The 115,343-nt window shown below is 46.2% G+C and carries 96 protein-coding genes, 5 tRNA genes, 1 other RNA gene and 1 pseudogene (2 of these 103 running past the window's edge); 59 read left to right on the top strand and 44 right to left on the bottom strand.

Features of this window, described 5'->3' with window-relative positions; genetic code table 11:
• The 4 genes from ZMOB_RS01590 to ZMOB_RS01575 form a co-directional block, all read left to right on the top strand.
• Positions 1 to 712, top strand: the 3' portion of a protein-coding gene (locus tag ZMOB_RS01590; protein WP_011240856.1) for a bestrophin family protein. The gene continues 152 nt to the left of window position 1, outside the view; only the last 712 of its 864 coding nucleotides appear in the window; its start codon lies beyond the left edge, outside the window; it ends in the stop codon at positions 710 to 712.
• A gap of 125 nt (positions 713 to 837) precedes the next feature.
• The gene (locus ZMOB_RS01585) at positions 838 to 2,283 is read left to right on the top strand and encodes an FAD-binding oxidoreductase (RefSeq protein WP_014500438.1); all 1,446 of its coding nucleotides are present in this window, start codon (positions 838 to 840) and stop codon (positions 2,281 to 2,283) included.
• Positions 2,284 to 2,421: 138 nt separating this feature from the next.
• Positions 2,422 to 3,210: a SapC family protein gene (locus tag ZMOB_RS01580; RefSeq protein WP_014500437.1), complete on the top strand. Its 789-nt coding sequence runs from the start codon at positions 2,422 to 2,424 to the stop codon at positions 3,208 to 3,210.
• Positions 3,211 to 3,244: 34 nt separating this feature from the next.
• A complete protein-coding gene (locus ZMOB_RS01575) occupies positions 3,245 to 3,766 on the top strand; it encodes a DUF4186 domain-containing protein (protein WP_014500436.1) in 522 nt (173 codons plus the stop codon).
• Positions 3,767 to 3,818: 52 nt separating this feature from the next.
• Here the strand turns inward: ZMOB_RS01575 and ZMOB_RS01570 are convergent.
• From ZMOB_RS01570 to ZMOB_RS01515, 12 genes are all read right to left on the bottom strand, one after another.
• Positions 3,819 to 3,894: transfer RNA gene (locus tag ZMOB_RS01570), tRNA-Phe, on the bottom strand.
• Positions 3,895 to 3,986: 92 nt separating this feature from the next.
• Positions 3,987 to 4,172, bottom strand: coding sequence for a DNA gyrase inhibitor YacG (locus tag ZMOB_RS01565; RefSeq protein WP_014500435.1), 186 nt, complete (start codon positions 4,170 to 4,172; stop codon positions 3,987 to 3,989).
• A 22-nt stretch (positions 4,173 to 4,194) separates the two neighbouring features.
• Positions 4,195 to 5,208 carry a hypothetical protein gene (locus ZMOB_RS01560; RefSeq protein ID WP_014500434.1) on the bottom strand — a complete coding sequence of 338 codons (1,014 nt, stop codon included), beginning with the start codon at positions 5,206 to 5,208 and terminating at the stop codon, positions 4,195 to 4,197.
• The gene (locus tag ZMOB_RS01555; RefSeq protein WP_014500433.1) at positions 5,209 to 5,817 is read right to left on the bottom strand and encodes a Maf family protein; all 609 of its coding nucleotides are present in this window, start codon (positions 5,815 to 5,817) and stop codon (positions 5,209 to 5,211) included. It abuts the gene before it with no gap.
• Between the two features lie 5 nt (positions 5,818 to 5,822).
• Entirely contained in the window at positions 5,823 to 6,041 is a 219-nt protein-coding gene (gene infA, locus ZMOB_RS01550; RefSeq protein ID WP_007403889.1) for a translation initiation factor IF-1, read from the bottom strand.
• Between the two features lie 217 nt (positions 6,042 to 6,258).
• Positions 6,259 to 6,885: an ABC-type transport auxiliary lipoprotein family protein gene (locus tag ZMOB_RS01545; RefSeq protein ID WP_011240863.1), complete on the bottom strand. Its 627-nt coding sequence runs from the start codon at positions 6,883 to 6,885 to the stop codon at positions 6,259 to 6,261.
• Positions 6,886 to 6,890: 5 nt separating this feature from the next.
• On the bottom strand, positions 6,891 to 7,838 hold the full coding sequence (locus ZMOB_RS01540; protein ID WP_014500432.1) for an MlaD family protein: 948 nt from the start codon (positions 7,836 to 7,838) through the stop codon (positions 6,891 to 6,893).
• A 10-nt stretch (positions 7,839 to 7,848) separates the two neighbouring features.
• Positions 7,849 to 8,640, bottom strand: coding sequence for an ABC transporter ATP-binding protein (locus ZMOB_RS01535; RefSeq protein ID WP_014500431.1), 792 nt, complete (start codon positions 8,638 to 8,640; stop codon positions 7,849 to 7,851).
• A complete protein-coding gene (locus ZMOB_RS01530) occupies positions 8,637 to 9,737 on the bottom strand; it encodes an ABC transporter permease (RefSeq protein WP_014500430.1) in 1,101 nt (366 codons plus the stop codon). Before ZMOB_RS01530 ends, ZMOB_RS01535 begins: the two co-directional genes overlap by 4 nt.
• Before the next feature lie 182 nt (positions 9,738 to 9,919).
• Positions 9,920 to 10,972 (bottom strand): 1,9-bis(guanidino)-5-aza-nonane synthase, encoded by a 1,053-nt coding sequence (locus ZMOB_RS01525; RefSeq protein ID WP_011240867.1) that lies wholly within the window; start codon positions 10,970 to 10,972, stop codon positions 9,920 to 9,922.
• 81 nt (positions 10,973 to 11,053) lie between these two features.
• Positions 11,054 to 12,235, bottom strand: a complete 1,182-nt coding sequence (locus ZMOB_RS01520; protein ID WP_014500429.1) for a type III PLP-dependent enzyme — start codon at positions 12,233 to 12,235, stop codon at positions 11,054 to 11,056.
• Positions 12,236 to 12,554: 319 nt separating this feature from the next.
• A complete protein-coding gene (locus ZMOB_RS01515) occupies positions 12,555 to 13,208 on the bottom strand; it encodes an alpha/beta hydrolase (RefSeq protein WP_011240869.1) in 654 nt (217 codons plus the stop codon).
• A 132-nt stretch (positions 13,209 to 13,340) separates the two neighbouring features.
• Here ZMOB_RS01515 and ZMOB_RS01510 point away from each other — a divergent pair, with 132 nt between their 5' ends.
• The 8 genes and pseudogenes from ZMOB_RS01510 to ZMOB_RS01470 all read left to right on the top strand — a co-directional run bounded on the left by ZMOB_RS01510 (position 13,341) and on the right by ZMOB_RS01470 (position 22,829).
• A complete protein-coding gene (locus ZMOB_RS01510) occupies positions 13,341 to 14,387 on the top strand; it encodes a cysteine desulfurase family protein (RefSeq protein ID WP_014500428.1) in 1,047 nt (348 codons plus the stop codon).
• Positions 14,388 to 14,438: 51 nt separating this feature from the next.
• A complete protein-coding gene (gene queC, locus ZMOB_RS01505; protein ID WP_012817010.1) occupies positions 14,439 to 15,203 on the top strand; it encodes a 7-cyano-7-deazaguanine synthase QueC in 765 nt (254 codons plus the stop codon).
• A gap of 348 nt (positions 15,204 to 15,551) precedes the next feature.
• Positions 15,552 to 17,795: pseudogene (locus ZMOB_RS01500) on the top strand (ribonucleoside triphosphate reductase).
• On the top strand, positions 17,782 to 18,384 hold the full coding sequence (locus ZMOB_RS01490) for an anaerobic ribonucleoside-triphosphate reductase activating protein (RefSeq protein ID WP_014500427.1): 603 nt from the start codon (positions 17,782 to 17,784) through the stop codon (positions 18,382 to 18,384). Before ZMOB_RS01500 ends, ZMOB_RS01490 begins: the two are co-directional and overlap by 14 nt.
• An 80-nt stretch (positions 18,385 to 18,464) precedes the next feature.
• Entirely contained in the window at positions 18,465 to 19,382 is a 918-nt protein-coding gene (locus ZMOB_RS01485) for an ABC transporter ATP-binding protein (protein WP_014500426.1), read from the top strand.
• A gap of 8 nt (positions 19,383 to 19,390) precedes the next feature.
• On the top strand, positions 19,391 to 20,191 hold the full coding sequence (locus tag ZMOB_RS01480; RefSeq protein ID WP_252507293.1) for an ABC transporter permease: 801 nt from the start codon (positions 19,391 to 19,393) through the stop codon (positions 20,189 to 20,191).
• Between the two features lie 159 nt (positions 20,192 to 20,350).
• Entirely contained in the window at positions 20,351 to 21,526 is a 1,176-nt protein-coding gene (gene rlmN / locus ZMOB_RS01475) for a dual-specificity RNA methyltransferase RlmN (protein WP_014500424.1), read from the top strand.
• Positions 21,527 to 21,581: 55 nt separating this feature from the next.
• Positions 21,582 to 22,829, top strand: a complete 1,248-nt coding sequence (locus ZMOB_RS01470; RefSeq protein ID WP_012817006.1) for an SAM-dependent methyltransferase — start codon at positions 21,582 to 21,584, stop codon at positions 22,827 to 22,829.
• Between the two features lie 120 nt (positions 22,830 to 22,949).
• Here ZMOB_RS01470 and ZMOB_RS01465 read toward each other — a convergent pair whose 3' ends face one another.
• Positions 22,950 to 23,567, bottom strand: coding sequence for an EF-hand domain-containing protein (locus ZMOB_RS01465; protein ID WP_012817005.1), 618 nt, complete (start codon positions 23,565 to 23,567; stop codon positions 22,950 to 22,952).
• Positions 23,568 to 23,826: 259 nt separating this feature from the next.
• Between ZMOB_RS01465 and ZMOB_RS01460 the strand changes: the two genes are divergently transcribed.
• Positions 23,827 to 25,053 (top strand): argininosuccinate synthase, encoded by a 1,227-nt coding sequence (locus ZMOB_RS01460; RefSeq protein WP_012817004.1) that lies wholly within the window; start codon positions 23,827 to 23,829, stop codon positions 25,051 to 25,053.
• A gap of 128 nt (positions 25,054 to 25,181) precedes the next feature.
• On the opposite strand, the gene ZMOB_RS01455 is transcribed toward ZMOB_RS01460, so the two are convergent.
• Together ZMOB_RS01455 and ZMOB_RS01450 are read right to left on the bottom strand one after the other, a co-directional pair.
• Positions 25,182 to 25,256, bottom strand: a tRNA-Thr gene (locus tag ZMOB_RS01455).
• Between the two features lie 311 nt (positions 25,257 to 25,567).
• Positions 25,568 to 27,409 (bottom strand): ribonucleoside-diphosphate reductase subunit alpha, encoded by a 1,842-nt coding sequence (locus tag ZMOB_RS01450; RefSeq protein WP_014500423.1) that lies wholly within the window; start codon positions 27,407 to 27,409, stop codon positions 25,568 to 25,570.
• A gap of 783 nt (positions 27,410 to 28,192) precedes the next feature.
• On the opposite strand from ZMOB_RS01450, the gene ZMOB_RS01445 reads away from it, so the two are divergent.
• A complete protein-coding gene (locus tag ZMOB_RS01445; protein ID WP_014500422.1) occupies positions 28,193 to 31,369 on the top strand; it encodes a TonB-dependent receptor domain-containing protein in 3,177 nt (1,058 codons plus the stop codon).
• A gap of 150 nt (positions 31,370 to 31,519) precedes the next feature.
• A tRNA-Arg gene (locus ZMOB_RS01440) sits at positions 31,520 to 31,596 on the top strand.
• Positions 31,597 to 31,608: 12 nt separating this feature from the next.
• On the opposite strand, the gene ZMOB_RS01435 is transcribed toward ZMOB_RS01440, so the two are convergent.
• The 3 genes from ZMOB_RS01435 to ZMOB_RS01425 form a co-directional block, all read right to left on the bottom strand.
• Entirely contained in the window at positions 31,609 to 32,163 is a 555-nt protein-coding gene (locus tag ZMOB_RS01435; RefSeq protein ID WP_014500421.1) for an NUDIX hydrolase, read from the bottom strand.
• An 87-nt stretch (positions 32,164 to 32,250) separates the two neighbouring features.
• Positions 32,251 to 33,306 (bottom strand): TPM domain-containing protein, encoded by a 1,056-nt coding sequence (locus ZMOB_RS01430; protein ID WP_282553785.1) that lies wholly within the window; start codon positions 33,304 to 33,306, stop codon positions 32,251 to 32,253.
• Between the two features lie 4 nt (positions 33,307 to 33,310).
• Positions 33,311 to 33,937, bottom strand: coding sequence for a LemA family protein (locus tag ZMOB_RS01425; protein WP_014500419.1), 627 nt, complete (start codon positions 33,935 to 33,937; stop codon positions 33,311 to 33,313).
• A 230-nt stretch (positions 33,938 to 34,167) separates the two neighbouring features.
• Here ZMOB_RS01425 and mscL point away from each other — a divergent pair, with 230 nt between their 5' ends.
• The gene (gene mscL / locus ZMOB_RS01420) at positions 34,168 to 34,632 is read left to right on the top strand and encodes a large conductance mechanosensitive channel protein MscL (RefSeq protein WP_011240886.1); all 465 of its coding nucleotides are present in this window, start codon (positions 34,168 to 34,170) and stop codon (positions 34,630 to 34,632) included.
• A gap of 85 nt (positions 34,633 to 34,717) precedes the next feature.
• On the opposite strand, the gene ZMOB_RS01415 is transcribed toward mscL, so the two are convergent.
• On the bottom strand, positions 34,718 to 36,304 hold the full coding sequence (locus ZMOB_RS01415) for a porin family protein (RefSeq protein ID WP_014500418.1): 1,587 nt from the start codon (positions 36,302 to 36,304) through the stop codon (positions 34,718 to 34,720).
• 265 nt (positions 36,305 to 36,569) lie between these two features.
• On the opposite strand from ZMOB_RS01415, the gene pstS reads away from it, so the two are divergent.
• The 5 genes from pstS to purC all read left to right on the top strand — a co-directional run bounded on the left by pstS (position 36,570) and on the right by purC (position 41,495).
• Positions 36,570 to 37,610, top strand: coding sequence for a phosphate ABC transporter substrate-binding protein PstS (gene pstS, locus ZMOB_RS01410; RefSeq protein ID WP_014500417.1), 1,041 nt, complete (start codon positions 36,570 to 36,572; stop codon positions 37,608 to 37,610).
• A gap of 94 nt (positions 37,611 to 37,704) precedes the next feature.
• Positions 37,705 to 38,664 carry a phosphate ABC transporter permease subunit PstC gene (gene pstC, locus ZMOB_RS01405; protein ID WP_012816996.1) on the top strand — a complete coding sequence of 320 codons (960 nt, stop codon included), beginning with the start codon at positions 37,705 to 37,707 and terminating at the stop codon, positions 38,662 to 38,664.
• 8 nt (positions 38,665 to 38,672) lie between these two features.
• Positions 38,673 to 39,509 carry a phosphate ABC transporter permease PstA gene (pstA, locus tag ZMOB_RS01400; protein ID WP_011240890.1) on the top strand — a complete coding sequence of 279 codons (837 nt, stop codon included), beginning with the start codon at positions 38,673 to 38,675 and terminating at the stop codon, positions 39,507 to 39,509.
• Positions 39,509 to 40,381 (top strand): phosphate ABC transporter ATP-binding protein PstB, encoded by an 873-nt coding sequence (pstB, locus tag ZMOB_RS01395; RefSeq protein WP_011240891.1) that lies wholly within the window; start codon positions 39,509 to 39,511, stop codon positions 40,379 to 40,381. The genes pstA and pstB overlap by 1 nt, the downstream gene beginning before the upstream one ends.
• A 334-nt stretch (positions 40,382 to 40,715) precedes the next feature.
• The gene (purC, locus tag ZMOB_RS01390; RefSeq protein ID WP_011240892.1) at positions 40,716 to 41,495 is read left to right on the top strand and encodes a phosphoribosylaminoimidazolesuccinocarboxamide synthase; all 780 of its coding nucleotides are present in this window, start codon (positions 40,716 to 40,718) and stop codon (positions 41,493 to 41,495) included.
• A 622-nt stretch (positions 41,496 to 42,117) separates the two neighbouring features.
• On the opposite strand, the gene ZMOB_RS01385 is transcribed toward purC, so the two are convergent.
• Positions 42,118 to 43,071 carry a hypothetical protein gene (locus ZMOB_RS01385; protein ID WP_014500416.1) on the bottom strand — a complete coding sequence of 318 codons (954 nt, stop codon included), beginning with the start codon at positions 43,069 to 43,071 and terminating at the stop codon, positions 42,118 to 42,120.
• 122 nt (positions 43,072 to 43,193) lie between these two features.
• Positions 43,194 to 43,523 (bottom strand): DUF2274 domain-containing protein, encoded by a 330-nt coding sequence (locus ZMOB_RS10545; RefSeq protein ID WP_427926892.1) that lies wholly within the window; start codon positions 43,521 to 43,523, stop codon positions 43,194 to 43,196.
• A 200-nt stretch (positions 43,524 to 43,723) separates the two neighbouring features.
• Between ZMOB_RS10545 and parC the strand changes: the two genes are divergently transcribed.
• Both parC and ZMOB_RS01370 read left to right on the top strand, forming a co-directional pair.
• Complete coding sequence (parC, locus tag ZMOB_RS01375; protein ID WP_014500415.1) at positions 43,724 to 45,970, top strand: DNA topoisomerase IV subunit A; 2,247 nt, start codon at positions 43,724 to 43,726, stop codon at positions 45,968 to 45,970.
• A 248-nt stretch (positions 45,971 to 46,218) separates the two neighbouring features.
• Positions 46,219 to 47,958 carry a putative bifunctional diguanylate cyclase/phosphodiesterase gene (locus ZMOB_RS01370; protein ID WP_011240894.1) on the top strand — a complete coding sequence of 580 codons (1,740 nt, stop codon included), beginning with the start codon at positions 46,219 to 46,221 and terminating at the stop codon, positions 47,956 to 47,958.
• Here ZMOB_RS01370 and ZMOB_RS01365 read toward each other — a convergent pair.
• Positions 47,955 to 49,175 (bottom strand): CCA tRNA nucleotidyltransferase, encoded by a 1,221-nt coding sequence (locus tag ZMOB_RS01365; protein ID WP_014500414.1) that lies wholly within the window; start codon positions 49,173 to 49,175, stop codon positions 47,955 to 47,957. The genes ZMOB_RS01370 and ZMOB_RS01365 overlap by 4 nt on opposite strands.
• Positions 49,176 to 49,179: 4 nt before the next feature.
• Entirely contained in the window at positions 49,180 to 49,713 is a 534-nt protein-coding gene (locus ZMOB_RS01360) for a GNAT family N-acetyltransferase (protein WP_011240896.1), read from the bottom strand.
• 396 nt (positions 49,714 to 50,109) lie between these two features.
• Here ZMOB_RS01360 and ZMOB_RS01355 point away from each other — a divergent pair, with 396 nt between their 5' ends.
• The gene (locus ZMOB_RS01355; protein WP_011240897.1) at positions 50,110 to 50,532 is read left to right on the top strand and encodes a dihydroneopterin aldolase; all 423 of its coding nucleotides are present in this window, start codon (positions 50,110 to 50,112) and stop codon (positions 50,530 to 50,532) included.
• A 62-nt stretch (positions 50,533 to 50,594) separates the two neighbouring features.
• Here the strand turns inward: ZMOB_RS01355 and ZMOB_RS01350 are convergent, their stop codons facing one another.
• Positions 50,595 to 51,221, bottom strand: coding sequence for a superoxide dismutase (locus ZMOB_RS01350; RefSeq protein WP_014500413.1), 627 nt, complete (start codon positions 51,219 to 51,221; stop codon positions 50,595 to 50,597).
• Positions 51,222 to 51,435: 214 nt separating this feature from the next.
• Positions 51,436 to 52,512, bottom strand: a complete 1,077-nt coding sequence (gene pspF / locus ZMOB_RS01345; protein ID WP_014500412.1) for a phage shock protein operon transcriptional activator — start codon at positions 52,510 to 52,512, stop codon at positions 51,436 to 51,438.
• Positions 52,513 to 52,687: 175 nt separating this feature from the next.
• On the opposite strand from pspF, the gene ZMOB_RS01340 reads away from it, so the two are divergent.
• The 7 genes from ZMOB_RS01340 to ZMOB_RS01310 all read left to right on the top strand — a co-directional run bounded on the left by ZMOB_RS01340 (position 52,688) and on the right by ZMOB_RS01310 (position 55,842).
• Positions 52,688 to 53,206, top strand: a complete 519-nt coding sequence (locus ZMOB_RS01340) for an energy transducer TonB (protein WP_014500411.1) — start codon at positions 52,688 to 52,690, stop codon at positions 53,204 to 53,206.
• 2 nt (positions 53,207 to 53,208) lie between these two features.
• The gene (gene pspA / locus ZMOB_RS01335) at positions 53,209 to 53,877 is read left to right on the top strand and encodes a phage shock protein PspA (RefSeq protein WP_011240901.1); all 669 of its coding nucleotides are present in this window, start codon (positions 53,209 to 53,211) and stop codon (positions 53,875 to 53,877) included.
• Positions 53,877 to 54,149, top strand: coding sequence for an envelope stress response membrane protein PspB (gene pspB / locus ZMOB_RS01330; RefSeq protein WP_011240902.1), 273 nt, complete (start codon positions 53,877 to 53,879; stop codon positions 54,147 to 54,149). Before pspA ends, pspB begins: the two co-directional genes overlap by 1 nt.
• Positions 54,150 to 54,166: 17 nt before the next feature.
• Positions 54,167 to 54,550: an envelope stress response membrane protein PspC gene (gene pspC, locus ZMOB_RS01325; RefSeq protein ID WP_011240903.1), complete on the top strand. Its 384-nt coding sequence runs from the start codon at positions 54,167 to 54,169 to the stop codon at positions 54,548 to 54,550.
• A 33-nt stretch (positions 54,551 to 54,583) separates the two neighbouring features.
• Positions 54,584 to 54,874 (top strand): hypothetical protein, encoded by a 291-nt coding sequence (locus ZMOB_RS01320; protein ID WP_014500410.1) that lies wholly within the window; start codon positions 54,584 to 54,586, stop codon positions 54,872 to 54,874.
• Positions 54,875 to 55,006: 132 nt separating this feature from the next.
• A complete protein-coding gene (locus ZMOB_RS01315) occupies positions 55,007 to 55,411 on the top strand; it encodes a SufE family protein (RefSeq protein WP_012816987.1) in 405 nt (134 codons plus the stop codon).
• Positions 55,408 to 55,842 carry a hypothetical protein gene (locus ZMOB_RS01310; RefSeq protein WP_014500409.1) on the top strand — a complete coding sequence of 145 codons (435 nt, stop codon included), beginning with the start codon at positions 55,408 to 55,410 and terminating at the stop codon, positions 55,840 to 55,842. The genes ZMOB_RS01315 and ZMOB_RS01310 overlap by 4 nt, the downstream gene beginning before the upstream one ends.
• Positions 55,843 to 55,884: 42 nt before the next feature.
• On the opposite strand, the gene ZMOB_RS01305 is transcribed toward ZMOB_RS01310, so the two are convergent.
• The 5 genes from ZMOB_RS01305 to dapF all read right to left on the bottom strand — a co-directional run bounded on the left by ZMOB_RS01305 (position 55,885) and on the right by dapF (position 59,976).
• Positions 55,885 to 56,409: a J domain-containing protein gene (locus tag ZMOB_RS01305; RefSeq protein ID WP_014500408.1), complete on the bottom strand. Its 525-nt coding sequence runs from the start codon at positions 56,407 to 56,409 to the stop codon at positions 55,885 to 55,887.
• A gap of 124 nt (positions 56,410 to 56,533) precedes the next feature.
• An RNA gene (gene rnpB / locus ZMOB_RS09690) (RNase P RNA component class A) lies at positions 56,534 to 56,904 on the bottom strand.
• A 77-nt stretch (positions 56,905 to 56,981) separates the two neighbouring features.
• Positions 56,982 to 57,914, bottom strand: a complete 933-nt coding sequence (gene ftsY, locus ZMOB_RS01295; RefSeq protein ID WP_011240907.1) for a signal recognition particle-docking protein FtsY — start codon at positions 57,912 to 57,914, stop codon at positions 56,982 to 56,984.
• Positions 57,911 to 59,170: a tRNA (N(6)-L-threonylcarbamoyladenosine(37)-C(2))-methylthiotransferase MtaB gene (gene mtaB / locus ZMOB_RS01290; protein WP_014500407.1), complete on the bottom strand. Its 1,260-nt coding sequence runs from the start codon at positions 59,168 to 59,170 to the stop codon at positions 57,911 to 57,913. Before mtaB ends, ftsY begins: the two co-directional genes overlap by 4 nt.
• Complete coding sequence (gene dapF / locus ZMOB_RS01285; RefSeq protein WP_014500406.1) at positions 59,167 to 59,976, bottom strand: diaminopimelate epimerase; 810 nt, start codon at positions 59,974 to 59,976, stop codon at positions 59,167 to 59,169. Before dapF ends, mtaB begins: the two co-directional genes overlap by 4 nt.
• Positions 59,977 to 60,335: 359 nt before the next feature.
• Here dapF and ffh point away from each other — a divergent pair, with 359 nt between their 5' ends.
• The 20 genes from ffh (at position 60,336) to mazG (ending at position 83,279) form a co-directional block, all read left to right on the top strand.
• Positions 60,336 to 61,760, top strand: coding sequence for a signal recognition particle protein (gene ffh, locus ZMOB_RS01280; protein WP_011240910.1), 1,425 nt, complete (start codon positions 60,336 to 60,338; stop codon positions 61,758 to 61,760).
• A 30-nt stretch (positions 61,761 to 61,790) separates the two neighbouring features.
• Positions 61,791 to 62,222, top strand: coding sequence for a 30S ribosomal protein S16 (rpsP, locus tag ZMOB_RS01275; protein WP_011240911.1), 432 nt, complete (start codon positions 61,791 to 61,793; stop codon positions 62,220 to 62,222).
• A gap of 3 nt (positions 62,223 to 62,225) precedes the next feature.
• On the top strand, positions 62,226 to 62,717 hold the full coding sequence (rimM, locus tag ZMOB_RS01270) for a ribosome maturation factor RimM (RefSeq protein WP_014500405.1): 492 nt from the start codon (positions 62,226 to 62,228) through the stop codon (positions 62,715 to 62,717).
• A complete protein-coding gene (gene trmD / locus ZMOB_RS01265) occupies positions 62,714 to 63,463 on the top strand; it encodes a tRNA (guanosine(37)-N1)-methyltransferase TrmD (RefSeq protein WP_012816982.1) in 750 nt (249 codons plus the stop codon). The genes rimM and trmD overlap by 4 nt, the downstream gene beginning before the upstream one ends.
• On the top strand, positions 63,460 to 63,834 hold the full coding sequence (gene rplS / locus ZMOB_RS01260) for a 50S ribosomal protein L19 (protein WP_011240914.1): 375 nt from the start codon (positions 63,460 to 63,462) through the stop codon (positions 63,832 to 63,834). Before trmD ends, rplS begins: the two co-directional genes overlap by 4 nt.
• A gap of 142 nt (positions 63,835 to 63,976) precedes the next feature.
• Positions 63,977 to 64,162 (top strand): hypothetical protein, encoded by a 186-nt coding sequence (locus tag ZMOB_RS01255; protein ID WP_011240915.1) that lies wholly within the window; start codon positions 63,977 to 63,979, stop codon positions 64,160 to 64,162.
• A 52-nt stretch (positions 64,163 to 64,214) separates the two neighbouring features.
• Complete coding sequence (locus ZMOB_RS01250; RefSeq protein WP_011240916.1) at positions 64,215 to 64,835, top strand: ParA family protein; 621 nt, start codon at positions 64,215 to 64,217, stop codon at positions 64,833 to 64,835.
• Complete coding sequence (gene bcsA, locus ZMOB_RS01245) at positions 64,825 to 67,002, top strand: UDP-forming cellulose synthase catalytic subunit (protein ID WP_014500404.1); 2,178 nt, start codon at positions 64,825 to 64,827, stop codon at positions 67,000 to 67,002. Before ZMOB_RS01250 ends, bcsA begins: the two co-directional genes overlap by 11 nt.
• A complete protein-coding gene (gene bcsB, locus ZMOB_RS01240) occupies positions 66,999 to 69,314 on the top strand; it encodes a cellulose biosynthesis cyclic di-GMP-binding regulatory protein BcsB (protein WP_014500403.1) in 2,316 nt (771 codons plus the stop codon). The genes bcsA and bcsB overlap by 4 nt, the downstream gene beginning before the upstream one ends.
• Positions 69,311 to 73,315: a cellulose biosynthesis protein BcsC gene (locus ZMOB_RS01235; protein WP_014500402.1), complete on the top strand. Its 4,005-nt coding sequence runs from the start codon at positions 69,311 to 69,313 to the stop codon at positions 73,313 to 73,315. Before bcsB ends, ZMOB_RS01235 begins: the two co-directional genes overlap by 4 nt.
• A 155-nt stretch (positions 73,316 to 73,470) precedes the next feature.
• On the top strand, positions 73,471 to 74,490 hold the full coding sequence (locus ZMOB_RS01230) for a family 8 glycosyl hydrolase (RefSeq protein WP_014500401.1): 1,020 nt from the start codon (positions 73,471 to 73,473) through the stop codon (positions 74,488 to 74,490).
• Positions 74,491 to 74,568: 78 nt separating this feature from the next.
• The gene (locus ZMOB_RS01225; RefSeq protein ID WP_011240922.1) at positions 74,569 to 75,654 is read left to right on the top strand and encodes a lytic murein transglycosylase; all 1,086 of its coding nucleotides are present in this window, start codon (positions 74,569 to 74,571) and stop codon (positions 75,652 to 75,654) included.
• Entirely contained in the window at positions 75,638 to 76,111 is a 474-nt protein-coding gene (locus ZMOB_RS01220) for a septal ring lytic transglycosylase RlpA family protein (RefSeq protein WP_011240923.1), read from the top strand. The genes ZMOB_RS01225 and ZMOB_RS01220 overlap by 17 nt, the downstream gene beginning before the upstream one ends.
• Positions 76,112 to 76,162: 51 nt before the next feature.
• Positions 76,163 to 77,365, top strand: coding sequence for a D-alanyl-D-alanine carboxypeptidase family protein (locus ZMOB_RS01215; protein WP_014500400.1), 1,203 nt, complete (start codon positions 76,163 to 76,165; stop codon positions 77,363 to 77,365).
• Complete coding sequence (gene tmk / locus ZMOB_RS01210) at positions 77,344 to 77,994, top strand: dTMP kinase (RefSeq protein WP_014500399.1); 651 nt, start codon at positions 77,344 to 77,346, stop codon at positions 77,992 to 77,994. The genes ZMOB_RS01215 and tmk overlap by 22 nt, the downstream gene beginning before the upstream one ends.
• On the top strand, positions 77,994 to 78,986 hold the full coding sequence (locus ZMOB_RS01205; RefSeq protein WP_011240926.1) for a DNA polymerase III subunit delta': 993 nt from the start codon (positions 77,994 to 77,996) through the stop codon (positions 78,984 to 78,986). Before tmk ends, ZMOB_RS01205 begins: the two co-directional genes overlap by 1 nt.
• Positions 78,987 to 79,003: 17 nt before the next feature.
• Positions 79,004 to 80,569, top strand: a complete 1,566-nt coding sequence (metG, locus tag ZMOB_RS01200; RefSeq protein WP_014500398.1) for a methionine--tRNA ligase — start codon at positions 79,004 to 79,006, stop codon at positions 80,567 to 80,569.
• The gene (locus ZMOB_RS01195; RefSeq protein ID WP_011240928.1) at positions 80,569 to 81,345 is read left to right on the top strand and encodes a TatD family hydrolase; all 777 of its coding nucleotides are present in this window, start codon (positions 80,569 to 80,571) and stop codon (positions 81,343 to 81,345) included. Before metG ends, ZMOB_RS01195 begins: the two co-directional genes overlap by 1 nt.
• The gene (locus ZMOB_RS01190; protein ID WP_014500397.1) at positions 81,342 to 82,106 is read left to right on the top strand and encodes an MBL fold metallo-hydrolase; all 765 of its coding nucleotides are present in this window, start codon (positions 81,342 to 81,344) and stop codon (positions 82,104 to 82,106) included. Before ZMOB_RS01195 ends, ZMOB_RS01190 begins: the two co-directional genes overlap by 4 nt.
• Before the next feature lie 351 nt (positions 82,107 to 82,457).
• Positions 82,458 to 83,279 carry a nucleoside triphosphate pyrophosphohydrolase gene (mazG, locus tag ZMOB_RS01185; RefSeq protein ID WP_014500396.1) on the top strand — a complete coding sequence of 274 codons (822 nt, stop codon included), beginning with the start codon at positions 82,458 to 82,460 and terminating at the stop codon, positions 83,277 to 83,279.
• Between the two features lie 440 nt (positions 83,280 to 83,719).
• Here the strand turns inward: mazG and rnr are convergent, their stop codons facing one another.
• The 9 genes from rnr to ZMOB_RS01140 form a co-directional block, all read right to left on the bottom strand.
• Positions 83,720 to 86,008: a ribonuclease R gene (gene rnr, locus ZMOB_RS01180; RefSeq protein WP_014500395.1), complete on the bottom strand. Its 2,289-nt coding sequence runs from the start codon at positions 86,006 to 86,008 to the stop codon at positions 83,720 to 83,722.
• Between the two features lie 101 nt (positions 86,009 to 86,109).
• Positions 86,110 to 86,430, bottom strand: coding sequence for a thioredoxin (trxA, locus tag ZMOB_RS01175; RefSeq protein WP_014500394.1), 321 nt, complete (start codon positions 86,428 to 86,430; stop codon positions 86,110 to 86,112).
• Positions 86,431 to 86,514: 84 nt separating this feature from the next.
• Positions 86,515 to 90,003: a double-strand break repair helicase AddA gene (gene addA, locus ZMOB_RS01170; RefSeq protein WP_014500393.1), complete on the bottom strand. Its 3,489-nt coding sequence runs from the start codon at positions 90,001 to 90,003 to the stop codon at positions 86,515 to 86,517.
• 9 nt (positions 90,004 to 90,012) lie between these two features.
• Positions 90,013 to 92,994, bottom strand: coding sequence for a double-strand break repair protein AddB (gene addB / locus ZMOB_RS01165; RefSeq protein WP_014500392.1), 2,982 nt, complete (start codon positions 92,992 to 92,994; stop codon positions 90,013 to 90,015).
• Positions 92,995 to 93,002: 8 nt separating this feature from the next.
• A complete protein-coding gene (locus ZMOB_RS01160) occupies positions 93,003 to 93,764 on the bottom strand; it encodes a nucleotidyltransferase family protein (RefSeq protein ID WP_014500391.1) in 762 nt (253 codons plus the stop codon).
• 75 nt (positions 93,765 to 93,839) lie between these two features.
• A complete protein-coding gene (tsaE, locus tag ZMOB_RS01155) occupies positions 93,840 to 94,364 on the bottom strand; it encodes a tRNA (adenosine(37)-N6)-threonylcarbamoyltransferase complex ATPase subunit type 1 TsaE (protein ID WP_014500390.1) in 525 nt (174 codons plus the stop codon).
• Complete coding sequence (locus ZMOB_RS01150; RefSeq protein ID WP_014500389.1) at positions 94,348 to 96,735, bottom strand: sensor histidine kinase; 2,388 nt, start codon at positions 96,733 to 96,735, stop codon at positions 94,348 to 94,350. Before ZMOB_RS01150 ends, tsaE begins: the two co-directional genes overlap by 17 nt.
• 148 nt (positions 96,736 to 96,883) lie before the next feature.
• Positions 96,884 to 96,958 (bottom strand) — tRNA-Ile (locus ZMOB_RS01145).
• A gap of 73 nt (positions 96,959 to 97,031) precedes the next feature.
• Entirely contained in the window at positions 97,032 to 99,296 is a 2,265-nt protein-coding gene (locus ZMOB_RS01140; protein WP_014500388.1) for a sensor histidine kinase, read from the bottom strand.
• A 296-nt stretch (positions 99,297 to 99,592) separates the two neighbouring features.
• On the opposite strand from ZMOB_RS01140, the gene ZMOB_RS01135 reads away from it, so the two are divergent.
• Positions 99,593 to 100,075 (top strand): Lrp/AsnC family transcriptional regulator, encoded by a 483-nt coding sequence (locus ZMOB_RS01135; protein WP_011240939.1) that lies wholly within the window; start codon positions 99,593 to 99,595, stop codon positions 100,073 to 100,075.
• Between the two features lie 232 nt (positions 100,076 to 100,307).
• Here the strand turns inward: ZMOB_RS01135 and ZMOB_RS01130 are convergent, their stop codons facing one another.
• A complete protein-coding gene (locus tag ZMOB_RS01130) occupies positions 100,308 to 101,603 on the bottom strand; it encodes a hypothetical protein (RefSeq protein ID WP_011240940.1) in 1,296 nt (431 codons plus the stop codon).
• 363 nt (positions 101,604 to 101,966) lie between these two features.
• On the opposite strand from ZMOB_RS01130, the gene ZMOB_RS01125 reads away from it, so the two are divergent.
• On the top strand, positions 101,967 to 103,214 hold the full coding sequence (locus ZMOB_RS01125; protein ID WP_252507292.1) for an MFS transporter: 1,248 nt from the start codon (positions 101,967 to 101,969) through the stop codon (positions 103,212 to 103,214).
• Positions 103,215 to 103,218: 4 nt separating this feature from the next.
• Here ZMOB_RS01125 and ispZ read toward each other — a convergent pair whose 3' ends face one another.
• Complete coding sequence (ispZ, locus tag ZMOB_RS01120; RefSeq protein ID WP_011240942.1) at positions 103,219 to 103,821, bottom strand: septation protein IspZ; 603 nt, start codon at positions 103,819 to 103,821, stop codon at positions 103,219 to 103,221.
• Between the two features lie 264 nt (positions 103,822 to 104,085).
• Here ispZ and ZMOB_RS01115 point away from each other — a divergent pair, with 264 nt between their 5' ends.
• Both ZMOB_RS01115 and ZMOB_RS01110 read left to right on the top strand, forming a co-directional pair.
• Complete coding sequence (locus tag ZMOB_RS01115) at positions 104,086 to 105,411, top strand: NAD(P)/FAD-dependent oxidoreductase (protein ID WP_011240943.1); 1,326 nt, start codon at positions 104,086 to 104,088, stop codon at positions 105,409 to 105,411.
• 130 nt (positions 105,412 to 105,541) lie between these two features.
• The gene (locus ZMOB_RS01110) at positions 105,542 to 106,162 is read left to right on the top strand and encodes a UdgX family uracil-DNA binding protein (RefSeq protein ID WP_011240944.1); all 621 of its coding nucleotides are present in this window, start codon (positions 105,542 to 105,544) and stop codon (positions 106,160 to 106,162) included.
• A 223-nt stretch (positions 106,163 to 106,385) separates the two neighbouring features.
• Here the strand turns inward: ZMOB_RS01110 and ZMOB_RS01105 are convergent.
• A tRNA-Leu gene (locus ZMOB_RS01105) sits at positions 106,386 to 106,473 on the bottom strand.
• A gap of 110 nt (positions 106,474 to 106,583) precedes the next feature.
• On the opposite strand from ZMOB_RS01105, the gene ZMOB_RS01100 reads away from it, so the two are divergent.
• From ZMOB_RS01100 to ZMOB_RS01085, 4 genes are all read left to right on the top strand, one after another.
• A complete protein-coding gene (locus ZMOB_RS01100; RefSeq protein ID WP_011240945.1) occupies positions 106,584 to 107,387 on the top strand; it encodes an undecaprenyl-diphosphate phosphatase in 804 nt (267 codons plus the stop codon).
• Between the two features lie 157 nt (positions 107,388 to 107,544).
• On the top strand, positions 107,545 to 109,017 hold the full coding sequence (locus tag ZMOB_RS01095; protein ID WP_011240946.1) for an NAD(P)-dependent oxidoreductase: 1,473 nt from the start codon (positions 107,545 to 107,547) through the stop codon (positions 109,015 to 109,017).
• Between the two features lie 101 nt (positions 109,018 to 109,118).
• Entirely contained in the window at positions 109,119 to 113,714 is a 4,596-nt protein-coding gene (gene gltB, locus ZMOB_RS01090) for a glutamate synthase large subunit (protein ID WP_014500386.1), read from the top strand.
• 79 nt (positions 113,715 to 113,793) lie between these two features.
• Positions 113,794 to 114,465: a glutathione S-transferase family protein gene (locus tag ZMOB_RS01085; protein ID WP_011240948.1), complete on the top strand. Its 672-nt coding sequence runs from the start codon at positions 113,794 to 113,796 to the stop codon at positions 114,463 to 114,465.
• Positions 114,466 to 114,714: 249 nt separating this feature from the next.
• Here the strand turns inward: ZMOB_RS01085 and ZMOB_RS01080 are convergent, their stop codons facing one another.
• A complete protein-coding gene (locus tag ZMOB_RS01080; RefSeq protein ID WP_252507021.1) occupies positions 114,715 to 115,107 on the bottom strand; it encodes a MerR family transcriptional regulator in 393 nt (130 codons plus the stop codon).
• 85 nt (positions 115,108 to 115,192) lie between these two features.
• Positions 115,193 to 115,343, bottom strand: partial view of an integration host factor subunit alpha gene (locus ZMOB_RS01075; RefSeq protein WP_011240950.1) — the end only. It continues 191 nt past the right edge of the window; 151 of the gene's 342 nt are visible here — the last part of the coding sequence; the start codon falls outside the window, past its right edge; it ends in the stop codon at positions 115,193 to 115,195.

Here is a 115,343-nt window from a genome sequence, read left to right as displayed (position 1 = left end):
ACCAACGACCGTTTTGGGTTCTGCGCTTATTTTATTTATCGGTTTTTCAACCAATAGTGCCTATGCACGTTGGTGGGATGCGCGCGGATTATGGGGATTGATGAATAATAACTCCCGTAATTTTTCCCGTGAAGTCTTGATGGTATTTCGAGATAGAGAGCAGCAAAAGCAATTAGTCCATCGCCATATTGCGTATGTCCATGCTTTGCGGTGCCGGTTATTTGATATTAGCCCGAAAGAAGACATTAAAAGATTTTTATCCGCTGAAGAATGCGAAAAGTTAAGAGAGGGTAATAATGTCCCTAATCTTATCTTGGCAGAAACCGGAAAACAGATTTCAGTGATAGCTGAAAAAGAAAATATCGATAGTATCAAGCTACAAATGCTTGAAAATACGATGACCGCGATTGCCCATGCGCAAGGGGGTATGGAGAAAATAAAATCTACGCCTTTGCCTTATCAATATACCATCTTTCCGATGTTGTTCATTGAATTTTTCTGTGTCGTTTTGCCGATTAGTGCGGTTGATACCTTGGGGCTGGCCACGCCTTTGGCGACAACGATTGTGGGTTTCCTTCTCTTCATTCTGAATCGTCTGGGTCGGGATTTGCAGAGTCCTTTCTCGCGCCAATCTCCGAACTGCCTACAGCTTGATGGCATTACCGAGATGATCGAAACAGATCAGCTTCAATGCTTGACATTTGATAAATAAAATTTCATTTTATAGAAAATTTTTAAACTATAATGTTAAATTGTCACGAGAAAAAATTGAAGTTACCTGTTTTAAAAGGGAGTCTTATAAGAATCTCTTAAAAGGGTATTTCATGGAGATTTGCTATGTCCCGTCAGCCAGAAAAGGCTTTGCTTGATGCATTAAAAGCATTGCTGGGTCCCAAAGGATTTACACAAGATCCTGTAGTGATGGCACCTTATCTGGAAGACTGGCGGGGCAAATTGAAAGGAGAGGCCGCCGCCCTTCTTTCTCCGGCTTCAACCCAAGAGGTTGTTGCGATTATGAAAATGGCCAGCGAAGCAAAAGTCGCTGTAGTGCCACAGGGAGGCAATAGTTCTACGGTAGGGGGTGCCACGCCATCAAAGGATGGGGCTGCTCTTTTACTATCAACCAAAAGATTAAACGCTATCCGTGCTATTTCGCCAGAAGAAAGCTGTGCGACGGTTGAGGCCGGCGTGATCTTGTCCGCGCTTCATGAAGCTGCCGATAAACATAATCTACGTTTTCCTCTCAATATCGCTTCAAAAGATATGGCGACTATCGGGGGGCTGATCTCGACCAATGCGGGAGGCTCACATGTTTTGCGCTTTGGTCAAATGCGGGCTTCTGTTCTGGGGATAGAGGTCGTTTTCCCTGATGGCTCTCTGTTAGAAAACCTGCGTCCGTTACGAAAAGATAATCAAGGCTATGATTTGCGCCAGCTATTGGCTGGAGCCGAAGGGAGTCTGGGGGTTATTACCGCTGCCAGTCTTCGCTTAATTCCTAAACCGCATTCAAAAATAGTGATCTGGGTAGGCGTAGAATCGCCGTCTGCTGCGCTGGCTTTGTTGCGCCATTTGGAAAAAGAAAGCGGGGAGACCGTCGAAGTTTTCGAATTGATAGAATCCAGCCTTATTGAACTGGTTCTAAAACATATTCCCGATACCGAAATTCCAACTGAAAAAGCCTATCCTTGGTATGTTCTCATAGAAGCAACGGCCTTTTCAGAAGATTTCGATTTGGAAGCCTTGATGGTGAATATTCTGGCCGATGCCACTGAAAAGAAAGAAATTTTGGAAGCGGTCATTGCCCAGAATGAAACCCAAGCCGGAAAGCTGTGGCGCTTGCGGGAAACGATTCCTTTAGCGGAGAGATCGGAAGGTTTTGCTGTAAAACACGATATTTCTGTGCCGGTTAGTGCGATGCCGTCCTTTATTGAGCAGGAGAGCCGCGCTATTCAGGAAAAATTCCCCGGAACTACGGTGTTAGCTTTTGGACATTTGGGGGATGGTAATGTCCATTTTAATGTTTGCCCCCCGAAAGAGGTTACTGATCAGCTGGGATGGGTCGAAAATGAAGGTATCGCCGTTTCTCATTTTGTTTACGAGAGAGTTATGGCCAATGGGGGTGCGATTTCAGCCGAGCATGGCATTGGGCAAACAAAATTAGCTGATTTTATGCGTTTCGGAAATAAAACAAAAATACAGGCCTTGAAGGCGATCAAAAAGGCGATAGATCCGCAATCTATTATGAATCCCGGCAAATTATTACCTGTCGAACAAGCAGAGTAAGACATTATAAAAAGTCACATCCGGTATATATCTTTATCATGGGATCAAATATTTTTATAATTTTCAGCCATTATCCTTTATATGTTGTAAGCTTTCTTCTTTAACCGATATTTGTATCATTACAGGAGCAGAAAACGAATGGCTTCGAGGCCGACTAACGCTTTGCCGGTTCTTTATAACGAACTTATCCCGATTTCCCGTCACGATCATAAAAATTGGCGTTTCCGCTTGCAGGACAAGCTGCCTTTTATGTCGGAAATCCACGCCATTCCGTTAGCTGTCGAAGAATTCGGCATGGCTCAACGCAATTTCCCGATTGTTTTTTCATCGGGTCCAAATCCAGTGCCTTTGGCTTTGATGGGACTTAATGACGGGGTCAATGTTTTCTTTGATGAAGAAGGCAATTGTCGGGAAAGTCATATTTATTTACCGGCCTATATCCGCCGTTATCCTTTCATGTTGGCCAAGATTGATCCTAAAAGCGAAGATATGTCGCTTTGTGTTGATCCTAGCCGTGGCATGGTGGGAGAATTCGAGGATGGTGAACCCCTTTTTGAGGGTGACGAGCCAAGCGAATTTACCAAAAACATTTTGGGCTTTTGTGAACAATTTGCCATTTCAGCCCAAAGAACCAATGATTTTGTCGCCGAATTGATGGAACATAAGCTGTTGATTGATGGTGAAGTGGCTATCCAGCCCAATGACGCCTCAAAGCCTTATGTGTACCGCAGCTTCCAAATCGTGTCTGAAGAACGCTTGAAAGAGCTTCGCGGCGATGTTCTGCGGAAAATGGTTAAATTTGGCCTGCTTCCCTTGGTTTATGCACATCTGATGTCTTTGAGTCTGGTGCAGGATATCTTCCAGCGGCAGGCTATTTTAGGTCGGATTCCACCATTGCCAGAAAATGAGCAGAATCCCTCTGCCTAATAAAAACCATGCCTATTTTTAATAAAAAGGTCGGATGTCATTTGGACTTCTGGCCTTTTTATTTCTCGGCATCAAAGAATGTCGGTGCTATTATTCCGAAATGGCAAATTTGGATGTGTTATTCGAGCGTTTAAGTCGCTCTTCTTTCCGTCGTCGTTTTCGCCTTGGTGTTCAAGAACAGCAATATTTAGCGAATAAGGGGATGGAAACCATTCTGGAGCATGGCAAGGATTTTATTGCCCAGAGATTAGCTCCGGCGGAAATACCGAATGATGGCAAGCAGACGCCTTATAAGGGGCATCCCATCTTTTTGGCACAACATGCTACCGGAACCTGTTGTCGGGGCTGTATCGAGAAATGGCACAGAATTGAAGCGGGTAAATCCCTTAGCCAAGAGGAACAGGCCTATATTCTTGACGTAATTGCGCATTGGCTGGATTTACAAAAAGAAGTGCCGCCTAAAAAAACGAAGGCCGCTACGCCCAGCTTGCTGAAGAAACGCAAATCTAAAGCAGAGGATGTGCAGGGAAGTCTTTTTCCTGAAATAGAAAAATAATCTGCGCATGAAGAGCAGTTTGTATTTCAGATAAATTTTTAGGGAATGTGAGTGGTGCCCAGGGACGGAATCGAACCGCCGACACTGTGATTTTCAGTCACATGCTCTACCGACTGAGCTACCTGGGCTTGAGAGTTTTTCTCTCGTCTGGGTGGGCGTATAAGAATGTATTCGGGTCTTGTCCAGTATATTTTTTCTTTTTTCTTATATATTTAATAATTTAATCAAATTCGTCATCTTCAGCTTGTAAATCTTTCACTGGCAAACGGTAGGCATCCCCTAGCCAATTAAGCAAATCCCGATCACGGCAGCCACGGCTGCAAAAAGGTCTAAATTCAGCTTTGGTCGGCGCGCCACATATTGGGCATTTACCTTTATGGGCGTTTTTTCTGGTTGCTGATGGCATGGTCATCTTTCGATAGCAGAGATTAGAAGGCCGGAAATTCAACGGCGACATCACCTTGATAGATTGGGCGCATGGGATCTGCTTTCAAGATAATTTCGGCAGCACTTTCCCGTGCCAAGGCTTCCAGCCAGTCAGGATGGCGATTAAGGCAGTCTATAACAAAATGAGAAGCGGTTAAAATCCGTTTCCCAGCACCTTTCGCGCGGCAAGCCTGCCGTAATAATTGGCGTGCTTCATGCTCGATCGGATAAGCGGCAATCTGTTCGGGTAAAGATGGCCGTTTTTTCTGTCTTATAATTTGCAAAAAACCGAAACCATTAACACCCGTGCGTTCAAAAGGCGGAGGTAAATGCTGATCAAGACATTCGGCTACCTTTTGTCGGTCTGATTTTCCGGATAATCCAGGAATATCAATGCCGATTGAGCCACCAATACCAAAAAGGGTAATGGCTTTGGCGGTAGCTTCTGTGCCTTTTAAAGCCAAATCCAGCGACCCAAGATGACCGTCAATATCGAAAAGGGTAAGGGCAGGCGTTAACGCCATACGCAAACGACCACCGGGGAAATCAATATCACCGCAGCGCGCTTGTTCGATAACTTCTGACCAGCCCAATTTTTCTAGCCGGTCAGGCTGATGATTTTGCTGATAACTGACAGGATAGCCACTGGCCTTAACCCGCATTTCGAGGGAAGCCCCCTCTTGGGGAAGGGCATCTGGAAGCGCAGGGCGGGCGTGAGGCGGTTTGATAATACCGCGTTCGGTTACGGCTTCGCGGATAATTTCAACCCGCAGCAGACTACCTTGCGTCAGAGCGCGCGGCACTGAGGCAACCCAGACAGAATCGCCCTTATCCGTTGTTGCTAATGTTCGCCCTGTAGCATTGGCGGAATCAGATAAGCGGACGTCTATAATGCTGCCCGCTCGCAATGCAGAACTGTCCGTTTCGATCCTTGCCTGAATAATAGAGTCATCAGCCAAGAGAGCAGCACGGGTTTCGCCGATACCCTTTTCAATCAACCATTCATAGGAAGGCATCTAGGCGTATTCTTCTTGGAAAGAAGAGGATGCCGAAATCGGCCAACCGGCATTCATCAAGAGATGCCGTGTCTCGTAAAGAGGTAAGCCCATCACTGAAGAATGGCTGCCTGCTAGAAAACGGATAAAAGATTCAGCATAACCCTGAATAGCGTAGCCGCCTGCTTTGCCTCGCCATTCGCCGCTGGCGACGTAATCTTCGATTTCCCGAGGACTAAGAGACTTGAAGGTAACGATGTTTGAAGAGACCTTTACGGTCGTAGGGGCATCATCTTTTTGTATCGCAACAGCGGTTAGCACTCGATGCCTACGGCCTGATAACAGCTTAAGATAAGATGTCGCCTGTTTTTCGTCTTCTGCTTTGGGCAAAATACGACGACCAGCAGCGACCACCGTATCCGCCGCCAAAATATGGCATTCCGAATGGCGGGAGGCTACCCATTCTGCCTTTTCTGTTGCCATCCGCCGGACATATTCGAGCGGAAGTTCACCTTTTTTCGGTGTTTCATCAATATCGGCAGGAAGAACAAACTCGGGTTTAATACCGATGCGTGCTAGCAATGCCAGCCGACGAGGACTGGCAGAAGCAAGAATAAGCGAGGATGCCATAAAATTTATTTAAAGCGGTAGGTGATCCGCCCTTTGGTCAGATCATAAGGGGTCAGTTCGACCAAAACTTCATCGCCGACCAGAACGCGGATGCGATTTTTCCGCATTTTGCCAGCCGTATGACCCAAAATTTCATGGTCATTTTCTAATTGAACACGGAACATCGCATTGGGAAGCAATTCCACAACGCGACCACGCATTTCGAGTAATTCTTCTTTTGCCAAATGAAGCCTCTTTAATTTTTGACGAGCAGAATGGAATTCTGCCAAAGTTTCAAATTCAGCCGAATTTTTAACATCAGGCTTTTACAAAAGATAACGCACAAAAATGCTAAAAATACCGACAGGTAAAAGCGTCTTCGGCAGCCGAAACTGCCGAGACTTACGCGCTCTTAACGTGATACAGCATAAAAAGAAAGCCGTGATCCCAAAAAAGCTATTTTCAGGAGGCAGGGGCGGTTACCTGTTGTTGATCTAACCAGTCTGCCACTTGCCCAGCCATTTGGTTGGCCGCTGTATTCAGATTATTGGCGACACTGACCGCATCTTGTTTTTGAGCGGGCTGTCTGATTTCAAAATGACGACTGGTAACCGTTTCTGTCCGGTGATCTTTGCTGCCGCGTAAAAAGGCATCATAGCTCACCACAATTTGATGATGTGCCGCATCCAAGCCAAAAGCCGTTAAATTGCCCGTCAAATGGTAAGCGGCACCCGTCGCTGCCCGATAATTGACAACCATAAAGTGATTATGGCTGGCAATGGTCGTAGACAAAATATTGCTGAATAGACGGGAGGGTAAATCAACCCAAACACCATCCGTTAAATAGGCAACCGTCGTCGGGCTGGTTGTCACCGGAATACGGGTTACCTTTAATTCCGCAGGCACCGCAGGTGGCACTACCAACAACAGGGGTTTATTCTGTGTCAGGTCACTATTAGCTGCCGGTGCCGCAGAAGAGGTCAGCGTAAGCAAATTTTTAGGCGGTTTATTATTTCCAAGATTAACACATCCCGCCGTCAAAAGCGCCGCCAGAGGCAGTATCAAGGCTGAAGTATAACGATAATCCATAATACCTAATCCTTTGGCTTATAATCGGGCAATGACTGGCCTTTTAACATCCCCTCGGCACCCGTCTGGTTAAGGCGGTCAGTTAAGGAAGACATACTGCCAATCATATCATGCAGGTCATGCACAAGCTGATCAAATTGGGGCATGGTTTCATTTGAGAAATGATGAACCCCAGGGCGCGCATCCAAAAGCATATCATTCAGATTTTGCATACTGTCACGAGCAGCCATGACCGTTTCTTTTAAATGTGCCGTAGCGGGATGGATGTCCTGCTTGACCGTATTATTGGTGGTCTGGGCTAATTCTGAAATTTGTTGACCCGCATCGCTTAAATTCACCAAAGCATGATGGGCATCATCCATGATTTGCCGCATTTTAGGTGATTGATTGGCGAGATTACCGGATAACGTATTCATATTGTCCAATATACGCGCAATAGAACGTTGGTTGTGATCGTTCAGAAGATCGCTCATCCGTTCGGTCAGTGTTGTAATTCTTTCGAGAAGCTGCGGTGCGCTATTCAATAACTGCCCTAAAGCCCCTGGTTTTGTCGGAATAACCGGAACGCCAAAAGGTCCGTGATTTTCAATTGGTTTTGCACCGGAGACGCCCCCCGCCAAGGTAATCTGGCTGACACCGGAAAAGCCCATGCTAGAGATCGTGGCCGTTGTACCTTCAAGAACCGGCGTATCGGCATTCAGGCTGATTCTGACCCGAACGAAATCAGGGTTATTGGGTAACAGCTTGATTTCTTTCACCTGACCGGAAGGAACGCCGGAATAGGAGACCGAACTGCCTTTTGCCAAGCCATCGACGGATTGATGGAAAAAGATATCATACTGATGCGTTTCCGTTCCAGAAACGCGGCCTATCCAGACCAGAACTGTGGCAATAAGTGCCAGCAATATCAGCGTAATACTTCCAACAAGGATATAATTGGAGCGGGTTTCCATGGTCTATTCCTTATGCTCCCGTCTTTCTGGCTTCAAAAGACTCCGCGGCTGCCCGACCGCGGGGGCCATTGAAGTAACGTTTTATCCACGGATGATCGAACTTGGTCAGATTTTCAACCGTATCGACGGCCAGAACTTTCTTGTCAGCCAAGACAGCAACGCGATCACAAATATTATAAAGGCTGTCGAGATCATGCGTAATCATGAAAACGGTTAAACCCAGCATCTTGCGAAGCCCTAAAATAAGAGCATCAATTGCGTCTGCGCTGACCGGATCGAGGCCTGACGTTGGCTCATCCAAAAATAATAAATCAGGATCTAGTGCCAAAGCGCGTGCCAATCCCGCTCTTTTCCGCATCCCGCCCGATAATTCGGAATTAAATTTTATTCCGACATCTTCGGGAAGATCGGTCATGGCAATTTTATAGCCAGCAATTTGATCGAGCAGGGAGTCACCTAGTTCAGGATAATATTCCCTTAACGGCACTTTGACATTTTCAGTAATATTCAGGGTCGAAAACAGCGCGCTTTCTTGAAAGAGAACGCCCCAATGCCGACTGACCATCCGCATAGTGAGCGGGTCTTTGCCAATCATTTCATGGCCTAGAACCTTGATTGAACCGGCTACAGGTTGCTGCAAACCGATAATCGAGCGCAGCAAAACGGATTTCCCCGTTCCCGATCCGCCAACAAGGCCTAGAATTTCACCTCGTTTTACGTCGAGATTAACCCCGTCATGCACGACCTGACTACCGAAGCTGTTTTTGAGGTCTCGGATCTGGATAATATCAGAATCGCTCATACCCAGCCTATCTCTGAAAAGAAGACGGCAAAGAAGGCATCAAGAACGATAACCAAAAAGATGGAATGAACAACGGCCTTTGTCGTGCAATAGCCGAGTTGTTCTGCGTTACCCTTGACCTGTGTGCCTTGGAAACATCCAGCAATTGCAATCAATGCCCCGAAAATGGGCGCTTTGACTAAGCCGACAGCGACATCAGTGTAAGGGATAACCTCTCTTAACCGCGTAAAAAATGTTGTGGGCGGAATATCGAGAACTGTCCAGCAAAGCAACCCGCCACCAATGACGGCGGCGATCGTTGCATAAAAACCAAGAAGAGGCATCATAATGATGCTGGCCAGAAAACGTGGTAAAACCAAACTTTCCATAGGCGAAACGCCGATAATGCGCATCGCGTCTATTTCTTCAGCCAAATTCATGGAGCCAATTTGTGCCGCAAAAGCTGAACCAGAACGACCAGCGACCATAATCGCCGTCATCAAAACGCCTAATTCGCGGAAAGAAAGCCGTCCGACCAGATTGATAGAATAAATTTCTGCCCCGAATTGTCGCAATTGAACCGCCCCTTGTTGAGCGATCACAACCCCAACAAGAATGCTCATCAAGCCAACAATAGCCAAAGCATTCACGCCGACTGTTTCCATTTGGCAGATAATCGCCGTCAGGCGCAGCCGGCTGGGATGGCAGATAGTATGCCAGATACTGACAAGTAGAGCGCCAAAAAAATTGACGAGTCCAACAATCGTATACCAGACATGGACCGTATTTTTACCGACCCCTGTTAAGGTATAGATCAAAGGCGAGACGGCTTTGGGTTCAGGGGGAAGCGGGCGGTCATAATGCGATATTTGATCGAGGATATGCGCGACAGCGCTATTCGTTCCTTTGACCTCGGCATTATTGTCTTGTGCCAGCTTATGCACCAACCATGCGCCAGCGGTATCCATCCGGTGCAGATTTGAAAGGTCGATTACTTTTACATCAGAAAGCATTTGCAACGTATTCGACAAGCTATCGAGATGGGCAAGCGTCAACACACCCTGCAAGGCAAGTTGATCCCCGTTTATCTCGAAGCTAAAATCATCAGAACCAGTCATGTCGTGCAAACCATGAGCCAGATTGAAAGAAACAGCAAGTCGATAGTCGCAAAAAACTTTTAATAAATAACTTCCAAGAAATGAAAATAAAAAATCCAACTATCGAAAGGCAACGATAAAGAGACAAAAAAAGCTGCCAAAGGCAGCTTTTTTCGCAAGAAATGAAAATTCTTTTCTTGGTTTTAGTCGAACAATTTGCTCCATGCGCGGGGTTCACGGTTTTTCCAAAAACCGCGATGCCATGCATCAGAGGCCAATAATGGCAAGACTGAACCGGCTTCGGCATAAACCATCTGTTCCAAAGCCGTATCGACTTTACCCCAGCTAGCGGCTTCCTTCAGCGTGGAAGAAGAGCAAGCGCCGTCGCGGACATCCGCGACCGTGATCTGAACGGCATATTTGTGCATTTCGATATCTTCATGGCCAAGAACTTCGGCGCAAACAACCGTATCCTGCACAAAGTTTTTCGGAACACCGCCACCGATCATCAGAAGACCGGTGGTGCCTGCCTTGATTTTAATATCGGTCAATTCACGGAAATCGGCCGCTGCATCCAGCATGACATAAGGTTTTTTATCACGGATGCGTTCAACCTGATGTTTTACCAGACCGAAACCAGCAGAAGAATCAACAAAGGCCGGACAGAAGATCGGCACATCATGTTCATAGGCCAATTTTACAAGGCTGTTTTCTTTTTTGCCATGTTCCGAAAGATAACGACCCATTTCACGGATGAATGCACGGCTGGAGTAACCGCCCGGATTCAGGGATTCTGCGATTTTATAAATGGTATTATCGCAATCCTGAAGCTGTTCTTCGTCAATATAGGTGTCGTAGATACGGTCAATATAAAGCGAACGCAGCGTCATATCATCAGGCACTTCTAAAGCCTGATAATGCTTGTGACCCAAGCCTTCGAAGAAATCCATGTCGACAATCGAAGCACCGGTAGCAACGACACCATCAATCATATTGGAGCGCAGCAATTCAGCATAAGCATCCATGCAACCACCCGCCGAAGTTGAACCGGCGATAACAAGAAAGATGGTGCATTTCGGGTCAGCCAACATCTGGTTATAAATATCGGTTGCCCGTGCCAGATCGCGGCTGGTGAAGCTCATCTTGCCCATAGCATCAATAATCGGGCGAGCGTCAAAGCTGCGAATGTCGATATGTTCGACTTGCTTGGACAGCAATTCAGCTTTGCGCTGATCGTTTGTTTTGGAATCCGTCATAATAAAGAAACTCCGCTTGGAATCCGCTATAGTCAGAAGATGTTTTAATGTAGAAAAAGCATTATTTCATGACAAAGGCATTTAACGCATAGCGATGCTATGCTGATGGTCGCCCGTGTCATTATAAAGGCTGGCCATGGGTTGATCGTCGGCGATCACGGTCATGCTGGGCGTAAAACCGTTAAATTCGGTTCGCATTGCATTTCCATAAGCGCCAAGCATCCCGATTTCGATATAGTCACCGACCTTGACATCCGCAGGTAGCGGGAAGGGACCCGCCATATAATCCATGTCATCGCAGGTAGGACCATAAAAACTGAAATTGATATCGCGTGCCTGATTGGATTCCGCCCGCAAGAGTTTTACCGGAAAACGCCAATCCAGATGGGCTGCGTCAAACAAAGCGCCATAAGCCCCATCATTGATATAAAGATCTGTGCCGCGCCGTCTTTCAACCCGAACGATCAGGCTGGAATATTCAGCGGAAAGGGCGCGTCCCGGTTCAGCCCATAATTCAGCCGAGTAAGAAATAGGCAGGGATTCAAAGGCTTCGTGGATGCTATGAAAATAATTTTCCAGATTTTGGGGTTCCAAATCAGGATAAATCGACGGGAAACCGCCGCCGACATCAATAACATCAACGGTAACACCCGCTTGAACAATGGCATCACGCGCCAGTGCCATCGCCTGAATATAGGCTTGGGGTGACATCGCCTGACTGCCAACATGGAAGCAAATGCCAAGAGAATCCGAAGCCTGACGTGCTGCCATCAGTAAGGATGCTGACTGGGCAGGGTCAATGCCGAATTTGGAAGCAAGGCTTAATTTGGAATGATCCGAAGAAACGCGAAGTCGAACGCAGAGCGTCAAATCCTTGGCATAATCAGTTGCCCGCAGGATTTTATCCAACTCATCCTGATTATCGAGAGAAAATGCCCGAACGCCATGTTCAAAATAGGCTTCGCGGATGACTTCTTCGGCTTTTACCGGATTCATAAAGCACAGGGTTGCTTCTGGTAACAAATGACGCACCAGACGCACTTCATTAGCTGAAGCCACGTCATATTGCGTGATACCTGCATCCCATAAACTACGAATAAGCGCCGGTGACGGATTGGCCTTTACCGCATACATCGTCTTTCCCGCAAATTTTTCAATAAAAAAGCGGGCTGCCCGATGGGCTGCATGAGGGCGGATAAGGGTAACCGGTTCAACCGGACGAAGAGAAGTAGCTAACCCCAGCGCGCTATGATGATTGTGCAATTCAAGGGACCTCCAGAGGGTAGGGTGGCAAGACTAAGAGTAAAAGCTGCCTTGCGGTTGGAAGTCCCATGGGGCAGCGGACGTCGCTTTTAAAAAGCGAATGTCAGGATGTAAAGAAGATTATTGGCTTGTCTATAGGTAATTATAATTTTTTTAAGAAAAATAAAGTTGCGCCGAAATCGAGGCGAAATCTTTTTAGATATCAGTCATCTAATTGACATAAGCCAAGTATAAAATTGAGGCAGGATAGAGGCCACAGGGAAGCCATATAGAAGCTGTGATTTAGCCCTATATGGCTACCCTTTTGCCTTGATAATTTTTATTGTCCGAGATCGGCTTTCAATCTCATATCCAGATAATCATCGACTGATTTCATCAATTCCGGCATTTCATTCTGAAAGAAATGATTAGCACCCGGGATAATAGCCTGATCAATCGTAATATGTTTTTGCGTACGCAATTTATCGACTAGTTTTTGAACGGCTGAACCGGTGACGACTTCGTCACTTTCACCCTGTATAATAATGCCTGAAGACGGGCAGGGGGCGAGGAATGAAAAGTCATACATATTGGCTGGCGGCGCAATAGAAATAAAACCCTTGATTTCGGGGCGACGCATCAAAAGCTGCATCCCGATCCATGCACCAAACCCAAATCCGGCAACCCAAGTGGTAACCGCTTCGGGGTGAATCGACTGCACCCAGTCTAAGGCAGAAGCGGCATCGGAAAGTTCACCGATCCCGTTATCAAAAGTCCCTTGCGAGCGGCCAACACTTCTGAAATTAAAGCGCAAGGTCGCAAAACCACGACGAGCAAAGGTCTGGTAAAGTGCCATGGTGATATGATTATTCATCGTACCACCGCCTTGAGGATGCGGATGAAGAATGAGCGCTACGGGCGCCCGTGGTCTTGATCCGGGTTGAAATCGACCTTCAAGACGCCCTTCGGGGCCGGGAAAAATGACTGCAGGCATGGTTATCCATTTGGTTATCGGGCAAAAAACGCCCTAAAGACAGGTTATCATTCTGAACTTATATAAGGTTAGCTTTCTTTCGAAGCAATATTTCAAGCTTTTTTAGCGACAGGCTCTGTAAGGATTTCACGCGTGAATAGCCGAATTTATCTTGATTACGCTGCAACGACCCCGATAACGACCTCTGCCCGACAGGCAATGGACGAGGCTTTTGACATATGGGCGAACCCGTCTTCGCCCCATAAAGATGGCAGGCATATGCGCGCTTTGATAGAAGAAGCACGCATCAGGATAAAAGAAGCGTTAAATTGGCCGCATCATCTGATTTTTACCAGTGGTGCCAGCGAATCTATCGCGATGGTTTTACAGAGAAACACCCTAGAACAATGCAGTATTTCGGCAGTTGAGCATGATGCCTTTTTAAGAGCGGGTATTATTCCCAATATTCTGCCCGTCGATAAAAACGGCTATATTATTCCTGAAAAGCTACCGGAAAATCAGCTTGTTGGAGTGCAGACGGTTAATAACGAAACGGGCGTTATTCAACCTGCGGATATTTTGAGACAGACGCTTTCTGAAAAAAATAGTCTATGGTTTGCCGATGCGGCGCAGTCTGCCGGAAAAATGCCCTTGCCTGATGCTGATTTTATCAGTCTTTCTGCCCATAAATTGGGGGGAGCGCCAGGTGTCGGGGCTTTGTTGATTCGTGATTGGGCCAAATTGAAGCCTTTTGGGGGGCAAGAGCAGGGCTATCGTGCCGGAACAGAAAATGCCCCCGCAATCTTAGGATTCGCGGCAGCGGTCTGCGAAAAGAAAGACTGGTTTGAAAAAGCAGCCACTTTGCGAGAAAAACTCGATCAGGCTATTATCGCTTCTGGTGGCGAAGTAGTCGCCTATCAATCGGAGCGGATACCCACTATTGCATCTTACCGGATGCCGGATATGGTAGCGAAAACCCAGCTTATTCTGTTCGATATGGCCGGTATCTCAATATCAGCCGGTAGCGCTTGCTCTTCAGGCAGCCTGAAATCCAGTCCAGTTTTAAAAGCGATGGGTTGGGGAGATAAGGAAGCACAGGAAGTGATCCGAGTCAGTTTTGGCCGAGAAACAACTGAATCCGATATTGACCAATTTATAAAAATATGGCGCCAGATTGCCGAGCAACGCAAAAAAGCCTGACCGCTTGAGCCTTGTTTACCGGAATATTGAAGCCTTCGAGGAAGTTTATACATGACTGCGAATCAGACTAAGAAATCAGTGCCTTCTTTTACGAGCGATATTCGTCAAGGAGTCAGTAATGAAGGATGTCTGGTTCTTTATTCCGGTGGTCAGGATTCCGCGACCTGTCTCGCTTGGGCTTTGGAGCATTTTGATCGGGTAGAAACTATCGGCTTTGATTATGGACAGCGGCATAAAATCGAACTGGAATGTCGTGAGAATCTGAAACAAAAGCTGATTCAGAATTTTCCTGATTGGGCAGCCCATCTCGGTGAAGACCATATGCTTGATCTGGCTGTGCTTCATCAGGTGAGCGACTGCGCTTTGACGCGAGAAACCGAGATTGCCTTTGGTGAAGACGGAATCCCGAATAGTTTTGTTCCCGGTCGGAATCTGCTCTTCTTTACTTTTGCAGCGACGATCGCTTATCGGCGTGGCCTGCGCCATATTGTTGGCGGCATGTGCGAGACGGATTATTCCGGTTATCCTGACTGTCGTGATGATACGATTAAGGCTTTACAGGTAGCGATCAATCTCGGTCTCGAAAGGCGGTTGGTGCTGCATACGCCGTTGATGTGGCTTGATAAGGCTTCGACTTGGCAGATGGCCGAAGAAGTCGGTGGTAAAGAGCTGGTCGAAATTATTCGGCAGGAAAGCCACAGTTGCTATTTAGGTGAGCGAGAAATTCTTCACGATTGGGGCTATGGTTGCGGTCATTGTCCAGCTTGTGAATTGCGCGCTGCCGGATGGGAAAGCTATCAGAAAAGCCGTTCTTGATAACCCGTTTTTCTGTAAGGCTCTTGTTAAAATAGCAAGGATGGTGCCATCCTGTTATGCGTTCCTACAGAGTTTTTTGAAAAAGTTGTTATTCAAAGACAAGCGTTTTTTTTCATAAGATCGAATGCGCCTATTTTGGCGCATTCTTTTTTGTCAATACCATCTCTTTGCTTGACGAAAAATACTCGGTTGATTTAGAGCTTTATACAACATTTAGTAATCACCAAATCAGAATCACACAGCATATATGGTTACAATCTTTCTGTAGCCATAGGCGATATTTAGCCTTTTTTAGGAAAAAACGACCGTTTTTGCTGTGATTTTATCGGATAAATTGAGGGTATATTGATGGCTCGTGCAGCACCGACTTTCCCAGCTTTTGTTATCAAACGGAATGGCAATAAAGTTCTGTTTGATAACGACAAGATCAGAATTGCGATTGAAAAAGCGGGCGCTGCTAGTGGTGAGTTCGATCATGCCGAAGCCGCTCGCTTAGCGAAACAGGCGCAGAAAGTGATCCTGCATCGCTTTGCTGATCACGCACCAGAAATCGAACAGATTCAGGATATTGTTGAGCAGGTTTTAGTCTCTTCCGACTATTTTGCCACAGCGCGTGCTTATATTGTCTATCGTGAACAAAGATCAAAATCTCGCAAAGATCAGGAAACTATCGTCAAGGTTGAATCCTCGATCAATGAATATTTGGAACAGGCCGATTGGCGCGTGAATGCCAATGCCAACCAAGGTTATTCTTTGGGCGGTCTTATTCTGAATGTGTCCGGTAAAGTGGTTGCCAATTACTGGTTGTCCCATATTTATCCGCCGGAAGTCGGTGAAGCCCATCGTGCCGGTGATCTTCATATTCATGATTTAGATATGCTGTCCGGTTATTGTGCCGGTTGGTCTTTAAGAACGCTTTTAACCGAAGGTTTAAATGGTGTTCCGGGTAAAGTAGAAGCCCGCCCGCCGAAACATATGTCGAGCGCCATTGGCCAGATTGTCAATTTTCTTGGCACTTTGCAGAATGAATGGGCAGGGGCGCAGGCTTTCAGTTCCTTTGACACCTATATGGCCGCTTTCATCAGAAAAGATGGCTTAAGTTATAAGCAGGTTCGTCAGTATATTCAGGAATTGATCTATAATCTGAATGTGCCATCCCGTTGGGGCACCCAGACGCCCTTTACCAATCTGACTTTTGACTGGACTTGCCCAGACGATTTGAAAGACCAGATTCCAGTGATCGGCGGCGAAGATATGCCCTTTACCTATGGCGATCTTCAGCCTGAAATGGACATGATTAACCGTGCTTATATGGAAGTCATGACCGAGGGCGATGCCAAAGGTCGCGTCTTTACCTTCCCGATTCCGACCTATAATATTACGCCGGAATTTCCTTGGGAAAGCGAAAACGCTACCCGTCTTTTTGAAATGACGGCTAAATATGGGCTGCCTTATTTCCAGAACTTCCTGAATTCCGATTTGAAGCCGCATATGGTGCGTTCCATGTGTTGTCGCCTTCAGCTTGATCTGACCGAACTGTTAAAACGCGGTAATGGTCTTTTTGGAAGTGCTGAACAGACGGGTTCTTTGGGGGTTGTAACGATCAACTGCGCCCGCCTTGGTCGGATGTATCGCGGGAATGAAAAAGGTCTGTTCGATCGTCTTGATACGATGCTGAATATTGGCCGCACCAGTCTCGAAATTAAACGGAAAGTTATCCAGAAGCATATTGATAACGGTCTGTTCCCCTATACCAAGCGTTATCTTGGCACTTTGCGGAATCATTTCTCGACCTTGGGCATTAACGGCGTCAATGAGATGATCCGTAATTTTACCGAGGATAAAGAGGATATTACGAGCGAATGGGGTGCAACCTTTGCGGTTCGCTTCCTCGACCATATCCGCGCTAAAATCGTTTCTTTCCAAGAAGAAACTGGCCATCTTTATAATCTGGAAGCCACGCCTGCCGAAGGGGCGACCTATCGTTTCGCGCGCGAAGATAAAAAGCGTTTCCCCGACATGTTGCAGGCCGGTAGCGAAACGAACCCCTATTATACCAATTCCAGTCAGCTTCCGGTTGATTTCACGGATGATCCTTTTGAAGCCTTGCAGCGTCAGGAAATTTTGCAGAGCAAATATACCGGCGGCACGGTGCTTCACCTTTATATGGGTTCACGGATGTCGGATGCCGAGGCTTGTAAAAAGCTGGTGCGCCGCGCGCTGGAGAATTTCAGACTGCCTTATATCACGATCACGCCGACTTTCTCGATTTGCCCGAAACATGGCTATCTGGAAGGCGAGCATAAATTCTGCCCCAAATGCGATGCAGAACTGATCGCGGCCAAGTGCAACAATAAGGCGGCTTAAGAATTTTAGATATTCAAAATTTTAAGGAGAAAAATCATGACCGAGATGAAAAAAGACACCCAAGATTTTGCCAAAATAGAATTGAAAGACGAAGAACGTCAGCCTTGCGAAATTTGGACGCGGGTTATGGGGTATCATCGTCCGGTTTCCTCTTTCAATATCGGCAAGCAGGGTGAATTCGGCCAGCGTCGTTATTTCGAAGAGGGTCGTTGTGGCTGCAACTGATCTTAGGATCGGTGGATTGGCTCCCATGTCCAGTTGCGACTGGCCAGGGGAGCTGGTCGCTACTGTCTTTTGTCAGGGCTGTAGCTGGGACTGTCCTTATTGTCATAACCAGTCGTTACGGCCTGCAATAGACAATTCAGGGAATCGTATTCCTTGGGAAGACGTGCTGGACTTTCTGGAACAGCGACGCGGTCTTTTGGATGGCGTAGTTTTTTCAGGGGGTGAGCCAACTTTACAAGCAGCTCTTCCTGAAGCGATGCAAATTGTCCGCGATATGGGGCTTAAGATAGGGCTTCATACGGCGGGAATGAAGCCGGAGCGTTTCCGGCCTTTATTGCCTTTGGTTACTTGGGTAGGCTTTGATATCAAAGCGCCTTTTTCTCAATATGATGCGATTACCCGTATTCCGAATACCGCCGAAAAGGTAAAAACCAGCCTCAGCTATCTTTTGGAAAGCGGCGTCGAATATCAGATACGCACCACCGTTTATCCTGCAATCTTGGATGACGCAGCCTTGGCCGAGATGAAAACAGACCTAGCGGCTTTCGGCATAAGTGAGTATACTTTGCAGACTTATCGGGAAGTCTAATTTCCTGTTCCTCTTATTTTGTGCTGAATAGCCAATAACCCTGACGTCTTTTCTGTTTTCCGGTTCAAAGGGAGAAAATTTTGTCCGCAGCTATTCAGCTTGCCCATCTTTCCAAAAATTTCGGCACTCGCCCTGTCTTAAAAGAGATCAATCTGACGGTTCCTAAAGGCAGCCTCTTTGCTTTTTTGGGCAATAACGGTCAGGGAAAATCTACTACAATCCGCATTATTACCGGTCTTTATCGGATTACATCCGGCAAGGTAACGGTTTTGGGTCAGGATATGCAGAAAAACCCGATACCGGCTTTGGCACGGATGGGGTGTTTAGTGGATTCCCCAAGCCTATATAACCATATGACAGCCCGCGAATTTTTAAAAATAGGCTGTGTGGTTAAAGATATTCCCTATCAAGATATTGATCGGGTTTTGGCGATTGTTAATCTCCATACGGAACCCCGTTTAAAAATCGCCCTTTATTCCTTGGGGATGCGGCAAAGATTGGCTTTGGCACATGCGTTGTTAGGCAATCCCGAATTGCTGGTTCTGGATGAGCCTACCAATGGGCTTGATCCTGAAGGCATTAAAGAAATCAGAGAATTGCTGATTAGCCTGCCTGAAAAAACAGGTTGCACCGTTTTCTTTTCCAGCCATCAATTGGAAGAAGTCGAAAAAACAGCCAGCCATTTGGCCTTGCTCGATCAAGGAACCATTCTGTTTCAAGGGGAATTGGAAGAGATCAGAGCCGCAGGCCGATCAGCTTTGAGATTGAATGTGACGGATGTTGAAAAGGCTTTCGCCTTTTTGTCGCAGTCATCCTATCAAGTCAGCCATTACGGCGATCATCGCTTACTTGTCGATAATATGACCCGAGAAGAAGCCAGCGCGCTTTATCGTCAGCTTGTAGCGGCGGATATCGACTTTTATCAGGCTATTTTAGAAAAACCCTCTTTGGAAGAATGGTTTTCGCAGCAAATGGCTACTTCCAGAAATAAGGCGTAACGTATTTTATGACTGTGCCAAAAACGCAAGGATCATTCTTGTTGATGATCCGGCTTATCACAGCCGAATGGTTCAAAATCGAACATCCCCGTCGCTTGTTGTTATTGATGCTATCGCCTGCTTTGGTGACGGCCTTTATCGGATGGTTTGCCGGTCATCATGACGGTATTTTTCTGGATATAGCCGCGTGGCAGGAAGTTTGGCAGACAATCCTTTTCTTTTGGAGTTGTTTTGCTTTCTCCTTTTTTATTGCGGTTTTAGCGGCCCGTCTTAACGGGATAGAGCATAGCAATAATAGTTGGCGGATGATGCTGACCTTGCCGTTACGGCCTTATCATCTGTTTTTTGCAAAACTGTCTCTTGAATGGGGATTACTGTTTTTCGCCAATATCATGATGATTTTGGTCTATAGTTTGGCGTTTCTGGTTAGCTCTCATAGTTCTATGACAGGCTATGGCTTTGACATGGCTCTGGTGAAGTCTTTCTTCCTATTGCCTTTTGTGATGCTTCCCGTGCTTTTGATTCAGCATGCCTTGAGCTGGTTTCTGACCAATACCCGATTTCCGGTTATTTTCGGGAATATCTGTAGTCTTGCCAGTCTTCCCGTGAGCAGTTATTTCCAAGATAAAGGCTGGCTTTTATATCCTTGGGATTATGGTCTTCGTTTTGTGCATGATACCTTAGACCTTAAGATGGGAGAAAAAATATTCCCCGTTTCTCAAGGTAGTTTTCTTGCTTTTGCGTTTATTCTTTTTCTGGTCGCCTCGGCTGCGGTGACGGTTGTTTTGAAACAGCGTGATATCCATTAGATATTCAATTTTATGGTCGCATGGATAGCCAGAATCTGGCCAGTAGAAAAAAGCCGCTTTTTCGGATAATAACGGGGAAAAGCGGCTTAATTTTTACATCCGCCATTTTGTTTTTGATGCCCTTAACGGCTTTTGCCTTGTTTGTGAGTTTGCATATTTATGACTTCTGTAGTTGCCGATAGCCTGACAGAAACCAAGACTGATTCCCAGAAGCCTATTGCTATCCGAAAGGATGGTCGCATTGACCTTTTAGGCTTGTCCCGTGAAGACATACGCGCGGCGTTAAAATCCAAGGGATTGGACGAAAAACAGGCAAAATTACGCACCAAACAGCTATGGCATTGGATGTATAATCGTGGTGCGGTTGCTTTTGATGGTATGACCGATATTGCCAAGACCATGCGCCCTTGGCTGGCCGAACATTTTGCCATTTCGCGTCCCGAAGTCGTTACTATGCAGATATCGACCGATGGCACCCGTAAATGGCTGTTAAAGACTGATGACGGCTATGATTATGAAATGGTCTTTATTCCTGATGCTGACCGCGGCACTTTGTGCATTTCCAGTCAGATCGGTTGCACCCTGAATTGTCGTTTTTGCAATACTGGCACGATGCGTTTGGTGCGAAATCTGACTGTTGGTGAAATTGTGGGTCAGATCATGCTTGCCCGTGACAGCCTTGATGAATGGCCGTCTAAGCCGGAAGGTCGGCTGTTAACCAATGTCGTGATGATGGGCATGGGCGAGCCGCTTTATAACTTTGATAATGTTCGCGATGCCTTGAAATTGGTTATGGATGGTGACGGTATCGCTTTGTCACGCCGCCGGATCACCCTTTCTACTTCGGGCGTGGTGCCGATGATGGCACGGGCAGGGGAGGAAATTGGTGTTAACCTTGCCGTATCCCTTCATGCGGTTACCAAAGCCGTTCGCGATGAAATCGTTCCGATTAACAAAAAATACGGAATCGACGAATTACTGGCTGCTTGTGCCGCCTATCCCGGGGTCAATAATGCCCGCCGGATCACTTTTGAATATGTGATGTTAAAAGATAAGAATGACAGCGAAGAAGATGCGCATGAGCTTGTTCGGTTATTACAATATTACCGTTTACCCGCAAAAGTGAATCTGATTCCTTTTAATCCTTGGCCAAATTCACCTTATGAATGTTCAACACCGGAGCGGATTGCCCGTTTTTCCGAGATTGTCTTTAACGCTGGTATTTCAGCCCCCGTCCGCCGGACAAGAGGTCAGGATATCATGGCCGCTTGTGGTCAGTTAAAATCAGCGGCAGAAAGACAATCCAAGCGGGATTCAATGATAACATTGTCATAGCGGCTTGGGGTATTTCTGCCTTTTTCTATCAAGTTAAAGCATGTAAACTCTGACCATGTGGCTACTTGATAGATTCTTGAAAAAGCTGGTTCGACAAGGACAATTGATCATTGTTGAATCAAATGGCCATCGTCATTCTTACGGTGTGTCAGAAGGCGAAGCCCCCGTGACGGTGCGCTTCCATGATCCGGAAGCCCCTGATTTCGTGGCGATCCATCCTTATATGGGATCGGGTGAGGCCTATATGGATGGCCGAATGTCCGTTGATGATGAAGACATCATGGGGCTTATCCGCCTTATCCTTAAGAATACTGTCAGGGATAATGCCAATATGCTGGAAGGCGGCATTATCCCCCGCACCATCCAGCATCTGACCAATCGTTTCCAGCGGTTGAATTGGGAAAAACGATCCAAACAAAATGTCGCCCATCATTATGATCTGGATGGCCGTTTATATGATCTTTTTCTTGACAAGGATCGACAATATAGCTGCGGTTATTTTACCGATATTCATAACAGTCTGGATCAGGCGCAGCTTGATAAAAAGATTCACATCGCATCCAAGCTGGATCTGAAATCGGGGCAGAGAATATTGGATATCGGTTGTGGATGGGGCGGTATGGCGCTCTTCCTTGGTCAAATCGCCGATGTCGAAGTTTTGGGCGTGACCTTATCCGAAGAACAATTAAAAATTGCCCGTAAACGCGCCAAAGAAGCGGGTCTTGATGATCGGGTAAAATTTCAGCTCATTGATTATCGCGAAGTCAAAGGCCGTTTTGATCGTATTGTTTCGGTCGGCATGTTTGAGCATGTGGGCCCGCCTTACTACAAAAATTTCTTCAATCATTGTCGCGATCTTCTGACCGATGATGGTGTATTGTTGTTGCATACGATTGGACGGCTGGGATTGCCCGGCACCACCGATCCATGGACAAATAAATATATTTTCCCCGGTGGATATTGTCCGGCTTTATCGGAAATTGTGTCTGCCAGCGAGCAGAGCGGCCTTATCCTTTCCGATGTCGAGAATTTAAGGCTGCATTACATGTATACCCTGAATCAGTGGTATAAAAATGTTTTGGCTGCCCGTGCTGAGATTATCAAACTCTATGATGTCCGTTTTTATCGGATGTGGACTTTCTATCTCGCAGGTGCTTCTGCGGCCTTCCAATACGGCCAGATGTGTAATTACCAGCTTCAATATATTCGCAAGCGAGATAGTCTGCCTCTTACACGGGATTATATGTTTGAGAGTGAGGCCTTGTTAAGAGAACAGGCAAAAAACCTCTCTAGCCCCGAATAAAGCGCTTTAAAGAGAGCTTTTTGAGCTAGACCAAAGGCATGAGCAAAGAAGCCCATCATTTTGAGATAATAAAAAGCCTCCTGTCCGAAAACAGGAGGCTTTTTTCAAGGGAGGGTAGGGTTATTTGGAAGAAGGTTTAGGAAATGGATGGGTCTGTTTCCATTTCTCAAAGGCGGCTTTCCGTTCTTCCGGAGTAATGATGCCATCATGATTGGTATCAACGGCATCATAAGCGGCGAGAATCTGGCTGCTGGCTTCATCATAGGTCACCTGACCATCATGATTGGTGTCAGCGCGTTCGAACCAGTGAGAGATGGGCCCTCTGTCCATATGATCGCACATACCATGATGGCCGTGATGATGACCACCTTTACCGTCTTCTGGAGGAGGAGGTGGCGGCGTATTACCATCACCAGTCGGCGGGGGCGGCGGCGGGGTTTTGGTCTTACCGCTGTTCTTCGCATCCTTGAATTTGGCCATCATAGCCTGACATTGGTTTTTTTCATTAGCCAAGGCCGTCTGAAATTCCGATTTCGTCACCACGCCATTATGGTCAAGATCAAATTTATCGAAATTTTGTTTTACCTGCGCCTGCGTTTCTGCGCGAGTGATCGGCAGGATATAGGGCGGAACCTGTTCAGCGGCCTGTTGGGCGGAAGCCTGCATGAGGGGGGTTGCCGCTAAAAACAGACCTGACGCCAAGGACAGACTACGCAAAAGAAAATTTTTCTTTTTCATTATTTTGACCTTACTCCAAGAGAGAAGTGGAAAACTGTTTTACAGTGATATGATCCCAATATTTTCTCTAAGATGATGGGTATCAGGCAGTTTATGAATATTGTCTGATTATCCTATAATAAGACGCCTTGTCTTTTTTATAAGACGGGTCACAAAATTTTTAAGCAGGATGGCGCTTGAAACGCCATGATAAGCATGGCAAGCGGCGGCTATACGGTAAAAATATTGCCGCATTGATAATTCTATTCCGGAGAGTTTCATGACCGAAAAAGTAAAACGCGTCGTGCTCGCCTATTCAGGTGGACTTGATACCAGCGTTATTTTAAAATGGTTACAAGAACATTATGGCTGTGAAGTCGTCACTTTTACGGCTGACCTCGGTCAAGGCGAAGAGCTTGAACCCGCCCGTAAAAAAGCCGAAATGATGGGCATTAAGCCTGAACATATTTTTATGGACGATCTCCGCGAAGAATTTGTTCGCGATTTTGTTTTCCCAATGATGCGTGCCAATGCCCTTTATGAAGGTCAGTATTTGCTCGGCACCTCGATCGCGAGACCGTTAATCGCCAAACGCCAGATTGAAATCGCGCGTCAGGTCGGTGCCGATGCCGTGGCGCATGGTGCAACCGGAAAAGGAAATGACCAGATTCGTTTTGAACTCGGTTATTATGCCTTGGCACCGGATATTAAGGTTATCGCTCCTTGGCGCGAATGGGATCTGAATAGCCGTAGCAAATTGATTGCTTATGCTGAATCCCGTCAGATCGCGGTTCCGAAAGATAAACGCGGCGAATCGCCTTTCTCGGTCGATTCCAATTTGCTCCACACCTCTTCAGAAGGTAAAATTCTCGAAGATCCGTGGCAGGAAGTGCCGGATTATGTCTATTCCCGCACGGTTAACCCCGAAGAGGCTCCAAATACGCCGGAAATCATCACCATTGATTTCGAACGCGGTGATGCCATCGCCATTAACGGCGAAGCCTTGTCACCGGCAGAATTGCTGACCAAGCTCAACGAACTGGGTCGCAAGCATGGTATCGGTCGTCTTGATCTGGTCGAAAACCGTTATATCGGCATGAAATCACGCGGCATGTATGAAACCCCGGGCGGCACGATTCTGATTCAGGCTCATCGCGGTATCGAACAGCTGACCTTGGATGGTGGCGCCATGCATCTGAAAGATGAATTGATGCCGCGCTATGCCGAGCTGATCTATAACGGTTTCTGGTATTCTCCAGAACGTGAAATGTTGCAGGCCGCTATTGACCATAGTCAGGCCAGAGTCAGCGGCACGGTTCGTCTGAAGCTCTATAAGGGCAGTGTGAATGTTATCGGCCGTAAATCGCCGAATTCGCTCTATTCCGAAAAGGTCGTGACCTTTGAAGATGATGCCGGTGCTTATAACCAGCAGGATGCAGCTGGCTTTATCAAGCTCAATGCTTTGCGTTTGCGTTTACTCGGTGAACGTAACGCTAAAGGCCTTTAATTTTCCAAAGAACCCGCTTGCTTATCGGTAAGCGGGTTTTTTTGATAAAAATCAGACGAAAAATAGGATGATATCGTCTATTCTGACTGATATTTTTAGGAAAATAGTTTTTAAGGGGAGAAGAAAGATGGTGCTGCCGGTGAGGATTGAACTCACGACCTCAGCCTTACCAAGGATGCGCTCTACCACTGAGCTACGGCAGCACAACCACTTTTTTGTGGTGAGGCGCTCATATGAAGGAAGTATTTCCATTAGTCAAGGACGATATGAACTTTTCTTTAAAAAATAGAGATTCTTCGAAAAAATGCATCAAAATCAATCAGATAACAAAAAAAAGCTATTAGCCGAGGCGCTGCGTCAAAATCTGCGTTTGCGAAAAAGGCAAAATCAGCAAAAAAAAGCGCTTAGCGAAGAAGAAACCCCGCAAGCCTAACGCGCTTATAAAAAATCCTATCGCATTAACGGCAACCCGCTCATGCGATAGGATTCTTATCCATCAAATTTTAATTAGAGCCTACTGGCAGGCGAGACATTCATCGTAATTTCGCATTTCGACTTCAATCTGTCTCATCTGAGGAGTGTTATCGGCCTCGACACCGCCTGCAAAGCCTGCGCGTTGTAAGGATTTCGAGCGGAGATAATAAAGCGACTTGATGCCCAATTCCCATGCGCGGAAATGCAGCATGAGCAAGTCCCATTTTTCAACATCTGCCGGAATAAACAGATTCAGGGATTGTGCCTGATCGATATAAGGCGTCCGATCCGCCGCCATTTCCAATAACCAACGCTGGTCAATTTCAAAGCTGGTTTTGAAAGTGTCTTTTTCTTCGGCTGTCAAACAATCAAGATGTTGGACAGAGCCGTTCTTTTCGAGAATGGAATTCCAGACGGTATCGGAATCCTTGGATTTGTCTTGCAAGAGTTTTTGCAAATAGGGATTTTTGACGACGAAACTGCCAGACAGCGTCTTATGCGTATAGATATTGGCTGGAATAGGCTCGATACAGGCCGAAGCACCGCCAGCGATGATGCTGATAGAGGCGGTAGGCGCAATCGCCATTTTGCAAGAGAAACGCTCCATAACGCCCATGTCAGCGGCATCAGGGCAAGCCCCCCGTTCTTTCGCGAGCATCATTGAGGCTTCATTCGCCTTTGTGTTGATATGGCGGAAAATTTTGAGATTCCAACTTTTGGCTAAAGCCCCCTCAAAGGGTATTTTGCGTGCCTGTAAAAAGCTGTGGAAGCCCATAACGCCCAAGCCAACCGATCTTTCCCGCATGGCGGCATATCGGGCGTGAGACATTTCATCCGGCGCATTGTCGATATAGCTCTGCAAAACGTTATCAAGGAAACGCATAACATCCTCAATAAAGCGTTTGTTGTCATGCCATTGATCCCATGTCACTAGATTAAGCGAAGACAAGCAGCAAACAGCGGTTCTCTGATTGCCGAGATGGTCTTGTCCGGTAGGGAGGGTGATTTCAGAACAGAGATTGGAGCTAGAGACCTTTAAGCCCAAGGCCTGATGATGGCGGGGCATATTGTTGTTCACGTGATCTATGAACACAATATAAGGTTCACCGGTCTGAAGACGGGTTTCAACCAGCTTTTGGAATAGGCTACGGGCATCGACTTCGCCACGTTTGGTGCCATCACGAGGCGAAACCAGATCAAAAGATCGGCCATCACGTACGGCTTCCATAAAGGCATCTGTTACTAAAACGCCGTGATGGAGATTCAAGGCCTTACGGTTAAAGTCACCTGATGGTTTTCTTATTTCAAGAAATTCTTCAATTTCAGGATGTGAAATATCAATATAGCAGGCGGCTGAACCACGCCTCAAAGAGCCTTGGCTGATCGCGAGCGTTAATGAATCCATCACACGAACAAAAGGAATAATGCCGCTGGTTTTACCATTTAGGCCAACAGGTTCGCCAATGCCGCGCACATTGCCCCAATAAGTACCGATACCGCCGCCACGGGAGGCCAACCAGACATTTTCATTCCAGATATCGACAATGCCCTGCAAACTATCTGGCACGGCATTGAGATAGCAAGAAATCGGCAGACCACGCTTGGTACCGCCATTTGATAAAACTGGCGTTGCGGGCATGAACCACAAACGAGAAATATAATCATAGAGACGTTGGGCATGCGCTTCGTCATCAGCATAGGCATCAGCTACCCGCGCGAATAAATCCTGATAGCTTTCTCCGGGTAAAAGATAACGATCATCTAACGTCGCTTTACCAAAGGCCGTCAGCAAAGCGTCCCGACTTGGGTCAGTGATGATAGTAAAGCGTCTTTGATTGGCTTTTTTCGTCTCGTCTTTTTTGCTTTCCGAAGAAAGTGTCATAGCTTTATTTCCTAATGCCCGAAAATTCTAACCGTTAAAATGAAAAGCGATTTTCCGAAGGGTCTTATCCTCTAATCGAAGGGATGATTCCTTTCGAAAAATGCGAAAGAGCCATTCTATTTGCCGCATCCATATACATTTTGGAGGCGTAGTAAAATCATTATCTGGTATATGATATTTTCATCAGCCCACTAGATACAGTATTATTTTAGCATAAGGGGTGAAAATTCTGCTTGGAGGCGGGTTCGAATCCGTTCAAACGGTTGATTTGTCGGGGTTATAGATTTTTTAAATCATAAAATGAAATTTTTTAATGATAAAAATCCTTGGATGATCGTCGTTTTTTGAAAAAAAAATTTACAAAAACGCTCAATTTTCGATCCATTTTAGAGGGCTTTTGCATCAAAGTTTTATAGAATAAAGCTATTATAAAAATAAAATTTTTATTTTAATAAAATATTTTCATTCAGCATTTTGGAATAAATTTACTTAAAAGGTATTTTTAATGATATTTTTGTTCTTAAAAAGCTAATTTATTTTAATTAAAAAATACAAATTAGTAATTTAAATGTTAACTTTATTCGTTTTAAAATGAATTAAACTTATAAAGTTATTTTATATCACTATAAATAAATTATTTTGAGAAATTTAACAACAATACTATTGCTAATAAATATTATCATGTTACAAAAATGAAGCGAGCATAATTGAAAATTTCACGATTTTACCAATGGGGGGGTACAATCTATGAAAAATCGTTATGGGCTTTCTTCAAGATGACCCGTGCCTTTATTCCGTCTCGGCTTGTTAGCCAGCATTTCTTCTTTTGTTGCACCAGCTTTGGCGGCTCAGGCGGACAATGAACAGGTTCAAAGCCCTGTTTTGTCGGATAATATACCATCCGTCATCAATCTATCGGATGCACCCAAGGCGTCATCTACAGATAAAAAAACAGATAAAACCAAGGATAAAGACCATAATTCGACAAGTGATACCAATACCATCACGGTTACGGGAACGCGTTTGTCGAAATCTCGCCTTTCCAATGTGATGGCGGGTTCAACCTTGGGCGAAGAACAGATTAAAACGCGCGGCTATAGCGATATAGGATTGGCTTTGTTGCGTGAAAATCCGGCTTTTTCAGTCCCCAATAATAGCCCTATCGGGTCACAAAGTAGCTATGGCGCAGGACAATCTTTCGTTTCTCTTTTCAATTTGGGTGACCAGCGCACCCTGACATTGATTAATGGTATGAGAATGGTTGGCGGGGCGACTGCCTCGATTTTTGGTGCCGGTTCCGGTTCGCAGGTAGATGTTGGCACCATTCCGACTTCTTTGATTAAAAAGATTGATACCAAATACGGTGGTGCGGGCGCGAGCTATGGTGCCGATGCGGTTGCCGGTGTGGTCAATTATCAATTGGATGATCACTTCAAGGGCATCGATTTTAATGCGCAAGGCGGCTTTACCCAAAGATTAAAAGCGCCTCAGGAAAAAATCTATTTTAAAGGGGGCACTGAATTCAATGAAGGGCGGGGCGGTATCGTCTTTGACGTTGAATATCGTCATAGTGGCGGTGTCCTTGCCAAAGACAGAAATAATGTATTTGGTTCGGAAAAGACCTCTTATTCCCATCGGCCTGTAGGCAGCACGTCACCTTATTCTTATGTCTTTACCAAGGGACGGCGTTATATCCAAAGTTCGGTGACAGGTATGCCGCTTACGGCCGGCACTATGGGATCTTATCCGACCTATCTCAATCAGATTGATCTGGGTGTACCGTCAGGGAATGGCAATCAAGCCGCGATGTTCAGTCAGGATGGTAAATCCCTCGTCCCATTGACGGCTGATACCTTAATTCGTGATAATTATTATGGATTAGGGGGTAATGGTATCGCGCTTAGTGATTACAGCCAGATATATACTCCATCTAAGACCCTCAATCTGACAACCCTTGGCCATTATGATTTGAGCGACCATATCCATGCCACATGGCAAGGATGGTATCAGCGCGGTGAAGCCAAAAGTCAGGTAGGGCAAGGCACGTGGCAGGATACGGGCTTCCAAGGCCCCATGACCATGGATAGCTATTTAAACGGAGATTCCTATACGGGTTATACCGATGTCAATGGCCCGTTAACTTTAAGCACGAATAATCCCTTCCTGACAGCGGCAGAACGCACAACTATTGTCAATGCCTTGAAGGCCGCCGGTCAGCCCACTGATACTTTTTATATGGAAAGGCTTAATCAGGATCTGGATGCGGGTATGTTCAGAACCAAAGACCAAATGTATCGGTTACAAGGTGGTCTTGATGGTGATTTTAATGCTTTTGGACGGCATTTTAACTGGAAAATAGCGGGGGAATATAGCCAATATTTCAATAATACTTGGCAGCCTTCGATCAACACCCAAAATTTCATCAATGCTTTGAATGCAACAACCGATGCCGCCGGCAATATTGTTTGTGCCGCCGGATATGTGAATTCAACAGCAGCCACCAGAAGTTCGACCTGTTCGCCGTTGAATCCATTTGGATTTAACCAGATGTCGCAAGCTGCGAAAGACTATGTCATTTCTGATGTGCATAGCAAAAACCGCAATTCCCAGCGCGATATTCAGGCTGAAATCAACAGCACTATTGCCAAACTTCCAGCAGGCGATATCCGCTGGGATATTGGTTACGAACATCGCCGTGAAAGTTATAATTTCAATCCGGGAAGTTTTGCCGAAGGTGAACTGTTATCGGATGGAACAAGGCGGCGCTATGGTAATTCCGCACCGATTACAGCCGTTAGCGGGGCTTATCATACCCATGAAGCCTTTGGGGAATTGGATATCCCGCTGATTTCACCCAATATGCATATGGCGGGTGCCTATAATCTTTCGGTGACTGCCAATGGTCGGTATATCAATAACAGTATGACCGGAAGCTATTGGACTTATATGTTCGGCGGCACATGGTGGCCAACGCGCGATTTCGGATTTAGTGGCAACTATGCCCAATCAGTGCGGAATCCTTCGGTGACCGAATTATTCGCGACAAAATCTACTGTTTATGGTTCGGCAAATGATCCTTGCTCATATGAATTTTTGGATTCAGGCCCTAATCCGGCTACGAGACGGGCGAATTGTGCAGCAGCAGGTATCCCGACCAACTTCCAGTCTCAGATCGTTAACCAGACGATGCCGGGGACGAGTGGCGGTAACACGCATTTGAAAAATGAGACATCGCACAGCTTTACAGCAGCGGTTGATTTTACGCCCCATTTTGTTCCGGGATTGACCATCAACGGCGCCTATATTGATGTCAAAATCAATAACGAGATTACCTCTCTTGGCCTCGGTGATTTGATGAGTGCCTGCTATGACTCTTCATCTTATCCTAACAGTAGTTATTGCGGTGCCTTTACCCGTGATCCTTCCACGCATCAGGTCACTGATTTTGCCGAAGGATATTACAATGTTGCCAGTCAACATATGCAGGCTGTTCAAGGCAAAATTAATTATGTTCTTCCCCTGCGTCGTTTAGGGTTGCCTGATTCAGCCGGAACGGTGGAGTTAACGGGTAATTACATTCATTATGTCAAAAATGAGCAGAAAATCTTAACAAGCACTTATGACATGTTCGGCACCACAACGCAGCCGCAGGATAATTTCACGATCAATATGAATTATACCCGTGATAGATTATCCTTCCAGTGGCAGACCATCTGGTATGGTAAGGCGCGTTATGCGGTTCAGGTTTCGGATAAAACATATGAAAATAATAGACGGCCTGATTTTGCCTATTTCAATATGACGGTAGGATACAGAATTACGGACCATATTGATGCTAGCCTGATAGTTAACAACATCACGGATGCGCTTCCGAAATATCCGGGATCTATCAGTGTGACACGCTATTATGAAAGCCTGATGGGACGTTCCTTTAAAATGTCCGTTGGAGTCCATTTCTAAAAACAAAAAAATCCCCTTGTCTTTTGGAAGAGAAGGGGATTTTTTGTGCCTGATGTCCGATCAGAAAAGGCATTTTTAAAAGATTAAAGCGTCTAAAAATATTAAATGGTTGAAAATTGCGATTAAATGCGTATAGAGCATGGCGCTAGTGGCCCCGTAGCTCAACCGGATAGAGCACCTGCCTTCTAAGCAGGATGTTGCGTGTTCGAGTCACGCCGGGGTCACCATCTTTTTATTTTCTATTTAGAAACAGACAATCCCAGAAAATTTGACCCCAAAAGTAATAACAATTTGGCGTCAATGACGAGACCTTGCTGTCGTTTCTGTTCCAGAAAATCCGGTAATTCTGATAATTTCACCCGATGGACGGTGATCTCTTCATCATCGACGCCACCACCTTCTGAAATGCGGGTAAGATTTTGGGCACGCACCAGAAAAAAGCTTTCTGATGTCATGCCAGGGGAAGAGGCGAATTGACCCAAATTTTCGATGATATCAGCTTTATATCCGGTTTCTTCGATTAATTCACGGGCGGCAGCGGTTTCGACCGATTCATGTGAATCGGTATCCCCAATCAAACCTGCAGGCAATTCAATCGTATGCGCCCCAAAAGGGATACGAGGTTGTTCGACAAGAATAACATATTCCCCATCGAGAGCGAGGATAACAGCCGCTCCCATGTTATGGGGACGGCTGGCATATTCCCATGTTCCGCGCCGTTTTAGAATAATGAATTTGCCGGAATAAAGTATTTCAGTTTCAGGCTGGGATGTGGATTTTGAGTTATGTGGCATCATTTCCGCCTATTCAAAAAGTCATAATCTGGCTGTAACGGACTATTGATAGGTTAAAGCAATAGCCCATCAAAAAAACGGTGATTTTTAGTAATCATCAGAGGCACCACCGCCGCCAAAAGAACCACCATCGCCCCCCCCGAAAGAATCGTCACTGCCGCCGGAATCGTCGTTACCACCGCCCCAGAAACCACCGCCAGAGGAAGATCCGCCCCCACCGCCGCCGCGTCGGTTAAACAGCATAGAGAGGATCGAGAAAATGGAGAGAACAGCCAAAAAGAATTTTAGAACGGCATAAATGGCTGAAAAAATTGTTTTAATAACTGACCACAAAGTCGCAAAGAATATCTGGAGCCGCGTTCTAGGAGGCAAAACCCCATGATTACTCGACAAAGTTTGTGGTTTCTTTTGTGAGCGATATTGGCCTTCACTGACCATAGCAATAATCACCAAACCGCCGCCACAGAACAAAATAATCCAGAAAAGAGGATGAATAGGCGGTAGCGGTTTTACATCAGAGGGTAGGGGAGCAGTGGCTCTTTTACTTTGGTAAGTTTGCTCTGCAGCTAGAGATTTACTTCTCAACTCGTCATTGGGGTCTGTCAGAAGGTCACCGAAAATTTGCACGGCCGTTTTGATGCCTTTTCGGGGATCTTTTTTCATAATGGGCGTTACCTTCTGATGAAGAAGGGTAAAGGCCAAGGCATCAGGAATCTGCCCCTCTAATCCATAGCCGACTTCGACGCTGACTTTCCGGCCATGATCTTGGTTATGATTAGTATAAACTAAAAAGATCAGACCATCATTGATTTTGGCATGACCGATTTTCCAATAGCGTCCTAAGCGATAGCCATAGTCACGGATGTCATATCCTTGAAGATCACTTAAGGTCACTACGACCATTTGATGTCCGCTTTTGGCTTCGATCATAGCCAAGTCTGAATTGAGCTGTGTTTTGTCAGCTGGAGTCAGAATTTGAGCATCATCGACCACATATTGGTCACCAAGTTCCGGAAAATTTTGGGCAAAAGCCGAAGCATTTTTGGCAAAAACCAAAAAAACAAATAACAGCAACAGCCCGAAAAGCCGGTAACCGGAGGATAAATTTTTTCTGGGGGAATGCATAGCTACCGGCTTCATCATCTTATTAATTCTGGCTGTTAGACGGGGTTGTTGGGGCAGGCGTGTCAAAATTGACGGTAGGCGCTGCTTGGGCATTGGTAGCTGTCGCTTCGTAAGGCGTCATTGGTTTCGCGCCATAGAATATTTTGGCACCAATGGCATTCGGGAAAGTCCTGACCAAGGTATTATACTGCTGGACAGCTTCGTTATAGTCGCGTCTGGCAATCGTAATCCGGTTTTCCGTGCCTTCTAATTGCGCCTGAAGTGCCAGAAAATTCTGATCGGCCTGCAACTGGGGATATTGTTCCCGAACAGACATCAACCGCCCCAAAGCCATGCTTAAATGACCTTGAGCCTCGGCAAATTGCTTCATAGAATCTGGGTTATCAACTTTTACATTGATCGCCGTTGCTTTCGCACGGGCTTCGGTCACGGCGGTCAGCACATCTTTTTCATGGCTGGCATAGCCTTTTACGGTCGCCACCAAATTGGGAATAAGATCAGCGCGGCGCTGATATTCATTCTGGACATCTGCCCAGCGGGCTTTGGCGTTTTCTTCGGCGGCGGGTATCTGGTTAATACCGCAGCTTGAAAGAGAAACGATGGCGACCGGAGCAAGCAAAAAAGGAGAAGCTCGGCGTAACAAAGACATAAAAAATCTCCGGTTAGTGATGGATGCAATATATTTTGTTATTGAACAAATGAAATCCAGACCATGTTTCATATTTACTATATCAGAAAAAAATATTTAATATCATGGCCTTTTTTATATTCAAAAATCACGGTTTTGGACTATTTAGCGGCTTTTGAGACCCGTATTTTATTTTGGGAATCCGCTCTTTTAAAGATAGGATAAATCTCCAGAATCGCAAAAGGAAGATTATGTCAATACTCACTGATTTTAAGAATTTTATCAGCAAAGGCAATGTGCTCGGTTTAGGTATCGCGGTCATTATGGGCGATGCTTTCAACAAAATCATCAGTTCTGTAACGGGCGATTTGTTGATGCCGATCATCGGTGCTGTCTTTGGCGGTGTTGATTTCTCTGGATTTTTTATCCGTTTGGGCGCTGTCCCCGCCGGTTATACCGGATCATTAACCAGCTATAATGATCTGAAAAAAGCCGGGGTGCCGCTTTTCGGCTATGGACAATTTTTGACGGTTGTTGTCAATTTCGTCATTGTTGCTTTCATTTTGTTCATGATTATGAAACTTGCCGCTAAATTACAAAAAGAGCTGGATAAAACCGAAGCTAAAAAAGAAGAAAAAATTGCCGAAGCCGCACCTACGCCGGAAGATATTGTCTTGCTGCGTGAAATTCGCGACGAATTACGCGGTAAAAAATAAATCTATCGACAATTTTCGGCAATTTAAAGAAAGAAGGCATCCCGAAAAGATGCCTTCTTTTTTATAACGATAAGATAATGCCCGATTAGAAGTTGAAATTCGTAAATATACCTAATTCTTTGTAAGAGGCACTTCTCATACCACCCAGCGCGCCATTGGTTGTGTTGATGTAGATAGGCACGCTGCCCGTGTAACCGTGATTGGTAACATTTTCCTGTTTATAGACAAGGCCAACATCAATATTGTTAATGGGCTGCCAATCAATACCCGCATTGAAATAGTGATCTTTGAAATGAGAATCGCTTTTCATATAAGGTTGCGCCCAGTCATAGCGCCCGAATAGCGAGACTTTATCAAAAATACGAACTGACCCCCATCCAGCAGCGCCTTGACCGGCATCTTTTTTGTAAAGATCACTGGAGGATGCACAGGCATTCAAATTACAATCCAAGGCTGAGCTGGTGAAATCCTTGGCATAGAAATATTCTGCACCGAAACGGAAACGGCCATGCACATAAGCGATAATCGCATTATAACGTTGTGCGGCATTATAAACATATTCGCCCATCTGGCCACGTTCTTGACCTTGATGCCCGATATGCGCCCCACCGCCGACGGTAAATCCGGCATAATTGACGTTAATACGACCTTCAAAATCAGGATTTTTTGAACGGAAAGGCGAACGATAACCGGAGCCGTCCACAACCGCCATATTATATTCGACCAAGCCATTCCATAATTTACCCATGGCAAAAATACCCCAATCTGCCGAAGTGGCGAAATTGGCTCTTTCTGAAGTGGTATTTTCAACCCAGCGATACCCATAGAGATTTTCGACAAAAGGTAACCATGGGAGGTCAGCGGCACCGAAACGCACCGAGAACGCGTCAGATTGCTTCCCTTCTAAATAAGCATGTTTAATGTAAATGGCTTCGCCCACCCCAGAAATATAAGAGGCATCTGTTGTTAAACGGGCAGCCCAGTTGTCATTAAATTTATGGTCAACCATCAAATAAAAGCGTTTCAGGTCAAAGCCGATTGAATCTCCGACTGGCCGATTTTTAGTATCATAGCCAATATTACCAGCGGGCGTATTGATCGAGGTTGCCGCTGAATTTCGGGCCGGCATCCATGCCGCAGCCTTTCCATCAGAACGATAGGTCGCCCAGCTGGCATTGGAATACATTCTCATCCCGATATGGGTTTTCGCGAACCAGTCGCCAAATTTTAGATTTTTATTCAGTCGTTGAGAAAGCGACTTATCGACCTGTTTATCGACGGCTTTATTAACTTGATCTGGAATAGAATCAATCGCCGCTGCCAATTTTAACTGGGCATCTGATGGGACTGCTTTTTGGTCAGGCGCCGTCGTTGTGGCAGCGGATGAGCTGCCTGCCGGTATTTGCGCCTGTGCTAATGCGGTTGATTCTGTTGTCTTGGCATTATTCTGGGTATCCAGCTTCATCGCCAAAGCTTTAATTTCAGCATGAAGCTGCCGGATTTCTTCAGCTTGTCTTGCGATTTCAGCCTGTGTCGAGAAACGACCTGATTTCAACTTCTTAGAAGGTATCACGGCATGAGCAGGAGACGCTAACACAGGAATAGACGCTAAAATGCTTAAAGCGGGTATGAGCGCGCTATTTCTTTTTAATGATTGAAAAAAAGGCTGCATTAAAGGCTCCTGCACATTCTTTTCCGGCAGGACAGTTCATAAATGGCACTTATGACAGTTTTTCTATCAATTTGATGACAATTTGGAGGCAGTTTTATGATAGAAATATGACAGAATGTCTTCGTTTCCAGCGTAAAAAGGCGGAGATGTTTTTTAAAAAATTTATAAAAAACAGATTTCTGTCATTTTTGTGCAATATGCCATGATTACAGCTCGAAGGCATAAAACACCTTACTATTCGGCATTAAAAGAAAGAAGCGCTGTTATGGTTAAGAAAATAGCTGCCCTTGTTGGTTTCGTCAGCCTTTTTGGCAGCACGGCCTATGCAACGACTATTTCCGGTGCAGGCGCGACATTCCCAGCACCTGTTTATGGAAAATGGGCCAATTCCTATCGCAACCAGACGGGTGCTGTTATCAATTATCAGCCTATTGGTTCCGGTGGCGGTATTAAGCAAATTAAAGCCTCTACCGTTGATTTCGGAGCGTCTGACAAGCCTTTGAAAACCGAAGAGCTTTCAAAAGATGGTCTTTATCAGTTCCCGACCGTGATGGGAGGCATTGTGCCTATCATTAACTTGCCGGGTTTGCGGTCAGGTCGCTTGCATTTAACAGGCAGTATTCTTGCCGATATTTATCTTGGTAAAATTACCCGTTGGAATGACCCGCGGATCGCGTCCATCAACCCGTGGTTAAAATTACCGCCAGTACCGATTACGGTGGTGCATCGCGCGGATGGTTCCGGCACGTCCTTCCAGTTTACGTCTTATCTGTCGCTGAAAAGTCCTGAATGGGCCTCCCGTGTCGGTGCCAGCGATGCCGTGCAATGGCCGATTGGTCTTGGTGGTAAAGGCAATGATGGGGTAGCCGCCTTTGTTAAACAGACAATCGGTTCAATCGGCTATGTCGAATATGCCTATACCCGTCAAAGCACGGTGCCTTATGCTTTGATTGCCAATCGTGATGGTCGCTTCCCGCATCCTTCCACTGAAAGTTTCAAAGCCGCCTCGGCTTCTGCGGATTGGACGCATGCAGCTGGGAATAATATTTCCCTTCTGGATCAGAAGGGCGCAGAAAGCTGGCCAATCGTTTCAACGACCTATATTCTTTTACATCGCACCCCCAGCAAACCTGAAACCACGGCTGAAATCCTAAAATTCTTTGATTGGGGATATCAGAATGGCGATCAGGATGCTTTATCTCTTGACTATGCGCCATTACCGAAAGAAGTGAAGACGTTCATCCGCCAGCAATGGGGATCGAACATTCAAGTTAACGGGAAAGCCGTCTATAACGCTGCCCGCTAGGTATATTTTGGCTGTTTGTTGTAATATTCTACATCAGCCTAAACAGATATGAGGAAAAAGATGATAGCTGTCAGAAGAGAGTCGGATAAATTTTATGAGTGATTCTGCCTTGTCCCAGCCTTCTCGATTAAATCGTCTTTTTCCTTCAGGGTCTTTCGGAGAAATGATTTTCCGTTCCCTGTGCTTTTCGGCTGCAACGCTGACCCTTGTTGCTATGGCTGGCATCATCGTGGCTTTGGCTATCGGTGGCTGGCCAGCCTTTAGGGCTTTCGGATTTAACTTTTTTCTGTCCAGCGAATGGAATCCTGTTTCGGAAGTATATGGTGCAGCGGGCCCGATTATAGGGACATTGATTACCGCCTTTTTGGCGCTATTGCTGGCTTTGCCGCTTGCTATCGGGATTTCCGTTTTCTTGGTAGAATTCTGCCCCAGAATTTTGGCCAGACCTATAGCGGTTGCGGTTGAATTGTTGGCCGGTATTCCTTCCATTGTTTACGGTATGTGGGGGCTATTTGTTTTAGCGCCTTGGTTTGCCCATTATATCCAATTCCCGCTTTTGATTCATGTTTCACCGGATTCATGGTTAGGTAGAATGGTCGCGGGGGTACCGAATGGTGCCAATATTCTGACAGCCTCTTTGATCCTTGCTATTATGATTTTGCCTTATATGGCATCGGTTTTTCGGGAGTTATTCCTGACCGTGCCTGCACAGGTGAGAGAAGCAGCCTATGGCTTGGGAGCAACGCCTTTTGAAGTCGTCTGCTCTGTCATTATCCCCTATGTCAAAAGAGGATTGATCGGGGTCATCATGTTGGGCTTAGGGCGCGCCTTGGGTGAAACCATGGCCGTAACCTTTATCATCGGTAATACCCACAGCCTGCCACATTCTCTCTTTGATTCCGGTTCAACTATTGCATCAACGATTGCCAATGAATTTACCGAAGCCACTAGCGAAATGCATAGTGCAGCCTTAACGGCTTTGGGGCTGGTTCTGTTTATGATCACCTTTATGGTTTTGATTATGGCACGGCTTCTTATTGGTAAACGGAGTTAGGCATTTTTATGAGTAGCAATTTAAAACGCCGCTTTATCAATAAAGTTTTTGTCGCCTTGTGCAGCTTGTCGACTTTATTGGCTGTCGGGATGCTCGCCCTTATTTTGGGGTCTCTTATAATCAATGGTGCCGGAGGCTTGCATCTTTCGGTCTTTACTCAAGATCAGCCATCGCCTGGAATGTCAGGTGGTTTAAGAAATGCCATAATCGGTTCTATTGCCATGTGTGTGGTGGCCATGATTATTGCCGTGGTTTTGGGCATTATGGCTGGCACATGGCTTTCTGAATATAGTCGTAATTCGAAATATGGCCAAGCAATCCATTTCTTGAATGATGTCTTGCTTTCTGTGCCGTCTATTCTGGTTGGTCTTTTCGTTTATGAAATTATGGTGCGGCCATTCCACGGATTTTCGGCCTTTGCAGGTGCCGTCTCTCTGGCTTTGCTGGCTATGCCGATTGTGACTAGAACAACCTATGACATGCTACAGTTGCAGCCCAATACGCTAAGAGAAGCCGGTATGGGGCTGGGGGCTTCTCAGGGTCTGGTTATCCGTTCGATTATTTGGAAAGCAGCAGCCCCCGGACTGTTAACCGGTGGTTTACTTGGATTTGCCCGTATCAGCGGCGAAACGGCACCGCTACTTTTCACCGCTCTGGGTAATCAATTCCTGACTCTCAATATGACCGAACCCATGGGCAGTTTGCCAACGACCATCTTCCAATTCGCCATGAGCGCTTATGACGATTGGCGTAATTTAGCATGGGTTGGTGCCTTGCTAATTGCTATGGCGGTTCTAACCATCAATATTTTAGGACGCGTTATGACCAGAGGGGGAAAACGCTAATGACGAATAAAGATAACACGGTCGAAGACCTCGAACAGTTTATTGCGCCCCCAGCAGCAGAAAATCTCAATCTGGAAGCGCGCAACCTCGATTTCTATTATGGGACGCATCAGACTTTATTTAATGTCAGCTTACCTGTTGAGCGGAATAAAATTACGGCGCTTATTGGCCCCTCCGGATGTGGAAAATCGACGCTTTTACGGATTTTAAACCGGATATACGCTCTTTATCCCCAGCAATATGCAGTTGGTCGCGTGTTGTTGGATGGAAAAGATATTCTGACCGACCATGACACGCTTACCCGTTTAAAAGAACGGGGCGATAACGTTACCCTTGATCCATTGGGTGATGATATTTCTCAAATCAGAGCGCGGATTGGCATGGTTTTCCAAAAACCAACGCCGTTCCCAATGTCGATTTATGACAATGTCGCCTATGGCGTTCGTCTTCATTTTAATAAATCGCGTCAGGAATTAGATCATATTGTTGAACGATCCTTGCATCGCGCCGCTCTTTGGGATGAAGTAAAAGATAAATTAAAAGAATCCGGCCTTAGCCTTTCTGGTGGACAACAGCAGCGTCTTTGTGTTGCCCGTGGGCTTGCGGTTGAACCAGAAGTTCTTTTGCTGGATGAGCCAGCTTCTGCGCTTGATCCGGTTTCAACGGCAAGGTTGGAAGAAACCTTGATGGAATTAAAGAAAGACCTGAGCATCGTTATCGTTACGCATAACTTGCAGCAGGCCGCCCGTATTTCTGATTATACCGGCTTTATGTATTTGGGTAATATGATCGAGTTTTGTTCAACCGATCGTTTGTTTGCGCGTCCAAAGACCCGTCGCGCCCGTGACTATTTAACGGGACGATTTGGATAAATTAGCGTTTTTTCTGTAAAAATAAACAGCCAATCCCTCTCGAATAGGCAGATCAATTATATCTGAATTTTTGGGCTGGGGTTGGCTAATTTTTATTAAGAACAGCATATTTTATATTGATATGAAATAAAATATTCTGGCTGTTTATAATCATTATAAAAGCCTTTTTTTAACTTTTATCTTGCCTTCATAAAAATGATAAACTTTCTATCCGGCTGTTTGCGCCAGACATATTTTCAGTTATAAAAGCGCTCAAAATAAGAAAGCGTTTATTAAGCGCCTTGCCTTTTTCGGCACAGGATCTGTCCTGTTCCTTTTTCGGAGAAGCTAATTCATGTCCCGTCGTCGCCAAATTTACGAAGGCAAAGCCAAAATTCTTTATGAAGGCCCAGAACCCGGCACCATTATCCAGTATTTCAAGGATGATGCGACTGCTTTTAATGCCCAGAAAAAAGGCATGATTAGCGGTAAGGGCGTTATCAATAATCGGGTTTCCGAGCATATTTTTACCCTGTTAGCAGGAATCGGTATTCCGACCCATTTCATTCGTCGCCTCAATATGCGCGAACAATTGGTCAAACAGGTCGAAATCATCCCGATCGAAGTGGTAATCAGAAATGTTGCCGCCGGTTCTTTGAGCAAGCGGTTAGGCATTGAAGAAGGCACCCCGCTGCCTCGGACAATCATCGAATATTATTATAAAGATGACGCCCTCAATGACCCGATGGTTGCAGATGAGCATATTGCCTGTTTTGGTTGGGCTACGCAGGAAGAAATGCATGATATCGCTGACATGGCGATCCGTGTGAATGACTTCATGAGTGGTCTTTTTGCGGCCATCAATATTCGTTTGGTCGATTTCAAACTCGAATTCGGTCGCGTTTGGGAAAATGACTATAGCCGCGTCTTGCTGGCTGATGAAATTAGTCCTGACGGTTGCCGTTTGTGGGATATGGTTACCAATGAAAAATTGGATAAAGACCGTTTCCGTCAGGATTTGGGTGGCGAAGTCGAAGCCTATCAGGAAATTGCTCGCCGCTTAGGATTATTGCCAGTTGAACCAGATACCGAAGTTCTGGATCTGGAATCCCATCGCAAAAATCGCGGTTTATAAAAAATAAAAGCCTGCTGCGGATGGAATATATCTTATTCTATCCGTGGCATGGCTGATCCTTCTATTAGGCGCGCCTATAACTGCGCTTTTTGATCTCTTAGCCCGTTATAATGGGGCTAAACTTTTCCAAAGAATTGATCTTTATCTTGCCGCCAGAATGACGCCGTCTGTGGGTGGCTTGGAATAACATTGGATTTTCTGACGCAGTTGACTTTCTGCCTGATGTCATTGAGGCATCAGAAGAGATAATGTAAAATCACTTTTATGTTGAATATCGAGGGTAGCTTTTCCCTTTCTAGAATGAGGTCTCAAAAAAGGGCCGGTGTCAAGCCTTTCGTACAAATCACGTGTAGCTTGAAATCATATACGCGGCAATAGGTTAGCTCTGTTTCATGTCGCTTGCAGGGGATGCGAAGTTGTGGGCTGGGAGTCATATAAGAGCCTTGGAAGAGCAAGCTAGGTCGTGATGGTGATAACCATGTAGCAGCATTGTGCCAACACGACTCATTCCCTCGCGACCATTCATATCAAAGGTAGGCACCGCACGAGGCTGGGAGGTGCTCTCATTCTTGGTCGATTGCAGAATACTTATCCACCACTGTGGATTAACTCCAGCCTCTCGCTAGTGCTGAGACGAATTAACCTGTACTCTCGCTTCTATGTACTGTTCTGCAATAAAAATACACTCCCGTGCATAATTCCTGAAAACAAAACTAATATCAGATAAATTAATGTATTTATCTAATTCAATTGTTCTGCTATAGCCTGTGAAACGAACAATTTTTCCAAAGAAAATTTTTTCTCCATCTTCTTTTATTCCATAGTCATCTTTCAAAAGCCCTTCTTTTTCACACATATCAAAAAATCTTTGTGTGACCCTGCCTAGATTATGGCTATGAAGATTTCTAAGTAGATACGAGAATTTCATGAAATCATAGAAGTCATATAAAATATTTTTTATGAAAATATTTATATCGGGATCTATTTTTTCGAATGTATCTTCCATAGCATTTGGCAGTGAGGCGTATCTTACGGATTTTGATGCATCCTCACGAGAAACACCCAAAACCTCCACCTGCACATTCTCAATGAATGACTCTAAGAACGAAAATATAGAAATAAACTCAAGTTTGTGAAGATTATTTTTTGCAAAATTCTCATCATTGGCATAGTTCGCCATTTCTTTAGATTTTCGAACAACTGCAGATATAGCTCTCCTGTCCTCATCACTCATTCTTGGAGTGTCCTGGCCACCATAGTTTCTCGGATCATTCTCAGCGGGATATCTAAAATACTCTTCCGGAATTTCTATTTGAAACCAATCATGCCCATTATTTTCATGCCGAACATCCTCTAGCATCAAGAGATTTTCAAAAAGATGCGCAGTTAACATTACTGAGTTAAACTCATGTGCAAAGACCTTAAATGAACTGGTGCTCGCCTCAGATGTTTGGATTGGCATTTTATTTAGCTCATTAATGCTATGAGCCAGTAAAAAACTCTTGGATGACTCGCACTCAACCTCTGGATATCGTCCTTTTAATTTTTCAGGGATATTCGAGGGCACAACTCCCATTAAGACCTCCACTTAAAAGACGTCACGATATATTTCAAAAAAAACAAGGAAATTATCGCACAAAACAGTTTCAATTAAAATTCTTTCGCACAAAGATAGTTTTTAGGATAAAACAAGTCGCTCTAGTTTTTATTTGTCTTCTCTTTCCTAAACCCCCGATCCCCCGCCAGGAAGGCTTCCAGCATGTGCGGGATCAGCGTTGTGGCATCGACTGCTTCGCCATACGCCTGCGCGTGCAGCGCGGCATAGCGGTCGAGGTCGGCTTTCAAGCTGGCCGGGCAAGCGAAGGTCAGCTTGACGCTCTCGGTCTTGGGCAACGGCCCCAGTCGCAGTTTCTTGGTTGTGCCGCATCGACTGCGGACTTGGTGAGCTTGATCTTCGCCATGATGACTCCTCGGAAAGCCCGGTTTCCAAGAGCCGCATGGGAGCCACGCGAGGGGAAACCGGGTCAAGTTTCGGAAAGCACCGGCATATGTTGAACTCGCCTAAGTGATTGATAAACCTGCTGTGTCGAACCTTGGCGTAGTCCAGCGAAATGCGGTACTGGAGTCATCGTGAAACAAAAAAAGACCCAGCGATCTCGATATAAAAATTCTGCATTTTTACCATTTTAAACCCTTATTTATAAACAGGATTCTGTTATTCCATTTTTATGACCAGCCTTTCTTCCGACATTGAAAATATTTCCGAAACAGCCTTTGATAAGGCGTTATCAGAACGCTATCTCGCTTATGCTTTATCAACCATAACCTCCCGTTCTTTGCCCGATATCAGAGACGGGTTAAAGCCAGTGCAACGGCGGTTATTATGGGCGATGCGGCTGTTAAAACTTGATCCGGCCTCGGCTTATAAAAAATGCGCCCGCGTTGTTGGCGATGTGATTGGTAAATACCATCCGCATGGCGACCAATCTGTTTATGACGCGATGGTGCGCCTTGCCCAAGATTTTGCCCTCCGTTATCCCTTGGTCGATGGGCAGGGTAATTTTGGTAATATTGACGGCGATAATGCCGCCGCTATGCGTTATACCGAAGCCCGCCTGACCACAGCCGCTTATGACCTGATGGAAGGCATGGAAGAGGGCGCGGTTGATTTTCGACCTACCTATAATAGCGAAGAAGAAGAGCCAGAATTTTTTTCCGGTCTTTTCCCTAATCTTTTAGCTAATGGTTCGAGCGGTATTGCCGTCGGTATGGCGACCTCTATTCCGCCTCATAATGTCGCTGAATTGATAGATGCTATCTGTCATTTAATTGACCATCCCGAAGCCGAAACCAAAGAATTATTGCGTTTTGTCAAAGGCCCAGATTTTCCGACCGGCGGCCAGATCGTTGATTCTGTCGATACTATCCGCCACGCCTATGAGACAGGACGGGGATCTTTCAGAGTTAGAGCGCGTTATGAGGTCGAAGATATCGGTCGCGGCGGCTGGATTATTGTTATTCATGAAATACCGTGGCAGATACCGAAATCGCGTTTAATTGAAGAAATAGCGGCTTTGATAAACGAGAAAAAGCTGCCTATTCTTAGCGATATACGCGACGAATCTGATGAAAATATCAGGATTGTCCTAGAACCCAAAAGCAGAACAGTTGATCCCCAGCTTTTGATGGATGGTTTATTCCATCTGACCAGTCTTGAAACGCGTATTTCGCTTAATATGAATGTGCTGGATAGCCATCATACGCCTGCGGTTTTACCACTCCATACGGTTTTGAAAGAGTGGTTGGCGCATCAATTTGCGATGTTACAGCGGCGTTGTCGCCATCGTTTACAGCGTATTGATGACCGAGTTGAATTACTGGAAGGCTATCTAGCTGCTTATCTCAATCTTGATCGGGTGATCGAAATCATCAGAAATGAAGACGATCCCAAATCGGTAATGATCGCTGAATTTAAGTTAAGTGATCGTCAGGCCGAAGCGATTCTGAATATGCGGCTTAGAGCGTTAAAGCGCCTAGAAGAAGCTGAAATTACCGCAGAGCGTGATAGCTTAAAAGAAGAACGAGCTGGACTTCAAGCTTTGATTGAAAGCGATGCTTTGCAAAGTAAAAAGCTGAAATCCGATTTGTCCGCTTTGCGGAAGCGCTATAGCCTAAAAAGTAAATTAGGCGCACGCCAAACGCTGATTGAAGAACAAACGCCTGCAAAAGCTATTCCGTTAGATGCGATGATCGAACGGGAACCCATGACCGTTGTGTTGTCAAAACGCGGCTGGATTCGGGGGCTAAAGGGGCATGTTGATCTGAAATCGACCGAAGCCATGCGCTTTAAGGAAGGCGATGAAGCTGATTTCATCTGCCATGCTTATACCACCGATCGCTTGTTGATCGCGACAGAAGATGGTCGATTTTATACTTTGCTTGCCGACCGATTACCCGGTGGGCGCGGTTTTGGTGAACCTGTGCGGTTAATGTTGGACATCAGTAATGACACCAAGATAATGGCCTTATTACCGCTTAATCCCGAAGGAAAATTGTTGGTCGTTTCTTCGAGCGGTCGTGGTTTTATTACCCAGATGACCAATCTGGTTGCAGAAACTCGTAAGGGAAAACAAATTGTTAGGGTTAAAAAAGACGAATATTTGATGGTTTTAAAAGTCATCGAAGAAGATCATGACCATATTGCCCTTATCGGCGAAAATCGAAAATTATTGGCTTTCCCACTGTCCCAGATTCCTGAATTGGCAAAGGGAAGTGGTGTTCAATTACAACGTTATCGGGGCGGACATCTGTCAGATGCTACGACTTTTACCCTTGAAGAGGGATTGAGTTGGCCAATGGGCGGCGAATCTGGTCGAATAAGAACCGAAACCGATATGAAAACTTGGGTCGTTGCCCGCGGTGCTAGCGGGCGTTTACCGCCGGTTGGTTTCCCGAAAAATAACCGTTTTTCATGATAGATAGGGCTTTGTTTTTTAATTAAAAATTTATCTTTATCCGTTATGACCCTTGTTATAGGTTTTTCACATAACAGTATAATATTATTTTTCTTTGTCTCGACATAGTTTCACTTATACAAATAAGGCGGCGAAATGATAAATATGGATACAATATTGAGATAATTTCGTGGCCTTATTTGTTGTCTTGATTTTTTATTTATTATTATTGCTTAACAGATAAAGTAGAGGCCGCTGGAAAATCAATTATGCCAGATCCTATATTAAAAACGACCGGTGTAATGAGTGACAGTGGTCGGCCTTTTGATGAAGCTTCAGAAAATTTACAACAAAGCTATTTTAATGCGATGCCTTTTCCGGCCGCGCTTATTACCTTTAATAATAAAAAACCGGTTGTTTTATTTTGTAATCAAAATTTTATAGATATTGCCAGCGAACCTAAAACAGCCAATTTATCCCCATGGGAAGGGGATACGACTGTAAAATTGCATCCTGAACTGGTGGCCGCTCTTAAATACATGCCGTTATCGCAAGATAAGCCGTATCAATTTGATTGGATGCCGCCGGGAGGACAGAAAAAGCGCTGTTATAAAATAATCGTTACGATGATGGGCTGCCAAATTCAGGGCATGACCTGTTATTTAATGGTTCCGGTTGACAATACCCAAGCTGTCGAATTGCAATCGACCATGCGGATGAAAATCCTGCGTGACAGTTTGACGGGTTTACCGAACCGTATCGGTTTTTCACGCCTGTTAGATGATGTCATCCTTCTGGAAAAAGGCACCGCTTCGGTAGCTGTTATTGCAATCGACCTTATCCGTTTTAGCCGGATTAACGAAAGCATGGGGTCAGTCGTTGGTGACGAATTATTGGTTTCCGTTGCTCGGCGTCTGACTTCAGTTTTAAGGCCGGGGGATAGATTAGGACGCATTGGCGGCGACCAATTTGGTATCCTGCTGTCGCTTCATCATGGCACTTCTGACGTTTGGCATGCGGCGCGCCGTATCAAGGCTTTGATGTCCACGCCTTTTAATCTCGCCAATCTAAAGGTGAAGGTTAATTGCGCTATCGGCTTTTCGTTGATGGATGACCGGATCGAAGTATCCGAAGATTTGTTGAGGGACGCCCAAATCGCTTTAAAAAGAGCGAAAGAAACCGATCATGTCGAAGTTTATAATGTCGGGGAAGCCAGCGTCTTACAAAAGAGATTTAGCCTTGAAACCGACCTTCGACGCGCCATTGATAATGGCGATCTCCACCTTGTCTATCAGCCGATATTGTCACCCTATAATAAGAAGATTGTTGGTTTCGAAGCTTTAGCTCGCTGGAATCATGAGACATTAGGTCCTGTTTCTCCGGCAGAATTTATTCCGGTTGCCGAAGAATCGGGTCTTATTGTGCCTTTGGGACGCTGGGCTTTGGAAAGTTCGGTGCATACCCAGCAGCAATGGGACAAACAAGCCGGATATACATTGCCGATAAGAGTTTCTGTCAATGTTTCAGCCTTGCAGTTAATGCGTGATAACCTGACGCAGCTTATTACCGATATTAAAAAGCAGACGGGGATCAACGGGGAAAGGTTGACCTTGGAATTAACGGAAAGCGCTTTGATGCGTTATCCTGAGCAAAGTATCAGCGTCATTAATACCATGCATGAATTGGGTATTAAAATTTCGATGGATGATTTCGGAACCGGATATTCATCGCTTTCTTATCTGAAAACTTTCCCTATCGATCATCTAAAAATAGATCGTAGCTTTGTGACCAATCTGGCTGAAGACAAAACGGCGATTGCGATTACTCGCGCTATCACCAGCATGGCTTCGACATTGTCGATTAAAACGATTGTCGAAGGCATCGAAACACCAGAACAGAAGAAGATTATTATGGATTTGGGCTGTGATTATGCCCAAGGCTTTTACTTTTCCCGTCCGTTACCTGTTGATGAAGCGATTGCCTTCTATATGGCATCCAACAGGAATTAACGCTCTGCTTTGGTAGCCATTGTCTCCGCTATAGCAATGGTCGCTTTTTCCTGCACCCAGTCGCTATTAGGAAAGGCGGCTTCGACCCATGCTTTTTGTATATTCTGCAGAATAGTGGCGACCAAAGGCCCTGCGGGTAAGCCTTTGGCAATTAAATCGCCGCCTTTGAGCGGGAAAACAGGGCGTTCCCAGTTTTTGAGAAGCGCTATCGCCGAATTGACTGTCGCTTCGTCGCGATCAGACAGCAAAAAACGCGCAATAGCTTCCTCTTTTCCGATCGCCCATGCCAAGGAAAGTGGTTTTTCCTCTTCTGCGGTTAATAAGGCGATCAGATATTTTTTCTGCTCTTTTGAGAAACGCAGGCGTTGTGCGACAGAGCGCGCCATTTCTGCTCCCTCTGGCAGCAAAGCGGCGAGACGGAGCAGAGCGTTTCCTGAAATGTGGTAGAGCCTTTCTCTTTCAACTAGGCGTTGCAAAGGCAGAATACTGTCCGCTGTAATTTCAGGTAAAATCGGCTTAAAGATACCGGATTTTATCATTAGGCTGATAACCGCTAAAGGATCCGGTAAGGCCAAAATCTTCAAGACTTCGCTGGCAATCCTTTCACGAGATAACGCCATCAAATCATTGGCGCGTTTGATACAGGCTGCCAGCGCCTCAGGGTCGGGATTATTCTGACCAAAACGCGCGAAAAAGCGGAAAAAGCGCAAAATACGCAGATGATCTTCCGCGATGCGCGTTTCGGGATTGCCAATAAAACGGACAGAATGTGCCTTAAGATCGGCTAATCCACCGAAATAGTCATGCACCAAGCCGCTCTCAGCCTCGGCATAAAGCGCATTGATCGTAAAATCACGTCTTTGGGCATCATCTTCCCAGTTATCGCTATAGGCAATCGTTGCATGGCGGCCATCGGTCGAAACATCCCGTCTAAGACTGGTAATTTCAACCGGAGATTTCGTCGGCAAGAGAGCCGTGATTGTGCCATGTTGGATGCCGGTTGGAATAGCTTTAAAACCAGCTGACCGGATAAGCTCCATCGTTTTTTCAGGATGATGGCGGGTTGCGCAGTCTATATCATTGACCGGCAATCCTAATAAGGTATCGCGCACCGATCCGCCAACAAAGCGGATCATGCTGTCACCCCCTAACGCCTTGATTAAATCGCTTAAGCCTTCCTGATGCTGCCATTTTTGATCGGGCAAAAAAACAGACATGAAATCAGCCTTCCTTTTGGAGGGCCGGCGCATCGGCTTCAACCATGCCAGCTCGATCTCGCAAGCGCGGAGACGTCAAACGGGCAAGTAAACGCCGTTTTTCAACAGGACCCGGCAACCGCCAGTCGCCCGTTTCCTCGTCAGAAAAGCCAAAGAAACGGTTATAATATTCGGGGTCGCCAATCAACATCACCGCATCATGGCCTGTTATGTCACTGCTATCGGCAACATCAAGGCTATGTTGCACCAAAGTCTGTCCGATACCATGACCTTGATAATCAGGATGCACCGCCACGGGTCCCAGTAAAATCATCGGCAGCTTTTTACCGTTCAGACAGGAAAGCCGAATAGGCCAGCATTGGATAATGCCCTGCAAAATATCGCCATCAACCGCGGCAAAAGAAAGTTCAGGAATCGCGCTTACCCCTTGTCGCAACCGATAGGCCGTTCGGCCATGGCGATCTTTACCGAAACCGATATCGAGTAAATCTTCTATTTTTTGTGAATCTATCCGGTTTAGGGGAACAAGCGTTGTCACTCTTTCATATGCCTCGATTATGGTGGAAGAAAATAAATTTCTTTTTCAAAGACCTGCGCTTTTACGGTGCTTTTTTTTATTTCGGAATGATTCTCTTTCTCTTTTGAAAAAAAAGATACGCTATGTCTGTGTAATCGAAGATATTTATCCCCAGAGAAGAGGATCAACCTGTGGATAAGATTGGGGAAAAGCCAAAAAACGCCTTATTTTTAGGGGGCTTTCTTGGCGTGCCTAAATTTTAGGCAATTGTGCAAAACCGACAGAAAAATAGATAAAGACCAATCGAAAGACTCTTTTATGATAGGAAAAATCGAAGACTCTTTCTGCTCGGTTGACCACGATAACAATACAACAACGCTTCCCGTGGCCAGATAATTTTTGTATCTCGAGGTTATTATGAGTGACACTATATTCAGGCCGGAATCCGCCCGTGGGCTTATTCCCGACCATTTGCAGCCGACAACATATGTGCTTCATGTTGAAGATTTAATGTTAATGGCCGCTATCGGCTTTCACAGCCACGAATTGGATAAACGTCAGCGTGTTCTGGTAAATCTGGATATCGAATTGGAAAAAGCGGTTTTGCCGACCAATGACGATATTAACGCCGATTTCTGGAATTATGATTATATCCATCAGACGCTTTCCGAGCTGGTTGAAAAACGGCGTTTCAACTTGCAAGAAACCTTGGCGCAGGAAATCTATGATTTAATCGCTGCCCGTGCGCATGTTCGCCGTATTAAGGTTTTTGTCCGCAAACCCGATGCCTATCAGGATTGCCAATCTGTCGGGGTCAGCCTGTCTAATTTTCCGAATTAAGAGAATAAAAAATGCCGGCCTGTAAAAACAGACCGGCATTCCGTATCATTCAGCTTTTGGTCTTAAGCCTGTTTTAAATCACCACGGCTGACACCTTCGCCGTCGAGATTTTTAGCAACGAATTCCCAATTAATGATATTGGAAAGCACGTCTTTGGCATATTTCGGGCGGGCGTTCCGATAATCGATGTAATAGGCATGTTCCCAGACATCGAGCGTCAAAAGCGGCTTTATCTCTTTATGCGCTACCGGCGTATCACCATCATGATAAGAAGTGATAGCGAGCTTGCCATCTTTCAAAACGAGCCATGCCCAACCGCTGCCAAAATGACCAACGGCTTCGGCGGCCAGTTTTTCTAACAGAGCTTCGGTGGAACCAAAGCTTTCTTCAATCAAAGACGCGAGCTTGCCGCTGGGCTTTTGACCTGCTTTGGCCAAGCCGAGCCAGAAGAAGTTATGATTCCATGCCTGTGCCGCATTGTTGAACAAGCCTTTATCCTTGGTTTCAACAGCTTTGTTGATAACCTCGACAAGGCTCAGACCAGCCAGTTTCTTTTCATCAACCCAGCTGTTCACTTTGTCGACATAGGATTTATGATGTTTGCCATGATGATATTCGAGCGTTTCTGCGGACATATGCGGCTCGAGGTCTTTGGCGCCAAAGGGCAGGGCGGGTAATGCAAAAGCCATGATGTGATCTCCCAATTCTGTCAGTATAGTCAAACCTATGGTGAAAGAACGCAGCAACTATCAAAAAGTTACCATTTTTACGAAGTATATCCCGAGGGAATAAAAATTTTATAAAATCATTATATTTCAGTTGGTTAATGCAATTTTAAAGGCTTTTTGTCTATAAAAACGGGCAGTTTTGTTTTTCAATCACTGTGATGGATTTCTTTAAAGTTTAATCTTTTTTGGCTTGAGAAATGCTATTCCCAGCAGGCAGCAGGTCATAACGCCGCAAAATATGCCGTAATTGATCGTAACTTAAATGGAGGGCTTTGGCGGTTGCCCGTTGATTATAACAGTGGCGTTGCAAGGCTTGTTCGACGCAATGCCGTTCATAATCTTGGCAAAGCGCTTTTAGATCACCATCCTGCAAGGCTTTTTTGATGAAATCAGAAGGCGGTAGCGAGACTGCTTTTCCTGTCATTACGGTATCTTTTACCGTTACATTCTCAACAATGGCCGCTTCCTGAACTGGCCGCCAAGGCGAGGTAAAAGGGTCAAGAACAATATGATTTATGGGTTTTGTCGCATCGCCCCAGCGGTAAAGGCTGCGTTCGACGACATTCCGTAATTCTCTGACATTCCCCGGCCATGAATGCTCTTTGAGAATAACCATGGCTTCTTCTGTGAATCCAAGCCAGTTATCCCATCCCAGTTCCAAGGCCATATGCCGTCCGAAATATTCGGCTAATAAGGGGATGTCTTCTTGTCGATAGCGTAGCGGCGGCAAGGTAATGACTTCAAAAGAAAGCCGATCGAGCAAATCTGACCGGAATTGGCCTTGTGCTGCTAAACTAGGCAAGTCTTCATTGGTGGCGGCAACAATTCTGACATCGACTTTTGTTGGGCGGATAGAGCCGATGCGGTTGATCTCGCCATATTCGACGGCGCGCAATAGTCTCTCTTGCGCGGAAGAAGACAAGGTTGCCAGTTCATCCAGAAAAAGGGTGCCGCCTTCTGCCTGTTCAAAGCGGCCTGTCTTGGCACGCATGGCTCCTGTAAAAGCGCCAGCTTCATAGCCGAATAATTCGGATTCTATTAGATTTTCCGGCAAAGTCGCACAATTCAATGTCACCAAAGGTGATGCCCAACGAGAAGACAGACGATGCAATCTTTCGGCGATCAGTTCTTTGCCGGTGCCTCTTTCCCCAATGACTAGAACCGGTCGATTTAAACTGGCAGCGCGGCTGGCTTGCTCGACAGCATCAAGAAAGGCCGTTGATTGGCCAATGACAAAATTATTTTTCCCCATCACTAATTATTAGGAAAATACGCCACTATTTAGCAATCAATATATGAGATGATTTTTTAGAAAATCCTATTATTTTTATAAGTATTTGTTTTTAAACAAAAAAATAAAACTGGCACGAGGGATGCTTAGATAAAGACATCATCAATGATTTCACGACAATAAAGGTTTCGTAGCGATGTTTTCTTTCCCTCATAGCCGTTTCTCTCTGGTCAAAAGCTGCTCTGCGGTAGCGGCTATGCTATGGATGGCAACACAACCTGCTTTTGCTTTTTCACCAGATCATGATCTCGAAAAATGGACGGCAAAGGTCAGCCACAATTTAAATCAGGCTATTCATGAAGATATCAATGATCAGGCCAATGACGGTTTACAGATAAGCGTTCTTGGCCTGACTATTGATAAAGAAGGCCATCCTTACGATATCCATATGGTTAGACCGACAGGAAATCAGCTTTTGGATCAGGAAGCGGTTCGGGTCGCGCAAAATGTTTATTATCCCCCGTTACCCGAAAGCCTTCATAAACAGGCGCAAAATATCGAAGTAAAATTGCTCTTTGATTCCAATTTGCAAGAATTGGCGGATATTAACCATCAGGTCATCCAACAGGATAGAAAACAAAATCAGGCTTTTGCAACGGAATTAGCGCAAGAGCAGCTTGCATTCGCTTCTAATGAAAACAAACCGGAGGTTTAGGAATGAGTATCTTTTCAAGAACCCGCGATATTATTGCTGCCAATGTGGTTGATATTCTCAATCGGTCGGAAGACCCGGAAAAAATGATCCGGATGATTATTTTGGAAATGGAAGAAACCCTGATCGAGGTTCGGGCTTCTGCTGCCAAAACGATTGCCGATCAAAAAGAAATCGAACGGCAGGTTAGCCGTTTACAAAAGATCGAAGCTAACTGGTTGGATAAAGCCGAATTGGCCTTGAGTAAAAATCGCGAAGATTTGGCTAAAGCAGCCTTGGTTGAAAGACATAAAGCCCAAAGCCTTATCAGCGATTTATCCGCCGAAGCAGAAAGCCTGAATGAAACGCTGCAAAAATCCGAAGGCGATATCATCAAACTTCAGAATAAGTTGAATGAAGCGCGTAGCCGCCAATCTGTTTTGGCTGCACGATATGCTGGAGCCAAACAGCGGTTGAAAATGCGGGAACTCTATCAGGGTTCACAAAGCGAAGATGCCTTTGCCCGTTTTGAGACGCTGGAAAGACGAGTCAATCTGGCTGAAGGTCAGGCAGATGCCGCCGGAATACGGGGCATGTCTTTGGAAGAAGAAATCGACAATCTTGCAGGGGACGACAAGATTGATCAGGAATTGGCCGAATTGCGGAAGCGGCTGCATAAAAAAGGAGGGAAATAATGGATTCGTTGGCACCTGTTTTAGTCTGCCTTATTCTGTTTATCGGCGTGCCTTGGATATTCCTGCATTATATTACCCAATGGAAGAAATCCTCTAGCATCAGTGCCGCTGACGAAAATCTGATTGAAGAGCTTTATGAGAGCGCTCGGAAACTGGAAGAACGCTTGCAGACGATCGAGCGTATTATCGCGGCTGAAAATAATACGGCGGCCGATATCTATTCTACGTCGAAAGAGCCAGATTCAACCAGCCATATCAATCTTTCCAAATAAGCATTCAGGAGGAAAAAATGGATTTTCGCCGCACCAAATTTTATCGCGATAAAGCCCATGGCAAAATATTGGGGGTTTGTTCTGGACTAGCTGACTATGCCGGTGTGGATGTCACCCTTGTTCGGGTTTTGACCGTTATCATGACCTTGGTTGGTGGCTTTCCTTGGATTGTCGTTGCCTATTTTGTTACCGCATGGCTGACCGAGGATAAACCCCGCGCTTTACAGGAAATGGACAGCGATGAGACCCGTTTTTGGCAAGAGGTCAGAACCAAACCGACGGTCAGCCTCCGCAATGTCAAAAACCGTTTTCGTGATATCAATGGCCGTCTGGCAAAGGTTGAGACCTATATCACCAGCCAAGACAGACGTTTAGCCAAGGAAATAGATAATTTGCGTTAAGAATGACCCATCCTCAAAAATAGGAAACAGGCAATGCATGGCAGTCAATTGATGGTGGTCGTCATTATAGGCTTAGTCCTGATTAGCGGTCTTATAAAAGCGCGTTACCGCTATTACGGAGAAAAAGCGGTAACACTTGCAGAAAGCGATGACCTTTCGGAAATGCAAGAAGAGATTCAGGCGCTAAAAGATCGCATCGCTATATTAGAGCGTATTGTGACGGATAATTATCACAATCTCGCTTTGGATCAGGCTATTACTGCCTTGGATCAGCCGATATCCGAAAAAAAGAAGAGTGAAAACAAGGTTGTTGATGCTCAATAACGCTTTTGTTTTTTGATGTGTAAAATGTCACTATCGGGATAATTCCCTGTTTTTAGCCTGATTTATATTGCTATTTTTACTCGGTTTTTGCCATAAATAGCGCGTCTTTCCTCACCTAGTAAATGCTATGCTATGACCACACTTGCCGATATTGAAGAAGAATATGATTTTTTGGAAAGCGATGATCGTTATCGCTTGCTGATTGATCTGGGACGACATCTGGAAGAAATGCCCGATGCGTTAAAAACAGAGGCAACCAAGGTTAAAGGCTGTTCGGCTTCTGTCTGGGTATATCCCATGCGGAAAGAGGATGGAAAGCTCCATTTTCTGGCGGATTCCAATGCGGCTATTACGAAAGGGATTATTGCCCTCGTTTTGCTGACTGTGCAGGATAAAAATCCCGAAGCGATCATCAATACTGATATTGAGGCCTTATTGGCTCCTTTTGATTTGAAAAATCAGTTAAGTTCCAACCGGACGCAGGGGATCCCCAATATGATCGCTTTAATCCGGCAGACAGCGGAGCGTTATCAGTGATTTTATCGGCTCTTTTATTGGCGACGACGCCAGTCATGATTACCAAAGCCGAACCTATCCCGCTTGAAAAAGAGACGGTTCCTAGAAAAGGGAAAGCTAAGGATAAAAACGGTTTTTATATCGGTGACCAACTGATTGCCCCGAATGATATTATTGATGCCCGTGCCTTACCCCAATTAAAGGGTAATCCGATCATTATGTTGACGTTAACGGGGGAAGGCACCGAAAGATTGACGGAGGCAACCGCCGGTAACGGATTTAGCCAAATGATTGAAATCCGTTTTAAAGGCGCTGTTTTGAGCCAACTGGTATTAGGGGGGCCTATCCGCGACAGTGTTTTAACTTTTTCTGTGTCTGTTCCTTATCAAAAGGCGCAGAATATTGCCGCCGAAATATCCCAAAAACAGCCGCTTCCTGAATCGACCGAATAATTGAGGCGGGATAATTTATAGAAATAATGTGATCGGGCAGGGTTAGAAGCTGCCGCGCTCTTCCCGATTACGCAGCAGATCAAAGGCAGCCTGAATAGCATGGAAGCGTTTTACAGCTTTTTCATCATCCTGATTAAGATCGGGATGCCATTTTTTAGCTAATTGCCGCCATTGAATTTTTACCATCTCGAAATCGGCATCAGCCTCTAATTCCAAGACCTTTAAGGCTTCTATCACCTCGTTGGATCGGCCGTTTTCAGAACCTGACCAACTGTAACTGGTTGATGAATATCCAGAAGCCTGTTGTTTTTCTTCCGCTTGACGTTTGGCGGCTTCTTCTTTTGATAAACCGGCGGAATAATCCCAATTGCGATTATATTCGACGATATGATCTTCACAAAAATACCAACGATCAGGATTGTTCGGGGATTTCGGGGCAGGGAAGTTACCCGGCTTGTCGCAGCCTTCGCGATCACATAATCTTACTTTCTGGGCAGCATGGTTATTGTCATTATAACCGCGCCAACGCGGAAAGCCCCAATCTCGGGATTTGGTATATCGAGCCATAATATTTCTTGTTCTGCCTGTATGAGAATACCCCCGACCGAAAAATTGGCCAAAGTCGGAAAAACCAAGAATATAGTTTCTTTAGGAAAAAGAGGCAAATGACAAAGAAAATCAACAGAGGTGATACGCCAGAAGGTCTATAAGCCGGGTTCTGTCCACCAGCAAAGCTGGATAGGCGACCATTCATCTAAAACCGGAATTGCTTCCGGTCTTCAGCAACCAACCCGGATGACGGGGCGGAGCCAGCCCATATGCCATCCCTATTCGGTTTTGCTCCCGGTGGGGTTTACCTTGCCATTGCCGTTACCGGAAATGCGGTGCGCTCTTACCGCACCTTTTCATCCTTACTTTATTACCGAAGTAAAAAGCGGTTTGTTTTCTGTGGCACTTTCCCTGAGGTCACCCTCGCCGGATGTTATCCGGCACCGTTACTCCTTGGAGCCCGGACTTTCCTCCCGTATGTCAAAACATACCGGCGGCCGCCCGACCTTCTGGCCGGAAGGGTGATACCAAAAATCACCCTAATGTCGAGGATTATTCTTAGACAGCGGCCTTTAATCGCGAAAAAGAGGTTATTGATGCGGTAAACCGACAATCGCACGGGCAACCGCTTCTGGATCGAAGGGACGTAAATCATCCATGCTTTCACCAACCCCGATCGCGTGGATAGGCAAACCGTATTTTTCAGCCGCCGCCACCATGATACCGCCCCGTGCTGTGCCATCGAGCTTGGTCATGATAAGGCCAGAGACACCCGCGATTTCTTTGAAAACTTCGATCTGGGAAAGCGCGTTTTGACCATTGGTGGCATCCAGTACCAGAATAACATTATGCGGGGCGGCCGGATTAAGTCGTCCTAAAACCTTTTTGATTTTAGCCAATTCATCCATCAAGCCGCTTTTATTCTGAAGGCGGCCTGCAGTATCCACAATTAAGGTATCCGTACCTTGAGCTGTGCCTTCTTTAACCCCTTGGAAAACAAGGCTGGCCGCATCGGCACCTTCAGCCCCGCTGATGATCGGGATTTCTAGTCTTTCCGCCCAAACTTTTAATTGTCCGATCGCGGCGGCTCTGAAAGTATCACCAGCGACAAGCATGACCTCGTAATCGAGTTCCTGAAACCAATGTGCCAATTTGGCGATAGTCGTTGTTTTTCCTGAACCATTGACACCAATGACCAGAATGACTTGCGGTCTTGGGAAAGCATCAATTTCGATGGGTTTAGCAACAGGCTTCAAAATTTTGGCGATTTCCTGCGCGACGACTTCGCGAACTTCGAGTTCCGTCACGCCTTGCGGAAAGCGTTCGCCTGCCAGACGTTCACGAATACGACCTGCGGTACCAGGGCCTAAGTCACAGGCGATCAGGGTTTCTTCGATTTCATCAAGCGTTTCGTCATCCAAGGCCGCTTTTAACGCAATGGATGACAGATTTTCTGTTAACCGTTCAGATGTCCGTTTGAGACCAAAACCGATTTTTTTATACCAAGGTGTTTCTTCACTCATAATTTCTTCCCAATCAGGCCATCTTTATCTGTGCCGGTCACCATAATATCGACAATGCCGCTTGCTTCGACCGCTTCGCTTAGGCGGATAGGCGCAAATTGGGGTGTATGTCCACGTCCGCCTTCACCTTCCAACAGGACAGATTGCCGACTACCCACCAATGTTTTTAACCATTCCGCTTGTCGTCGATTAGCCGCTTCCCTTAATTTTTGAGCGCGCTCTTTAATCAAAGGCGTATGGACTTGGGGCATTTTGGCCGCAGGTGTACCTTGGCGAGGGGAGTAAGGGAAAATATGCCCGAAAACGATATCACATTCATCTATCATTCGCAGACTATTGGCTGCCATTTCCTCGTCTTCGGTTGGGAAACCCGCAATGATATCGGCACCAATAGCGATTTCTGGACGGCGTTTTTTCAAACTGGCTACTAGCTCAATCGCTTGTTCCCGACTATGCCGCCGCCGCATTCTTTTCAGAATAGTATTATCGCCGGCCTGCAAGGACAGATGAATATGCGGCATGATGCGTTCATCTTCGGTAATGAGTGCCATCAGCAAGGGATCAATACCGTCAGGGTCAAGCGAAGAAAGCCGAAGTCTTTTCAGATTTTTGAGCTTTTTCAGAAGAAAAGCGACTAATTCACCGAGATTACTGGGGCTAGTTAAATCTTGACCATAGGAAGTCAGATCGACACCCGTCAGAACTAATTCCTGATGCCCGTTATTGATAAGTTTGCGGGCGCAATCAAGAATATCATCAAAAGAGGCTGAACGGTTGCGACCCCGCCCTTGTGGAATAATGCAAAAGCTACAATGGTGATTGCAGCCATTCTGAATTTCAAGAAAAGCCCGACTATGTTCACTGAAAGCCGCGATCAGATGGGGCGTTGTTTCTTTTAGGCTATTGATATCCGTGACCTGTATCCGCGCTTCTTCATCACTCCCTGAAAAAGCAAAGGATTCTGCCTGATGCTTTTCGACATTACCGATAACGCGCGAAACTTCGGGCATATCGGCGAAAATTTTCGGATCGATCTGGGCAGCGCAGCCTGTAACAACGATACGGGCGTTTGGTCTCTCTCGACTAGCTTTTCTGATAGCCTGACGCGTTTGTGCTACCGCACGGGATGTCACAGCGCAGCTATTAACAACGATTAAATCCTGACTGCCGTCTTTATCAGTCAAAGCCTGTTTGATGGCTTCACTTTCAGCGATATTGAGACGACAACCTAATGTAATGATATCCGGTGAACTCATGAAAAACTTGCCCAATCCGCTTCGCCTTTAAATACATAGGTCGCGGGCCCCCGCATAATGATATGGCCTTCGCTATTCTCGTCCAAGACAAGTCTTCCTCCGGGAAGATCTATTTGCGTTTTGCCAGAAATCAGCCGCCGCCTTTTGGCCGCAACGAAGGTCGCACAAGCTCCCGTGCCACAAGCACGGGTTAATCCGGCACCCCGTTCCCAAGTTCTCATTTTAAGGTGATTTTTGCCCGTAACCATGACGATATTGACGTTAATCCTCTCAGGGAAAAGCTGGTCATGCTCGATTATGTTGCCTAATCTTCCGAAATCGACGGCATCAACATCATCGACGACAAAAACAACATGAGGATTGCCCATATTGACAGCCGTCGGTTCTTTCAAATCTTCCCATGCAACCGGCATAGAAAGCGTATCCATCGCATAGGCGAGGGGTATTTCATCCCATGACAGGCGGGGTCTACCCATATCAACGCAAGCACCTTCATCAGAAAGACGAGCATCCAGTAGACCGGCGGCGGTGCTGATAATGACATCCCGTCCTAAGAAAACAGGGACACAACGGGTGGCATTACCGCAGGCTTCGACTTCGGAACCATCTGCATTCCATATTTCCATCGAAACATCGGCCTGATTTTTGCCATTACCAATAATGATAAGCTGGTCACAGCCGATGCCGGTATGACGATTGCTTAAAGCCTGCGCTAACGCCGGATTCATTTGGATAGGATTTTTTCGGGCATCAAGAACAATAAAATCGTTACCAAGCCCATGCATTTTATGGAAAGAGAAAGTCATATCGTCCCTCTAGCGGATTTTTCTTTTCGGGGGAATTCACCGACCGTTTTTTTCAATTATTCGCGTGTGTTTCGCCCTGTTAGCTGGATTTTAAGCCTGTGGCATCCTTATTGACAGGGATTCTGCCTATGATTTTACCCGAAGCTTTTAGGTTGTAAGAATTGTTCATTATAATCTTGCAAAGGGCATCATATAAGCCTAGAAGGGTAAAAATTTTATATCAGGTCTTAATACCGCACGCTGGTCAGCGAATTTTCGCCCACCGGCGTATTTTGCGTTTTTAAGGTTGCGATAAATTTTGGTCTTTTAGCTTTGCCCTGACTTTTTAGGTCATGGCATAACATCAGGAAGGGATGGCGATGTTCGGCAGTCTAAGCGAGCGTTTAAGCGGTGTCTTTGATCGGCTGCGTGGCCGTGGCGCCCTGACCGAGGATGATGTCCGGCAAGCTATGCGCGAAGTTCGCATTGCCCTTTTGGAAGCGGATGTTGCCCTGCCTGTTGTTCGGGATTTTGTGAGCAAAATTACCGAAAAAGCGATTGGCCATAATGTTTTAAAATCGGTGACGCCCGGACAGCAAGTCGTCAAGATTGTCTATGATGCGCTGGTTGAGATGCTGGGTTCTGATACCAGCGATCTTAATCTGGCCGTCAACCCGCCCGCCGTTATTTTGATGGTCGGTTTGCAGGGATCAGGTAAAACAACGACCTCTGCCAAACTCGGTAAGAAGCTGAAAGAAAAAGACCATAAAAAGGTTTTAATGGCTTCTTTGGATGTCCATCGTCCGGCGGCGCAAGAACAGTTGGCTACCTTAGGGCAGCAGGCTGATGTTCCAACCTTACCGATTATTGCTGGTCAACAACCGGTTGAAATCGCCCAGCGCGCGCTGACGTCTGCTCGCTTGCAAGGCTATGATGTCGTTATTCTCGATACGGCTGGTCGTCTTCATATTGACCAGTTGTTGATGGATGAAATGAAGGCCGTGGCCGATAGCAGCCAGCCAGCAGAGACTTTGCTGGTTGTTGATGCCTTGGCCGGGCAAGATGCCGTCAATATCGCAAGAAGCTTTTCCGAACAGGTTGATCTGACTGGTGTCATTTTAACCCGTATGGATGGCGATGCCCGTGGGGGTGCTGCCCTTTCGATGCGGGCGGTTACCGGAAAGCCGATCAAATTTGTCGGCACCAGCGAAAAGCTCGATGGTCTTTCGCCTTTTCATCCTGATCGTGTTGCAAACCGCATTTTGGGCATGGGTGATATTATCTCCCTTGTTGAAAAAGCAAGCGAAACGATCGAGAAAGAAGACGCAGAAGCCTTGGCTGCCAAAATGGCCAAGGGGCGTTTCGATTTTAATGACCTGAAAAAACAATTCAGCCAAATGCGGCGCATGGGGGGTATGGGGGCTTTGGCGTCTATGCTTCCCGGGGTCAAGCAGATCAAAAATGCTATGGCCAATGGTCAGGTTGATGATCGTATCCTCGTTAAAATGGAAGCGATGATTGATTCCATGACCCCGAAAGAACGCATCCGGCCTGAATTGATCAACGCCAAAAGAAAAATCCGGATTGCAAAAGGTTCAGGCACGACGGTTCAAGAAATCAACCGTTTGCTGAAAATGCATCAGGAAATGTCTTCGGCAATGAAGCGCCTCAAAAAATTAGGCGGTATCAAAGGTTTAATGAAAATGCTGGGCGGGGGGGCTGATGGTGGTATGCCACCGATGATGCCCCCCGGTGGTGGTATGCCGGGGCTTCCCCCGGGTTTTGGCGGCTTCGGTCGTAAATAATTGATTTTTATTTGGTGAAAGGAAAATTTAATGGCCGTTTCAATTCGTCTCTCTCGTGGTGGTGCAAAACGCCGTCCGTTTTATCGTATCGTTATTGCGAATTCCCGCAGCCCGCGCGATGGTTCTTTCATCGAGAAAATCGGCAGCTACAATCCGCAGCTTCCGAAAGACAATGAAAACCGCGTAATCGTTGATCTCGATCGCGCTCGTCATTGGTTGTCCGTTGGCGCACAGCCGACTGATCGTGTTGCTCGCTTCCTCGATGCCGCTGGTCTTCTGGAACGCAAAGCACGCAATAACCCGAACAAAGCTGTTCCGGGTGAAAAAGCTAAAGAACGCGCTGAAGAACGCGCCCAGAAGGCTGCTGATGCCGCTGAAGCTGCTAAGGCTGCTGCCGAAGCACCGGCTGCTGAAGAACAGGCTCCTGCCGAAGAAGCCGCTTCTAACTCTGAAGAAGCTTAAGTCATGGTTGCCGCACCCGATCGCCTGATTACCCTCGCCGTTGTTACGGGGGCGCATGGTATAACAGGAGAGGTGCGGCTAAAGCCTTTCACCGAAGATGCGGCACAATTTAAGGCCTATGGCATTTTTAGTGCAAATGGCACGCCTTTGACTCTGAAAAAATTGCGGCCTGATCCCAAAGGGTGGGTTGCCCGTTTTTCAGAAATAACCGATCGTAATCAGGCAGAGGCCTTGCGTGGCACCGCTTTGACGGTTCCAAGAAAAGCTCTGCCTGATTTACCGGCGGATGAATATTACTATATCGATTTAATCGGTTTGCCTTGTGTTGACTCGTCAGGCCAATCTATTGGCGTTTCTGTCGCGGTCGAAAATTATGGCGCAGGCGATATTCTTGAAATTGAAAAAGCGGACGAAAAGCGTTTTATGGTGCCTATCGCCCAAGCGGTTGATGTCCATGATGACCATCTCGTTATTGCAGCCGATTTTATCGAATGAACAAGCCTTTTTCTGCGTCGATTCTTACCCTTTATCCAGAAATGTTTCCGGGGCCTTTAGGGCATAGCCTTGCAGGCCGTGCTTTGGAGAATAATATCTGGTCACTGGAAACGGTGGCTATCCGCGATTTTGCAAATGATCGCCATCATACGGTCGATGATACGCCTTCGGGTGGTGGTGCCGGTATGGTGATGCGAGCCGATATTCTGGCACGGGCTTTGGATCATAGCTGTGAAAAGCATCCTGATTTACCGATTTTAGCAATGACCCCACGGGGTTATCCGTTGACGCAATCAAAAGTCAGACAATTATCTGAAGGGGCGGGCGCTATTATTATTTGTGGTCGCTTTGAAGGAATGGATGAACGGCTTTTTGAAAAAAGAGCTATCGAGCCGGTTTCTATTGGAGATTATATCCTGTCAGGCGGCGAAATGGCAGCGTTGACCCTGTTAGATGCTTGCATCCGACTGATACCTGGCGTAATGGGCAAAATCACAAGTGGGGAAGACGAAAGCTTTGAAACAGGCTTGCTGGAATATCCCCAATATACCCGTCCAGTTGAATGGGAAGGGTTATCGATTCCCGAAGTGTTACGATCTGGGAATCACGCGCATATCAAGGCATGGCGGCAAGCTATGGCAGAGCGCGATACAAGGTTAAGGCGGCCGGATCTTTGGGAACGCTATAGGAGCGTTCAGGCTAGTCGCCCTCTGGCGCGTAACAAAAAAGACAGGAATGAAAAATGAATCTTATTCAGACTCTTGAAGCCGAACAGATCGCCAAATTACAAGAACAGAAGTCTATTCCTGACTTTCGGGCTGGTGATACTTTAAAAGTTGGTGTGCGCGTTGTTGAAGGCGAACGCATCCGTATTCAGTTCTATGAAGGTGTCTGCATCGCCCGTTCCAATAAAGCTATTGGTTCTTCTTTCACGGTTCGGAAAATTTCCTTCGGTGAAGGTGTTGAACGCGTTTTCCCGCTTTATTCACCGAATGTTGATTCCATCGAAGTTGTTCGCCGTGGTGTCGTTCGTCGCGCTAAACTTTACTATCTGCGTGGCCGCAGAGGTAAGGCTGCTCGTATCGCAGAACGTCGCGATGTTCGCCCCAGCAAATAATTTTGACTAAAAACTTTTAAAGTTTTTTTATAAATAAGGGCATCGTTTTTCGGTGCCCTTATTTTTTTATTAACTTATATTTTACTTTTCTTGTCTAAACCTATTATAAAATCTGTAGCGGTAAAATTTTAAGGAAGACTTTATGTCTAAGGAAAATATTATACCGCAGGACGTTAACAATCTTCTAAAAGATATCAGCCAGCCTGACTTTTCTTATCGTACCTACGATAACCGCAACCCTGTAGAATGGCATAATTGGCCTCTTTTGGAAAAAGCTGCGGACTATATTGCTTGGAAAAACAAGCAAAACGTCAAAAATTTGAAGTAAATATTATTAAGTTAGCCTTAAAAAGCTACATTTCTTTTAAGAAAGTTTTTTTATGTTGGTGCTGTTTCATTCTTTCAAAGGGGGGGTGGGCGTTTCCACTGTTGCGGCTAATATCGCTCTCTCGCTCCTTCGTCTTAAGCGGAAGGTGGCTATTGCGGATTTAACGCACCAACAATCCCTTAACTTTCATATCGGCGTACAAGAAGAAGAAATCCCCTTTTTGTCTGTCGAAACGATGGATGAATTATATCAGGCTTCGCAGGATTTTTCAGGGATTACTCTTGCGGATCTAGGAACGGAAATCCCTAAATCCAGCATAGCTCAAGAAAACATTCTTCATATTTCCATTTTGTCTCCCAATGCAGGATGTATGGCTCTGTTTCCTGAAGCCTTTGACAAGCAGCATTACTACATCATCAATAATGAAAATGACCGCTATAATTTTCCTCGTGCGGCTTCTCAATTTGTGCAGGACATGGTTCAAGACAATTTAATCGGCATCATCCGTCAGGATGAAGCGGTAAATGAAGCCTTGGGAAAATTACAGCCTTTACATCTTTATGCGCCGACCTCTGTCGCCTTAAAAGATTTTGATAACTGCGCCCATCAGCTTTTAAGAATGATAGAAATGAATATTTCGCGTCATGCGGAGGTATCCGCCGATGCTTCATAAAAGCCGTATAAAAATTAAAAACACGCTTTCTGAAGCTAAATATATTTTAGAGCATTTGTGGGATTCCACTCTGCAATGGCCATTGCTTTGCTTGATTACCGTTGCTGCTCTTATGGTGGTTGCTGTTCCGCTACCGCTTTATTATCAATGGGTCTATGGCATTTTCTTTATGGGATTGACGCTGCTGATTGATCGCAGCCCAAGCCATTTTGCCTCTATTGTTATCTGTCTTTCCTCTATTCTGACTTCGACCCGATATATCTTTTGGCGCATTACGCAAACATTGCGTTTTGACCACATCATGGACGCCGTTTTTGGTGGTGTTCTGTTTATGGCAGAGCTTTATGCATGGGCTATTCTTATATTGGGGTTGTTCCAGATTTTATGGCCGATGCAGCGTCCTGTTGTCCCGTTATCAGGCGAGGATGAAGAGTTACCTACAGTTGATGTCTTTATTCCGACTTATAACGAAAGCATGGAAATCGTTCAGAATACCGTTTTTGCGGCTTTGGGAATGGATTATCCAAAAGACCGCTTTAACGTTTATCTGTTGGATGATGGTCATCGAGAAGAATTCCGCCTTTTTGCAGAAGAGGCGGGATGCCATTATTTAACCCGTAATGATAATCTGAATGCCAAGGCGGGTAACCTAAATGCGGCCTTGAAAAAGACCAAGGGTGAATTAGTCTGCATTTTTGACTGTGACCATGTGCCAACAAGGGCCTTTTTGCAGTTAACGGTTGGGTGGTTACAAAAAGAGCCTAATCTGGCTTTAGTTCAAACGCCGCATTTCTTCTATTCCCCTGATCCGATCCAAAGAAACGTCCCAGGTGGTGATGAATTACCAGGTGATAACGAGCTGTTTTATGGCACGGTGCAACGCGGTAATGATCTATGGGATGCCACCTTCTTTTGCGGTTCTTGCGCTATTCTTCGTCGCGAAGCCTTGGAAGAAAATGACGGCTTTTCTGGAGAAACGGTGACGGAAGATGCCCATACTGCTCTGAAACTTCAGAGGCGTGGATGGGATACCGCCTATATTAATATCAGGCTTTCCGCGGGGCTCGCAACCGATACGCTCTTGGCGCATATCAAGCAGCGTGCTCGTTGGGCGCGCGGTATGACCCAGATTTTAAGAATTGATAATCCGTTATGGGGACGGGGGCTCACCATTGCCCAGCGGCTTTGCTATATGAATGCGTTGCTGCATTATCAATTCGCCTTGCCTCGGGTTATCTTTCTGATTTCACCTCTGGCTTTCATCCTGTTTAACTCCAGTATTATTCACGCTTCGGCTATAATGGTTTTTGCTTATGTTGTTCCACATCTTTTCATGTCGCTTTGGGCGCATGAAAGATTAAGTAATGGACGAAGGCAACCTTTCTGGGGTGAAATCAATGAAACGCTTTTGGCTTTTCATTTGATAAAACCGACGCTCATTACCTTTCTTAACCCCAAAAAAGGTAGCTTTAACGTCACCGATAAGGGTGAAAGGATGGAAGACGATTATTTCGATTTTCAGTCTGCTCGCCCTCATATTATTACCGCAGGCTTTCTGTTTTTCGGTTTGATCGTCGGGATCGTAAAACTTATTTATTCCAGTTATTTTCATATTCAGCCCTCTGTTTTGGTGCTGAATGTTACTTGGGCAAGTTTCAATTTTATTATCTTGTTGGCATCTATTGCCGTCGCCCATGAAAGTAGGCAGATCAGAAATACAGTTCGTTTTCCGTTCCGTATTCCTTTTACCGCCTATTTTGAAGACGGACATGTCATTGATAGCGTTACAGACAATATCTCATTAGGTGGGTTAGCCTTTTCCTTACCCAAAAATTACGAATTAGCGGATAGGGAGATTTCCGAAATTTCTATGAAAGTAGATAATCGGTCTTTTGCCTTGCCGACTAAAATCGTGAGTAAAAGTGGTTCTCTCGTCCGTCTGCAATTTGAAGCAGCCTCGATGCCAGAACAGAAAAAGCTGGTCGCGGCATTGATGGGTCAGGCCGATGCATGGCTGCATTATGGCCCTGAAGAAAAACCTGTTTCAACCATCGCATCCATGAAACACATTCTTAAAATTATCTTTGGTTTGCTGCGTTACCGTCCCCAAAAACGGATCAACAAAAAAGCGGCGATTAAGAATGAGAAGGGGGCAGTAAAGAAATGACAAAAGCCAAAAAAGCAACCGTAGCCAGTCTGATGTTGCTCACATTATCAGGCGTTTCTTATGACCAGAGTGCCGGTGCGGCAGCGGTCAAAACCAAGCGCGTTGTTAATACATCCGATGCGGCATTAGATAGCATTGTTCCAGCAACAGCGCATCAAGGGCATCTCTCTTTTGAAAGTATGGGAATCGGTCAGACGATCCATCTGGTGGGCGTCATCGGTGAAATGGGGATTCCCTTCGGCCTGAAAAATGACGAAACTGTCGCCAAAGCCAGTCTGCGCCTTAACGTTACGTATTCTCCGGCTTTGTTAAGTGATCTTAGCCATCTTGTGGTCTTGGTGAATAACGAAGTTATTCGATCGGTGCCGCTGTTGCGTGAAAATGCGAATGGTTTGGAAATTGTTCTTCCGGTTGATCCGGCTATCTTCCTGCCGGGCGAAAATCGTATCAATCTTCGTTTTATTGGCCATTATACCCGCGATTGCGAAGATCCAGTGCATAGCTCGCTATGGATGAATATTTCCAATAAACGGTCTTTCCTCGATCTGGAGATGGTCAAAACGCCGGTTCAGGCTGATCTGGAACGTTTGCCTGCGCCTTTCTTTGACAGATTTGATACAAAACGCCTTAATCTGCCTTTTGTTTTCCGTTCAGCACCCAATGAAGATATGTTGGAAGCTGCGGGCTTTGTCTCTTCATGGATTGGGAGTTCTCGTGGATTTAAAGGTGCCGCTTTCACGCCTGTGACAGATGGTATTCCTGCTGGAAATGCGATTGTTTTCACAACAGGTCGCAATTCGATCGCTGAATTGGGCGACGACCATATTACGGGCCCAACGATTGCGATTGTTAAAAACCCCAATGATGCCACGGGACAGCTTCTTGTTGTCATGGGACGGAATGGTGAGGAATTAAAACAAGCGGCGGCGGTTCTAGCTACCAGAAGCGCTTCTTTGGAAGGGCAGCGGGTTGTCGTCGATGACGTTAAAATTCCGAGCTACAAGCCTTATGAGGCGCCGAAATGGATTAGAACCGATCGGCCTGTGAAACTTTCGGAATTAGTTCATTCTCCCCAAGACCTGATCGGTAACAGTATTATGCCGGGGCCTTTGGAAGTGAACTTTAAATCAGCCCCTGATCTTTTCTTCTGGCCTTATTCGGGTCCCAGAATGAAAGTGAATTATCGCTATCCTTATGGAAGTTGGCTCGATAGAAAACGTTCGCGTTTAGATATATCGCTTAACTCGCAATATGTTTCGACTTTGCCGATTGGCGAAAAAACATGGATAGATAGATTATTAGGACGTGATGGAGCCGTCGGTATCCGCAATCACGGAAGCCGCACCATCCCAGCCTATACTATTGCGCCAAACAACTATCTTAGCTTTTTCTATGATTTGCAGTTAGCCGATAAGGGGCGTTGTCAGGCTGTTTTGCCGAATAACGTCCGTTCATCTATCGACCCCGACAGCAGTATTAACCTGATGCATGCCCATCATTTGGCACGTTTACCTGATTTGGGATTATTTGCCGGTGCGGGATATCCGTTCACCAAACTAGCAGATTTAGGTGAAACCACCGTCTTGATGGAAGATCACCCAACAGCAGGCGCTATTCAGGCTTATCTCGGTTTAATGGCACGTTTTGGTAGTTCTACCGGTGCCGCCGTTACCCGTGTCGCAGTTCAAGAAGGTGTTAATCCTGATCGTCTCAAAGGACGGGATGTTTTAATTATTGGTGGCCCCGCTTTGGCTGAAAATAATCTTTTGGAGAATGCTCCAGTTCGGTGGAATGGCCAGCATATGACTTTGAAAGAACGGCTGTTATCCAGTCGTTTTTCTAGTTTCCTTCATATGACCAGCCCTGATGTCCCGACCTATCCCGATCAGGATGTCGCTGCGACGATTTCTTCACCTGAATTTGAAGGTTTGATGGCATGGCGTTCGCCCTTTGACCAAAGTCATGATGCGGTCGCTTTACTTGCGCTAGACCAGAATAAATTACCGGATTTTGTTCAGGCCTTTGATAAAAAACAAAATGATGGACAAATAAAAGGCGATCTCGCCCTGAATACCATTAACGGAATACGGAGTTTTCAGGTCGGATCATTATATTGGCGCGGTTCTGTTCCATTTTGGTTATGGATTGGTTACTGGATTAGTAACCATCCGTTAGTAATGATTGTGTTAACGTTATGCGTCGCGCTTCTGCTGGCTGTTCCGATCGGAACCCTTCTTAGAATTCAGCAAAAACGCCGGCTTAAGCATGCCTCCACGACGGAGGTTTCAGAAAACGATGAGTCCGAAGAATGAAACGCATAACAGGCATTACTCTCGCTTCCTCTCTGGCTGGTGCCATGATGCTGGGATCCTTGGCTGTGGATCCCTTGCCAGCCAGTGTCAGCAAGAACCCAACGCCGGATAATAAAACGGGCGCGACCCAAACGGGGGCAACCGCAGGCAGTGGTAGTGCGATCCAGTTATTGCGTCATCAGGCGATTTTCTGGAAAAATAGAGGCCGGAATGATCTTGCCGCCAATGCGTGGCAGAGATTGCTCGAAATTGACCCTAATAATAAAATGGCCAAACAGGCCTTGCAGGAATCAACCTTCGTTCCGGCAGCCCCTGAAAGCGACAACAGTCCCAATAATGCTCCAACCAAAATTGTGACTGGGCAGGGTGGCCGTTCTTTTCCGACGGGGTTAACGCCTTCTGCACGAGCCGGATGCATCCGGCTTGAAGGCTTTAATGCGTTTAAAAATAATCAGCTTGATATTGCCGAACAGCGTTTTAGACGGGCTTTAGCGCTTTATGCTCATGACAAGGATGCCTTGGGTGGCTTGGGTATTATTCGCTTAAAACAACATCGTTATGCTGAAGCCATCCGTTATTTGGAAGAAGCCTCTTCTGATAAGGAAGGGTATCACTGGGCGAATGCCTTGTCTTCGGCGCGTTTCTATGGGCGTTTTGAGGAAGCCCAAGCGGCTAGCCGAGCAAACCAGCTTGACAAAGCCCAGTCCATTTTAGAGCAATTACAAAATCAGCAGGGCGGCGATGCGAATGTTTCTAATGCTCTGTTGGCTGATATCTATGCGCGTCAGGGACAATTCGACAAGGCAATGGCGCTTTATGATAAATTAGGTAATTCTGCCGATGCCGTGACAGTTGCCCGTTTACGGAGCCAAGAAAACAGCATCAAAGCACGGCGCGCCTTATCCCAAGGTGATTATGCCCATGCAGAGCAGTATTTCAGGACAGCTATTGCCAATGATATTGCCAATCCATGGTTGCGTCTTGATTATGCTCGACTGTTATTAAAAGAAGGGCATCGCCCAGAAGCAGTCAGCTTAATACGGCCTTTGGAAGATCAGGCCTCTTCTGAAGAAGCGATTTATGCCGCCAGTCTGTTTTGGCAGGAAATGGGCGATAATCGGCATGTCATTAGCTTGATTGAACGTATCCCTGATGATGCCCGCACGCCTTTGATTAACCAGATTGCTGAATCTGCCGATATCAATATTGCTTTGGCGCGTGCAAAACGGATGAGCCTTTATGGGCGGCGTGGTGATGCCATCGGTCTGTTGCGTTCTTTGGCGAATGATCCCAATCGTAGTATTCCCCAGCTGGGTATGATTGCCGATGGCTTATTGCAATTGGGTGATGTCGAAGATGCGGCATTTTTAGCCGAGCATAGTTTGTCTTTGCCCTTGGGTGAGGCGAATGACTATCAAGCCAGCCTGTCCGTTCTGATCCGAACCGGCCATTATGATACAGCCAGCGATTTTATCAGCCAGATTGCATCTGAGATGTCTCGTCATGACCAGAATGGTTATAAGATGCTTAACCGCACCTTGGCGATTGCTCGTGCTGATATGATGCGCCAGAAAAAACTCTATATGCCTGCTTTTGATGTGTTGCATCAGGCTTGGGAAGAAACGGGTGGCGGCGATAATATTTTGCCGGTTTTGGCTAGAATTTATCAGGATGCAGGGCTTACGGATAAAGCGCAATCGCTCTACCATTATATGCTGCGGAACCATCCAAGAGATGCGTCAGCTTTGTTGAACAGTTTAACGATTGCGCAACAGCAGGGGAATGATGACCGCGCAGAGCAGGCTTTACGGCGTTTGAAGAAAGTAGCGCCCGGTAATCCGTATGTTTATTTAGCCTCTGCTCGCTTTGAAAAATCTAAAAGTGATGATGAGCAGGCCTTAAAAGACCTGAAAAAAGCGCATCGCGTTTATCAGAGAATGGTACGGCAAGGCCGCTCGGCTGATCTACCTTCTGATGCCGCTAATGATGACAATAGCCCGATTGTTGTCGATGCGCCCAATCTTCCGCGCGATAATTATAATCCTTTTGCGCTCAATGAAGAGGATTTCCGTCGTTTACAGACCCGCAGTCAGGTTGAAATGGCCTCGTCTGACAGCGATGCGGATATAGATCGTGATGACTATCATTATAATCGTGACGATTATGATGACGGTTTTGGACAAACATCGTCTTATCATTCGGCGCGGTCGTCTGGCGGAAATAACGATCGCTTTGCTAATGGCACAAGCTATCAAAAACCCCAGCAACCTGCGGTAAAACAGCCATCTGGTTTTTCGTCCCATCCTTTATTTGCGTCTTCGGATGAAGAAAACTTCCATAATCGATCCGAAGAAAAATCAGCCAGTCGCCATAGTTATAGCAGCAGACAGGGTTTGGCAGCTGCAGATAACACCGATTATAATGAAGGACGTAAAGCGGCTCATACGGTTTCTTCATCTTCATCGAAAAAGACGCAGACATCGCAGCCTTTGCTGGCCAATAATTTCACTTCAACCCAAAATGCTTTACCTTTCCCGAACCAGACAACGGGAAGTCGTTCTTCTGGTAATGGGCTTGATAGCCTGAATACACGGGTTTTCCCTGACCGCAACTTGTCAAATGATTACGATGACGAGGATGAGCGTCAGGAAAAAATCAAACGGGACATGGCCGAGCAACGGAAATATGACAGCTGGAATATTTTCTCACCTGGTAGTGCGTTTGGTCAAAGCACGATGTTGGAAGCACCTTCCTATACAAGCATTGCAGTTGCCGATCCGATTAACTATCCAGCCGCCGCGCGATTACATGGTGGTAGTCATGATCCGTTATTGCGGGATATCAATGACGGGATTGACCATCTCTCTTTGAATACCGGAACCGTTTTAGAAGGCACACCTGAATTCAGGCAACATTCCGGTCAGAATGGCCTCAGCCGTTTAAATGAATATGCTTTCAATGCCAAAGTATCCACTAATCTGGGTAGTCGGGTAAGGGGCTTCTTCTCGGTAACGCCGGTTTATTTGACCGCAGGCCAGCCGGATCAATATGCTGCGCCTTATTTCGGTAGTAACCCATTAGTCTCTAACGCCAGTATTGCAGCTGGTGGCAAGGCTATGTACGCTCCGGTCAAAGACCAGTCGGCTTCCGGTGTTGCCCTTGATGCGGGTATTAAAATCAAAGATATTCGTCTGGATATCGGTACGACCCCAATTGGCTTCAGAAAAACCAATATCCAAGGCGGCGTAAGCTGGTCACCGCAAATTATAGACCATTTGACTGGCCATATCTTTATGGAACGTCGTCCTGTCATGGACAGCTTGATTGCTTATGCCGGAACGGTCGATCCTGTTATGGGGTTGACATGGGGTTCCGTCATGAAAACCGGCGGCGGTGGTGGTTTATCCTACGACGTCAATGGCAGCGGTCTTTATGCCCAAGGTAACTATCGGGTCTATAACGGAACCAGAGTTCAGAAAAACCATGCGGTTGAAGCCAATGTCGGTGGTTATTATTCACTCCTGAATACGCCAACTTCTAATTTTAGCATCGGCGTAAACGTCAATTACCAGCATTATTTGAATAACCAGTATTTCTTTAGTTTTGCGCAAGGCGGTTATTTCAGTCCGAACCACTTTATCAGTGTGGCTTTCCCGCTGCGCTATACCGGAACGCTGGGACGCTGGAAATTAAATGCAGAATTAGCCCCTGGTTATCAGAACTTCTATGAAAGAAGTAACTACATTTTCGCGAATGAACATGATCTGCAAAACCAGATGAACAAATTCAATCTCGCGAATAATAGTCTGGCGAATAAATTCCCAGGCCAGCATCATAGTGGTGCCGGTTATGAAGGTCGTCTGGCTGTCAGTTACAGATTAAGTCGTTCGGCTGTTTTGGGTGGCGAAATTCGAGCAACGACCTTTGGTCCTTACAGCGAATATCGTGAATTACTGTCTATTCACTACGCGATGGATGCTGATAAGACGGATAAACATTAATTGAAGCTCTATTTTCTTTAATTATGAAAGATTTGTTATTATAAATAAACTATAATCTTGTTCTATTCAGCTACCCAACAGGTAGTAATCCTTAAAATCGGCCAGAAGCATATCAATTCTGGCCGATCAATAATTTGAAAAAGGGATGCTCCTCCATGACCTATAGTCGTCGTTTTATCCTTTCCACTTTGGTAAGCGTCCCTTTGCTGGTAGCCTGTCGGAAGGGTAAAGCGGCCGAAGCTGATAATTGGACATTATTCAAGAGTCGCTTTTTTAAAGATGGCCGGATTTCAGATAGCGGTAATGGAAATATCAGTCATAGCGAAGGACAGGGCTATGGCATGATACAAGCAGAAGCTGCCCATGATAAAGCGACCTTTGATGCTTTGTGGCAGTGGACAAAAACGCATCTCATGCGGCCTGATATGGCACTTTTTGCATGGCGCTTTGATCCGTCCCAATCTAATCCGGTATCAGACCAGAATAATGCGACGGATGGCGATATTCTGATCGCATGGGCTTTATTGCGTGCAGAAAAGCGTTGGCCAAAGAACGGTTACGGGCAGGATTCCGAAGCAATTAGAAAATCTATCGGTAAGAAGCTGGTTCTTTCTGGTGGTGGTGAAACCATTCTGCTTCCCGGCTTACAGGGTTTTACCGGCACTGATTATGTTATTCTGAATTTCTCTTATTATATATGGCCTGCGTTAAAAGCCTTTAATGAGGCTGATAACGGGGCTTGGCATAATGTTATTGAAAGCGGGAAAAAATTATTGGCAAAGGCTAAATTCGGTTTGCCACAGTTGCCCACTGATTGGGTCGCTTTCAAAAATAACGGCAATCTTGAACCCGCCGCCGACAAGCAACCTTATTTCGGTTTTGATGCCGTTAGAATCCCGCTCTATCTGATTTGGGGGGGAGAAGATGCCTTGGCAGCTCCCTTTGCTATTTATTGGAATAGCTATCTTTCCCATAATCAGCCCGTTCCGGCATGGGTCGATGTGAATAGCCAAGCTATTGCGCCTTATCCTTTATCAAAAGGAGGTATGGCTATTCTTGATCTGGCAATGAATAAACCCATTACCGCGAAAATTGCCGATCAGGATGATTATTATTCTTCAGCTTTATTGGCTCTTTCCGAAATTGCTGCGAAAGAAAGACCGCATAACCGCTAAATCTTTTATTGCTATCATCCCAATTCCTGAAAAATAGTATAGAATACTCTATCATTTTTTTATGAGGATTGGGCAAGGATGCGTTTATACCCCCTGATAACAGCTATTTTCTTGAGCGGGATGACGTTTCCGGCATTATCGCAATCATCATCTGATATGCCTGTGCCTATGCAGGAAAAGACAGCTGCCGATCTCAATAATCAGGAAGCCAATAGAGATTTTCGGAATTTCTTGGCTTCTATTCGGCCTCAAGCTTTGGCGAGCGGAGTCAATCCGCAAACCTTTGACCGTATTGCTTCGGATTTAACCCCCAATCCCCGCGTTATCCAACTGGATCGCAATCAACCGGAATCACCAACGGCTAATGCGGTTATACCGCCCTTTGCGCCCTATGCCGCGAGTCATGTTGATGCGGTAAGAATTGCTAATGGCCGGAAAAAATATCAGGCTTTACAAAATAACTTAGCCGAAATTGAAAAAGAAACCGGCGTTCCCGCAGGGATTATGCTGTCAATCTATGGTCATGAAAGTGGCTATGGTCAATTTTCGGGGAATTTTGATCTTTTACGGTCTCTTGCAACTCTGGCTTATGACGGGCGGCGGCGTGATCTTTTTGTTCAGGAATATATCGCAGCTCTAAAAATCCTTGATTCCGGTATCGATCGTAGCCTTTTAAAAGGAAGCTGGGCGGGTGCAACGGGATCTCCGCAATTTTTACCGAGTGTTTATTTGCGGGTTGCCGTTGATGGCGATCATGATGGTAAAAAAAATATCTGGTCGAGTGAAATTGATGCCTTAGCCTCTATTGGTAATTATCTAAAAACGGCCGGTTGGCAGCCCAATGTCCCTTGGGGGATTGCTGTGAAGGTGCCAGACAGCCTTGACCGAAACCTTATTCAATCTGTAACGCCTTCCCAAAAATGCCCTCGTGTTTATGCAAGGTTAAGTCGTTGGCAGCCAGTATCCGAATGGCGAAAGCTGGGTCTTGTTTTTATGGGAAGTCATATGCCTTCAGAAAATGAATCGATGGCTTTAATAGAACCGGACGGGGCAGGGGCAACCGCATGGCTGGTTTCTGCCAATTATCGCGCTATTCTGGATTATAACTGTTCCAATTTTTATGCTTTATCTGTGGGGTTACTGGCTGATGCAATCACAGACTAAATTTCGTTTTTCTTTCCGACCGTGGACGGTTCTTTTACCTTTGTTTGTAGCGGCTTGTGCAGGCCCTCAAACACATCACTATAGTCATAATCACGCGCCCCGTAGTCCGGCAACCAGTCGGCCTTATACGGTCGGCGGCGTGACTTATGTCCCCAAGGATGATCCTTCTTATAACGAAGTGGGTTATGCCTCGTGGTATGGAGATGATTTTGCTGGACATCCAACGGCTATCGGAGAAAAATTTTCACCTAATGCCATTAGTGCGGCACATAAAACCTTACCGCTTCCTTGTTATGTCGAGGTTACCAATCTTGAAACCGGACGCCGATTGGTTGTGCGCGTGAATGATCGAGGGCCTTTTGTGCAAGGGAGAATTATCGACCTGTCAAGGGGAGCTGCACGCGCTTTGGGCATTGAAAAGAAAGGCACCGCGAAGGTTCGCGTCAAACGTCTTTAACTATTGTTATTCATGGCTACAAGTTTATCAAGATGAATATTCTTTGTGACCATGCCTTACTATATCGGTGATTCAATGAAGCCAGTTCTATTCTTTTCTGCCTCTGCTGCCCTCTGCTTTACGGCGGCGGCCAGCTATGCGGCTGCTCCACCTTTTGAGACAATTGCCCCTATCGCCTATATGAAAGACCTTTCTTCAGGCGCGGTGCTTTATGCAAAAGATGCTGACCGTCGAATGCCACCCGCATCTATGGCCAAGATGATGACTGTCTATGTTGCCTTTGATCTTATCAAAAAAGGGCAGCTTAAACTGGATCAGCCGATCACGGTTCAGCCGGAAACATGGAAAAAATGGCATGGCCCTTCGGCAGGTTCAACGATGTTCCTGTCACCGAATGAACAGGTAAGTGCAGCCAATCTTTTGCATGGTATTGTTACATTATCCGGTAATGATGCCTGTGTTGTTTTATCCGAAGGTATTGCGGGAACAGAACAAGCCTTTGTTGCTTTGATGAATGAAAAAGCACAAAAAATTGGTCTCACTAATTCTCATTTTGGCACAGCCAATGGTTGGCCGGACGGCGGCGCAACCTATGTTACGGCTCATGATCTTGAGACATTGGCCGAAGCCACTATTCGTGATTTTCCTGATCTTTATCGCCAATTCTATGGTCAACGTGAATTTACATGGGGTAAAACCATGGGATCGGGGAAAGATATCACCCAATCCAATCGCGATCCGTTATTGGGCGTTATTGACGGTGCTGATGGTTTGAAAACTGGACATACCGATGAAGCCGGATATGGCTTTACCGGATCCGCTGAACAACGGGGACGGCGGCTGGTTATGGTTATGGCGGGTTTGCCTTCCAATGCAGCCCGTCGGGAACAGTCAATTGCCTTTATGAATTGGGGCTTTAGAGCTTGGAAATCCAAGCCTGTTGTCAGAAAAGGTGTTCGTGTCCAGACAGCCGAAGTGCAGGGCGGTAGTTCTTCTACTGTCGGTTTGGTTGCACCACGGGATTTGGCAGTGACCTTGCCGATTACGGCTTCTGACCAAATGAAGGTCAAAGTCGTTTATCAAGGCCCTATCAAGGCACCGATTGCCCAAGGTCAGCATATTGCCGATCTGGTTGTCTTAACATCTGACACACCGCCACAGGTTACACCTTTGGTGGCTGAAAAAACCGTAGAAAAAGCCGGATTTTTTGGCCGTATTGGTGAAGGTATAAGGTGGATTCTGGGGCGATTGTGACACACGGATATTTTATCAGTCTGGAAGGCGGAGAAGGAGTCGGCAAATCGACCCAGATTCGCCTTTTGGTAGCCGCTCTCGAAGAAAAGCTTCAAAAGTCTGTTATCGCCACCAGAGAACCCGGCGGGTGTTCGGGTGGCGACGCGATCCGCCATCTTTTGCTGGAAGGCGATCTGCATCGTTGGACGAATGCAACCGAAGCGCTCTTATTCGCCGCAGCGCGAGCTGAACATGTTGCTCGTGTGATAAAACCAGCCTTAAAAGAGGGTAAATGGGTTGTTTGCGACCGATTTATTGATAGCTCTTTGGCTTATCAAGGCGATACCGGCGGCCTAACCCAAGAAGATATCCGTTGTCTTCATCGCATCGGTAGTCAAGGTATTTTACCTGATCGCACCTTCCTTTTAACCTTGCCAGAAGGCGAGGGGATACGCCGCGCACAAGAGCGTGATAAGAATAAAGGAAATCGTTTCGAACAGCGGACGATCGATTACCATAAAAAGGTAAATGATAGCTTTTTACAGTTAGCGGCGAAAGAACCGGAACGCTTTCGGGTCATTGATGCAAGCGGTAACCCTGAAGAGGTGCATCGTCATCTTCTCGATGCTTTGGATGATTTATTGCCCTGATGTCTCAATTATTAGGTCACGATACGGCAATAAAGGCTTTTCGTCATGCAGAAGATAGTGGACGACTGCATCATGCTTGGCTTTTAACGGGGGCAAAGGGTCTCGGAAAACGGCTTTTTGCAGACAGGGCGGCGGCGTGGCTGTTAGCTAATGCGGTTAATCCAGATATCCGAAAGAATACAGCTTCGGATTCTTTGGATATACCGGAAGGTAACCCGACCTTGTCTTTGATAAAGGCGGGTAGTCATCCTGATTTGTTGCGACTGGAAAGACTATTTCGGGACAGCAAAGAACAGGAACGCGCTCGTAATATCACGGTTGATCAAGTCAGAACTATTCAAAAACTGTTTGCAACAACACCTGCCTTATCCTTCCGGCGTGTTGTTATTATTGATTCCATTGATGATCTCGAAAGGTCGGCGGCCAACGCCCTATTGAAAAATCTTGAAGAGCCCCCTGCCGGCACGATATTTTTTCTGATTAGCCATGCGGCAGGCCGTCTTTTGCCTACTATCCGGTCGCGATGTCGCATTTTATCCTTTCATCTATTAGAGGATAACCTTGTTGCACAGATTTTAAGACATCATCTTCCTGACATTACGGCAGAAGAATTGGCTAGTTTGGTCAAAATTAGTCAAGGGGCAGCGGGATATGGTTTAAGATTTGCCGGTCTGGATATGGCTGAACTGGATAATGCCATAGAAAATATTGTCAAAACAGGCGATAGGGATTTCCTATTGCGGAGCAAGCTGGCACAAAGTCTGTCTCTAAAGTCGGCACAAGGCCGCTACGAGGCTTTTCTGGAGCGAGCACCCTCGCGAATTTCAGCCGAAGCCCGTTCTTTGAAAGGAGAAAAACTGGCACAAGCTATTCATTTATGGGAAAAAGCCCGCCAGCTTGGCAATGAAGCTGTGTTATTTTCTCTTGATCCACAGGCAACCGTCTTCACTCTGGCCGGATTTCTTGCCAGATTAGCCCCAACACACATATAGATTTGGTAAAGTTTAAGATGTCTCAATCTTTTTATATTACGACGGCTATCAGTTATCCTAACGGCAAGCCACATATTGGCCATGCCTATGAAGCTATCGCATCGGATGCGCTTGCCCGTTATCATCGTTTGGCAGGGGATGATGTCTATTTCCAGACCGGAACCGATGAACACGGTCTCAAAATGGCACAGACAGCTCGTAATCGTGATATAGAACCGATCGCCTTGGCAGATGAAATGTCTTCCCATTTCAAGACAATGGATGATGTTTACAATATCTCCTATGACCGCTTTATTCGCACTACCGAAGCGGAACATTACAAAGCCAGTCAGGCATTATGGAAGACCTTGGCTGATGCGGGTCATATCTATTTGGGACGCTATGAAGGCTGGTATTCTATCCGTGACGAGGCTTTTTATAAAGAAGAAGAGCTTGTAACCGATTCCAAGGGCGAAAAACTGTCACCGCAAGGGACGCCTGTTGAATGGAATGTCGAAGAAAGCTGGTTTTTCAGACTGTCCGCTTTTCAGGACAAATTATTGGCCTATTACGAAGCCCATCCTGATTTTATCCAGCCGGAAGCCCGTCGGAATGAAGTAATCAGTTTCGTTAAATCCGGTTTAGCCGATCTTTCCATCTCCAGAACCAGCTTTGATTGGGGTATTCCTGTTCCGGATTCTCCCGGACATGTCATGTATGTCTGGATTGATGCTTTAACCAACTATCTGACGGGTGCTGGTTATCCTGATAACAAAGAACGTTTTGATCGTTACTGGCCAGCCGATATCCATGTTATTGGTAAGGATATTATCCGTTTTCACGCGGTTTATTGGCCAGCTTTCCTGATGGCGGCCGATATTGCTTTACCGAAAAAAGTGTTTGGACATGGTTTCCTCCTGAATAGAGGGGAAAAAATGTCGAAATCGGTCGGCAATGTGGTCGATCCTATCGACATGGCAAAGCTTTATGGTGTTGATCAAATTCGCTATTTTCTGCTGCGGGAAGTAACCTTTGGTCAGGATGGCAGCTATAGTCATGAAGCCATTGTAAACCGAATTAATGCCGATCTAGCGAATGATTTCGGTAATTTGGCACAGCGTTCTTTATCCATCATTACCAAAAATGGCGCAAAAGTGCCAAGCCCAGAAGATACGCGCGCTGAAGATCAGGCTTTAATGGAAAAGATTGCGGGTATTCCGCATCAGGTCGCAACGGCCATGAATAATGTTGCCCCCAATCAGGCTTTGGATGCAATTTGGCGCGGAGTTGGTGAAGCCAATCTTTATATTTCGGAACAGGCACCTTGGACGGTCAGAAAAACAGACCCAGTCCGTGCCGATACTATTCTATATTGGACAATTGAAGCGGTACGGCAGCTGGCTATTTTATGCCGTTGGGCTATGCCTGCCAGCTGTGATGCCTTGCTTGATTTATTAGGGCAGGGGGCTGATCAGCGTGATTTCCGTGCTTTATCTGCGCCATTAGTTCCGGGGTTACCGCTCCCGAAACCGGTCGGTGTATTCCCACGTTTTGTTGAGAATGACAAAAATAATTCGGAAAAAGCAGCCAAGGATAAAGCCTGATGCTGATTGATAGCCATTGTCATCTTAATTATCCTGGTATGCTTGAAAAGCAGCCGGAGATTTTACAGCGCGCGCGGCAGTCGGGTGTGACCGGAATGGTCAATGTTGCGACGAAGGAATCCGAATGGGAACCGATTATCGCAACCGCTGAACGCGAAAAAGATGTCTGGGCAGCCATTGGTATTCATCCCAATGAAGCCGCTGCCCATGAAAATATGACCAGCCAAAGATTGATCGAAGCAGCAGACCATCCTCGGGTTGTTGCGATCGGTGAAAGTGGGTTGGATTATTTTTATGGCGAAAATGATTTTGACCAACAAAAAGCAAGTTTCCGTGAGCATATTATGGCTGCCCGCGAAACGGGCTTGCCGTTGATTGTCCATACAAGAGACGCAGAAGAAGACACCGCCAGCATCATCGAAGAAGAAATGGCAAAAGCGCCGTTTAAAGGGCTGATCCATTGCTTTACAGCAAGTCGTTCTTTGGCTGAAAGGATGCTGAAACTGGGATTTTATATTTCTATTTCGGGTATCATTACCTTTAAAAATGCCGAAGATTTGCGCCAAACGGTGAAAGATTTGCCTTTGGATCACTTGATGGTTGAAACGGATTCGCCATTTCTGGCTCCGGTACCGCATCGTGGCAAAAAAGGAGAGCCCGCCTTTGTCGCAGATACGGCGCATTTCCTTAGTCGTATGTTTGACATGGAGTATGAGGCCTTCACAGATATGACGAGCCGTAACTTCCTGAAATTATTTGATAAGGTGAAATTATGAAACTCCGTCTTCTCGGTTCGGGCACATCATCTGGTGTGCCTATAATCGGGAATAACTGGGGAACATGTGACCCGAATGAGCCTAAAAATAACAGGACAAGAGCTTCTTTATATCTAGAAACGGATCAGACCAAAATTTTGGTTGATACCTCTCCCGATATGCGAACACAGCTTTTGAGAGCCGATATTTCAATTCTTGATGCGGTTTTATGGACGCATGATCATGCCGATCACTGCCATGGTATCGATGATTTGCGTCCTATCTTTCATCGGCGAGGAGAACCTATTCCGGGTTTTGCTCGGCCTGAAACCTTATCGGGTTTGAAACAGCGTTTTTCTTATGTCTTTGATGGATATGGTGATTATCGCCCGACTGTTGAAGCCAATGTCTTGCCTGATAATCTGACTATAGGTGATGTTGAAATTTCGGTAACGGATCAGCCTCATGCGAGGATAACCAGTGCCGGTTTTTGCTTTAGGCATAAAAATATCCGTGTCGGATATGCGACTGATTTCAACAACATCACGGATGAAATGGCTAAATTATATCAAGGCGTCGACCTTTGGATTGTCGATACCTTGCGGGAAAGGCCACATCCATCCCATCCTCATCTGGCCATGATTTTGGAATGGGCTGAAAAGCTACAGGTCAAAAAGGCGGTGACATGCCATATGGATAATTCGATGGATTATGCGACTTTATCGCAGAAACTGCCGCATTATATGGAAGTCGGATATGATGGCTGGACAACAGAAATCTAGATAAAATCAATAATCGGGTAGGGGGGTAAAACCCCCATTCCTTTTTCCGGCCTTCTGACAAAAAGATTTGGCGGTTCTACTTTATAATCTGCCCTTTTATTGCACGAGGCTCCTTTCGCAGAAAAGTCCATGTCATGAAGATATTTCTATTTCTGGAATTGATGGAAAGAATTTTAGAAAGAAAAATGTCGGACATCCATCAAGGGAAGAGACTCCATTGATAAAATGCGATCAGATAGGCAAGAGCCGTATTCTATTAAGAGAGACTGATTTTAAGGGGTGTCTTGGGGCGGAAATCGATTTTATTTAACATAATATATATTATCAGACTTACAGTAAGAGGCCACTTCTATGGATAAAGACGCTTCAAAATCAGAAAAATCTGATTTTTCTTCCATTGATACGCTGCGTCAAATTATGGCGCGCTTACGTGATCCGGTTAAAGGTTGTGAATGGGATGCTGCGCAAAATTTTCTAAGCATTGCCCCTTATGCCATTGAAGAAGCCTACGAAGTTGTTGATGCGATCGAACAACAAGATATGCATGAGCTCAAAAACGAATTGGGCGATTTGCTTCTTCAGGTCGTTTTTCATTCTCAGATGGCCGCAGAAAAAGATCTGTTCACTTTTGATGATGTCGTCACCGCTATCTGTGAAAAAATGATCCGCCGTCATCCGCATGTTTTCCAAGATCATGATACGGATATCGATCCGACCCGTATCAAGGATAATTGGGAAAAGATTAAGGCTAAAGAACGCTCGGAAAAGAAATCTAGTGATTCTGGTGCCTTAGTGGGTATTGCTAAGGCTTTACCGGCTTTGACGCGTGCAAAAAAAATACAAGAACGTGCTGCTAGAACCGGTTTTGATTGGTCAGATACGGCAGGCCCAAGAGCAAAAATTGATGAAGAATTAGCCGAAGTTGATAATGCTACCGATCGTGAAAATCTGATTGAGGAAATCGGTGATGTTCTCTTTACGGTTACGACTTTTGCAAGACATCATGGTATCGACGCCGAACAAGCCCTTAAAAAATCGAATGAAAAATTCGAAAATCGCTTTAAAATAATGGAAGAAATTGCCGGTGGCGATATCACGCCCCTACCCTTATCCGAAAAAGAAAATTTATGGATTGCAGCAATAAATTACGAAAAATCTAATAAAAACAAATAGATATAACAATATCTTATTTAATTATATTCTGGTATTTACGGAATTTTTGCGCGCTCTATCTATAGAGATAGAGCGTTTCTTTTTAATGTCACTTTTGGGTTTTTAGAAAAATCGATCTTAAAAAATGATCACAATATGGAAAGAATAATCAGAAAAGAATTTGCCTTATTGCCCCTGCTCTCTATCGGACTCTTTTTACCGTCAGTAGACAATAGCCACCGTCATAAACAATAAACAGGGTAAGATTTTTATATCTGTTCTTCATATAAAGCCCCGAAAAACGAACTACCTATCAAGTAGAATCCTGTCTTTATTCTTTTAATTGAATGCTCACTATTTTTATCAAAAAATCAGTGTAATACACTGATAATAAATAATTTCTTATAAAAATAGCACCCATATTATTTTATATATGGATGCTATTTCCTTCACATTATTGCCTAGCGGTGACGGATATTGGCTGGCCGCCCTCGCCTTTTTATCAAGCGGGGATCGATACCGCTGCGCCCTCGCCCACGGCGCGACATTTTAACCGCAGGTTCCGCATCGGGCAATTCAAAGCGCAAGGAACCGCCTATTGGATCCGCCTCCATCAGACGTAAATTTATTTTTTGACCAATCTCATATCGGGTACCGCTATCCTGCCCTTCAAGGCTTTGAGTGGCTTCATCATAACGGAAATATTCATGCCCTAAAGTTGAGACCGGAACCAAGCCATCCCCACCTAATTCAGGAACAGTGGCAAAAAAGCCGAATTCCCGCACGCCTGTAATTCTGGTGGGCATAATTTCACCGATATATTGTGAAAAATACGCCGCAATATAACGATCAATTGTTTCTCGTTCAGCTTCCATTGCCCGTCTTTCGGCGTGGCTAATCTTTTCGCCAATGACTGACATGTTTTCCGCATCCTGTGGCGGTAAAGAAGTTGTCGCGGGAATAGTGTGATTATTGTGAGATGATTTGAGTTTGGGCTTACCGCTTTCCAGATGATAGGCACCCACTAAAGAGCGATGCACCAGCAAATCGGCATAACGCCTGATGGGACTAGTAAAATGAGCATAACTACCCAAGGCAAGTCCGAAATGTCCCATATTCGCCGGTGAATAATAGGCTTGCGTCTGGCTCCGTAAAATCTGCTCCATGATACGGGCGCGGGATTCCTCATCAACTTCCAAGCGTTCAATCAGATGATTGAAAATTTGGGGTTTAATCACCTGCCCCAAGGCAAAAGCGATAGAGAAAGTCTTAAGATAATCTCTTAATGCGACCAGTTTTTCACGGCTGGGAGGTTCATGAACCCGATACATTACAGGCGCTTTTTTCGCTTCCAAAGCCTTAGCAGCCGCAATATTGGCCGCAATCATGAAATCTTCGATTAGCTGATGGGCATCCAGCCTTTCGCGTGTTGCGACTGACAGAATTTCGCCTTTTTCGCCTAGAACCACCCGTCTTTCGGGTAAATCCAACCCTAAAGGTTGCCTATTTTTACGAGCATGATTCAAGACTTCCCAGCACGCCCATAAAGGCTTTAAAACAGTTTCGGTTAACGGGCTTTTTAGTTTTCCATCAATAGCGTCTTGAGCATCTTCATAGGCAATATTCGCAGCCAGCCGCACTTTTGCGCGCGTAAACCGCCATGATTTCAATTTACCATCAGCGCCTATCGTCAGATGGCAAGCAAGTGCTGCCCGATCGACATTTTCCTTTAACGAACAGACATCGCCAGACAATTTTTCCGGCAACATAGGAATAACCTGATCAGGGAAATAAACACTATTCCCTCTTTTACGCGCTTCACGATCAAGAGCTGTTCCCGGTCTAACATAAAAAGAAACATCGGCAATAGCTACTACAGCTTGATATCCGCCTTTATTATCAGGATTGTCATCGGGAGCTGCCCAAACCGCGTCATCATGATCTCTGGCATCGGCAGGATCAATCGCAATAATCGGCAAATGAGTTAAATCTTCACGGTTACCAAGATCAAGATCGGCAACTGTTTCAGCTTCTTCTAAAACTTCATGAGAGAAATGATCAGGAATATTATATTTGTGAATGGCAATCAGGCTAAAACTTTTAGGCTGGAAAGGATCGCCTAACCTTTGAGTAATTCTTGCGGTGACCCGAGGTGGTCGCCCTGCCTTTTCATCCAGAACTAATTCACCCAATTCTGCATTACCGGCATCAGAAACCGGCCATGATTTTTTGACTTTCTTATCAACGGGTTTCAGCCAGAGTTTGTCGCCTTCAAGGCATAAGATTCCAAGAACGCCACTTTCTGCAGGAATGAGTTTTCTTAAAACAAAAGCATGCCATTCACCATCAACCTGCTCGGTTTTAACTAGAACCCTGTCCCCTTCGGACAAGCCAGCTTTCTTTTTCTTTTCAATGATTTTGACTTTGGGGATAGATAAATGGTCGGCCTGCCATTTTTCGGGCTGTGCAAGAACGGAACCTGCACCATCGCTATCAATGACTTTTAGAATAGTTACCTTGGGTAATCCACCCATCAGATGGAAAGCGCGCCCTGGTGAAGAATCGATAAGACCTTCATCCGCCATATCTTTCAGCAAAGCCTTCAAGGCAATTTTACTTTGCCCTTTCAGACCGAAATGGCGCGCGACTTCCCGTTTGCCAACGGGTTGAGAAGATGATGAAATAAATTCGAGGATCTGCTTGGATGTGGGCAGATCACTATTGTTTTTTTGCTTCGATGAACGGGTCATAAGGGGGACGATCAGTCCTTTTTAAAAGAGAATTTCCGACTTCAGACATCTTCTCGGGATAGAATGTCTATAAGACATCATCCCCCTTATGATAAAGACGTTTAAAGTGAACTTTCAATCCATGATTTCAGCTGGCTTTTTGGCGCGCCACCAGTGCGGGTAGCCACGATTTCGCCATTTTTGAAAAGCAGCAGGGTCGGGATATTGCGAATGCCAAAACGGCTAGCGGTTTCGATATTGTTATCGACTTCAACTTTAGCCAAAGTCATTTTACCTTCAAGCTCGCTGGCGATTTCACCCAAAGCAGGTGCAATCTGACGGCAAGGCCCGCACCATTCTGCCCAGAAATCAACAACAACAGGCACCGGTGATTTTAAAACATCGGCTTCAAAACTGGCATCGGTAACGTTGATAACGCTCATTATAATCGCTCCTGACGGGGATATGAATTTATATAGTATGATCTAATAGAAATACCATTTCATGCAATGACGAAAATCCGATCACTATATCTGATTCTCTGACTGAATATCGTCTTTGTCCATTTGGGAAAAATAATCATGCAAGAAGGGTTGCTCGAAGGAGACCAACTTTGGAGCCGTCGTATAAAGCAAAGAAGCCTCGATAGCATAATCGGGGAAAATCTTTTCTAAAGCAACGACATAGGCGGCTAACTGCCTTTGATAGGCTTCGCTAACCTGTTCTTTGGTTGCAGGTACCCGTCTGCCCGTTTTGAAGTCAACGATATGAACCCGTTTCTTGTTCCTATCTATCCAAAGACGGTCAACCGTTCCTGAAATAACATGTTCTCCGACTTTGGCCGCAATTGGGGCTTCCGCCAACGCTTTTTCGGAAAAGATATCGCGATAAACAGGGTTACTCATCGCATCGCAGGCATCTTTTATTAGGCTATTCCGTAACGCGGCATCCTTGACACCAGCGGAAGTCTCGAGCCAGCGAAGTCCAGCCTTTTCCCGTTCTTCAACGGGAAGCATAGGAAGGCGTTCAAACAAAGCATGTAATAGAGTCCCTCGCTTTGCAGCCGTGATAGAGCCGCCATCAGGAGGCGGGTTAGAAGTATTATCTTTTACCAGATCGGAAGGTCTTAATGGATAAGCGGGTTTGGGTTCTTCTGGTATTTCATTGTTGATCCATGAGGGCATAGCCTCTTTAGGAAAGATAGGTTGCTTCTTCGGTATATCGGTAACTTTTTTGCGGCCTTCCCAATGGTAAACCGCTTTCTGTTGCCACATAGCGTCTTCTTGCCATGCAATACCTATAGCCGTGATAGCGCGAGTCGCGCAGGCATACCAGCTATCCTTTGGAGGAATGTTTTTCGCGCGACTGCCAAGATGGCCAGTGATGACCAGATATTCTTCGGCACGTGTCGCCGCCACATAGAGAAGCCGCCAATGTTCTTGTAAATCTTTGGCCTTCTTCTCGTTGATGATGTCCCCAAAATCAGAAGGGAGATAGGCGATATCGTCATTACTAGGCATCGGGATTGGCGCATTTGCCTCATCAAGTGGCCAAGTGATGATTTCTTTTCTGAAGCCGTTTGATTGGTGCGGATCGCGGGTGGCATCAGCGAGGATAACGACAGGGGCTTGTAGGCCTTTTGCACCATGGACAGTCATGATGCGGACGGTATTTTGTCGCACCGATGGGTCGCGTTTGATTTCGACATCTCCGCTGTCGAACCAGTCGAGAAAACGCTGAAAAGACGGGGTTGTTTCGCTTTCCAACAGCAAAGCGGCATTCAGCAATTCGTTAATGGGGTCGCGCGCCTCTTCGCCAAGCCTTTCCAACAATTTTCGGCGGCCTTCACCCTTCCCGCTCAACAGCATTTCAAGAAAGCGATAGGGCGTAATAAAATCGGCCTTGGAAAGCCATTCCCGAATAATATCCCATGTTTCTTTTTCGGCTTCACTTTTCCGAAGGCGGTCAAAGAGACTTTCTTTTTTCGCTCTTTTGGCGGCAAGCCTATAAAGGCGTTCTTGATCCCAGCCGATCAATGGCGAAACCAGCAGACAGGCCAAGGTTAAATCGTCATCCGGTTGTAACACAAAGCGAATAGCCGATAACAAATCAGAGACAGCCAAGGGCGCGGTTAATGTCAAACGGTCGAGACCCGCGACTGGAATTTTTTGGGCATGGAGGCAACCGACAATCAAAGAGGCCAACCGTCCTCGATTACGAACCAGAATAAGGATATCCCTTGGTGCTGCATTTCGTCCTAAAGCAGGCAGATAAAGAGGCGTTTTCGGATTAAGCCAAGTTTCTATCTGGCGTGCCAAGCGAATGGCCAGTTCTAATTCGCCATTTTCAAGTTGTTCTTCATCATCTGCGTCAGTCTCTTCTGAAGTATTTTCGCCTTCTTCCTGATAATCAGAGATTGGTTGCCATAAGACAACGCTTCCGCCCAGATCAGACCTTGCTGATTGATGGGGTTGCAGGGCTTGCTGACTAATACCAATGCCGCCGCAACTGCTTTCAATATCGGCCAGCATTTGATCGACTATTGCCAGAATAGGCGGAGTTGACCGGAAAGAACGGTTTAAAGACAGATCGAGAATTTCCCGTCCACTGCCCTGAGATTTGTCATTAAAATAATCACGAGCATCAACAAAGGCCTGAGGATCAGTGCCTTGGAAGCCATAAATGGCCTGTTTAAAGTCACCAACCGCAAAAATACTGCGAGAGGCTTCAACGGATTTTGCACTTTCACCCGAGAAGAAATCTTCGGCCAAAGCTGAGATAATAGCCCATTGAAAAATATTGGTGTCTTGCGCTTCATCAACCAGAATATGATCGGTTGTCCGATCCAGTTTATAGCGCACCCATTCACCAATACCCGGCGTCCGAAGTAAGGCAACACTGGTTTCAATCATGTCGTTGAAATCGACCAGACCTGATTCTTTCTTGGTCTGTTGCCATGCCTGACTATAGGCTTGTCCAGTACGAAGTGCCGCTATCGCGAATTGCGAAAATTCATGGCGTTTTTTTAGGCTGATAATCTGGTGAATCGCCTTGCTAAGAGCGATCATCCATTCTTCATATTCAGGCGCGATTTTTTTCGTGATACCAGTCGGTGCTTTTTTCAATTCCCCTTTTTGCGTTAAGACCAAGCTTTGGAAATCACCAAGGCTTGCCAGCCTGTCAGCGGGAGAAGCCGCAACAAAATCCTGAATAATGGCCAGATTTTTATGGGCAGTCGCTGTGTCCCATTTTTCATTAGCTTCGGCGATCTGTCGAAGAAGCGCAAAATCAAAATGATCGTCATCGCAGGCTTCTTCCAAAGCCTGATTGATGTCTGAAAAAGGCAAATCCAGCGCGCGTTTTACCCGACTTTCAATCGCCACCCCTAAATTATTGAAAGCGAAAGCATGGAAACGGCATTGATAGATATAATCTTCGGCACCCTGTTCACCGAGTTTTTCAGCCAATAAAGCGATATCATCGTCTTTGATATGATAAGGTGGTGTTTGATGATCGAGTATTCGGGTCAGTGTCTTTTTGGCCTCTGTCGCCTCTTCTCGCCCTTCGATTAGCTGGAATCCCGGTATAAGCCCCGCCTCGACTGGGAAAGCTGTCAGCAAGGATTGGCAAAAGCTGTGTATCGTTTGTATCCGCAAGCCACCCGTCGCATCCAGCACCCGCGCAAACAGCGTTCGCGCTAAAGCCAGCGTATCCCGATCGTAACGCGCCCCCAAAGCCTGTAATTCTTCTCTTAACTCATCATCGTTTAGCTGAATGACCCATTTTGCCAGTCGTTGATTGATACGCTCTGACATTTCAGCAGCCCCTGCCTTAGTGAAGGTCAGGCAAAGGATGCTTTCTGGTGCTGCACGATTTAAAAGAAGCCGGAGAACCCGTGCGGTCAGAACATGCGTTTTCCCCGTCCCAGCAGAAGCCGACAGCCATATATTCCCTTTAGGATCGGATGCCTGAAGCTGTTCTGCCTCCAAAGGCATTAATCGCTGTGGATGAGCCATAGAATTCCCTTAATTCTGCGCCGGTTTGGATTGGGGATTACTGCGCCATTCATCAAAACGCATGAGTTGGACATAATCGTCATAAAGTTTTTTGCCGCGATGGGGGCGTGCTGTAAAAGGCGTTTGGTTATGAAGATAGTCATTTGTAACGCGAATAAAGCGTTCTTCGGCCATATTCAGAAAATCTTCTGGCAACAGAGCATTCTTACCGCTTCCCAATACAGAGCGAGAATAGCCCGCCGTTTTCTTTTTTAGATCCTGCGCCATTGACCAATATTCAAAGGCGCTTACCTGCCCTTTGATATCTTTTATGCCGTTATGTTCGATCAAAAGCCCCAAAAGAACAAGCTGCAACATATCGCCATTTTTGACCGCGGCCGCCGATGGCGGTGTTCCTGTTTTATAATCAACAATGGCGAGAGAGCCGTCTCCCATGCGATCGATACGGTCAACAAAGCCAAATAATTCGATACCGTTTATCTGGGAGCGACCTTCCCTTTCCACATCAAGGATTGTGCGTCCTTCAGCAGCATTTTTCTGAACCTCCCCCTCAATCCAGTCTATCGCTTGTAATAATCGCGGTAACCAAAGCGTTTTCTGGATAATATGGGCGTTAATGGATTCCAAGAAAGCCAAAGCTCGCGGTTTTAATTTCCCGATGCGGCTGTTATCTTCCTTAACCCAATTTTCAAGAATACTGTGAATAAGGCTCCCACGCCACGCCGCCGTGGGTTCAGCATCAACGGGATCAAGTTTTCTTAAGCCCAAGATATTGCTGGCATAATAGCTATAAGGATCAGATTGCAGACTGTCGAAGCGCGTAACGGCGATACGTTTCGGGCGATCTAAAACAGGGGGATTAGGGGCTGGCCTTGTGACAGGTCTAAAACCCTGTGGTTCATCGAGCTGTCGCGCCCAATAAGGAAGATTATCGGCATGGTGCAAGTTGGAGGCCATGGCTTCCAACCGCAACCAAAAACGCGATGGCATGGTTGGCGCTCTGGCATCGCGTCTGGCACGGGTTAGCAATATTTTTTTAGCCCCCAAAACCGAAGAGAAATCATGGGCGGCAATACCAATTCGTAATTCTAGCCCCGGTAAACCGAGTTCAGAACGAATTCGGGGCGCAAGCCACGGGTCGGCTTCCTTGATCGGTGGCCAAACCGTTTCATTCAGACTGGCTGCGATCATTAAATCGGCATGTTGCAAGCGGGCTTCTATCAAACCCCAGATAAAAATACGAGGATGGCCACCGGTCATCGGTCTGACCGCTTGTTTATCCATTAATTGCCGCAGTACATGCGCAAAATCGGAAAAACGCATATCTTCGTTATGGTCAGCCGCTAAAGATTCAATTTCGGCAATCAAATCGGCGGCCAAATGCCCCGCAGCCTCTGCCCATATTTTTTCACCGGCAATTTGGTTCGCCGTTTCCCGCAAAATTTTAACAATTTTAGTAAGGGGCAACACCGTCTGAAATTGCTGATCGAGCGCTTGAAAGGGTATTTTAGTCTTTTCCCACCATTCCAGTAATTCGGGATCGGCTGTTTGATGATCGACCGCTTCCTTAATTTTGGCCGTAATTCCGGCCAGACCATTTCTTAAAAGAGGCCCCCGTAAAATCATATCAAGGCTGCGAATATGATCGCGCCATAAATCGCGATCTTCACCAAAGGCGACCAGAGGATGCTTGGCTATTGCGAGGAAACTTACGGCCGAAAAATGATCGGCAGCGAGCGAAACCAGATCAAGCAGTAATAATCCGGGAGGGGTAAGCGATAACGGTCGCCCTGCACTATCATCGGCATCAATGCCAAAGCGCTTTAATAGAGCAGAGACCCTAATGGCCAAAGCCCGATCAGGCGTTACCAAGGCCGCCGTCTGGCCTTTTTCTTCAACGGCCTCCCTCAACGCCAAAGCGATGACTTGGGCTTCTTCTTCGGGATGCGCCGTTTCAATAACGGATAAATTGGGGAAAGCCCGTTCTTTTTCAGGAAGACTACGCCAGCGATCAGTATAGCGCGCCGGAGCCATAACATGACGAATGGCCTGTTCACGGTTATCTGGATGATAATTTTTCGGCGGATCCCATTCTATCACTTCCTTCCGGTCAACACCCATCCTGTCCAGTAATAATTTTAACTGGAATTGCGGATGGCTTTCGAGCGAAGGCTGTTTAATGCCCGTATCGGGATCGCGTTCATGAGGGCCTAATAACTGCCACTCTTCGTCTGACATGTTGTTATCAAGGCCGGGGAGAACAACAAGCCCATCTTCCATTTCCGAGATAACACGCAACAAACGGGCAGAAACCGGTGATCCTGTAATCGCACCAGCGGCAATAATCGGTTTTTCACTGGGTGGCTGTGTTTGCCATCTGTCAGCGAGGCGATCCAGTAGTCGGTTCCGGCGTTCCTGACTTTCAATCTGTCCCGTTTTTTTAAGCTCTTCCGGCCATTCGGTAATAATACATTCAAGCAATTTTAAAGAAGCCTGCCAATGGCGGGCAAGCTCTTCTTCGGCCATAGGGTCGATTAACTGGGTCAGTTGTTCAGGGTCAATCTCTGCCGCCATCAACTGATCCAAGGTCAGTGCCAATTCTTCGGCCAGACGATGAGCTTCAGGAACGGCAATAGTTCGCCCCTGTTTTTGCATTACCTTTTTAACAAGACGGGTTAATCGGAAATGCCGTTCCAAAGGCGGGATCGCCGGTGGTAACGGATCGATCATATCGACCGGATCAAGAAAAGCACCCAGCCGATCATCCAAGAGAGGATCCCCGACGGGCACCATTCGGGGTAATAACAGGCCGGAAGACGACTGGCGCACAAAGGCTTCTGTTATAGCCCGAATGGAACGGTTATTGGGTAGCAGGATCAATCCCTGTGCCAATGTCATTGGATCGTCATAGCGCTTGATCAGGCCTTCGACCAAGGCATCGGCAAAAGAACGATGAAAAGGTATCGTAAAGAGACGGGATTTTTCCAGCATATTCAAAATTAACCGCGTCTAAGAATGGTGTCGGTTACCTTGACGGCTTTGGGCGTGCTGACATCAAACCAGATACCATCATGCACCAAGCCATATAAGCGGCCTTTGTTCATCGCCTGATCGCGGATATATTGGCTACGGAAAGCACCGTCCGGCGTATTTTCCAAAAAGCGTTTGGACATAATCTGGATGCCGCTGAAAACAAAAGGTGCGACTTTACCCGGAATTTTAGGCTGGATTTGTCCCATACCATTCATATGGAAATCACCCTGCCCATTATAGCAATCAGCGTGAGATAACGGCACCAGTAACAACAAAGCATCCATCTTTTCATCATCCCAATGATGGGTCAGAAGTTCAATGGAATTGGCCGTGCCATCAAGCCAGAAATTGTCACTGCTGATAACCAGAAAGAGATCATCTTGAATAAGGGGCAAGGCCTTTTTGATGCCGCCGCCGGTTTCTAGAAGTGCGTCTTCTTCACGGGAAATCTGGAGATCGAAATCTTTGGCAGTATGGCGCAGATGCGCTTCCAAAGGTTCGCTCATATAATGGGTGTTGACGACAACACGAGTGATGCCGCTTTCCTTGAGATGATCAAGGGCGTGGTCGATCAAAGGCTTGCCGCCGACTTCAACCAAGGGTTTCGGACGGGTTGCCGTTAGGGGGCGCATCCGTTTACCAAAACCGGCAGCCAGAATCATCGCCGTGCGGATAAGGCTTTGCGGCTTTTTGTTTTTAAACGTTATCGTCTTACTCAAGCTTTTCATTCTTTTCTCCTGCCCCCTACCTGAAATGAAGATGAGCGGCTTCTAGCAAAGTCGCGGCCGTCTTAAAATCATTTATCAATATTCGAGCGGTGGCCAGCGATTTTCCCAATAGCTGGGACGCTGCCATGTCAGCCGCCGCCGGTTATCTTCGAGAATATCCAGATGCAAAGCCAGCCGATCAGGCCATATTTGGTCGATAACCTGTCCCAATCTTTCTGGCCATTCTACGAGCAAAGCCCCGTAAAAAGCGAATTCATCGAGACCTAATTCCTGAATATCTTCGGGATTATCGAGGCGATATAAATCGACATGGGCAACAGGCAGACTGACTTCTGGGGGCTCATAATCAATCATCAGCGCGAAACTGGGCGAAGGGACTTCTTCCTGAAAGCCTAATTCGCTTAAAATACCCCGCGCCAGACTGGTTTTACCTGCACCGAGATCACCGGAAAGGGTAATGATATCACCGGTTTGAAGAGATCGTCCCAGATAACGCCCCGCTTCTTCGGTGGCGGCGGCATCTGCCAGAATTATTTCCTGTATGGTCATCTTTTTACTATCGTCTAGGAAGGCTACATATTTCTTACAAAGCAGGCACATGGCGCGGCAAGGTAATAATGAAATGTGTCTTCTGGTTATGATTTGAATCAATATGAATTGATCCGCCATGCAAAGCAATAAAACGGCGAATAAGCGGGATCGCGATACTGCTGCTTCCCTTACCGCCGCGAACGGATTGGCCATATTCGGAAAAATGGTCAAAGATCGGATCAGATAAAGAGGATTCCACACTCCCTTGTCGAGAAGAAGACAGAATATCAGCGTCATCGACGATGACAATCGCGATATGGTCACCTGCCCCAGAAGCCTGTAACTGCACTGTGCCGCCGCGCGGATTGCGGGCAAGCGCAATCAGTAACATATGGTTGATCGCACGGGAGAGACGCTGCGGATCACTTTCGATCATCCCGAGATTGTCATCCAGTTTGATTTCAAAATGGATACCTAGCTCTTCTGCTCTTTTGGTGAGAGCGGTTGCCATATCTTGAAGAAGGGGTTTGATGTCAACATTCTGTCGATCAAGCTCAAGATTACCGGATTCAAGCAAAGTTAAGTCGAGAATATCGTCAATAAGAGTGCTTAATCGTGCAACGGCATCAAGAATGGCTGCGACATAATCATTCGCCATTTGGGATAAATCGCCGCAATAGCCTTGCGCCAGCATTTCGGCAAAACCACTGATAGAGGTCAAGGGCGTTCTGAGTTCGTAGCTCATATTGGCGACAAAATCGGTTTTTAACCTGTCCGCGGCTTCCAAAGCTTCATTTCGGTCACGAAGAGCGCGTTCCATTCGCCAGCTATCAGTCACATCCAACATCGTCAGAAGGATGTTACCGTCTGGCAAGGGAATAGTCGAAAAATTGAAATGCTGTTGGTCGATAAAGGCGATATGCCCATGTTTGGGTTGCCTCTCGATCATCGTCATCCGAATGGCATCACTGATATAGTGGCTATGCTCGGTATTTTCTAAACGAAGGCGGGTTTTCTGGGCTAAATCGTCAACCCGTGGATGTGTCGAGAGCCATTTTTCATCAATCTGCCAAATATCGGTGAAACGGGTATTCCAGAGATTTAATCGCCCATCAGAAGCAAAAACGCCAATGGCTTCAAAGAGTTTATCAAAACTGGCAGTTCGGACGCGAAGCATAATATCATGTGCCGAGGTCAAACGAACCTGTTCTGTCCGATCTTCAAAAATCAGTAATAATCCGCCGTCCGGTGTAGGTTGGGTAATGACCCGAAGATGGGAGCCATCCATCAACAGCCAGTTTTCTTCCAAAGCATTGTTATGGGATAAAAACCATTGCCGTCTTTCTGCTTTCCATGCGGGAAAGTCATGCGCCGCCGGCAGCCGTCCAGCTTCCCGCATTCTTTCAAGCACACGGTCAAATTCAGGATGGTCGGTAAGCCATTCGGCTTTCAGCGCAAAAAGATGCCGGAAAGGCTCATTCGCAAAGACTAAATTTTGTTCGGCATTGAACTGGGCAACACCAGCGGAAAGCTGATCGAGGATATGGCGCTGTGCTTGTAAGAAACGTCCCATTTCAGCTTTGGCTTCTTCCAAGGCTTCGACATCAAGTGCATATCCCGCAACGGCACCCGTTGGTAAGGGAATATCCGTTAAGCGCATCATTCGCCGTGTCCCCGACAAGATCACCGGCGAAAGGCGACTTTGCATGGATTTTGTCTCTAGTGCCTTTTCCGCAAAAGAAACCGGATTATTAGCCCCCTTGCCTTCTGTTAGCTCGATATTGCGGGTGATAACCTCTCTGGCTGATGGACTTTCGACCGCTGTTACATAAGATTGGTTGACCATCTGTAGCTGTAACGCGGCATTCCGATACCATATTGGAAAAGGCATCACCTCAAAAAGAGACGATAACGCCTGTAAAGCCTGTCCCGATTGTTGTGCCTGAAAGGCCAAGGCCTTTTGACGGTCAGCCTCTTGGGTAATATCGCCTATCCAGAGAATGATATCGCGGGAAGATTGTTGTAAAATCTGACCATCAATTTTGAAAAGACGCTGGTCCATTTTATGATGCACATGACAATGAAAAGCGCGCCCTGTTTTCGCCAAGATATCGAGATGATGGGCAAGAATTTGGGCTGAATCGTCATCAAGCCATGAATAAAAAAAGATATCCGGTGAGGACGGTATGTCTTCTAATCCGAGATAAGCCGAGCTTTTAGGATTAAGAGCGGATATTTTTTGATTATGGATGACAAGGGCATGAACGGGTGCCGTGTCATAAATATTTTTAAGTGGATGAAAGCGACGGATAATCGCCTGCGCCTCTTTCATCTTATGGAGCGCATTCAGAAAAAAATAGAGGGCAATGCCCCAGAGGACAGCCAGCAATGACACCCCTAAGGCGATTGATATTCCATAAAGATGCAGGCTGTTTTCCATGGATCGTTATTCTGCCATTCCCAAAAATCACTAAAGGCAGACTATAGCCCTTTTATCACGGGAAATAAGGCAAAACAGACAGCCTAAAGGCAATGGGGCTGTTGATATGGGATTTTATAGCGGGTCGCATAAAGACCAAGAAAATGAATGGTGGGCCCGGCAGGAATCGAACCCGCAACCTAGCCGTTATGAGCGGCCGGCTCTACCGTTGAGCTACAGGCCCCACCTTCTAAGGCTGCTCGATAGCCGAGCTGACCCCCATCTGACAAGAGATATCCGTAATTTTTTTTATTTTTTTAGGAGGCTTGGGATTGGCTTTCTTCTATCGGCAGCAGAATGATAAAAGAATCGTCTTTTATCTCAAGCTGACCGTTAACAGCTGAAGCTAAATTTCTAACTAAGCGCAGCGTAAAGCCTAACCCGAGAACCGGACTATTTGGCCATTCTCCCTGTAGATTAAAACCGGGATCAAGAAGCGCTTGTTCATCATAGCCTTGCAATGCCGCCGGACGTTTGACCATAAAGCGGACGAAATGATCTTTTTGATCCAGATTAACTTCTATTTGCTCTTGCGCAGCCATCAGACCAACCACGGTAGCTAGTAAACGCGAGAAGATCCGTTCAATCGCTCTGGAATCTATTTTTAATAAAGGGAGTCCGGTTGCGACTTTGAACAAGATATCGCCATTATATTTATGAACTGCATCTTGATAATGGCTATGCAAAGCCGAAACGATCTGGGTTAAGCGAGTTGACCCTTCACTCTGGGGGCTAACAGAGGCAGTTTCACTCTCTTCAGCTGCGAGATTAAGATCGTCCACGGCTTGTAGTAAGCGCTGTCCTTGACGGGTAATATCGGCAGCATAATAGCGATAGCTTTTCCCGACAGGCCCTAGCATCTGATGCTCGATCATTTCAGCAAAGCCGACGATCGCATTCAACGGATTTCGTAGCTCATGCATCAATTGCCGTAGTGAATCGCGATCAATTTCAAGGACGCTAGGTTGCGGCGGCATCGCCGATACAAAAGGTTGCGCCGTTTCTTCAATGCGGGGACGACGTGCAATCCCACGATAGCCAGAGAAATGACCCGTTTCAGGGCTGAAATAAGGATCAGCCGCAATGCGCCATTCCCCTGCCGCTGCCCCATTCCCCGGAATAGTCAATCTGGCATGGCGGATAGGGGCGCGTCGCGTAAAAGCACCAACAGCTTGCCCATCGACACCATAACCATTCTGTAAAGCGGGCGTTGCAAGCGAAATCCCTGCCAAAATATGGGAGGCGATCCCTTTCACATGGATGACAACACCGTTTTTATCGCTCTCGAAATTGAATTGTTCTGCACGGGCTTCCAGACTGCGCCGGAAGGCGTCAATACGGGCTAATAAATGGCGTATCTGGGTATCTTCGCTACCGCTTTTTGATGTCTTTTTCTGTAGTAATGCGCCTGCATCCATTTTTTTGGAACTGCGTGATTTACCCATGGCAAACCATGCAAAGTCCTTATTTTTGTCGGAGATATCTTCTTCAGAAGGCTGTTTCTGATCCAGCTTTGTTTCAAATTCAAAGATAGGCTCATCTTGGTCATTATGACCTTCAAGGCCTTCTTCTACAGGCGTAATCTCTGACCGCCAGCGATCAGAAAATGGCGAAAATCTAGGAGCTTTGACAGTTTCTTCCTGTGTTTTCTCTGCCTTTTCTTCCTTATGCTGTTCATTGACAGGCGGATTCGTTGTTAAGGCTTCGGCAATAACGGGCGTTTCATCTGTCGTCAGAGATTCAAGCGACGTGGTGAAAGGCTTAAAATAGGTGGGTTGGCGATAAGCCTGATGAAGAATACCGGAACGGATACTGTCAGAAAAAGACATCTCTTTTTCTGGAGCGCTTTCGTTTGCCAAGATTTCTTCGGCGGGATGATGTTGAATTTCATCCGTTTCTTTGGCGAGTGAAATACTGTCAGGCTTTTTCGAGAAAAGGCTTTTCCGGTAATCCATCGGCGCTTCTGCTGCTGAATTAGTGGCCTCTTCTTGCGGAGGTAACGGCTGTTCTGCCTTTTCAAGAGAAATAGGAGAAGCCTCTATTTTTTCTTGTTTAGGTTGAACGGAAACAGGCTCTTCCTTGGGATTATCCAAAACAGGACGATCGCCGCCAAGGCTATCCAAAGCGCGCAATACTAACGGATCAAGGTCATTCCGTTGGCGAAGAATATTTCTAACGGGTTGGCGTAAAGCGGGTAAAATACCAATCCATTCAGCGACATCCAGCCGAACTGAGCTGATGACAGGCATCGCGATCAGGGCAATATCACAGGCAAAATATTGCACCAGTAACGGCGGAATATGGCGTCCAGCTAAGGTTTCGGCAGTATCGAGACGAATATTGGTAGGCACTTCGCGCGTTAAGTCCATTAAACGCTGATAGGCATTTTTTAACAAATGAGGGTCATGTTGCCCCTTATCTTGGGCGATACAATCTACTAATTGCCGCCAGACAGCGATCTTTTCCGCTTCTGTGTTAAGGGGCTGATCCATAATTGTTTGGAGCATATCGTCGAAACGCACGCCTGATTCCCGATTTTTAGTGAATACCTTACGCATTATCGGTAAAGGCAAGTGGTTAACATATCGCTGACATTTGCCATATTTGGGAGAAAAACTGGAAGATATTAAAAAATATTTTTTACATGGGGTAATTTATTCTTTTTTTTCTGAGAGATGTTTTTTTTATCAGATTTTACCCCATTTAATTATCAAGTCATCGAATTGAGGCTTTTTTTTACATAATCGTGCATAAGTGAAGTTGTATTTTTCGGCAATTTTATTATCTAGCCGGAAGATTAAATAGAAGGACTAAGTCCGTGACGGCTAATTACCCACTTGATTCAATCGATCGTCTGATTCTTGAGAATCTTCAAGATGATGGACGTATCACGAATGTTGACTTGGCACGTAAAGCAGGATTGACAGCCCCCCCCTGTCTCCGTCGTGTACGTGCCCTTGAAGAAGCTGGCATCATTGAAGGTTACCATGCACAGCTTAATGCCAATGCCCTAGGCTATGGTATTATGGTTTTTGCTATGGTTAGCTTGAAAAGCCAAGCCGAAGATGATCTGCGTCAATTTGAAGAACATGTCGCCACCCTGCCGGAAGTGCGGGAATGCCACATGCTGAACGGGGAAATCGACTTCGTTCTTAAAATTGTTGCACATGACTTGCAGGCTTTCCAGCATTTGCTGACTTCTCAATTGACGTCTGCCCCCAATGTTACCAGCGTCAAGACCTCTCTGATCATTCGGACATCCAAAGATTTACCGGGTGTTCCTGTTGATACCAAAGAGTAATCCCCCCATTCTTCCGATATGTTTAGAAAAGAATATAGTATTTTTTGAATGATCAAGGCACTGGCGATCATGAATATTTCTGAAATCTTTTCAGGTCTATATCGGTTGCCGGTGTGCCTTCTTCGGAAGAAATGACAAAATATCTGAACAGCGGCTTCGCTGTTTTTTTTGTCAAAAAAAACGGGCTGAGTTTTTCAGCCCGTTTTTCTTTGTCTAAATTCAATGCTTAAGATCAGGCCGCCGGAGTAGCGACATGGGTATCGGCATAGATTGACCAGAATTGTGCGATCGGAGCGCGACTACCCTGAACCGTGGCCAAGGTGGCTTTGGCTGCATCTTTTTGACCCGCAAGCGCCTGCGCCATACCTAAACGCAAAGTGGTAAGGTCATTGTCAACACCGGATTTGCTCTTGGCAATGGTGAAGAGATTGATCGCAAGGCTGTAATCACCCGCACCCAAGGCCAAAGTACCATCAGTGAAGGCATCTTTGCCAGTAGCGGCTTTACTGTCACGAGCAACAGCCTTGGCAAGATCGGCTTTTTCAGCGGCCACTTTCAGGCGAGCGGTGGAAAGCCATTTGCTGACCGTGGTGTCCGTTGCACTGAGAACTTTCTTCTGGATACCTTCTTTCAGCACGGTTTCGGCTTCGATCGGGTAACCGATATAAAGCGGCTGAGCATAGAGCAGATATTCGCTTTCTGCACTTAAGGCTCCCACAGCCCGCATCAAACGGAAGAGATCAAGCGTAGCATCGCCATCAAGCGTCCGGTTGAAATCACGATAAATCTGTAAAGAGGTGCGCCATGAATCATTCGTGGGATAAGACGCGATCCATTGCTGGCATAATTTGATGGTTTCCGGCTGTAATTTGGCATTGTAGGCCAAAGCCACACCGCGTTTTAACCAAGATTCCGGCACGGCCTGATTAGTGGCCTGCATTTTTTGGATGCCCGTTTCGAGTGCCGCAATAGCTTCGGCCGGTTTGTTGAGTTTGGCCTTGGCTTCAACCAGCATTGGATAAAGCTGGGTGTTATTGGCGTTTTCGATCTTTAACGCCTGTTCAATGTCAAATTCAGTCTTTCTGAATTGGCCTGCATCATAAGCCAATTGAGACTGGTTGACATAAAGCTGCCAGATCGTGTCTTGAGACATCCGCTGGTTGACTTTGCCGCTGCCCAGCATGAGATCAATGGATTGATTTTGTAAGGTTTGATCCTGTTTGGCGATGGACAGATCATAACCGAGAGAACCGACAACATATTTATCATCATCGGTTGCCATAGCCGCCTTGGCAGCATCCAGTTTGGCCACTGCTGTTGCGAGATCATTGGCCTTGATAGCGGCCTGCGCTTCACCTGCGGCTGTTCTGACAGCAGGCGTAAGAACATAATCCTGACCGGGTTTTGCCGCCTGTTGAGGGGCAGCTTCGGCTTCATGTTTCTTCGCTGTAGCAGGCTGAATAGCTATAAGCGAAACACCGCCAAGGGCAAGCGTGAGCGACATAGCTATTTTGGAAGCAAATTTCATTCGTTCAATCTCCCGGTAAATATTCACAGAACGATCGGATTTAAGACTACCCTGTCAGAAACCAACCTGCAAATAACTATTGAGTTAGAGTATTCCGAAAAGCGGTATCCGCTCTGTCCAGATATATTTATTTAAACTGTTTTTACTAACCTATAATGACAGCGAATAAATATAATTTGTCGTTTTTTATACCCTATTCGGCTGGTAACGCCCTTATCCTGTTGCTATCAAAATTCTAACATATTGAAATTTTGTTAAAAAGCATCATTTTTTTGATGAGAAAAGATTCATACTGGAAAAATATATCCGTTGCCTTAAGGCATTCGCAGAAACCGGCTGTAATCGCAGTAGGTTGAAACGGATATGATGATGAATAAACGACCTCTTTTCTCTAAAAACGCTTTTACTATCTGGTTAATGATTGCCCTTGTTGCTCTGGCATTCAATCTTCGGAGCCCGTTGACAGCTATTCCGCCTATAGTAAATGAAATTAGGTCAGCCCTTCATATCAATGCCGCGACCGCTGGACTATTAACCAGTATTCCTATTCTGTGTTTCGGAATTTTGACGCCCCTTGCCTCTTATCTGATTAACCGAACGTCTTTAAAATTTTCGGTTCTGATGACATTGGTGGGCTGTATTATTGGCACCCTAATACGGGCATCAGGTAGCTTTGGCGGGTTGATAAGCGGTACGATTATTATCGGTATGGCCCTTACCATCGGGAATATTGTCAGCTTGCTGATTATTGCTAAAGATTTCCCTCATAAATCCCATATCGTAACAGGACTTTATACTTCGGCGTTGAATGTCGGAACCATGCTCAGTTCGGCCTTAACACCGCCCATGACGCATTATTGGGGCTGGAAAACCGCGCTGGCTTCTTGGGTTGATCTGGCCTTTCTAGCATTGATTTTGTGGTTAGTGATCTTTTATGCTGAAAAATCATTTGCAGAATATAGCAATGATACCCTGCCAAGCGAAAAAGAAACCGAAAAAGCCACGGCCAATATTCTTGCAAAAGATCATCACCCCCATGATTCCGTTCATCGCCAATTAGTCCAGATATTAGTTATTTCTTTTGCTGCCCATTTATGCGTTTATTATGGTCTGACAGCCTGGATCCCGAGCTTCTTAAGACAAGCTAACCAGATGACATCATCAGAGGCCGGTGCTGCCGCCGCTCTTTTTCAGATTTTAGCATTATTAGGATCGTTTGGTATTCCCCTGTTGAGCCAGCGTTTTTCGTCGGCCTTTCTTCTGAAATTGATCGGGCTATGTTGGCTAGTCACGCCAGTCGGCCTTTTATGGCTGCCTTCTTTATGGCTTTTCTGGCTTATTTTAGGAGGTTTTGCCGCAGGGGGCGGTTTTACCGTAATCTTTTCAACGGTAATCCAATTTTCGCGCAACCTTGATGATAATCGCCGGATTTCTTCTGCTGTTCAGGGGGTCGGCTATATTTTTGCATCCGCCAGCCCCCTTTTCATTGGTTTTTTGCATCAAGCCTATGGAGACTGGAAAGCCGCCTTCTGTTTCCTGTCAGTAGCTTCCCTGCCCCTTTTTTGGACAGGGTACCGACTTCAGAAAATAGAAAAATATTACAGAGCCTAGGTCTTTAATTTTTGCCATTGCCTGTATTTAATCCGTTTTTGATTAAAACAGGCATATTGGCAAATCCGAAAACGGCCGACAAAATCATCGCGCCCCAGATTTTTAAGGTCAGCCAGACGTCAAAACTGAAATGCGTCCTTAGATATTCGTTTAGCAAGGCCATAACGAGAAAAAAGCAGCCCCAGTTAAAACTTAAGATCAGCCAGCCTTTCTCAGTCACGCCATCAAAGGCATCTTCCATAATATATTTCAGCATCGGTTTGTTCAATAAGCGCCCGCCTAACAGCATGACGGCAAAAAAACTGTAGATGATAGTGGGCTTAAGCTGAATGAAACGTTGGTCATGAAACCATAAGGTCAGACCGCCAAAGAACATAATCAAGACAAAAGAAAGCCACAAGGTCGGTGAGACCCGTCCCAGCTTGTAACGGGAAACCCCTATAGCTACGATCATCGAGACCATAAAAGCGATGGTACCTATAAAGAATCCTGTCATTTTATAGGCCAAAAAGAAGATCACAAGCGGAGCGTAATCTATCGCCATTTTGACAAAAGAAGGCGAAGAAGAGGAGGTTTTACGGGAAGAGTGATCGGTTTGTTTTTCCATAACCCATATTGACGGGAAAAGAAGCCAAAGGTCAATCAGAGAAAGCGCGCTTTAAACAAAGCCCATTAGGATAATCAAAGACAGAGACCGGATAAGGGCAAAGATAGTTTCACAGTAAGCAATAAAAACTTTCACTTTGACTTATAATTTATGTGAAACAGATTTGAATGTTCTTCGTTAGTTACAGCAAAAGGTAATTGAGGCGGCTCGCAAACCACCACGCCAAAGGGGGCTGGGTCGCTTGGAAGAGAATAGAGGTTTCAAATGTCGAAGAATGGTAGACCTGACCGCATTGTTGTCGTGGGTGGCGGTGCCGGTGGATTGCAGTTGGTGCGTGCTTTGGGGGAACGTTTCGGGAAAGAGGCCGACGTCATTCTGGTTGACCGTAGCCCAACCCATGTTTGGAAACCTCTGTTCCATGAAGTTGCCACCGGCGCATTAGATGCCGATCTGGATGAAGTCAGCTATCGTTATCACGGTAAGCATTGGGGATATCACTATGTCCGTGGGACATTGGAAGATATCGACCGTAAAAATCATGAAATCATCCTTGAGCCTTTAGTGGATGAAGAAGGCCATAAAATCAGCGATCAGGAACGTCTCCGTTATGATTATCTGGTTTTGGCCTTGGGTTCGGTCGCCAATGATTTCAATACGCCAGGTGTAAGAGAGAACTGTCTGTTTTTGGATAGCCGCGCTCAGGCTGACCGTTTTCGCGAACATCTCTTTGACGCTTGTGCGAGCGCATCCAGAACCATGATTGCTCAACCGGGTATGGAAAAACCAGTCAGAGTAACGGTTATCGGCGCAGGGGCGACCGGTGTCGAATTATCGGCTGAATTATACAATACCGCCATTGAACTGGGTAATTTTGGCCTCGAAAAATTCGGTGCCAATTGTATGCAAGTAACCTTGGTCGAGGCAGCCCCTCGTATCTTGGCACCTTTACCTGAATTTATGGCCGAGGATGCTCATACGGTTTTACAGCGTTTGGGCGTTGATATCAAAACCAACACGATGGTTGTTGAAGCCGGTGAAGGTTTTATCAAGACCAAAGATGGCCAGACCATTGAAAGCGATATCCAGCTTTGGGCGGCTGGGGTGAAAGCGCCTGATTTCCTGTCCAAGGTCGAAGGTTTGGAAGTTGCCCGCAGCAACCAGATTATCGTGAAGCCAACCTTACAAAGCACGACGGATGATCGTATTTTCGCTATGGGCGATTGCTGTTCATGCAAATTGCCTGAAGCTGAACGCCCAGTGCCGCCGCGCGCGCAGGCTGCCCATCAGATGGCCGATACAGTTTTTGAAAATATCGTTCGTTTGCGGAAAGGTGAACCGCTTAAAGATTTCGCTTATCGCGATTATGGCACGTTGCTTTCCCTTAGCCGGTTTGCCGCTATTGGCGATTTAAGCCTGAGTGGGAAGAAAAATGTTGGTAAACGCGTCGTTAAAGGCCGGATTGCCCGCTTCTTCTATAACTCGCTCTATCGCCTGCATTTGTTGGCTATTCATGGATGGGTCAAAGGCTCGGCTGTTCTTGCCGCCGCTATGGCGCACAGCATGTTACGCCCTAAAGTCAAATTATACTGATATTTGACGCAGAAGACTTTTGTAGCACCTTGTTTCGGGTGGGATACTTCCATTCGAAACAAGGTGTTTTTTTATCTTTTATTCCAGTAATGAGCCTTTTTAAAAGAAAGACCAAAGGATAGGCTGAAAAATGTCAGAAGCGGCCGTCAAGAAAGCACCGTCATGGGAAGATCTGACGGAGGCTTTGCATCACTGCACGCGCTGCGCTCTTTACCAAAAAGCAACACAGGTAGTTTGCGGTGAAGGCTCTCACACAAGCCCAGTTATTTTTGTGGGTGAACAGCCCGGAGATCAGGAAGATTTAGCGGGACGGCCTTTCGTAGGCCCTGCCGGACAGGTTTTTGATGAGGTCATGGCCTCTATCGGTTGGCCAAGGGAAGAAATTTATCTGACCAATGCCGTCAAGCATTTCAAATTCTGGTTAAAAGGGGAAAGACGTATTCATCAGACCCCCGCCCCTGAAGAAGTAGATTGCTGTCGATATTGGTTAAGACAGGAATGGCGTTTGTTAAAACCACGCTTGACCATAGCCCTAGGCGGGACGGCGGTGCTGGCTTTGACCGGAAAAAAGCAGACCTTAGGGTCTTTACGGGGAAAAATTCTGACCTTGGGAAAAGCAGCGGCACCTTTCATTGTGACCTATCACCCTTCTTATATCTTACGCCAAGCGAGCGAAGAAGGTCGGCAGAGAGCCTATCAGGCGATGCAGCAGGATTTGACCATAGCACGCAATTTTTTGGCTGCATCCTGACTAGCTGCGTGGGTTATCTTTTTGAGAGAAAATGACAGAAAAAAGGATTTTTCCCGATTAAGGTTAATATAATTGAATAAAGAGCAGACAGAAATTCTGATTTAGAAATCTTTATTTGAGTGGATTTGGGGTTTTCTAGCCTATTTAGCTTTAGGCAAAAAAAAGAGCCTCAAAACGGCTCATATCTTTAATAGACTATCAAGGGAGAATCCCTAGAAAGGGATGGTGCCCAGGAGAAGACTCGAACTTCCACGGCCTTAACGGCCACTGGCACCTGAAGCCAGCGCGTCTACCAATTCCACCACCTGGGCATTTGGGGTGTGGCGCGTCTTTAGTAGACATCTCTAGCATCTGTCAATCATTTATGTGAAAGCAGCGTAAATTTTTTTGCTCTCACCCTCAATATGGACAGCTTTATCTTATGCATGACTCTTTGTTGACGATTATTTTGCTTGGTATTCTGGAAGGTGTCACGGAATTTATTCCGGTCTCCTCGACCGGTCACCTTATCCTCGCTGAAAGGCTGTTAGGCGCCCATGGTGCCAATTCCGCCAGCTTTGATATTATTATCCAACTCGGCGCTATCTTAGCCGTCATCGTTTTTTATTGGGAACGATTCCTGAATATTGCCAAAGGGTTGTTTCAGCATTCCACATCTTCATGGCATTTTGTCAGAAATATTCTTTGCGGTTTTATTCCGACCGTTATTGTCGGGGCTATCGCCTATCATGCCGTCAAAGCCCTATTGGAAAAACCAATGGTGGTTGCAATTGCCTTATTTGTCGGTGGTATCGCGATGTTAATCATTGATCGCGAATCATCTCATCCCGAGAATACCTCGGTGCAATCTATTCCGGCTCACAAAGCCGTTCTGGTTGGCTTAGCGCAATGTCTGGCGATGATCCCCGGGGTCAGCCGTTCCGGTGCCACGATTATGGGCGCGTTATGTCTGGGTATCGATCGTAAAACAGCCACTGAATATAGCTTCTTTCTAGCTATTCCGGTCATGCTGGCCGCTACCGTCAAAGAATTATGGGAACAGCGTCACAATCTTCATATCGCGGATTTTGGTGAAATCAGCCTTGGCTTTGTAATTTCTTTTGTGACGGCCTTGATTGTTATCAAATTATTTTTGGAAATCGTCACCCGCCGCGGTTTTGCGCCCTTTGCTTGGTATCGGATTATTATCGGTCTGGTAGCTTTTGCTTTTCTCTTGTTTAATTAGTCTCAAATCGGAACTAATATTCATTCTCAAAAAGAAAATTTGAGAAAATATATCATTTTTTGCAAAAACAAGGACAGTAATACTGCCTTATATGTATTTTTGTGCGTGACTTGGTGGAAAAAAATAATTATGTCGCTTGTCATGAAGGAAATTGATTATGGCGCAAAATAAAATGCTGTCCTTTGTTCATCTGAAACAGGCCTATCCTGAAAAACGATCAGCACAGGAAAGAGACAAAGACTTTAACGAGATTTATCGGTCTTTCTCTGACGAACAGGCGAGCTGTCAGGCATCCCGTTGTTCTCAATGTGGGGTGCCTTATTGTTCAGCTTACTGTCCGCTGCATAACAATATTCCAGACTGGCTAAAAATGACGGCAGAAGGCCGGTTGCAGGATGCTTATGCCCTTTCCAGTGCAACCTCGACCATGCCGGAAATTTGTGGCCGCATTTGCCCGCAAGACCGTCTTTGTGAAGGTAACTGCGTTATTGAGAATTCCGGTCATGGCGCTGTAACCATTGGATCGGTTGAAAAATACATCACCGATACGGCATGGAAAGAAGGTTGGGTTGAACCCTTACAGCCTATAACTGAACTTGGTATTTCGGTTGGTATTATCGGTTCAGGGCCTGCCGGATTGACGGCGGCTGAAAAATTACGGCAGCAAGGGTATCAGGTGCATGTTTATGATCGCCATGATCGTGCCGGTGGCCTTTTGACCTATGGTATTCCGGGCTTCAAACTCGAAAAAGACATTGTTGCACGCCGTGTTAAACGGTTAGCCGATGGGGGTGTCACCTTCCATACCAATTTCCACGTCGGTAAAGATGCCAGCCTTGAAGAATTGCGTGAGCGCCACGCGGCTATTCTGATCGCAACCGGTGTTTATAAAGCCCGCGGTCTGGCTACCCCCGGAAAAGAATTAAACGGTATTGTTGATGCGCTGGATTTCCTGATTAGCTCCAACCGGAAATCTTTTGGTGACAAGGTCGAAGCCTTTGATAATGGCACCCTTGATGCCAAGGGTAAAAAAGTAGTGGTTATCGGTGGTGGTGATACCGCAATGGACTGCGTCAGAACGGCTATCCGTCAGGGTGCAGAATCTGTCCGCTGCCTCTATCGTCGCGATCGAGTCAATATGCCCGGTTCCGCACGCGAAGTAAAAAATGCCGAGGATGAAGGCGCAGAATTTGTCTGGCTATCTGCACCGGAATCTTTTGTCGGAAAAGACCATGTTCAATCTGTAAAAGTCCGTGGAATGCGCCTGGGTGCGCCAGATGGTTCTGGCCGTCGTTCTCCTGAACCTGATCCAGCACGTCTTTTTGACATGGATGCGGATCTTGTCATTTGCGCTTTGGGTTTTTCACCGGAAGACCTGCCAACGCTTTTCAATGCGCCGGAATTATCGGTTACCCCTTGGGGAACCGTAGAGGCTGATCCGGTCACATTACAGACTAGCATCGAAGGGGTCTTTGCTGCTGGTGATATTGTCCGCGGTGCCAGCCTTGTGGTTTGGGCCATCCGTGACGGTCTGGTCGCAAGCGAACAGATGCATCAATGGTTAGCAACCCGCCAGCAGGACAAACAGGACGCACCGACCAAGGCCAAAAAGAAAGCTGTTTTTGCCTGATCTTGGGGGCGTTTTTAATCTTTTGAAGCGCCGCAACCAAGCCTTGAGATATAAATGAACTTTAATAAGCGGCAGGTTAAGTCGCTTGGGAAAAGTAAGCCATGAGCATAAAATCTTCTGCCGATTCTTTTGATGTCTTTGCCGAGCGCGAACGCCTCGCCAAAGAAGGCATGTATCGCCCCGAATTTGAAACCGATGCGTGTGGTGTCGGCTTGGTTGCTGCCACCGATGGCAAGGCTTCTCGTCGGGTGGTCACGGCGGCGATTGATGCTTTGAAGGCTGTCTGGCATCGTGGGGCTGTCGATGCTGATGGGAAGACCGGCGATGGTGCCGGTATCCATGTCGATTTACCGGCCAGCTTTTTCGATGATGCCATTGCCCATGCCGGCCATGCTCCGCTTCCGAACCGTTTGGCAGTCGGTATGGTCTTTTTGCCGAGAACCGACCTTTCGGCTCAAGAGACTTGCCGCACGATTGTTGAATCTGAAATCATTGATTTCGGTTATCGGATCTATGGATGGCGGCAGGTTCCGGTCGATATATCGGTTATCGGTGAAAAGGCGATGCGGACGCGCCCCGAAATCGAACAGATCATGATCGCAGGCCCTCATCCTGATGAAATGAGCGCAGCTGAATTTGAAAAGAATCTCTATCTGATCCGCCGCCGGATCGAGAAGAAGGTGATTGCGGCTCAAATCAACGATTTTTATATCTGCTCGCTGTCTTGTCGCTCGATTGTCTATAAAGGGCTGTTTTTGGCGGAAGCTCTGTCAATCTTTTATCCTGATCTTCAGGATGAACGCTTTGTCAGTCGTGTCGCTGTTTTCCATCAGCGTTATTCAACCAATACCTTCCCGCAATGGTGGTTGGCTCAACCTTTCCGGATGTTAGCGCATAATGGTGAAATCAATACCATTCGCGGTAACCGTAACTGGATGAAGAGCCATGAAATCAAAATGGCTAGCCTCGCCTTTGGCGAGCATTCCGAAGATATTAAGCCCCTTATTCCGGCGGGCGCTTCGGATACGGCGGCCTTGGATGCGGTATTTGAAACGATTTGTCGCGCGGGGCGGCATGCGCCTGCTGCCAAATTGATGCTGATCCCCGAAGCATGGCAGCATAACCCTGATATGCCTAAAACCCATCGGGATATGTATAGCTATCTGGCTTCGGTGATGGAGCCTTGGGATGGCCCCGCTGCTCTCGCGATTACTGACGGCTCATGGGCGGTTGCCGGTGTTGACCGTAATGCGCTTCGTCCCCTTCGTACGGTGCGTACCAAAGACAACCTTCTGATCGTTGGTTCTGAATCCGGCATGGTCGTTGTGCCGGAAAACAATGTCATTGCCAAAGGGCAGTTAGGCCCGGGTCAAATGATTGCGGTCAATTTGGATGAGGGGCGTTTTTATGAAGATCGTCCGTTAAAAGACCTGATCGCTAGTGAACGGCCTTATGGCGAATGGATTAAAGATTTCAAGAAACTGAGTGACCTTGATCTGAAAAGCTATGATCCGGTTATTCCTTATGATCGCGATGAGCTGATTAAACGGCAGGTTTCTGCGGGTTTAACCTTGGAGGATATGGATCTTGTCCTGTCTCCACAGGCTGAAACTGGAAAAGAGGCCATGGGCTCCATGGGGGATGATACGCCCCTTGCTGTCTTGACCGAAAAACCGCGCCTGACCAGCCAGTTTTTCCGCCAGAATTTTAGTCAGGTAACCAATCCGCCAATCGATTCCTTGCGCGAAACGCAGGTTATGGCTCTGACGACGCGCTTTGGTAATCTTGGGAATATTCTCGATAGCGAGAATAAACAGAAGCAGATTTTAACGCTCGATACGCCTTATTTAAAAACTTCGGAATGGTGCCAGTTAAAAGACCATTTCGGTGAACAGGCGGTTGAAATCGATTGCACCTTCTCGCCGGATGATGGCGCCGATGCGCTGCGCCATGCTATCAGCAATTTACGGACGCAGGCTGAAAATGCCGTCCGTTCGGGGCATAGCGAGTTATTCCTGACCGACGAGCATATCGGTTCTGACCGTGTTGCTGTCGCCATGATCTTGGCTACCGCCGCCGTGCATACGCATTTGATACGGAAAGGCTTGCGTTCTTATGCGTCGATCAATGTTCGGGCTTCCGAATGTATTGATCCGCATTATGTCGCCGTTTTGATCGGTGTCGGAGCAACGACGGTCAACGCCTATCTTGCAGAATCTGCGATTGCCTATCGTCACAGCCAAGGGCTGTTTGGCACGATGACGCTTGAGCAATGCCTTGATAATCACCACCATGCTATCTGCAATGGTTTGCTGAAGATCATGGCGAAGATGGGTATTGCCGTTGTTTCAAGCTATCGCGGCGCCTATAATTTTGAAGCCGTCGGTTTATCTCGTGCATTGGTCAATGATTTATTCCCTGGTATGACCGCCAAGATTTCCGGTGAAGGTTACGCCTCTTTGCAGCGTTCCGCGCTATTACGGCATCAGAATGCTTTTGCGGCCAACAAAAAAGCTTTGGATGTAGGCGGTTTTTATCGCCAGCGTGCTAGCGGCGACAGCCATGCCTATACCGCAGAATTGATGCGCAAATTACAAAAGGCAGTATCCAGCGATAGCTATACGACCTATCTCGAATTTTCGAAGGAAGTGCATCAGTTACCGCCGGTTTATTTGCGTGATTTACTTGGGTTTAACTGGTCAAAACAGCCGATTCCGATTGAAGAAGTCGAGCCGATCACTGAAATTCGTCGTCGTTTTATTACGCCTGGGATGTCTTTGGGGGCATTGTCACCAGAAGCACATGAAACGCTGGCAATCGCGATGAACCGCATTGGTGCCAAATCGGTTTCCGGTGAAGGTGGTGAGGCACCAGAACGTTTTCATCCTTATGAAAATGGCGACAATGCCAATTCGCCGATCAAGCAGGTGGCATCTGGACGTTTCGGGGTGACGGCGGCCTATCTTGGCGCCTGTGAGGAAATCGAAATCAAGGTTGCTCAAGGGGCAAAACCGGGTGAAGGTGGCCAGCTTCCGGGCTTTAAAGTTACGGATATGATCGCCAAATTGCGGCACTCGACCCCAGGTGTAACCCTGATTTCACCGCCACCCCATCATGATATCTATTCTATCGAAGACCTTGCGCAGTTGATCTATGACTTAAAGCAGATCAATCCTAACGCTCGTGTCGGTGTGAAATTGGTGTCTTCAGCAGGTATTGGAACGATTGCGGCAGGTGTTGCCAAAGCCCATGCCGATTCTATCATGATTTCCGGTAATGTCGGTGGTACGGGTGCATCCCCCCTCACCTCGATTAAATATGCCGGAACGCCATGGGAAATGGGGCTGTCGGAAGCCAATCAGGTTCTGACCTTGAATGGTTTACGACATCGCGTGAAGTTAAGAACCGATGGTGGTTTGAAAACCGGACGCGATATTGTGATCGCCGCTATTCTGGGCGCCGAAGAATTCGGTATTGGCACTTTGTCCTTGATTGCAATGGGTTGTTTGATGGTGCGGCAATGCCATTCCAATAAATGCCCTGTTGGTATCTGCACGCAGGATAAAGCCATGCGGCAGAAATTTATAGGAACGCCGGAACGGGTTATCAATTTGATGACCTTCATCGCCGAAGAAGTCCGCGAAATTTTGGCCAAGCTGGGTGTGCGTTCCCTGAAAGAGATTATCGGTCAGACCGATCTTCTTAGTCAGGTCAATCGTGGTGCTGACCATTTGGACGACCTTGACCTTAATCCAGTTCTTGCCAAGGTGGATGCCAATACCGAAGCGCGTTACTTCCAGATTGATGGTTTCAGAAATCCGGTTCCAGATAGCCTTGATGCCCAGATGTTGCAGGATGCTCAAGCCGTCTTTACGCGTCGGGAAAAGACCCAGCTCACCTATTCTGTCCGCAATACCCAGCGGGCTATCGGGACGCGCTTCTCTGCTGAAATTACCCGTAATTTTGGCATGGATAGCTTGGCTGATGGTCATGTTCATGTGCGTTTACGGGGCTCTGCTGGTCAATCTTTGGGCGCATTCAGCGTTAAAGGTCTGACTTTGGAAGTCTTTGGTGATGCCAATGACTATGTTGGCAAAGGCCTGTCAGGGGCGACCATTATTGTTAGACCGACGGTTTCTTCACCGATAGACGGTCATACCAATACTATTATCGGTAATACCGTTCTTTATGGTGCAACCGCCGGTAAGCTTTTCGCCGCCGGGCGGGCGGGTGAAAGATTTGCTGTTCGCAATTCGGGTGCAGAGACCGTTATCGAAGGATGTGGCGCCAATGGTTGCGAATATATGACCGGTGGTCTGGCCGTTATTTTAGGTTCTGTAGGGCCTAATTTCGGTGCCGGTATGACCGGTGGCATGGCTTTTGTTTTGGATGAAGACAATAGTTTCGAGCGCCACGCCAATCCGGATAACATCATTTGGCAGAGATTGGCTTCTTCCCATTGGGAAACCGTCCTTCGTTCGATGATTGCCGATCATGCGGTTAAAACCGATAGTCCTTGGGCACATCGGGTACTGGATGAATGGGATTTATGGTCTCAGAAATTCTGGCAGATTTGCCCGAAAGAAATGTTAGGGCGGTTGGAATATCCGTTGGACGACAAAAAAAATACGGAGGATCAAAAGGAAAAAGGAAAGGCCGGAAAGCCTGAATTAAAAGAGCAAGAAGGCGCCTTCTAATTATTCTAGCCAAAGTGAAAGACAAAGCGGCCTTATTGGCCGCTTTTCTTTCCTGAAGTATTTATCTATAGTTCCCCTAATGTGGCAGCTTTATCAGTTTCCTCTTTGCCCTTTTTCCAGAAAGGTGCGTTTTCTCCTTGGTGAAAAAGGGATCGGCTATGAGTTGATCCGTGAATCCCCATGGCTAAAAAGAGATGAATTCGTCGATATGAATCCAGCCGGTCAAACGCCGGTTATGGTAGATAGTTCTGCGCCTGTTATTCTGGTGGATTCACAGGTTATCTGTGAATTTCTGGAAGAAACAGTCGATCGGATGCCGCTTATCAGCGGAACAGCCGTGCATAGGGCTGAAATAAGGCGTTTGGTTTCTCTCTTTGATAACAAACTTTATTTTGAAGTCACCGCGCCTTTAATGAATGAGCGGATGCTGAAAAGGTTGGTTCATCGTCAGGCACCGGATGCCGCAATTTTGCGGGGTGCCATGAAAAACGCCAATAGCCATCTCGATTATATTGATTGGTTATTGGATCATCGTCGTTGGTTGGCGGGGCCTGTTTTAAGTTTGGCGGATTTTGCGGCAGCGGCACAAATTTCGGTTTCCGATTATCTTGGTGGCGTTGATTGGCGCGGTCACGAAAATAGTCGCGAATGGTATGCGGCAATGAAGTCCCGCCCTTCTTTCCAACCTATTTTAGCAGAGAGAATGGAGGTTATTTTGCCTCCAGATCATTACGACCAGCCAGATTTCTAATTATCATGATGCAAGCCTACCTTTCCTTTGTGAAAGGATAGGCTTGAAACGCGGTTACTCTGCAACTGATCCTGATTTTGTGATTTTAAAGGATATGAGTGGCTGATTTTGGTTAAGAAAAACGGCATCAATTCTATCGAGCCGTTGAATAGCTAAGAACAAACAATATGCCCTATAGGCTTGGGCGTGAAAGCCGCCCTTATTATTTTTGCTAAAATAGATCAATCAGAAGCCAACTATCCGAAAAAATTATTCCGTCGTTAGAGCATCAGAGAGCATGCTGCTGATTGAACGCAGTTCTTCTTGCCATTGTTGGCATATTCCGGCCTTGATAAGACTTTCTTCTGCCTCTGAAGCGTTTTTATTATCCTTCTGACCTTCGGAAGAAAGATATTTAACCGCGCCCTTAACCGTATAACCTTCATTATTCAAAAGATGATTGATACGGCGTGCCAAAGCGACATCATCAGGGCGATAGTAACGACGGTTACCCGCACGCTGCAAAGGTCGCAAATCAGGAAAATGCGTTTCCCAATAGCGTAATATATGAGAGCCAACCCCTAATTCGCGTGCCAATTCGCTGATCGTCAATAAAGCCTGATCACTTTTACTATGGCTTTTATGGCGGGGGGAGAGAGAAATACCCGTATGACGACGATGCGCTTTTCTTTCAGGCTTTTCTAGCCTGATATCCTCGTTAACAGGACGGGCATCGCGATCAGACAAGTTAGGCTCCCTTGATAATCCGCTGGCGCATCAACTGGCTGGCACGGAAAGTCAGAACCCGCCTTGGTGCGATAGGAACCTCGATCCCTGTTTTGGGATTACGGCCAACACGTTCATTTTTATCCCTGAGAATAAAGCTGCCAAAACCAGAT

The sequence above is a fragment of the Zymomonas mobilis subsp. mobilis ATCC 10988 genome (assembly GCF_000175255.2).
Classification (GTDB): domain Bacteria; phylum Pseudomonadota; class Alphaproteobacteria; order Sphingomonadales; family Sphingomonadaceae; genus Zymomonas; species Zymomonas mobilis.
This window is presented reverse-complemented; position numbering and strand designations above follow the sequence as displayed.

Excerpts from the sequence above, each read along its gene's own strand:
- ZMOB_RS01585 (WP_014500438.1), top strand. The coding sequence starts at position 838 with ATGTCCCGTCAGCCAGAAAAGGCTTTGCTTGATGCATTAAAAGCATTG.
- ZMOB_RS01580 (WP_014500437.1), top strand. The coding sequence starts at position 2,422 with ATGGCTTCGAGGCCGACTAACGCTTTGCCGGTTCTTTATAACGAACTT.
- ZMOB_RS01575 (WP_014500436.1), top strand. The coding sequence starts at position 3,245 with ATGTCATTTGGACTTCTGGCCTTTTTATTTCTCGGCATCAAAGAATGT.
- ZMOB_RS01565 (WP_014500435.1), bottom strand. The coding sequence starts at position 4,172 with ATGCCATCAGCAACCAGAAAAAACGCCCATAAAGGTAAATGCCCAATA.
- ZMOB_RS01560 (WP_014500434.1), bottom strand. The coding sequence starts at position 5,208 with ATGCCTTCCTATGAATGGTTGATTGAAAAGGGTATCGGCGAAACCCGT.
- ZMOB_RS01555 (WP_014500433.1), bottom strand. The coding sequence starts at position 5,817 with ATGGCATCCTCGCTTATTCTTGCTTCTGCCAGTCCTCGTCGGCTGGCA.
- ZMOB_RS01545 (WP_011240863.1), bottom strand. The coding sequence starts at position 6,885 with ATGGATTATCGTTATACTTCAGCCTTGATACTGCCTCTGGCGGCGCTT.
- ZMOB_RS01540 (WP_014500432.1), bottom strand. The coding sequence starts at position 7,838 with ATGGAAACCCGCTCCAATTATATCCTTGTTGGAAGTATTACGCTGATA.
- ZMOB_RS01535 (WP_014500431.1), bottom strand. The coding sequence starts at position 8,640 with ATGAGCGATTCTGATATTATCCAGATCCGAGACCTCAAAAACAGCTTC.
- ZMOB_RS01530 (WP_014500430.1), bottom strand. The coding sequence starts at position 9,737 with ATGACTGGTTCTGATGATTTTAGCTTCGAGATAAACGGGGATCAACTT.
- ZMOB_RS01525 (WP_011240867.1), bottom strand. The coding sequence starts at position 10,972 with ATGACGGATTCCAAAACAAACGATCAGCGCAAAGCTGAATTGCTGTCC.
- ZMOB_RS01515 (WP_011240869.1), bottom strand. The coding sequence starts at position 13,208 with ATGCCTGCAGTCATTTTTCCCGGCCCCGAAGGGCGTCTTGAAGGTCGA.
- queC (WP_012817010.1), top strand. The coding sequence starts at position 14,439 with ATGACTGCGAATCAGACTAAGAAATCAGTGCCTTCTTTTACGAGCGAT.
- ZMOB_RS01480 (WP_252507293.1), top strand. The coding sequence starts at position 19,391 with ATGACTGTGCCAAAAACGCAAGGATCATTCTTGTTGATGATCCGGCTT.
- rlmN (WP_014500424.1), top strand. The coding sequence starts at position 20,351 with ATGACTTCTGTAGTTGCCGATAGCCTGACAGAAACCAAGACTGATTCC.
- ZMOB_RS01470 (WP_012817006.1), top strand. The coding sequence starts at position 21,582 with ATGTGGCTACTTGATAGATTCTTGAAAAAGCTGGTTCGACAAGGACAA.
- ZMOB_RS01465 (WP_012817005.1), bottom strand. The coding sequence starts at position 23,567 with ATGAAAAAGAAAAATTTTCTTTTGCGTAGTCTGTCCTTGGCGTCAGGT.
- ZMOB_RS01460 (WP_012817004.1), top strand. The coding sequence starts at position 23,827 with ATGACCGAAAAAGTAAAACGCGTCGTGCTCGCCTATTCAGGTGGACTT.
- ZMOB_RS01450 (WP_014500423.1), bottom strand. The coding sequence starts at position 27,409 with ATGACACTTTCTTCGGAAAGCAAAAAAGACGAGACGAAAAAAGCCAAT.
- ZMOB_RS01435 (WP_014500421.1), bottom strand. The coding sequence starts at position 32,163 with ATGCCACATAACTCAAAATCCACATCCCAGCCTGAAACTGAAATACTT.
- ZMOB_RS01430 (WP_282553785.1), bottom strand. The coding sequence starts at position 33,306 with ATGATGAAGCCGGTAGCTATGCATTCCCCCAGAAAAAATTTATCCTCC.
- ZMOB_RS01425 (WP_014500419.1), bottom strand. The coding sequence starts at position 33,937 with ATGTCTTTGTTACGCCGAGCTTCTCCTTTTTTGCTTGCTCCGGTCGCC.
- mscL (WP_011240886.1), top strand. The coding sequence starts at position 34,168 with ATGTCAATACTCACTGATTTTAAGAATTTTATCAGCAAAGGCAATGTG.
- ZMOB_RS01415 (WP_014500418.1), bottom strand. The coding sequence starts at position 36,304 with ATGCAGCCTTTTTTTCAATCATTAAAAAGAAATAGCGCGCTCATACCC.
- pstS (WP_014500417.1), top strand. The coding sequence starts at position 36,570 with ATGGTTAAGAAAATAGCTGCCCTTGTTGGTTTCGTCAGCCTTTTTGGC.
- pstC (WP_012816996.1), top strand. The coding sequence starts at position 37,705 with ATGAGTGATTCTGCCTTGTCCCAGCCTTCTCGATTAAATCGTCTTTTT.
- pstA (WP_011240890.1), top strand. The coding sequence starts at position 38,673 with ATGAGTAGCAATTTAAAACGCCGCTTTATCAATAAAGTTTTTGTCGCC.
- pstB (WP_011240891.1), top strand. The coding sequence starts at position 39,509 with ATGACGAATAAAGATAACACGGTCGAAGACCTCGAACAGTTTATTGCG.
- purC (WP_011240892.1), top strand. The coding sequence starts at position 40,716 with ATGTCCCGTCGTCGCCAAATTTACGAAGGCAAAGCCAAAATTCTTTAT.
- ZMOB_RS01385 (WP_014500416.1), bottom strand. The coding sequence starts at position 43,071 with ATGGGAGTTGTGCCCTCGAATATCCCTGAAAAATTAAAAGGACGATAT.
- parC (WP_014500415.1), top strand. The coding sequence starts at position 43,724 with ATGACCAGCCTTTCTTCCGACATTGAAAATATTTCCGAAACAGCCTTT.
- ZMOB_RS01370 (WP_011240894.1), top strand. The coding sequence starts at position 46,219 with ATGCCAGATCCTATATTAAAAACGACCGGTGTAATGAGTGACAGTGGT.
- ZMOB_RS01365 (WP_014500414.1), bottom strand. The coding sequence starts at position 49,175 with ATGTCTGTTTTTTTGCCCGATCAAAAATGGCAGCATCAGGAAGGCTTA.
- ZMOB_RS01355 (WP_011240897.1), top strand. The coding sequence starts at position 50,110 with ATGAGTGACACTATATTCAGGCCGGAATCCGCCCGTGGGCTTATTCCC.
- ZMOB_RS01350 (WP_014500413.1), bottom strand. The coding sequence starts at position 51,221 with ATGGCTTTTGCATTACCCGCCCTGCCCTTTGGCGCCAAAGACCTCGAG.
- pspF (WP_014500412.1), bottom strand. The coding sequence starts at position 52,512 with ATGGGGAAAAATAATTTTGTCATTGGCCAATCAACGGCCTTTCTTGAT.
- ZMOB_RS01340 (WP_014500411.1), top strand. The coding sequence starts at position 52,688 with ATGTTTTCTTTCCCTCATAGCCGTTTCTCTCTGGTCAAAAGCTGCTCT.
- pspA (WP_011240901.1), top strand. The coding sequence starts at position 53,209 with ATGAGTATCTTTTCAAGAACCCGCGATATTATTGCTGCCAATGTGGTT.
- pspB (WP_011240902.1), top strand. The coding sequence starts at position 53,877 with ATGGATTCGTTGGCACCTGTTTTAGTCTGCCTTATTCTGTTTATCGGC.
- pspC (WP_011240903.1), top strand. The coding sequence starts at position 54,167 with ATGGATTTTCGCCGCACCAAATTTTATCGCGATAAAGCCCATGGCAAA.
- ZMOB_RS01320 (WP_014500410.1), top strand. The coding sequence starts at position 54,584 with ATGCATGGCAGTCAATTGATGGTGGTCGTCATTATAGGCTTAGTCCTG.
- ZMOB_RS01315 (WP_012816987.1), top strand. The coding sequence starts at position 55,007 with ATGACCACACTTGCCGATATTGAAGAAGAATATGATTTTTTGGAAAGC.
- ZMOB_RS01305 (WP_014500408.1), bottom strand. The coding sequence starts at position 56,409 with ATGGCTCGATATACCAAATCCCGAGATTGGGGCTTTCCGCGTTGGCGC.
- ftsY (WP_011240907.1), bottom strand. The coding sequence starts at position 57,914 with ATGAGTGAAGAAACACCTTGGTATAAAAAAATCGGTTTTGGTCTCAAA.
- mtaB (WP_014500407.1), bottom strand. The coding sequence starts at position 59,170 with ATGAGTTCACCGGATATCATTACATTAGGTTGTCGTCTCAATATCGCT.
- dapF (WP_014500406.1), bottom strand. The coding sequence starts at position 59,976 with ATGACTTTCTCTTTCCATAAAATGCATGGGCTTGGTAACGATTTTATT.
- ffh (WP_011240910.1), top strand. The coding sequence starts at position 60,336 with ATGTTCGGCAGTCTAAGCGAGCGTTTAAGCGGTGTCTTTGATCGGCTG.
- rpsP (WP_011240911.1), top strand. The coding sequence starts at position 61,791 with ATGGCCGTTTCAATTCGTCTCTCTCGTGGTGGTGCAAAACGCCGTCCG.
- rimM (WP_014500405.1), top strand. The coding sequence starts at position 62,226 with ATGGTTGCCGCACCCGATCGCCTGATTACCCTCGCCGTTGTTACGGGG.
- trmD (WP_012816982.1), top strand. The coding sequence starts at position 62,714 with ATGAACAAGCCTTTTTCTGCGTCGATTCTTACCCTTTATCCAGAAATG.
- rplS (WP_011240914.1), top strand. The coding sequence starts at position 63,460 with ATGAATCTTATTCAGACTCTTGAAGCCGAACAGATCGCCAAATTACAA.
- ZMOB_RS01255 (WP_011240915.1), top strand. The coding sequence starts at position 63,977 with ATGTCTAAGGAAAATATTATACCGCAGGACGTTAACAATCTTCTAAAA.
- ZMOB_RS01250 (WP_011240916.1), top strand. The coding sequence starts at position 64,215 with ATGTTGGTGCTGTTTCATTCTTTCAAAGGGGGGGTGGGCGTTTCCACT.
- bcsA (WP_014500404.1), top strand. The coding sequence starts at position 64,825 with ATGCTTCATAAAAGCCGTATAAAAATTAAAAACACGCTTTCTGAAGCT.
- bcsB (WP_014500403.1), top strand. The coding sequence starts at position 66,999 with ATGACAAAAGCCAAAAAAGCAACCGTAGCCAGTCTGATGTTGCTCACA.
- ZMOB_RS01235 (WP_014500402.1), top strand. The coding sequence starts at position 69,311 with ATGAAACGCATAACAGGCATTACTCTCGCTTCCTCTCTGGCTGGTGCC.
- ZMOB_RS01230 (WP_014500401.1), top strand. The coding sequence starts at position 73,471 with ATGACCTATAGTCGTCGTTTTATCCTTTCCACTTTGGTAAGCGTCCCT.
- ZMOB_RS01225 (WP_011240922.1), top strand. The coding sequence starts at position 74,569 with ATGCGTTTATACCCCCTGATAACAGCTATTTTCTTGAGCGGGATGACG.
- ZMOB_RS01220 (WP_011240923.1), top strand. The coding sequence starts at position 75,638 with ATGCAATCACAGACTAAATTTCGTTTTTCTTTCCGACCGTGGACGGTT.
- ZMOB_RS01215 (WP_014500400.1), top strand. The coding sequence starts at position 76,163 with ATGCCTTACTATATCGGTGATTCAATGAAGCCAGTTCTATTCTTTTCT.
- ZMOB_RS01205 (WP_011240926.1), top strand. The coding sequence starts at position 77,994 with ATGTCTCAATTATTAGGTCACGATACGGCAATAAAGGCTTTTCGTCAT.
- metG (WP_014500398.1), top strand. The coding sequence starts at position 79,004 with ATGTCTCAATCTTTTTATATTACGACGGCTATCAGTTATCCTAACGGC.
- ZMOB_RS01195 (WP_011240928.1), top strand. The coding sequence starts at position 80,569 with ATGCTGATTGATAGCCATTGTCATCTTAATTATCCTGGTATGCTTGAA.
- ZMOB_RS01190 (WP_014500397.1), top strand. The coding sequence starts at position 81,342 with ATGAAACTCCGTCTTCTCGGTTCGGGCACATCATCTGGTGTGCCTATA.
- mazG (WP_014500396.1), top strand. The coding sequence starts at position 82,458 with ATGGATAAAGACGCTTCAAAATCAGAAAAATCTGATTTTTCTTCCATT.
- rnr (WP_014500395.1), bottom strand. The coding sequence starts at position 86,008 with ATGACCCGTTCATCGAAGCAAAAAAACAATAGTGATCTGCCCACATCC.
- trxA (WP_014500394.1), bottom strand. The coding sequence starts at position 86,430 with ATGAGCGTTATCAACGTTACCGATGCCAGTTTTGAAGCCGATGTTTTA.
- addA (WP_014500393.1), bottom strand. The coding sequence starts at position 90,003 with ATGGCTCATCCACAGCGATTAATGCCTTTGGAGGCAGAACAGCTTCAG.
- addB (WP_014500392.1), bottom strand. The coding sequence starts at position 92,994 with ATGCTGGAAAAATCCCGTCTCTTTACGATACCTTTTCATCGTTCTTTT.
- ZMOB_RS01160 (WP_014500391.1), bottom strand. The coding sequence starts at position 93,764 with ATGAAAAGCTTGAGTAAGACGATAACGTTTAAAAACAAAAAGCCGCAA.
- tsaE (WP_014500390.1), bottom strand. The coding sequence starts at position 94,364 with ATGTGCCTGCTTTGTAAGAAATATGTAGCCTTCCTAGACGATAGTAAA.
- ZMOB_RS01150 (WP_014500389.1), bottom strand. The coding sequence starts at position 96,735 with ATGGAAAACAGCCTGCATCTTTATGGAATATCAATCGCCTTAGGGGTG.
- ZMOB_RS01130 (WP_011240940.1), bottom strand. The coding sequence starts at position 101,603 with ATGAAATTTGCTTCCAAAATAGCTATGTCGCTCACGCTTGCCCTTGGC.
- ZMOB_RS01125 (WP_252507292.1), top strand. The coding sequence starts at position 101,967 with ATGATGATGAATAAACGACCTCTTTTCTCTAAAAACGCTTTTACTATC.
- ispZ (WP_011240942.1), bottom strand. The coding sequence starts at position 103,821 with ATGGAAAAACAAACCGATCACTCTTCCCGTAAAACCTCCTCTTCTTCG.
- ZMOB_RS01115 (WP_011240943.1), top strand. The coding sequence starts at position 104,086 with ATGTCGAAGAATGGTAGACCTGACCGCATTGTTGTCGTGGGTGGCGGT.
- ZMOB_RS01110 (WP_011240944.1), top strand. The coding sequence starts at position 105,542 with ATGTCAGAAGCGGCCGTCAAGAAAGCACCGTCATGGGAAGATCTGACG.
- ZMOB_RS01100 (WP_011240945.1), top strand. The coding sequence starts at position 106,584 with ATGCATGACTCTTTGTTGACGATTATTTTGCTTGGTATTCTGGAAGGT.
- ZMOB_RS01095 (WP_011240946.1), top strand. The coding sequence starts at position 107,545 with ATGGCGCAAAATAAAATGCTGTCCTTTGTTCATCTGAAACAGGCCTAT.
- gltB (WP_014500386.1), top strand. The coding sequence starts at position 109,119 with ATGAGCATAAAATCTTCTGCCGATTCTTTTGATGTCTTTGCCGAGCGC.
- ZMOB_RS01085 (WP_011240948.1), top strand. The coding sequence starts at position 113,794 with ATGTGGCAGCTTTATCAGTTTCCTCTTTGCCCTTTTTCCAGAAAGGTG.